The organism is Loktanella atrilutea (assembly GCF_900128995.1).
Lineage (GTDB): Bacteria > Pseudomonadota > Alphaproteobacteria > Rhodobacterales > Rhodobacteraceae > Loktanella > Loktanella atrilutea.
The window spans coordinates 1-112,716 of record NZ_FQUE01000001.1; the positions used below are offsets into that span (position 1 = coordinate 1).

Genomic DNA, 112,716 nt, shown 5'->3' on the forward strand with positions numbered 1-112,716 from the left:
CCTTGCGCTCGAGCAGAATGCCGATCCGGCGATAACCGAACCGGCGCCGCTTCCCGGCGATCTCCTTCATCTCCTCGCGGATCTCTGGACAGTCCTGCGGGCGTGTGCGCCGGACCGTCTTGGGATCGACACCGACCAGCTGGCAGGCCCGACGCTGCGAGATATCGTGATCCCGCATTGCCCTGAGCGCTGCCTCTCGCCGCTTGGTCAGCGTCGTCAGTTCTTTCCCAACAGATCCTTCAGGACGACATTGTCGAGCATGGTGTCGGCCAGCAGGCGCTTAAGCTTGGCGTTCTCGTCTTCCAGTGTCTTCAGCTTGGCGGCATCGGAAACCTCCATGCCGCCATACTTGGACTTCAGTTTGTAGAACGTCGCCGGGCTCAGACCATGCCTGCGGCACACCTCAACTGTCTGCAAGCCCGCCTCCTGCTCCTTGATCATCCCGATTATCTGCGCCTCGGTGAAACGGCTCTTTCTCATTCGTCTGCTCCTTCACGGTTGAGCAAACTCTACATCAGGCTGAGGGATATTGCGGGGGGCAGGTCAACTGGACGACGTGCTGAGCAGCCGGAGCCGGTTGACCGGTGGCAGCCTCGAACGATGTCTTCAGTTCTGCCGCCTTCGCGGGGGTCTTCAAACTGTTCGTTAGAAGGGTAAGCACACGTTGTAACGCATCCGCTTCCGCAGCAGACATCAAGACGCTGTCAGGAGTTTGGTGTGTTGGCCATTTGACGTTGATGCCATTTGCTTCAATGAGATTCCAGGCCCTGACCGCCGCCTCATCCCAAAGCAGATTATCGGCCGCGTCCGGGCCACTGGCCGAGATGCGCGCAATCTGTTGGCTGTTGGTCAGTCCATCAAGCTTTTGCGCAAAAACTTGCTTGGCCCAGTTTGTAAGGTCTCGCTGGCCAAGGGCCCTCACGTCTGCCGTATTTAACATGCGATCGCACTCCACGCTCATCTCACGTGCAAGTCTACTCGCAAGCCGACGATCTGTCGTGCGCAGAGAGAGTTGGAGGACACAGGTTCCTGTGGAAAACCCACAGACGCGTCTGCGCCATTGCCAGACCACGCCGCGGCGAAAAAGATGTCGATCATAACCCATGTGGCGGCTCCGAAGCTGGAGCGACGCTCGTCTGGCCAAAACGCGAAGTGTGACACCCATGTCTGACACATCGCAGCTACAAGAGAAGTAGCCAGTAAAATCAACAACTTACGGTGATATTGGCTCCGACGGTAGGGATCGAACCTACGACCAATTGATTAACAGTCAACTGCTCTACCGCTGAGCTACGTCGGAAAACCTGGGGCTGCTATAACAACCGGGTTTTGGCGCGTCCAGACCCATTCTGTAGAAAAGAAGAGTTCTTTCGATGGGTTTCCTTTGCGTCGTGCGAGCGGGTGAAGCAAGGGTCGCTGACAGCGTGAAATGGCGGGCACGAGCGGTCCATTTGCAGGTCTGAATGCATATGCGCTTACCCCGGCAGCCACATGTCTGCTGTGCAAACGTATCGGCATGGCCACTGCGCTGTGCGCTGACGCACCTATCACAGGCGCGCGACTGGCCCTATGTTGCGTGCGAACATTCCGAAAGGATCCGCCATGGCCGCGATCGTGTCCGTCAAGAACCTGCGCAAGACCTACGATACCGGGTTCGAGGCGCTGAAATCGGTCAACCTCGATATCGAGGAGGGCGAGATCCTCGCGCTGCTCGGGCCCAACGGGGCGGGCAAGACGACGCTGATCTCTACCATCTGCGGCATCACCGTGCCGACCTCTGGCACGGTCAGCGTCGGCGGCTTTGACACGGTGCTGGAATACCGTCAGGCCCGCAGCCTGATCGGGCTGGTCCCGCAGGAGATCAACCTCGAACCCTTCGAGACGGTGCAGAACACCGTCGCCTTTTCCCGCGGGCTGTTCGGCAAGCCCCGCGACGATGCCAAGGTCGCGGCGATCCTGAAATCCCTGTCGCTCGACGACAAGGCAAAGTCGAAGGTCAAGGAACTGTCGGGCGGCATGAAGCGCCGCGTGCTGATCGCCAAGGCGCTGGCGCACGAACCGCGCGTGCTCTTCCTCGACGAGCCCACGGCAGGCGTCGACGTGGAACTGCGCCGCGACATGTGGAACGTCGTGGCCGACCTGAAGGCCACGGGCGTCACGATCATCCTGACCACCCATTACATCGAGGAGGCGGAGGCCATCGCCGACCGCGTCGGTGTCATCAGCAAGGGGCAGATCCTGCTGGTGCAGGACAAGGCCGAACTGATGAGCCAGATGGGCAAGAAACAGCTGCGCGTCGATCTGGCGGAGCGGGCGACCACGATTCCCTCCAGCCTGTCGGACTATGACCTCGCGCTGGAAAAGGACGGCACCGTGCTGGTCTATACCTACGACACGCGCCACGAACGCACCGGCATCCGCCGCCTGCTGAACGAAATGAACGATGCGGGTCTGGTGATGACCGACCTGCAGACCCAGCAAAGCAGCCTCGAGGACATCTTCGTCGGGCTGGTAAAGGACGACGCATAATCATGGCCATGAACCTGACCGCGATCAAATCCATCTACCGCTTCGAGATGGCCCGCTTCTTCCGCACGATCACGCAGTCGCTGGTCTCTCCGGTGCTGTCCACGTCACTTTACTTCGTGGTCTTCGGCACCGCCATCGGCAGCCGCATCGACACCGTCGAGGGCGTGAGCTACGGCGCCTTCATCGTGCCGGGCCTTATCATGCTGAGCGTGATGACCCAATCGACCAGCAACGCCAGCTTCGGCATCTATTTCCCGAAGTTCATCGGCACGATCTACGAACTGCTGTCGGCCCCCGTGAACTTCATCGAGATCACCATCGGCTACGTCGGGGCCGCGGCGACAAAGGCGCTGTTCATCGGGGCGATCATCTTCATCACCGCCTTCTTCTTCGTCGATATTCAGGTGGCGCATCCGGTCTGGATGGTGGCCTTCCTCGTGATGACCTGCGTCAGCTTTGCGCTGCTGGGTTTCATCATCGGCATCTGGGCGGGCAATTTCGAGCAGTTGCAGCTGATTCCCCTGCTGATCATCACCCCGCTCGTATTCCTTGGCGGGTCCTTCTATTCCGTCACCATGCTGCCGCCGGTCTGGCAGACCATCACCATGTTCAACCCGGTCGTCTATCTGATCAGCGGTTTCCGCTGGGCGTTCTTCGACGCCGCCGACGTGCCGGTGGGCCTGTCCCTGCTGGCGATCAGCCTGTTCATGGGGGCCTGCCTGACCGCCATCTGGTGGATCTTCAGCACCGGTTGGCGCATCCGCCAGTAAGGCGCGCAACACCGCGGCGGCAAAGCCTTGCGGGGCTGGGGCAGGGGCCCTAGATCGGGGGGATGAAACTGAAAATCCCCTTTCTGAACCGCGACCCGCTGGTCAATGTCGTCCGCCTGCAAGGCGCCATCACCACCGCGGGCCGGGGGTTGGACGATCCGTCGCTCGCCGCCGTCCTGCAGAAGGCGTTCACACGGGGCAAACCCAAGGCCGTCGCCCTGCAGATCAACTGTCCCGGCGGCAGCCCGGTCCAATCCTCGCTGATCGCCGCGCGCATCCGGCGGTTGAGCCAGGACCATGACGTGCCCGTCATCGCCTTCGTCGAGGATGTCGCGGCCTCCGGCGGCTACTGGCTCGCCTGCGCGGCGGATGAGATCTATGCGGACGTGGGATCCCTCGTGGGGTCCATCGGCGTCATCGCGGCGGGCTTCGGCTTTCATGACCTGATCGATCGCTACGGCGTCGAACGCCGTGTCCACACGGCGGGCACCAGCAAGTCCATGCTCGATCCGTTCCGGCCCGAAAAGCCGGAGGACGTGCAGAAGCTCGAAGGCTGGCTGACCGACCTGCACGAGATCTTCATCGACTACGTCAAGTCGCGGCGCGAGGCGTTGCTTGACGACGATCCCGCGATCTTCTCGGGCGAGGTCTGGATCGGCCGCAAGGCAGAGGACAAGGGCCTGATCGACGGCATCGGTCACCTGATCCCGGTGATGAAGGCGATGCACGGCGACAAGGTGAAGTTCCGGCGCTACGGGCCGAAGAAGTCGCTTTTCGCCCGCCTCGGCGCGCGGATCATGGGCGACGCCATCGCCTCGATCGAGGATCGTACCGCCTTTGCCCGGTTCGGTCTCTAGATGCTCATCAAGGTCGCGGCGCTCTTCCTCGTCTTCTTCTTCGTGCTTGGGCTGTTCGGTAAATGGCGGTTCCCGGGGCAGAAGTCGCTTGCGGCGGCCAAATGCCCGAAGTGCGGGCGCTACAACATCGGCAAGGGCCCCTGCGCCTGTGAAAAAGGACGACCCTGAATGGAATGGATCCTCGCCGCCGGCGGTCTGATCATCCTGATCCTCGCCGGCGACAGCCTCGTGAAGGGCGCCGTGAACCTTGCGCTGCGCCTTGGCGTGCCCGCGCTGATCTTGTCGCTGACCATCGTGGCCTTCGGCACTTCTGCCCCCGAACTCCTCATTTCGGTGCAGTCGATCCTCGACGGCTTCCCGGGGCTGGCGCTGGGCAACGTGGTAGGGTCGAACACAGCCAACGTGCTGCTGGTGCTTGGGATTCCGGCGCTGCTGGCGGTGATCCACACCTCTGAATCGGACGTGCGCGCCAGCTACCTGCAGATGCTGGCCGCCTCGGTCCTGTTCATCGTGCTGTGCTTCTTCGGACCCCTGAACTGGATCAGCGGCCTGATCCTGCTGGCCGGTCTGGCGGCGATGCTGGTCGATGCCGTCCTGAAGGCCCGCCGCAGTCCCGCCCCGCCAGAGGTCGAGGGCGCGGATCCGTCGATGGCATGGGGCAAGATCATCCTGTTCCTCGTGATCGGCCTCATCGGCCTGCCGATCGGGTCGGAACTGCTGATCCGGGGCGCCACGGTTATCGCGCAGGACTTCGGCCTGTCCGACAGCGTGATCGGCCTGACGCTGGTGGCCGTCGGCACGTCCCTGCCGGAGCTTGCGACGACCGTCATGGCGGCCCTGCGGCGGCAGGCGGACGTGGCGCTGGGCAACGTGGTCGGGTCGAACCTGTTCAACATCCTCGGCATCATGGGCATCGCCACCTTGGTGGGTCCGGTGCCGGTGGACGACCAGTTCCTGACCTTCGATCTGTGGGTCATGCTGGGGGCTGCACTTCTGATGATCCCGCTGGTCTTCATGGGCCGCAACCTGACGCGGGTCTGGGGCGTCGGCCTGACGGCGGCCTATGCCGTCTATGTCTGGAGCATCCTGTGAGGGCGCTGGTCACCGGAGCCGGGTCGCGTCTGGGCCGCGCGATGGCGCTGACGCTGGCCGACCACGGTCACGACGTCGCCGTGCACTACGCCGGCAATGCCAAGGGGGCAGAGGAAACGGCTGCCCAGATCCGGGACCGGGGGCGGCACGCTGTCACCCTGCAGGCCGACCTGCTGGAAGAGGAAGCGACCGCAGCGCTGGTCGGCCGGGCCGCAAAGGGGCTGGGCGGGCCGCTGACGGTGCTGGTCAACAACGCCTCGATCTTCGATTACGACACGATCCAGAGTGCCACCCGCGACAGCTGGGACCGGCACATCGGGTCGAACCTGCGCGCGCCCTTCGTGCTGACGCAGGGCTTTGCCGCACAGGTGCCTGATCCGGTGACCGACGACCGGGGCGAACCGGTGGCGCAGGGCCTGATCGTCAACATGCTGGACCAGCGCGTACACAAGCTGACGCCCGCCTTCATGACCTACACCTTGGCCAAGATGGGCCTCTGGACCTTGACCCGCACGGCGGCGCAGGGCCTCGCCCCCCGCGTGCGCGTCAACGGAATCGGACCCGGTCCCACGCTGAAGGGCAGCCGCCAGTCAGAGGACCATTTCAAGCGCCAGCGCGCCGCGACGATCCTCGGTCGCGGTGCTGACGCGGACGATATTTGCACCGCGCTCGTCTACCTTTTGAACGCGAAGGCCGTCACGGGGCAGATGATTGCCGTTGACGGTGGTCAGCATCTAGGATGGCAGACGCCCGATGTGCTGGGCCTTGAATAAACTGCTTTGACGCAAGTTGTGCACCTTGACATCCGCGGGGCGCCGTTAGGCTTCCTTAATCTGCGTCAGACGCTCCTTCACAAAACCTTCACAAATATGTCTAACGAAAACAGCGGGATACAGAACCGCCCATAAATGCGGCAAAGTGATGAAGTGCCAGAGATGCAACGTAAAATTCGACCTCACAGCAAAGTGCCCCCGCAGTTATCCACAGATTCCGTGGATGCCTTTCGTCTTGTCCCGATTGCGTTAACATTGCAGCCACTCCCAGAATCACGGACCTACGGATGACCGAGACCAAGACAAGCGCCGCCCTGACGGGCTACGCCTATATCGCGGCCTTCGTGAAGACGCTGGACGCCTCGCCCGGGGTCTACCGGATGCTGGATGGCGAAAGCCGTGTGCTTTACGTCGGCAAGGCGCGCAACCTGAAGGCGCGGGTCACGAGCTATAGCCGGCGCGGTCAGCATTCGGGGCGCATCGCCCGGATGATCCGCGAGACGCAGGCGATGATGGTCCTGACCACCCGGACCGAGACCGAAGCGCTGCTGCTGGAGCAGAACCTGATCAAGCAGCTGAAGCCGCGCTACAACGTGCTGCTGCGCGACGACAAGTCGTTTCCGAACATCCTTGTCACCACGGGCCACGACTGGCCGCAGATCAAGAAGCACCGGGGCGCCAAGACCGAGAAGGGCGATTACTACGGCCCCTTCGCTGGCGCGGGGGCGGTGAACCGGACGCTGAACCAGTTGCAGCGGGTGTTCCTGCTGCGCAACTGCTCTGACCAGGACTTCGAGACGCGGACGCGGCCCTGCCTGCAGTACCAGATCAAGCGCTGCTCCGGTCCGTGTTGCGATCTGGTCAGCAAGGAGGACTACCGTGCGTCCGTCCGCAATGCGCAGGCCTTCCTGTCCGGCCGGACCAAGGGCATTCAGGAGACGCTGGCCGCCGAGATGGCCAGGGCGTCGGAGGCGATGGAGTTCGAGCGCGCCGCGGCGATGCGCGACCGGATCAAGGCGCTGACGCAGGTGCAGACCACGCAGGGCATCAATCCCAAGCACGTCGAGGAGGCCGACATCATCGGCCTGCACATCGACGGCGGGCAGGCCTGTGTTCAGGTCTTCTTCATCCGCGCGAACCAGAACTGGGGCAACCACGACTACTATCCCCGGATCAGCGGGGACGAGGACCCGACCGAGGTGATGGAGGCCTTCGTCGGCCAGTTCTACGCCGACCGCGAGCCGCCGAAGATGCTGATCCTGTCCCACGGGCTGGACGACACCGAATTGATGGCGCAGGCGCTGGGCGAGAAGCTGGGCCGCAAGGTCGAGATCATGGTGCCGCAGCGCGGCGAGAAGGCGGAGCTGGTGCAGGGCGCCCTGCGCAACGCCCGCGAAAGCCTTGCGCGCAAGATGAGCGAGACGGCGACGCAGGGGCGACTGCTGAAGGGCGTGGCCGAAGCGTTCGACCTCGAGAAGACACCGCGGCGCATCGAGGTTTACGACAACAGTCACATCCAGGGCAGCTTTGCCGTGGGCGCGATGGTCGTCGTGGGCCCCGAGGGGTTCGAGAAGAACCAGTATCGCAAGTTTAACATCCGCGGCGAGGATCTGGTGCCCGGCGACGACTTCGGCATGATGAAGGAAGTGTTGACCCGCCGGTTCCAGCGCCTGCTGAAGGAGGACCCGGAGCGCAAGGGCGGCACATGGCCGGACCTGCTGCTGATCGACGGCGGCGCGGGGCAGGTGAGTGCCGTGCGCGAGATCATGGAGAATCTTGGCGTCGGCGACGTGCCGATGGTCGGTGTCGCCAAGGGCATCGACCGGGACGCCGGCAAGGAGGAGTTCCACCGCACCGGCAAAAGCGTGATGGCGCTGCGGCACAACGATCCCGTGCTCTATTTCATCCAGCGGATGCGCGACGAGGTCCACCGCTTCGCCATAGGGACGCACCGTGCCAAGCGCGCCAAGGCGATCGGGGCCACGCCTCTCGACGACGTGCCGGGGGTGGGTGCCACGCGCAAGCGCGCGTTGCTGGCACATTTCGGGTCGGCCAAGGCGGTGGCGCGGGCCAATGTCGGCGACCTGCAGGCGGTGGGCGGAATCAGCCAGACCATGGCACAGACGATCTACGACTACTTTCACGAGAATGGCTGAGGGTTTGTGAGGGTGCCGATTTTTCTAGAAAAATCGGAGGGGGGCCAGCCCCCCGTCGGCAAGCCGACTCCCCCCGAGGTATTTGCGACGAGAAGAAGGGCGGGACCGCATCGCGTCGTCTGGCGTATCGCGCGGGCGGCGGGTAGGGTGCGGCCATGACTTTGAACGTGCCCAATATCCTGACGATCCTGCGCCTGCTGGCGGCCCCCGCCGTGGCGGTGATGTTCCTGTTCTTCGCGCGCCCCTGGGCGGACTGGTTCGCGCTCGTGCTTTTCGTCGGCGCGGCGCTGACGGATTTCGTCGATGGCTACCTGGCCCGGGCGTGGAAGCAGGAAAGCAAGTTCGGCGCGATGCTGGATCCGATCGCCGACAAGGCGATGGTGGTGATCGCGCTGCTGGTCATCACCGGGTTTTCGGGGATGAACCCCTGGATCCTGCTGCCGGCGACCTTCATCATCTTCCGCGAGGTCTTCGTGTCGGGCCTGCGCGAATTCCTGGGGGCGACGGCGGGGCTGCTGAAGGTCACGCAGCTGGCCAAGTGGAAGACGACGGCGCAGATGGTCGGAATCGCGCTGCTGTTCGCCACCGGCGCCTTCGAGCATTATCTGGGCATGCAGACCTTCGGCATGGACCGGCAGATGCGGGACAACGTGCTCGCGGGCAACATCCCCGACGAGCTGGGGCTGGTCTGGAAGGACTGGGGCATGATGCTGAGCTGGTATCTGGGGATCACGGTCCTGTGGCTGGCGGCCGCATTGACCCTGCTGACGGGCTGGGACTACTTTCGCAAGGCCATGCCTTATCTGAGGGACGCGTGATGGACGTGCTGTACTTTGCATGGGTGCGCGAACGCATCGGCCTGCCCCGCGAGCGGGTGGAGACACAGGCCGCCACGGTGAAGGATCTGGTTACCGAGTTGCGGGCGCGCGAGGCGCGCTACGATGCGGCCTTTGCGGATACGACCGCGCTGCGGGTCGCCCTTGACCAGGTGCTGGCGGATTTCGACGCGCCGCTGGCCGGAGTGCGCGAGGTCGCGTTCTTTCCCCCGATGACGGGCGGCTGATGCCGGTCCGGGTGCAGGATGCGGTCTTTGACGCTGGGGCGGAGCTGAACGCCTTTACCGGCGCTGTCGCGGGGGCGGGGGCCGTCGTGAGTTTTACCGGAATCGTGCGCGATGTTGACGGTGGGCTGCGGGACATGCTGATCGAGCATTATCCGGGCATGACGGAAAAGGCGATCACGGGCATCGTGGCAGAAGCGCGGGTGCGGTGGGATCTGGCCGATGCGCTGGTGATCCACCGGTTCGGACAGCTGGCGCCGGGGGCCGCGATCATGATGGTGGCCACGGCGGCGCCGCATCGGGCTGCGGCCTTTGCCGCGGCGGATTTCCTGATGGACTACCTGAAATCGCGGGCGCCCTTCTGGAAGAAGGAAGTCACGGCGGAGGGTGCGGACTGGGTCGCCGCCAAGGCCGCCGACGAGGATGCGCTGGACCGCTGGTCCTGACCTTATCCGCAGGGAAGACGCGCGTTGCGTCAGGGGTTTGTTAACGGATCGTGGCGGTGGCAGGGGACGATGTGGTCGTTCACCAGCCCGCAGGCCTGCATGAACGCGTAGACGATCGTCGGTCCGCAGAACCGGAAGCCCGCCTTCTTGAGGTCCTTCGAGATTTGCGTGGAGAGCGGTGTGAAGGCCGGCACGTCGGCCATCGTGGCACGGTGGGTCTGCAGCGGGCTGCCGTCCACGTAGTCCCACAGGAAGCGGTCGAATCCCTGCTGCGCCTCGATCCGCTGCCAGGCCTGCGCGTTGGTGATCGTCGCGGCGATCTTGCCCCGGTGGCGGATGATGCCGGGGTCGGCCAGCAGGCGGGCGATTTCGGGCTCGCCCCATGCTGCGATGATGTCGGGGTCGAAGCCGGCAAAGGCGGCGCGGAAGTTGTCGCGCTTGCGCAGGATCGTGATCCACGACAGCCCGGCCTGAAAGCCGTCGAGCACGAGCTTTTCCCACAGCGCGCGGCTGTCGTATTCGGGCACGCCCCATTCGGTGTCGTGGTAGGCCTGGTAGAGCGGGTCGTCGCCCGCCCAGGCGCAGCGGATCGGTGGCATGAGGTGACCTCTGGCGGGGATGTCTTAACCCGGTGTTAGGCGGCAGGCGGCACTGTGGCAAGGCCCGGAATTGGATCGCATGCCATGTCGCAGACCCGCCTTCACCCGACGCCCGCAGGGGACGATGATTTCGCCGATCCGCTGCAGTACGCCTTTGCCAGCCGCGATGCGGATACGCCGCAACTCGTGTCGCGCGCGCTGGACCGGGGGCAGGCAAAGCTGGCCTTTCAGCCGATCGTCATGGCGGCGGACCCCGCGCGGACAGCCTTTCACGAAGGGCTGATCCGGCTGCTGGACGATGCGGGGCGGGTCATTCCTGCCGCCAATTTCATGCCGCAGGTGACGAATACGGAGATCGGGCGCCGGATCGACGTGCTGACGCTGGACCTTGCCCTGCGGATGCTGCGGCAGAACCCGGCGATGCGGCTGTCGGTCAACGTCTCGGCCCGGTCGCTGGGCGACTGGCGCTGGCGCCAGACGCTGGAAGCCGGGCTGGCGGAACGCGGCGCGCTGGGCGAGCGTCTGATCTTCGAGATCAGCGAAGCTTCTGCCATGATGCTGCACGAGGTCGTCATGCACTTCATGCAGGACATGCAACCGCGTGGCGTGGCCTTTGCGCTGGACGGCTTCGGCGGCGGGATGACGGCCTTCCGGCACCTGAAGGATTTCTTCTTCGACATGGTGAAGGTCGACAAGACCTTCGTGAAGGGGATCGCCGGCGACCCCGACAATCAGGTGCTGGTGGAGGCGCTGGTGACCGTGGCCCACCAGTTCGAGATGTTCGCGATCGTCGAGGGGGTGGAGAATGCCCAGGACGCGCGATGGCTGCAGGGAATTCCGGTCGACTGTATGCAGGGCTATCACTTCGGCGCCCCCCGGTTCGAAATCGACGACTTGGTTCGAGTTGCCCTTCCCTGACGTGCGGCATACATTCGGGTGCAAGACGCGGAGGGGGGACGACGTCATGCCTGCTTCGCGGCCTGCAACCGCTAGAAAGGGTTAACATGACCAATGTCGTGATCGCGTCCGCCGGGCGCACCGCTGTCGGAAGTTTCCTCGGCTCGTTCGCCGCAACGCCTGCCCACGATCTGGGGGCCGCCATGCTGGAGGGCATCGTGGAGCGCGCCGGGATCGACAAGTCCGAGGTGAGCGAGACGATTCTGGGTCAGGTGCTGACCGCGGCGCAGGGGCAGAACCCGGCGCGTCAGGCGCATATCAACGCGGGGCTTCCGATCGAGTCCGCGGCCTGGTCGATCAACCAGGTCTGCGGGTCGGGCCTGCGGGCCGTGGCGATCGCCGCGCAGCATATCCAGCTGGGTGACGCCACGATCGTCGCCGCTGGCGGGCAGGAGAACATGTCGATGTCGCCCCACGCGGCCAACCTGCGTCAGGGCCACAAGATGGGCGACGTGACCTACATCGATACGATGATCAAGGACGGTCTGTGGGACGCCTTCAACGGCTATCACATGGGTCAGACGGCAGAGAATGTGGCCGAGAAGTACCAGATCAGTCGTGATCAGCAGGATGAATTCGCCGTCGGATCGCAGAACAAGGCCGAGGCCGCGCAGAAGGCCGGCAAGTTCAAGGACGAGATCATTCCCTTCACCATCAAGACCCGCAAGGGCGACGTGGTGATGGACAGCGACGAATACATCCGCCACGGCGCCACGATCGAGGCGATGCAGAAGCTGCGTCCCGCCTTTGCCAAGGACGGATCGGTCACGGCGGCCAATGCCTCTGGCCTGAACGACGGCGCCGCCGGCTGCCTGCTGATGACGGCGGAGGAGGCGGAGAAGCGCGGGATCGAGCCACTGGCGCGGATCGTGTCCTACGCAACGGCCGGTCTCGATCCCAAGATCATGGGCGTCGGCCCGATCTTTGCCTCGCGCAAGGCGCTGGAGAAAGCGGGCTGGAAAGCGGCAGACCTCGAATTGGTCGAGGCGAACGAGGCGTTCGCCGCGCAGGCCTGTGCGGTAAACAAGGAGATGGGCTGGGACCCCGAGATCGTGAACGTGAACGGCGGCGCCATCGCTATCGGTCATCCGATCGGCGCCTCGGGCGCCCGGGTTTTGAACACCCTGCTGTTCGAGATGCAGCGCCGCGGCGTGAAGAAGGGCCTTGCGACACTGTGCATCGGCGGCGGCATGGGTGTCGCCATGTGCGTCGAGCGGCCCTGACCGCCTTCGCCCGCGTCCCACCTGGGGCGCGAGCATAAGCGCTTCACCAACAGCCGGAGATCCGAAACAGAGAACCACAACGAAACCGGTGGACGCAACATTATTGCTCTTTACACTGAAGTGACGATCAAGGGAGGAAAGACACATGGCTCGAGTGGCACTTGTCACAGGGGGGACGCGCGGCATCGGCGCGGCCATTGCAACCGCACTGAAGGAGGCCGGATACAGCGTCGCCGCGACCTATGCGGGCAATGACGAAAAGGCCAAGGCCTTTTCCGATGAGCACGGCATCAAGACCTACAAGTGGGACGTCGGCAGCTATGACGCCTGCAAGGAGGGCATCGCGGGGATCGAGGCCGACCTCGGTCCGATCGAGGTGCTGGTGAACAATGCGGGCATCACCCGCGACGCGCCCTTTCACAAGATGACGCCGGACCAGTGGAACCAGGTTATCGACACCAACCTGACAGGCGTCTTCAACATGACCCATCCGGTGTGGCCCGGCATGCGCGAGCGCAAGTTCGGGCGGATCATCACGATCAGTTCGATCAACGGGCAGAAGGGCCAGTTCGCGCAGGCGAACTATTCCGCCGCCAAGGCCGGTGACATCGGGTTCACCAAGGCGCTGGCGCAGGAAGGCGCGCGCGCGGGGATTACCGTCAACGTGATATGCCCGGGCTATATCAACACCGACATGATGAGCACCATTCCCGAGAAAGTCATGGACAGCATCGTGGGCGGCATTCCAGTCGGCCGGCTGGGCGAACCCGCGGAGATCGCCCGCGCGGTGGTCTTCCTCGCCTCCGACGATGCAGCCTTCATCACCGGGGCTACGCTGACCGCGAACGGCGGGCAGTACATGGCCTGAGGCACGAAGACGTGCTAGGCGCGACAGGCCGGGGTAAGTCCCCGGCCTTTTGCATGGCGGGGATCACATGACACGCAAGGGTGCGACACTGACGGGGTTCATCGCCGTACTGCTCTGGTCCCTGCTGGCGGTTCTGACGGTGCTGACCTCTCCGGTGCCACCGTTCCAGCTCGCGGCGCTGACCTTCGCGGTGGGCGCGGGTGTCGGTCTGGTCTGGGGGGCGGCGACGGGCACGCTGGGACGTTTGCGACAGGTGCCGGTGGCGGTCTACGCGATGGGAACCTTCGGGTTGTTCGGCTATCACGCGCTTTATTTTTCGGCGCTTCGGCTGGCACCACCGGCAGAGGCGGGGCTGATCGCCTACCTTTGGCCGCTCCTAATCGTGCTGCTGTCAGGCCTGCTTCCGGGAGAGACCCTGCGCCGCGGCCACGTCGCCGGGGCGGTGCTGGGATTTGCGGGGGCTGCACTGATCATTCTGGGCGGCCGCGGCGTGGCGGGCACGGGCGCCTTCGCCGGCTATGCGCTGGCGCTGCTGTGCGCGCTGTTCTGGTCGGGCTATTCGGTCCTGTCCCGACGGCTGGGTGGCGTGCCGACGGTGAGCGTGACGGTATTCTGCGCCGCGACCGCGGTTCTGGCTGCCGTGGTTCACATGGTGACGGAAAACCCGGTGGCACCATCCGCCGTCGGCTGGCTGGCGATCATCGGGCTGGGGCTTGGGCCGGTGGGGCTGGCGTTCTTCGTCTGGGACATCGGGGTGAAGGCCGGGGATATCCAGGTGCTTGGCACCGCATCGTATGCGGCACCCGTGCTGTCGACGATGGTGCTGGTTCTGGCGGGTCAATCGCCCGCGACATGGGCGCTGGCAGGGGCCACGGTCCTGATCGCCGGTGGGGCTGCACTGGCCGCAAGGGCCAGTGCAAAAGGACCGATCGTTACGCCGACAGACGTGTGATCGCTTGCTTGATCATCAGCTTCTGCTTTTTCAGGCGAGAGATCTCCTGATCGTCGATCGCCGGGCGGCGCTGAAGCGATTCGACCGACTCGGACAGGATCTGGTGCTTCTTTTTCAGTTCCTCAACGTGCGAACTCAAGCTCATGGTCGGCTCCTTTTGCTGTCATTGAACAGTTACATTCCAGCACAGACCGGTTTCAAAGTCACGGTGTTTGGCCCGATCCTGCCGTTTGCCCAGTTTCAGACGCAATTATTGCCAAGAGATTAATCTCGCCACGGCAATTTTTCGCTACCTCCGTCGCCGTGATCGCCATGGGGGTCGCAATGTCGGACAGCGCGCCCATATGCGCCCGCCGCTGGCCCGGCATCAAGGCGAGGTGTCGATCTGCGCGTCGCGCATCACGGCGCGGGCCAAGAACAGATCGCGGTCTGCCACCATGACGCGGCGCGGCAATATGCCAAGGCTGCCGTCGAGGATGCTCATGTTTACGTCAAACTGGAAACAGGTTATGTCCTCGGCGTCCAGAAGGGCGGTCGCAAGGGCGATGACGGTCGGGTCATTGGTGCGCAGCAGTTCTTTCATGGGCAAAACCTAAGTCGCGCCCGCGCCCTTGTCCATTCAGCCTGCGAAAGTTGCCGTCATGAGCCTCGATCACGCCGCTTCGAAACCCCACGAGCGGCTGGCTGCCGCGCTGTCCGGGGACATGGCCGCCGTGAACGACATGATCGCGGCACGCATGGCGTCGGAACACGCGCCGCGCATTCCCGAAGTGACGGCACATCTGGTGAACGCGGGCGGCAAACGGTTGCGGCCGATGCTGACGCTCGCCGCGGCACGGCTTTGCGGCTACGACGGACCCTTCCACGTCCATCTGGCGGCGACGGTGGAGTTCATCCACACCGCCACCCTGCTGCACGACGACGTCGTTGATGAAAGCGACAAGCGGCGCGGGCGGCCGACGGCGAACCTGCTGTGGGACAACACCTCGAGCGTGCTGGTGGGCGACTACCTCTTTGCCCGCAGCTTTCAGTTGATGGTCGAGACGGGCAGCCTGCGGGTGCTGGATATCCTTGCCAATGCGGCGGCAACGATAGCGGAGGGCGAGGTCCTGCAATTGACGGCGGCGCGCAACATTGCGACGACAGAGGAAACCTACCTCAAGGTCGTGCGGGGCAAGACCGCGGCGCTGTTTTCCGCCGCGACAGAGGTGGGCGGCGTCATCGCTGGTGCGCCGGAGGATCAGGTCAAGGCGCTGCATGACTATGGCGATGCGCTGGGGATTGCCTTTCAGATCGTCGACGACCTGCTGGACTGGCAGGGCGGGGCCGGGATCGGCAAGAACGTCGGCGACGATTTCCGAGAGGGCAAGATGACACTGCCCGTGATCCGCGCGATTGCCGCGGGCGACGCCGAGGACCGCGTGTTCTGGACCCGCACGCTGGAAAAGCGCGTGATCGAGGCGGGCGATCAGGACCGGGCGCTGGCCTTGCTGGACAGGCACGGCACGCTGGCCAGCACGCGTGACGATGCGCTGATGTGGGCGGACAGGGCCAAGACCGCGCTGGCAGCGCTGCCGGATCACCAGATCCGCGAGATGCTGACGGATCTGGCGGACTATGTGGTGGCGCGCCTCGTCTGACGCTCAGGCGCGCTGCACGGCGGCCGGGGCGACCCACCACGCCATTTCTGCCACCTGAACCGCGCGGGCCGTAAGCCGGGCCGCAGCCATGTCTTGCACCAGTGCCCAGCACGTGGCACCGGAGCCTGACAGGCCGACGGCCTTGACCGCTGGCAGACGCTGCAGCCGGTCAAGCACCCGGTCGATATCCGGCGCCATGCTGCGGGCCGTGTCCAGCAGGTCGTTGCGCTGGTGCGACAGCCAGTGCGCGAAATCGTCGAAGGCCATGCCATGGGGCAGATCCGCCATGGGATCGTTGTGACGCGATGCCAGTGCCTTGAAGACCTGCGGCGTAGGGGTTTTGACCCGAGGATTGACTAGGACGAGCGCACAGTCGGGCAGGGCCGGCGCGTGGGCGATGTGATCGCCCGTGCCGGTCATGTGCAACGGGCCCGGCCCCGACAGGCAGGCCGGCACATCGGCGCCAAGGGCCAGCACCTCTGGATGGTCGGCGGGCAGGGGGGTGACGTCCCAGAATGCCGCCAGCAGCGTCAGCGCGGCTGCGGCGTCCGCGGACCCGCCGCCGACGCCCGCCGCGTGGGGCAGGTTCTTTTCCAGCTGCAGCCCGGCGCCACGGTCGACACCGCGCACCCGCGCCAGCGCATGGGCCGCGCGCAGCACGAGGTTGCGGTCGTCCGTCGGCACGCCTTGCGCAAATGGGCCGCCGACGGTCAGGCGCAGGTCTGGGGCGGGCTGCACGGTCAGCCGGTCACCCAGATCGACGAAGACCACGAGCGAATCGAGCGTATGATAGCCATCGTCGCGCTGACCGGTCACGTGCAGCGTCAGGTTCACCTTGGCCGGGGCATCTGCGGTCAGCCTGCTCATCGGGCGGGTTCGGAGGCGACGCGGGTGGGCGCGAGCCCTTCATCGGCCCGCACGGCGTCAAGGCCGCGGGCGAGCTTCGCGCGGATGCGGGCCGCAAGCTCCGGCTCGGGATCGAAGGACAGCGAGCGTTGCCACTGGAAGCGCGCCTCTCGCTGGCGGCCGACGGCCCAGTAGGCATCGCCAAGGTGATCGTTGACGACCGCGTCGGTCGCCTCCAGTGAGGCGGCCTTTTCCATCGGGTCGATGGCGTCCTCGTAGCGGCCAAGCTGAAAATAGACCCAGCCAAGGGAATCCACGATGGCGCCGTTGTCGGGCTGGTCCGCGACGGCACGCTCGATCATGCCGAGGGCCTCGTCCAGCTTCTCGCCTCGCTCTACGAGGGAGTAGCCAAGGTAGTTCAGGACCTGCGGCTGGTCGGGATTGAGGGCGAGGGCGGCGCGAAAGTCCGCTTCTGCGTCGGACCATTGGTCAAGGTCGTGGTGGATGACGCCGCGGGTGTAGAGGACGAGCCAGCGGTTGGGATCGGACTCCGGGAACAGGTCGAGCGCTGCGGTATAGGCGGCGATCGCCCCTGTCTTGTCACCGGCATCGCGCAGGACATCGCCCAGTTTGGACTGGACGTAGGGCAGGTCAGGGTGCGAACGGGCAAGCGATTGCGCCACCTCTGTCGCGACGGCGGTATCGCCGGAGCTGCGCAGGGTGTCGATGCGCCCCAGTTCGGCGTTCACGAAGGCCGGCGCGTCCTGCGGCACCTGCGCGAAGGCGGCCGCTGCCAGTTCGTATTGACCGAGGTTCTGCAGGAGTGCCGCGGCCAGCATCGCGGCATCGGCGTTCTGGGGTGCCAGAAGCTGCGCCACCCGCGCGTATTGCAGGGTATAGTCGTCGCGGGTCTCGACTGCGAGCAGGCTCGCAATCATGAATGCGACCTCTGCCACGCCATCACGGGGGTCGGTCACGATGTCGAAGGGCAGCGTTTCTTTGGCCGCCAGCCGTTTTCGCAGGTCGGCGAGGGCCGGGTCCAGCGAGGGGCCGAAGGCGGCCTCGAGCGCGGCGGTGGCGTCTTCGTTGCGGCCCATCTGCGACAGCACCTGTGCGCGGGCGATGACGGCGCGGGGGCTGAAGGCCGTGGCGCCGGGTCCGGGATCGGACAGGATCGCGTCGGCGCCTTCGTAGTCCCCGACGGAGGCGAGGGCGAGCGCCTTGTGAAAGCGACCGTAGGGCGCCATCCCGTCGGTCGCGATCACCGCGTCGAAGGCGGTCAGCGCCTCTGTCATGTTGCCGAGGCCCACCGTTGCCCAGGCCCGCGTCAGGCCGTCGAACAGCGGGCTGACGCCTTGACCCGCGTCGAGGTCTGCCAGGATGCCGGTCCAGTCGTCCCGCAACGCGGCGTCGGCAATCAGGACCATATTGCCGACCTGACTGGCGAAACCGCCGTCGCGCAGGGCCTGCGCCGTCGGCTTTGCCGCGTCGATGTTCCCCATGGCGAGGTCGGCGATGACGCTGCCTTCCAGAAGGGCGGGATTGTCGGTGTCCGCCACGCGGGCCGCGTCATACCATTTGCCGGCGGCGGCATAGTCGCTGCGGCTGGCCGCGTTCCGGGCTGCCAGATAGGCGCCGGCGTCGGGCGTGTCGGTGCCGGTCGCAGCGGGGGCCTGCGCGTCTTGCGCCGCGGCGCCGGCCGCGATCAGGGTCGCAAGGATCGCGCCGGTCGAAATCAGTCTTTTCACGTGTGGGTGCGCCTGTCTTCTGGTTCAAGGCGCAGCCTATGCCCCACATGGCACCTGTGCAATCGCGGCCCCGTCACAGGGGCTTGAACGGGCGGGTCTTTGCCCGCCCGCCGGCCTTACATATTGGGATAGTTCGGGCCGTCGCCGCCCTGTGGAACGGTCCATTCGATGTTCTGGCTGGGGTCCTTGATGTCGCAGGTCTTGCAGTGGACGCAGTTCTGGAAGTTGATCTGAAACTTCGTCTCTGCACCTTCGCCGACGAATTCGTAGACTCCCGCCGGGCAGTACCGGGCCGAGGGGCCGGCGTATTCCGGCAGATTGACCTTCACCGGAATTGACGGATCCTTCAGCTTCAGGTGCGAGGGCTGGCTTTCCTCGTGGTTGGTGAAGCTGAAGGCCACGTTGGTCAGCCGGTCGAAGGACAGCTTGCCGTCTGGCTTGGGGTAGGTGATGGGCTTGTGATGATCGGCGTGTTCCGTGGCGTCGGCATCGTTCGTGCCGTGACCCAGCGTGCCGAGGAACGAGAAGCCCAGCGTGTTGGTCCACATGTCGAGGCCGCCGACGGCGAGCGAGGTCGCAAGACCGTATTTCGACCAGAGCGGTTTCACGTTGCGGACCTTCTTGAGGTCCTTGCCGATCGGGCCGGATTTCACGGCCTTGTCGTAGTCGCTCAGCGTGTCGCCGGCGCGGCCCGCCGCGATCGCTGCATGGGCGGATTCGGCGGCGTGGATGCCCGACAGCATGGCGTTGTGGTTGCCCTTGATCCGCGGCACGTTCACCAGACCGGCAGAGCAGCCCAGCAGGGCGCCGCCCGGAAAGGCCATCTGGGGGATCGACTGGAAACCGCCCTCACTGATCGCGCGGGCGCCGTAGGCGACACGCTTGCCGCCTTCCAGCAGGTCGGCCACCATCGGATGATGCTTGAACCGCTGGAATTCCATGTAGGGGAAAAGGTAGGGATTCTTGTAGTTCAGGTGGACGACGAAGCCGACGTAGACCTGATTGTTGTCAAGGTGATAGATGAACGACCCGCCGCCGGCGTTCTTGCCCAGCGGCCAGCCCATCGTGTGGGTGACGGTGCCCGGCTTGTGCTTGGCCGGGTCGATCTCCCAGATCTCCTTCATGCCGAGGCCGTATTTCTGCGGCTCGGAGTCCTTGGCGAGTTTGTATTTTGCGATCACCTGCTTGGACAGCGATCCGCGCACGCCTTCGGACAGGAAGACGTATTTGCCCAGCAACTCCATCCCGGGTTCGTAGCCGGGGCCCTCGGTCCCGTCGGCGTTGCGGCCGAATTCGCCGGCGACGACACCGGCGACGCGGCCGTCGTCACCCCAGACGATCTCGGAACAGGACATGCCGGGGAAGATTTCGACACCCAGTCCTTCCGCCTGTTCGGCCATCCAGCGGCAGACGTTGCCCATCGAGACGATGTAGTTGCCGTGATTGTTCATCAGCGGCGGCATGGGGAAGTTCGGCACGCGGACCTTGCCCGCCTCGCCCAGGAGGTAGAAATTGTCCTCTTTCACCGGGACGGTGATGGGGGCGCCGCGGTCCTTCCAGTCGGGCATCAGCCGGTCGAGGCCGCATGTATCGAGAACGGCGCCGGACAGGATATGCGCGCCGACCTCCGACCCCTTTTCCAGCACGACGACGGACAGGTCGGCGTCCAGCTGTTTCAGACGGATCGCGGCCGACAGGCCGGCGGGGCCCGCGCCCACGATGACGACGTCGTATTCCATTGCTTCGCGTGCAGTCTCGGCCATGTCGGTCATCCCCTGATTAATCGCGCAATTCTGTTGCGCACCGGGTTACAGGACGGCGGCGGAGGGGGCAATCGCGACACCGCGTTAAACCGGGCAAAACCGCGCGAGGGGGTCTGGCGCGCCGGTCCGCGGGACGCAAGGTCGCAGTTTCCTGACCGGCCGCAGCAAATTGACCGAAAGTCAGCCGTCCCGGGGCCCCGCTCGCAATCGAGACTTGTGCTTGACTTTGCACCGCCCCCATACGCTATGAACGTTCGATTGATGCAACCCGCCGCCACAAGGGGCCACGCCCATGGAAAAGATCCCGCTGACCGCAGCCGGCTACAAGAAACTCGACGACGAGCTCAAGCACCTCAAGTCGGTGGAGCGTCCGGCGATCATCCGCGCCATTTCGGAGGCGCGCGAGCACGGCGATCTGTCGGAGAACGCCGAGTATCATTCCGCCAAGGAGAAGCAGTCCTTCATCGAGGGCCGCGTGAAGGAGCTGGAAGGCGTCCTGTCTCTGGCCGACGTGATCAATCCGGCCAAGATGTCCGGCGCCATCAAGTTTGGCGCGACGGTGCATCTGATCGACGAGGATACGGATGAGGAAAAGACCTATCAGATCGTCGGCGAATACGAGGCCGACATTGAGCAGGGCCGCCTGAACATGAAGTCCCCGCTGGCCCGCGCCCTGATCGGCAAGGAAGAGGGCGACAGCGTCGAGGTCCGCACGCCCGGCGGCGACAAGGCCTACGAGATCGCGAAGATCGAATTCAAGTAGCGGCGGGCGTGAAGGTGGCCGACCGCCAGCACAAACCGACCGTCGTGAACGATGCGGGCCTGTCCACGGTGGAACTGCTGGCCTTTGGGCTTGGCGGACTGTGGCTGGTCGCGGTCGGAATCTTTGCCCTGATGATGCCCGCGGCATCCGAAGGCGCGGGTGCTTTGCAGGGGCTGGTCCTGATGATGACCGTGGTCCTGCCGCTGGCGATGTGCTGGGTGGTGGCCACCGCGGCGCGCACGACTCGCGTGCTGCGCGCCGAATCCGCCCGCCTGCAGGCGGCGATCGATGCGCTGCGCGCGGCCTATGTGGCGGACCGCAAGAACAGCCCGGCGGCGCCGACCGTCGAGGCGCGGCTGAACGAGATCGCACAGACCGCCCGCAAGACGGAAACGGCGCTGGCGACCTTCACGACATCCCGGGATGCGACGTCGCAGCCCAAGCCGAAGCTGGCGATCACCGCGATCCGCGCGGCGACGCCGGACGAGCAGCCCCTGCTGGCACTTGGCACGCGCGAAGAGGACGCGGCACCGCCGCTGCCCAACGCCGACTTCATCCGGGCGCTCAATTTTCCTGACAACGACCGTGACAAGACAGGGTTCGACGCCCTGCGCCGCGCCCTGAAGGACCGCAAGGCACGGCAACTGGTGCAGGCGGCGCAGGACGTGCTGACGCTGTTGAGTCAGGATGGCATCTACATGGACGACCTGACACCGGATCGGGCGCGATCCGAGATCTGGCGCCGTTTCGCGCAGGGCGAGCGGGGACGGTCGATGGCGGCGCTGGGCGGCATCCGGGACCGCAGCTCTTTGGCGTTGTCGGCAGGGCGGATGCGCGAGGATACGATCTTTCGCGATGCGGCGCACCACTTCCTGCGCCTCTTCGACAAGACGCTGGTCAGCTTCGAGGCAGAGGCGACGGACGAGGAACTGGCCGCCTTTGCCGATACCCGGACGGCGCGCGCCTTCATGCTGCTGGGGCGCGTGACCGGGGCCTTCGACTGAACGTGCTGGCGATCTTTCTGCAGACGCTGCCGTTCTTCGCGATCATCGGACTGGGCTACGGGGCGGGGCGCACCGGCTTCTTTTCAGAGGCGGCAACGGCCAGCCTGACGAAGTTCGTCTTCTACTTTGCCCTGTCCGCCCTGCTGTTTCGCTTTTCCGCGAACCTGAGCCTGTCGGAGGTCTTCGACTGGAACTTCGTCCTGGCCTACCTCTGCGGGACGGGGGCGATCTATCTGCTGGCCACGGCGGTCGCGGTGGTCCGCCGCCTGTCCATCGCAGAGGCGGCGGTCGAGGCGCAGGTCGCGGTGATCGGCAACGTCGGCTTCCTTGGGATCCCTATGCTGACGCTGCTGCTGGGGCCCGATGCGATCGGGCCTAACATGATGGTGCTGTCGGTGGACCTGATCGTCTTTGGGTCGCTGATCGTGGTGCTGATCACCGGCAGCCGCGACGGGCGTGTCCATATCGGAGTCCTGAAGACCGTGGCGATGGGACTGCTGAGGAACCCGATGATCGTGTCGATCGTGCTCGGCCTGACGGTATCCGCGCTGGCGCTGCCGATCCCGAAGCCACTGAACGACTTCGTGGCGCTGCTGGGCGGGGCCGCGACGCCCGGCGCGCTTTTCGCCATCGGCGCGTCGCTTGCGTCGAAATCTGCGGAACGGCTGTCCGTCGCCGCATGGCTGTCGACGGCCAAGCTGGTGCTGCACCCGGCATCCGTCGCCGTCTTCGCGCTGCTGGTCTTCGACGTCGACCGCTATGCGGCGGGGGTGATGATCGCGGCGGCGTCCCTGCCGGTGGCGGGCAACGTCTATATGCTGGCGCAGCACTACCGGGTGGCGCCGCAGCGGGTGTCGGCGGCGATCCTCGTGTCGACGGCCTTCAGCATCCTGACCATCTCTGCGGTGATCGCACTGGTCGCGTCTGGGCCATAAGGCGGGGTTCACAGGCGCGTGGGACTGCGCTAGCCATGCGTCAACCCCAAACGGAGGAGACGCAGATGGACACGAAATCCGAAAACCGCAGCTTTGGCGGCACGCAGGGCGTCTATACGCATGCCAGCAAAACCACCGGCACCGACATGACCTTTGCGCTGTTCCTGCCGGAAGAAGCCGCGACCGGCCCGGTCCCGCTGCTGTGGTTCCTGTCCGGCCTGACCTGCACGCACGAGAATGCCATGACCAAGGCGGGCGCGCAGCAGTGGTGCGCAGCCCAAGGGCTGGGTCTGGTGTTCCCCGATACCTCGCCGCGCGGCGAGGATGTGGCGAATGACGAGGCCTACGACATGGGGCAGGGCGCCGGATTCTACATCGACGCGACGCAGGATCCGTGGTCGCCGCATTTCCGGATGGAAACCTATATCACCAAGGATCTGACCGACCTTCTGGCGGCGGAGTTTCCGCTGGACATGGACCGGCAGGCGATCACCGGCCATTCCATGGGCGGCCACGGCGCGCTGACGCTGGCGATGAAAAATCCGGGGCGGTTCCGCTCGGTCTCGGCCTTCTCTCCGATCTGTCATCCGACCGCGTCGGACTGGGGGCGCAAGCAGTTCACCGGCTATCTGGGCAAGGATGCGGACTGGACGGGGCATGACGCGACACTGTTGATGAAGGATCGCGGGTTCGAAGGGCCGGTCCTGGTAGATCAAGGGACGGACGATCAGTTCTATGACCTGCTGAACACCGGCGATTTCGCCGCCGCCTGTGCCGCGCGCCGTCAGGATGCGACGGTGCGGCTGCACAAGGGGTACGACCACAGCTACTTCTTCATCTCGACCTTCATGGAAGAGCATGTCGATTTCCACGCGCAGGCGCTTTACGCGTGAGGTTACGCCGATGATCTACGTCGATGCGGACGCCTGCCCGGTGAAGGCAGAGGTCGAACGTGTGGCCACCCGTCACAAGGTGAAGACCTTCGTCGTGTCGAACGGCGGCATCCGGCCCTCGCCCAATCCACTCATCGAGACCATCGTCGTGCCGGACGGACCCGACGTGGCGGACATGTGGATCGCCGACCGGGCGACGCGGGGCGATATCGTCATCACCGGCGATATCCCCCTTGCCGCCCGCTGCGTCGAGAACGGTGCGCAGGTGCTCAAGCACAACGGCGAGGCGTTGACGCCCGCCAATATCGGCAACATCCTCGCCACCCGCGACCTGATGGCCGACATGCGCGCCGCCGATCCGTTCCGTCAGGGCGGCGGGCGGCCGTTTTCAAAGGCGGACCGGTCCCGCTTTCTCGACGCCCTCGAACGCGCGCTGCGCGCAGCCAAAGGATAGACCATGCCCGTCACCCCGACCGTCAAGGCCGTCGTCTTCGACATCGGCAACGTGCTGATCGAATGGCAGCCGGAACGCTTCTACGACGCCCGCGTCGGAGAGGCGCGGCGGCGCGAGATGTTCGCGGCCCTCGATCTTCACGGCATGAACGACGGGGTGGACCGGGGCGATCACTTCCGTGATGCGGTGACGGCTTTCGCCGCCGCCCATCCGGACTGGAACGCCGAGATCATGATGTGGCACGACAACTGGGCCGACATGGCCAGCCCTGCCATCGACCATTCCGTCCGGCTGCTGCAGGCCCTGCGGGCCGAGGGCGTCCCCTGTTTCGCCTTATCCAATTTCGGCATCCAGACCTTTCAGATTGCCGAAGAACGCTATCCCTTCCTGCAGGACTTCGACCGGCGCTACATTTCCGGCCACATGGGCGTGATCAAGCCGGACGCGCAGATCTTCGCCATGCTGGAGGATGACTGCGGCGTGGCCCCCGGCGCGCTGCTGTTCACCGACGACCGCATCGACAACATCCGTGCCGCGGAACGGCGCGGTTGGCAGACCCATCTGTTCGACGGTCCGCGCGCCTTTGCCGGGCGCCTGATCGCCGAAGGATTGCTGGCACCGGAGCAGGCCGCATGACCCAGACCATTCCCTTTGCTGCCGAACGTCACCTCGACTGGCTGGCGCTGACCGATGCGCTGGCCGCAGGGCACGACCTGCCGGCGGCGAAGGTGGAGGATGTGTTCCTTTACCAAGGCGACAACACGCTGCTGAACCGCTCGGCGTGGATCGCAGGGCTGGGGCTGCTGGTGAAGGCCGCGACGGTCTTTCCGGGTAATCCCGCGCGGGGCAAGCCAATGGTCGGCGGCGCCGTGAACCTGATGTCCGACGACGACGGCAGCTTGCGCGCGATCCTCGATTTCGCGCTGGTGACGAAGTGGAAGACGGCGGGCGACAGCCTGCTGGCGGCACGGCGACTGGCGCGGCCAGACAGCCGCAACATCCTGATCGTGGGGGCGGGGACTGTCGGGCGCAGCCTGTTGGCGGCCTACGGCGCCGCGTTTCCGCAGGCGCAGTTCACGGTCTGGAACCGTTCGCCCAAGGGGGCTGCGGATTTCGCCGCGGACCATCCCGGGGTGACGATTGCGAAGGATCTGGAAGCCGCCGTGCGTGCCGCGGACATCGTGACCTCTGCCACCATGTCGACGGACCCGATCATCAAGGGCGACTGGCTGCAGCCCGGCCAGCATATCGACCTGATCGGCGCCTACCGGCCCGACATGCGCGAGGCCGATGACACGGCCATCGCCCGCGCCCGCGTCTTCGTCGACAACCGCCACACGACGATGGAGCATATCGGCGAGCTGAAGACCCCGCTGGCCGCCGGCGTCATCGCGCCGGAGCACGTGACCGCTGACTACTACGACCTGCCGTTATTCCAGCGCCATGACCCCGACGAAATCACCCTGTTCAAGAACGGTGGAGGCGCGCATCTGGACCTGATGACCGCCGATTACATCCTGAGGGCCGTCGCGGATGCCGCCGACTGACACGATGATGACAGACGGACCTGCGGGCGCATGATCGGGGCGCTGGTCCTTGCGGCTCTGGCGGGCGTCGCCTTCGTGCCGATCGTCCTAGAGGCGCGGCGTCATCCGGTCGGCGCCGCCGATCGCGCCGCCGCCCCCGGCGCCTGCGTGGGGTTGTCGCAGGGACAGACCTATGTCCGCTGGCACGGGCCGGTGCGGGGGCCGGTGATCGTGGCGATCCATGGGTTGACCACGCCTTCGCCCGTCTTCGATGCGCTTGCGGGATGTCTGGGGCAGCTGGGCTATCGGGTTCTGACCTACGATCTGTACGGGCGCGGACTGTCGGACCATGTGCGGGGACCGCAGAACGCGGCCTTCTTCCTGCGGCAGCTCGACGATCTGCTTACCCACGAGGGGCTGGGCGAGGACGTGATCCTGATGGGCTATTCCATGGGCGGCGCCATCGCCGCCGCCTTTGCCGCCGCACAGCCGCACAGGGTAGCGCGCGTGATCCTGCTGGCCCCCGCCGGCATGGCACTGAAAGAGACCCGGTTCTGGCACTTTGCCCGTCGTGTGCCGGTCCTTGGCGACTGGCTGGTCGGCACCTTCGGCGCCCGCCTGCTGGCGGCAGAGGCGGCGGGCGACACGTCCGTGAACCGGGTACAGCGCGCGCAATTGGCGCGGCGGGGCTATCTGGCGGCGGTGCTGTCCAGCCGCAGGCATTTCCTGTCGGTCAGCCAGCAGCCCGCGCATCGTTTTCTGGGGCGCGAGGACGTGCCGGTGACGGCGATCTGGGGCGGTCAGGACCCGGTGATTCCCCTGCAGGCGCTGGGCCTGCTGGCGCAGTGGAACCGCAATGCGGTGCAGGATGTGGTGCCGGATGCCGATCACAGCCTGCCGTGGCGCCACGCAAAGGACGTGACAAAGATCCTCCGCGATCTGCGCTGACTTCAGGCCAGTGCCGCCCCGACGGGTCGCGCCTCCTTGATCGGCAGATGGACGATGGCGCTGAATGCGCCGACGCCGATGCCGATCCACCAGACGGCGGTATAGCTGCCGAAAGCGTCATAGAGCCGCCCGCCAAGCCAGACCCCCATGAAGCTGCCCAACTGGTGCGAGAAGAAGACGATGCCGTAAAGCGTCCCCATGTAGCGCAGCCCGTACAGATGCGCGACGAGGCCGGAGGTCAGCGGCACGGTCGCCAACCACAGGCTGCCCATGGCAAGGCTGAAGAGGATCACCGTGGCCGGTGTCACCGGCGTCAGGATGAAGGCCGCGGCGACCAGCGTCCGCCCGGTGTAGATGCCCGCCAGCAGATACTTGCGCGGGAATCGCTTGCCCGCCCAGCCCGCAAGTAGGGTGCCGGCGATGTTGGCCAGCCCGATCAGGGAAATCGCGATGGCCCCCAGCGCGCTGGTCGTGCTGATCCCAAGCCCCGACAGGATGCCGCCCGCCATGACCGGGGCGCACATCTCCGTCACGAAGGCGGGGAAGTGGGCGGTGATGAAGCCAAGCTGGTAGCCGCAGGAAAAGAAGCCGACGAAGATCAACGTGAAGGACGGATCGCGCAGCGCTCTGTTCAGGATGGTGCCCATGCTTTCTTCCAGCACATTGCGCGACACCGGCGCGGGGCTGCGCATCATCGGCAGTACGGAGAGGGACGCGAGTATGAGCGCAGCGAAGACGAGGAAGACGCTTTGCCATGTCATCAGCGTCAGCAGCCATTCCGCCAGCGGCGCACCGAAGACCTGCCCGGCGGACCCGGCGGCGGTGGCGACCGCCAGCGCCATCGACCGGTTGTCGTCGGAGGCCGCGCGGCCCACGACGGCCAGGATCACGCCAAAGCCGGTGCCCGCCACACCGAAACCCACCAGCACCTCTGTCAGCTGGGCGGCCAGCGGTGTCGTGGCCCCCGCCGACAGCACGAGACCGATGGCATAGCAGAGCGCGCCCAGCACGATGGCCTTGCGGTCGCCCAGCTTCTCGGCGATCGCGCCGAAGAACGGCTGCCCGAAGCCCCAGGCGAGGTTCTGAATCGCGATGGCAAGGCTGAACTCGGCCCGCGGCCAGTTGAATTCCTCGGCAATCGGAATCTGGAAGACACCGAAGGAGGCACGGATCGCGAAGCCGGTCATGATAATGACGCAGCCTGCGATGAGGACGGGGTTCAGAAGGGGGCTGCGCTGTTCCATGGCGCAGATTGACTGCGGCGCTCGCGAATTGTCAATTCCGCGCGCACCGCCTAAGTCAGTCCCATGATGACCGTGACCCAAGCCTACGATGCCGCCGTGACCGATGGTCGCCTGACCCGTGATCCGGCGCAGGAGGGCGTGCTGCCCGAACTCGACCGGATACAGGCGGCACTGGCGGAGCCGGTGCGGAAGAGCCTGTTCCGCAAGGCCCCGCCACCGCCCAAGGGGCTTTACATGTGGGGCGGCGTGGGGCGCGGCAAGTCGATGCTGATGGACCTTGCCTATGCGCAGATGGACGTTCCGAAGAAGCGCCAGCATTTCCATGCCTTCATGCAGTGGGTCCACGCCGAGATCGGCGAGGCGCGCAAGACCGGTGTCGACGATGCGATCAGGCCGGTGGCGGCGAAACTGACCGCCGACATCCGCCTGCTGGCCTTCGACGAGATGCAGATCAGCGACATCACCGACGCGATGATCGTGGGCCGCCTGTTCGAGGCGCTGTTTGCCGCCGGTGTCACGGTCATCACCACCTCGAACCGGCCGCCGGTTGATCTGTACAAGGACGGGCTGAACCGCGACATCTTCCTGCCGTTCATCGCGCTGCTGAAGGACCGGATGGTCGTGCACGAGCTGGCGGCGGCACAGGACTATCGTCAGGGTCGTCTGGCCGGGGCCGAAAGCTATTTCACCCCCGTGAATGCCGACAGCCGCGCCCGGATCGCCGCGATCTGGCAGGACATCAGCCATGGCGAAAGCGAGCCGCTGACGCTGCGGATCAAGGGGCGAGACGTGGTGCTGCCCCAGTTCCACAACGGCGTGGCGCGGGCGTCGTTTTACGACCTCTGCGGCAAGCCCCTCGGGGCGGCCGACTATCTGGCGCTGGCCGATGCGGTGCGGGTGCTGATCCTCGAGGACGTTCCCTCGCTCGGTCGCGACAATTTCAACGAGGCAAAACGGTTCGTGACGCTGATCGACGCGCTTTACGAAGCGCGTGTGCGGCTGATCTGCAGCGCCGCCGCCGACCCCGAGTACCTGTATCGCGAGGGCGAGGGATCCTTCGAATTTGCCCGCACGGCAAGCCGTCTGCGCGAGATGCAGGCGGACGGGTGGGGGTCTGCCTGACACGTCGGCTGCGGTCGGTAACCTTTATGCGATTAGCCGTTCCGATTGATGCGGCAGCCAAAGAGTCAACGTGAATCTGTGGCTAAATAACAAAAAAGCAGGCTGAGTGCCTGCTTTTTTGCCCTGCCTCACCGCCCGAAGGGTGCGACGGTTGCCCCGTCTGTCTTCCCTTTGCTGCAGTAACCATAATGTGAGCGGTGATTCGGCGTCAATACCCTGATTCGCGAATCGGGATTTAACTCGTCGGAATGGTGACGGCGCAGTCGGGTGTGACCGGATCGGTCGTGGCCTTCAGCGGGGTGTCGGGGGGGATGCTGCTGGTATGGACGTAGGTGCCGTTCACACAGATGTCCTGCGCATAGTTGCCGGAGTTGAAACCGAAGCCGGGGCTGCCGCAGTTCTGCACATTGCCGTCGGCATTCCAGCCCTGCGAGTGAGGTCCGTCGAAACTGCCGCCGGTCAGGAAGGTCATGGTGGCCGGATCGAACCGCAGGTGCCAGGTATCGCCCTCCGCGACGCGGCTGTTGTCCCAGGTGCCCAGCAGACGACCGTCCCGATAGCCGGAGATCTTGAAGCGTGTGACGTCGGCCTCTGTCAGCAGGTGCCGTTTCATCTTTGCGTCCGGGATCTGCATCCGGCCGGTCATGGTGTAGCCCTGCGAGCCGACCCAGCAGAAGTTAAGTGTGGCGGCAGCGGTAGGGAGAGGGGCCATGGCGGCGAGAACTGCAAAAAAGCGCAACATCTTGAAAATCCGGAATGTGAAATGACGACAGATTACCATGCCGCAAACCGGCACCGCATGTATTTTCTTAACGAAACGTTAACAGTGTGACCGTTGTGCCGGTTCCGTTCAGACCGGCCCGCCGGTGCCGTTCAGACGCAGGATGTGGCCCGCCAGATACAGCGAACCGCAGATCAGCACGCGGACGGGGCCACGGGCCGACAGGTCGCGCAGCGCCGTCTCGACATCAGGTGCGGTCACGGCGGGCAGGCCGAGGTCGGTCGCGTATCTTGCCGTGTCTGCCGCGGGGATCGTCGCCGCCTCGCCGGGGATCGAGACGGCAGTCAGGCTGTCGGCGACCGCCGCGAGGGGGGACAGATAGCCCGCGATATCCTTCGTGTTCAGCATGCCGCAGACCAGATGCGTCGGTCGCGGCGGCAGGGCGGCCAGCGTCGCGGCCAGAACGACGCCCGCCGCGGGATTGTGGCCGCCGTCGAGCCAGAGTTCCGCCGGACGGGCCAAGTCGACGAGCGCGCCGGAGGTCAGCCGCTGCATCCGGGCGGGCCAGGTCACGCGGGTCAATGCGGCTGTGCAGGCGTCCTCGTCGGTTGCTGACGCGCCCTCCTCGGGTGCCAGATGGCGTAGCGCCGCGATCGCCATCCCGGCGTTGCCGATCTGGTGCGGGCCGGGCAGGGCGGGCAGGGGCAGATCGAGGAGGCCATATTCGTCCTGATAGATCAGGCGATCCCTTTCGGTCGTGACGTGCCAGTGCTGGCCGTGAACCAGAAGCGGCGCCCCGACGCGGGCGGCCCGCGCCTCGATCACGGCGAGGCTTTCATCGTGCTGCGGGCCGACGATGCATGTGACGCCGCGCTTGAGGATGCCCGCCTTCTCGCCCGCGATCAGCGCCAGCGTATCGCCAAGGTAGCCTTGATGGTCGAGGTCGACCGGCGTGATGATGGTGAGCGCGGGCTTTGCCACGACGTTCGTCGCATCCAGCCGCCCGCCGAGACCGACCTCCAGCAGGGTATAGTCCGCCGGCGTCTCGGCAAAGGCGAGCAGGGCCGCGACGGTCGTGATCTCGAAATAGGTGATCGGGTCGGGGCCGTTGGCGGTATGGACACGGTCGAGCAGGGTGGTCAGCGCCTCTTCGGTGATCAGGTGACCGGCGAGGCGGATGCGCTCGTGGAACCGGGCGAGGTGCGGCGAGGTATAGGCGTGGACGGTCCTGCCGCGCGCTTCCAGCCCCGCGCGGATCATCGCCTGCGTGCTGCCCTTGCCATTGGTGCCTGCGATATGGATGACGGGCGGCAGGCGGTCCTGCGGATCGTCAAGGCGATGCAGCAGGCGCCAGACCCGGTCCAGCGTCAGGTCGATGACCTTGGGATGCAGGGACATCATCCGCGCGAGGATGACGTCGGAGGCGGGCGTCACGGTTGGACCGGAACGGTGGCCTTGTCCTCCAGCGCGTGGCTGTTGATCTGCGGCGGCGGCAGATCACCCCGGACCGCGGGCGGCAGCTTGCCGAGGATGCGGACGATGGTGATGAGTTCGTCCTTGAGGTCGGTGCGCTTGGTGACGCGGTCCAGCATGCCGTGATCCAGCAGGTATTCGGCGCGCTGAAACCCTTCGGGCAGCTTTTCCCCGATCGTCTGCTCGATCACGCGGGCGCCGGCGAAACCGATCAGCGCATTGGGTTCGGCGATCTGCACGTCGCCCAGCATGGCATAGGAGGCGGTGACGCCGCCCGTGGTGGGGTGGGTCAGCACGACGATATAGGGCAGTCCCGCCTCTTTCAGCATCTGCACGGCGATGGTGGTGCGCGGCATCTGCATCAGGCCGAGGATCCCTTCCTGCATCCGCGCGCCGCCGGCGGCGGAGAACAGGACCAGTGGGCGCCCGGTCTCGACCGCGCGTTCGGCGGCGGCGACGATGGCGTTGCCGACATACATCGACATCGACCCGCCCATGAAGCTGAAGTCCTGCACCGCGGCGACGATGGGCGTGCGCCCGATCTCGCCCTCTGCGACCAGCATGGCATCGCGTTCGCCGGTCTTCTTGCGGGCTTCCTTCAGCCGGTCGGTGTATTTCTTCTGGTCGCGGAACTGCAGCGGGTCGGCGACGGGTTCCGGCACCTTGACGTCGGTGTAGATGCCGCCGTCGAACAGCGCGGTCAGCCGGTCGCGGGCGGTGATCGGCATGTGGTGGCCGCAGTTGGTGCAGACGTTCAGGTTGTCGGCCAGTTCGCGGTGAAACAGCATGGTGCCGCACTCGGGGCACTTGGTCCACAGGTTGTCAGGCACTTCGCGCCGCGAAAACAAAGAGTTGATCGTCGGACGGACGTAGTTGGTGATCCAGTTCATCGCGGCATACCTATCAGCTTTACCGCCCCGAAATAGGCCGTCGCGTCCTCGAATGCAATCAGACCCTGATGGCGACCCGTGCGGCCAGCCACATCACCAGCACGCCCATCCCCGAATAGGCCAGATCGAGGAGCGTGGCGGAGGTCGCCAGCCCTTCCAGCCCGGCGGTATCGATCGCCTCGGCGCCCTGCGGCAGTAGGAACAACGCCAGGCCGAAGCCGGGGGTGCCGATGAAGCCCAGCACGAGGGCAGCGAAGAGGTTGTTGCCCAGATGAAGGCCGATCGCGGCGCCGAGGTTGCCGGTGCGGGCAGTCAGATCGGCGCAGGCGGCGCCCAGCATCGTGGCCCAGACCGCCCAGAGCACGCCTTCGGCCAGACCGTCGCCGTTCAGCAGGTGGCTGGTGCCGAAGTAGACCGAGGGCAGCAGCATCCAGACGCGCCGCTTCAGGCTGAACGCGGCGAGTTGCTGGGTCAGGTAGCCGCGAAAGTAGATCTCCTCTGTCGCGACCTGCAGCAGGATCGCAAGCGCGGCGGGGATCAGCCAGACGAACCAGCGGCCGAGCGGGGCGAGGATCAGGTCGGACAGGTCCGGCGCCAGATCGAAGGGCTGCTGCACCAGCAGGACGAGGCAGACCGCGACCAGCACCCGGCCGAGGTCCCGCAGCAGCGGGCGCAGCGGGCCGGTCATGCTGCCGGGCCCACGGTTGTGCAGCAGGGCGACCAGCACCAATAGGGCGGCGAGGTCGAGGCCGAAGCCCGCGTAGTTCAGCACCTCCAGCACCTGGTCCGGCCATGACCAATCCACGAAGGGGTCGAGGATAAAGGGAGTGGTCGCGAAGGCGACCTCGAACCCTAGAATGACGAGGGCTGTCCGCCAGAGGCCGGGCAGGGCGAGCGCGGGGCGGCGGAACGCGCGCAGGGCGCTGTAGGGGACGGGCAGGGGCATGGCGCAGGTGTGGCGCAGGCGGTGCGGCTGCGCAATGTCCGAACGCGCGATGCGCCTCTGCATTGCGTCTTGTGTCGCGGCAAGGTGCAAATTAGACCAAGGGCAACTTCAGAAGGACCGATCCCATGGCCACGAACCGCTTCGACAAATCCCGTCTGCCCAGCCGCCACGTTACCGAAGGGCCCGCCCGCGCGCCGCACCGGTCGTATTACTATGCTATGGGTCTGACCGAGGACGAGATCGCGCAGCCCTTCGTCGGCGTCGCCACCTGCTGGAACGAGGCCGCGCCCTGCAACATCGCGCTGAACTGGCAGGCGCAATCGGTCAAGGACGGGGTAAAGGAAGCGCACGGCACCCCGCGCGAATTCACCACGATCACCGTCACCGACGGCATCGCCATGGGGCACGAGGGGATGCGGTCGTCGCTGGCGTCGCGCGAGGCGATTGCGGATTCGGTCGAGCTGACAATGCGCGGCCACGGCTATGATGCGCTGGTCGGCCTTGCGGGCTGCGACAAGTCGCTGCCGGGCATGATGATGGCAATGATCCGGCTGAACGTGCCTTCGGTCTTCATGTATGGCGGATCGATCCTGCCGGGCAAGGTGCCTGCCGGCGCCGACGTGCCCGCCGATTTCGCCAGCCGCGACCTGACCGTGCAGGACATGTTCGAGGCGGTGGGCCGCTATCAGAACGGCGAGATGACCGACGAACAGCTTGCGATCCTCGAACGCGTCGCCTGCCCGTCCGAGGGCGCCTGCGGCGGCCAGTTCACCGCCAACACCATGGCCTGCGTAAGCGAGGCGATCGGTCTGGCGCTTCTGAACTCCTCCGGCATGCCCGCGCCGTTCAAGGACCGCGCGCAATACGGCACGGCGTCGGGCAAGGCGGTCATGCACCTGATCGAGCAGAACATCCGCGCCCGCGACATCGTCACGCGCAAGTCGCTAGAGAACGCCGCGCGCGTCGTGGCCTGCACCGGCGGGTCCACCAACGCCGGTCTGCACCTGCCGGCCATGGCACACGAGGCCGGGATCGACTTCGACCTCTGGGACGTCTGCGAGATTTTCAAGGACACGCCCTACTTCGTCGACATGAAGCCCGGCGGGCAGGCTGTCGCCAAGGACCTTTACGACGCCGGCGGCATTCCCGTCGTGATGAAGGAACTGCGCAAGGCGGGTCTGATGCACGAGGATTGCATCACCGCATCCGGCTACAGCATCGGCGAGGAGATCGACAAGATCACCCGCGACCCCGACGGCAAGACGATCCACTTCATCGACAACCCGATCACCAAGACGGGCGGCGTCGTCGGCCTGCGCGGCAACGTGGCCCCCGACGGGGCCATCGTGAAGGTCGCCGGCATGACCGAGGACCAGCAGGTCTTTACCGGCCCCGCGCGCGTCTACGAGAACGAGGAGGAGGCCTTTGCCTCGGTCAAGGCGCGCACCTACAAGGAAGGCGAGGTCCTGGTGATCCGCAATGAAGGCCCCGCCGGCGGCCCCGGCATGCGCGAGATGCTGGCGACGACCGCCGCCCTGTCGGGGCAGGGCATGGGCAAGAAAGTGGCCCTCATCACCGACGGCCGCTTCTCGGGCGCGACCCGCGGCTTCTGCGTGGGGCACGTCGGGCCGGAGGCCGCCCACGGTGGCCCGATCGCCCTGCTGGAGGATGGCGACATGATCACGATCAACGCCCTGACGGGAGAGCTGTCCGCAGACATCTCCGACGAGGAGATGGACGCCCGCCGCGCCGCATGGTCAGGCCCGAAGGAGACGGTCTATGCGTCCGGCGCACTGTGGAAATACGCGCAGCTTGTCGGCGGTGCGCGCAAGGGAGCGGTGACGCACCCCGGAGCCAAGCACGAAAAGCATATCTACATGGATCTGTGAGGATCGTGCGAGCGCGCCTGCCTGCGGCACTGGGTCTGATCGCGGCACTGGCGGCGTGCGAGCCGGTTTCCCTCACTGCGCCGGGTACGCCTTCGGTGCGTCTGGTTGGCAACGTCCTCGTCGGCGGTCCCAAGGGATACTGCGTCGATCCGGTGGTGACACGGCCGCGGCAGGGCTTTGCCCTGCTGGCCGCCTGTGCCGCGATGACCGCCGACGAGACGGACACCTATCCCGATGACATTGCCTTGATCACCGTGACCGTGGGCGACGTGGACAGCGCCGTCGTCGCGGGGCAGGAAGAGGACTTCAAGACATTCCTCGAAACGCCGCAAGGCGCGGCGCTGCTGTCGGCCTCTGCCATCGGTGGGCCGGTCGCGGTGCGGCGGACGCAGACGGACACGAACGCCGTCGCGGTCTATACAGAGGATGTCGGCCCGCCGGGGGTGGAGGGCACGCAGACGCAGGCCTGGCGGCTGTTCACGGACATGCGGGGCCGCCTCGTCACGATCTCCGTCCGGGGGCTGTCGGAGGATCCGCTGTCGCAGTCCGCGTCACGCGGGCTTTTGATGCAGATGCTGGCAATCCTGCGGCAGGCCAACGGCAACGCCGCCGGCTGACAGGCGGCGGGTATTTTCTTTGCCTTTGCAATTTGCCAGACAGGCTGCTGACGACGAACGGAATGGGACCGGCCGGGATGGGACGCAAGACCGAGGGTGTGATGAACGCGCTGCTGCACGCCCGCGTCCTGCGGCGCTGGACCCGTGCCGCGCGCAAGGCAGGCGCCGCGGAATTGCAGGTGCTGCGGGTGCAGCGCCAGCAGGCGCGTGAACTGTCCGCCCGGCTAAACGAACTGATCTACCTTGCGGACGGGCGGCTGGCGATGCCGCGCATCGGATCGAAGGCCTTCGCCCGGCCTGCCGGGACACTGTGGTCCTGGCGCCCGCAGCTGTGGCGCGGCCCGCTGCCGCAGAAAGGCATGACCGCCGTCGCCGCCAGAACGACCCTCGGCGACGAGGTGACGCTGTTCCACGATTGCAAGGTCAGCGAACTGACCCTGCGCCAGTTGCGCAACACGCGCGAAGAGGATCTGGCCCCCTTCGGCCTGCGACTCGACGTCTTCCGCTTCGACGGATCGTTCCTTTCACTGGCCCTCGACATGCCGCCAGAGGCGGTAGAGGGCATGACCCGCCGCCAGATCCTGCGTGTCTCTGCCGTGCTGGAGATCGAGAAGCCGTTGGAGATCTTCGCGCGGCTGAATATCAACCACGGCCCGAATACAGAGCAGATGGTGCAGGAATTGCCCCGCAACCGGGGCGAGGCCATCGTGGAATTCGACCTCGCCTATTGCGACCTGAACGAGAAGCGGATCGAGAAGGCCTGGCTCGACCTGATCTTCGAGGGGCCGGAGATGAACCAGATTACCCTGCGCGACGTCACGGTCTGCCGTTACCCGCGCGCCGAGCTGTAAAAGGGGACGCGATGTCCGACCTGAAACTGACCAAGACGCGGATGATCGCCGGGATATGGCATGGTATCCTGACCGGCGTCACGGGCGACACGCCCCCGGCCCTGACCCTGTCCCACAAGGCAGAGGTGCTGCCGACCGGTCCCACCGTGCTGCCGCGTGACGACGACCGGTGGTCGGTCGAGGTTGCGGTGCCGATGGACCGTCTGGCCGACGGCGTGCAGACCTTCGTCATCGCCGAGGCCGCGACCGGAGCGATCCTCGCCAGCTTCGCCTTCCTTGCCGGCGAGGGTCTGGCCGAAGACATCCGCGCAGAGGTTGATCTGCTGCGCGACGAACTCGACATGCTCAAGCGCGCGTTCCGTCGCCACTGCGTGGAGACGATGGAGGACGAGTGACGCCGCGTCGGTGATGACGCTGGCCCGCCGCCGGGGCATCCTGCCGCGCAGGAGGGCCACGCCATGACCGATTATCCGCACCTGCTCGCGCCGCTCGACCTCGGTTTCACCACGCTGAAGAACCGCGTGCTGATGGGGTCGATGCACACCGGGCTGGAGGAGACCCGCGACTGGAACCGCGTCGCCGAGTTCTACGCCACCCGCGCACGCGGCGGGGTCGGCCTGATGGTGACGGGGGGCATGGCGCCGAACGCCGAAGGCGGCGTATTTCCGGGGGCGGCGGGGCTTTTCACGGATCAGGACATCGCCAATCACCGAATCGTGACCGACCGCGTGCATGATTCAGGCGGCAAGATCGCCATGCAGATCCTGCACGCCGGCCGTTATGCCTATTCGCCCAAATGCGTCGCACCCTCTGCCATCAAGTCCCCGATCTCGCCTTTCCCCCCTCTGGAACTGGACCCGTCGGGGATCGAAAAGCAGATCAGCGACATCGTCACCGCCGCCGTCCGCGCCCGCGCGGCGGGCTACGACGGGGTCGAGATCATGGGGTCGGAAGGCTATTTCCTGAACCAGTTCCTCGTGACCCACACCAACAGGCGCACCGACGGTTGGGGCGGCAGCTACGAGAACCGCATGCGCCTGCCGGTCGAGGTCGTGCGCCGCGCCCGCGCCGCCGTCGGCACGGATTTCATCATCATCTACCGGCTGTCGATGATCGACCTGGTCCCCGACGGCTCCACCTTTGACGAAGTGGTGCTCCTTGCAAAAGCAATCGAGTCCGCAGGCGCTACGATCCTGAATACCGGCATCGGTTGGCACGAGGCGCGGATCCCGACCATCGCCACCTCCGTCCCCCGGGCGGCCTTTGCCTGGGTCACGCAAAAACTGATGGGGCAGGTGGGCATACCGATCATCACCTCCAACCGCATCAACACGCCCCAGGTCGCAGAGGAGGTGCTGGCGCAAGGCTGCGCCGACATGGTCAGCATGGCGCGCCCCTTCCTTGCCGATCCCGATTTCGTGGCCAAGGCCGCGCGGGGACGGGCGGACACCATCGCCCCCTGCATCGCCTGCAATCAGGCCTGCCTCGATCACACCTTCGGTGGCAAATTGTCGTCCTGCCTGGTCAATCCCCGCGCCTGTCACGAAACGGTGCTGACCCTGCCGCCCGTCGCCGTGGCACGGACCGTCGCCGTGGTCGGCGCGGGGCCTGCCGGGCTGGCCACTGCACTGGCTGCCGCCCGGCGGGGCGACCACGTCACGCTGTTCGACGCTGCCGACGATATCGGTGGACAGCTGAACATGGCGCGACAGGTTCCGGGCAAGGAGGAGTTCCACGGCCTCGTCGAGTGGTATCGCACCAGCGTTGCGGAGGCGGGCATCACGTTGCGGCTGAACACTGTGGCGACCGTATCCGACCTGACCGGCTTCGATCACGTCGTCATCGCGACCGGCGTGCGCCCCCGCGACCCCATGATCCCCGGGCAAGACGGGCCGAACGTGGTCAGCTACATCGACGTGCTGCGTGGCAAGGTGCCGGTGGGCGACCGCGTCGCGATCATCGGGGCCGGTGGCATCGGGTTCGACGTGGCCGAATACCTTGTCACGACGGACAGCCCGACAGTCGACCTGCCGGCCTGGATGACCGAATGGGGCGTGACGGACCCGGCCGCGCGGCGCGGCGGTCTCGATCCCGCCGGGCCGCGCCCCGCCGCCCCCGCGCGACAGGTCACCCTGTTGCAGCGCAAGGCATCGAAACCGGGCAAGGGGCTTGGCAAGACGACCGGCTGGATCCACCGCGCGGCCCTGCAGATGAAGTCCGTGCAAATGATCGCCGGTGTCACCTACGAGCGGATCGACGACGCAGGGCTGCACATCTCCTTCGGGCCCGAGCGGGAGCGACCGACCCTCATTCCCGCCGACACCATCGTCCTCTGCGCCGGGCAGGAGCCGGAGCGGACGCTCCTCGATGCGCTGACGGCGGCGGGAATCGCGGCGCATGTCATCGGCGGCGCGGACGTCGCGGCAGAACTCGATGCCAAACGCGCCATCGACCAGGGAACCAGGCTGGCAGCCGCGCTTTGAACGGATGACCGGCGATCCTGCCAACCCCTTGACTGCACGGTGATTTGGCCGCTGGAAACAGCACCGCCGACCGGGGTCGGTCGTTTCGCAAACCGGACCATTCGCGCCAAAACCGCGGTATTGTCAGGCCCCTGTCCCAATCCTGCCCTGATTGGCTGTCACCACCGCCGCAACAGTTATCAGTGCGTTAGGACAGTGGCATGGATCGCCTTACGGAAATGGAAGCCTTTGCCACGGTGGTGGATCAGGGCGGGTTTACCGATGCCGCCCGCAAGATGGGAATCTCGAAATCCGCCGTTTCCAAGCATGTGTCATCGCTCGAGGCGCGTCTGGGCGCACGCCTGCTGAACCGCACCACCCGCCGCGTCTCGCCGACCGAGATCGGGCTGGCCTATTACGACCGCGCGCGCCGCGTGCTGAACGACGCGGGCGAGGCGGATGCGCTGGTGACATCGATGCAATCCGCGCCCTCGGGCCTGCTGCGCATTTCCGTCGCGACCGACTTCGGAGTGAACCACCTGTCGCCGGTGCTGGGGGATTTCCTGTCCGAATTCCCCGATATCACCGTCAACATGGTGCTGAACAACCGCTACGTGGAACTGATCTCCGAAGGCTTCGACATGGCCGTCCGGATCGGAGAGCTGGAGGACAGCACCCTGCGCGCCCGTAAGCTGACCGACACCACACGTCGGATGATCGCGTCACCCGGCTACTTCGCGAAACATGGTCGGCCCGAGAAGATCGACGACCTGAACGACCACAAGCTGCTGCATTATTCCAATGCCGCCAATTCCGCCGTGTGGAAGCTGACTGCCCCTTCGGGCGAAAAGCGTCAGGTCCGCACCGCGGGCTGGCTGACGGTGAACGACGGCCAGTCGCTGCTGAATGCCTGCATCGGCGGACTCGGCATCGCCTATCTGCCCAGCTTTCTTTACGGTGAGGCCATGTCGAAGGGTCTGGTCGAGGAGGCGATCCCCGACCTGCCTGCCGACACGCAGGGCATCTATGCGGTGTATCCGCCGGGCCGGTTCACCCAGCCCAAGGTGCGTGCCTTCATCGACTTCCTTGTCCACGCGTTTGCGGAAAAAGGCCCCGACGCCTGGTAGGCCCGACGGACCTGCCCGACGTCGCTCCTTCTTCTCGTCCCAAATACCTCGGGGGGCCGGGGGGCTGGCCGCCCGGCGGATCGACGGGCCCCAGGCCCGGCGATACCCGACGACCACGCGGCTTTACTCGATCGGGCCGGTCACGACCGCCTCGACCCGCCGGTTGGCCGCGCGCCCGTCCTCATTCAGATTGCTCGCGACGGGCGCCAAGTAGCCCATCCCCGCCGCCGTCAACCGCCTGCGATCGACGCCGTGCTTTGTCACAAGCCTGTCGATCACCGCCGCCGCCCGCCGGCGAGAGATCGCGATGTTGCCCTCCAGTCCGCCCTGGCTGTCCGTGTGGCCGACGATGCTGACCTGCACGACGGGATTGGCCGCCATGTAGTCCGCCAGATGCTGCAGAACCGGCATTTCGTCTTCACCCAAGGTCACGTCGCCGGTCTGGAAGGTGACGCCGTCCAGCACCACATGACCGGCGCCGTCCAGCGCCTGCGCCAGATCGCCGGCAGCCACGGGGCCGCGCGCGCGCGCGGGCGGATCGTCGGCGGCGGTCAGCGCGGGGACCGATGGCGCGTCGGCGGGGACAACGCGGATGATCTGTACGAAGCCCGCCTGCGGCGTGCGGCTGACCAGCAGGCTGACCGCCCGTGTGCCGGCGCCGGACCCGCGTGTCGCGGACAGGAACCGGAAATCCGACAGGTCGATCTGCAGCGTGGGCGGGGGCACGACCTTCGTGCCGAAGCGGAAATCGAAACCGCCGCAATCCTGGGTGTCGCATTCGAAGATGATCTCATACCCCGCCTGCCGCAGCTGATCGCGCAGGGGACGCAGCAGTTGCAGGCTGGCAAGGTCGGTGGCCGCCACGCGCCAGACCTGCGTGGTCATCGCGCCTTCGACCCGTGTGGCGGGGATCGCGCCGTCGGACCAGGGCCCCGTCGGCAGGTCGTAGCTGTCCAGCGGCACGCTGACGTCGCTGTCCAGCGTCGCATTGCCGGGCAGGGTCAGCACCTGTGCCGCCAGCGCGCCGGGCCAGACCAACCACAGGGCCAGCCCTCGGATCATCGCGCCTGGGCGTGATATTCAGGATTGGGGCGCATGTCGGTGGCAGAGGCGACGCGATTCGTCATGTTGAAGAAGGCAGCGACGCCGGCGATGTCCCAGATGTCGCGGTCGGTAAACCCCGCGTCCCGCAGCGCTTGCCGGTCGGCCTCCACGATCCGGGCACTGTCCATCGTCAATTTTTCGGCAAAGGAGAGCATCGCGGTCTGGCGGGCGTCCAGATCGGCGGCGCGCCAGTTCATCGCCATCATCTCTCCCAGCGCCGGATCGCCCGACAGCTGCCGCACGGCGGCGCCGTGGGCGGTCAGGCAGTAGAAGCACTTGTTGATCGACGAGACGACGACGGCGATCATCTCGCGCTCCAGCTTGCTCAGGCCCGAATCCGCCAGCATCAGGTCGTTGTAGAGGCCGGTAAAGGCGTCGAGCTTGGCGATGTCGAAGGCATAGGCACGCAGCACGTTGGGCACCATCCCCAGCTTGTCCTGACAGACGTCGAAATACTTCTGCGTCGCGGGCGGCAGGGGATCGACCTGCGGCAGGTCGAGGGCGGTGGGCTGGTCGGTCATGGCCTGTTCCTTTGCAAGATGCGGTAGTGGTAGCGACCGACCTCGGTCAGGCCGAGGTCGGCGTAGAGGGCATTGGCCCCGGCATTGGCTTCGGTCACCAGCAAGCTGAACGTCGTGGCACCCTGTCGCTGCGCCCAATGAGCCGCGGCGCGGGTCAGCCATCGTGCCAGCCCCTTGCGGCGGTGGTGCGTCGCGACCTCCAGCCCGTGCAGCATCGCCGTGCCGTCGTGGATCGCGACGAAAAGGGTGCCGGCGGGGCGGTCGTCGATCCGTCCGAACAGTGTGGTCTTTGGCCCCTGCACTCGGTCCATGATCGCAAGCCGCGCCGGACCGATGCCGCCCTCGGCCCAGATGTCGCGCTGGGCCGCCAGCGGCGGCCAGACGGTGAATGCGGTGACGGGGGGCAGCGGCGCGGTCGTCAGATGGGCGACCGGACAGGCCCTGATGATCGTCGGATCGCGCATGACGTAACCCGCATCGGCCAGCATCCGGTCCAGCGCGCCTTCTACGTCCCGGATCATGAAAAGCGGATCCTGCCCCAGATCGCGCATCGCTGCAGCGGCTTTGTCCGGATCATCTGGCGTAACAGCGGCGCGAGCCGTCGCGGCGCTGACGCGATTGCCGCCGCCGGCCCCGGTGCGGATCGTCCAGGGCCCCAGCGACTGGCAAGCGGCAGCGGGCCACGTGGCGTCGATCACGGCGGCCCAGTCGGTCATGCGGGAAACAGCGCCCGAAGCTGCGCCATCGCGTCCGAGACGCGGGCGGCCTCCATGCCGCGGATCACGATGTTGGTGCCGTAGATGCCGTCCTTCTGGAACGGGTAGGACCCGATACTCAGGTCCGGATGGTCCCGCGCAATGCGTGACAGGGGCTCCGCCACGTCGCCCTCGCCGCGCATGATGCTCCATGTCTCCGACAGCAGCGGCGCGCCATGGGCGAGCTTGCTGACGACCGAGGCGACCATCGCCTCGAAGACCGCGGGCACGCCGGCCATGACGTTGACGTTGCCAAGGGTAAAGCCCGGCGCCGTGCTGACCGGGTTGTCGATCAGCGCAGCCCCTTCGGGGATGCGGGCCATGCGCAGCCGCGCCTCGTTCAGGGTGGTGCCGCTGCGGTCGTAGTGGGCTTGCAGCAAAGCGCGGGCGTCGTCGCGCACGCCGACGCTGACGCCGAAGGCCGCGCCGATGGCGTCCGCGGTGATGTCGTCGTGGGTCGGCCCGATGCCGCCAGAGGTGAAGACATGATCGTAAGCCGCAGACAGCGCCTGCACCGCCGCCACGATTGCGGTCTGGTCGTCGCTGACGACACGCGCCTCTTTCAGGTCGATGCCCGCTGCGGTCAGCACCTTGGCAAGGTGGTTCATGTTGGAATCGCGGGTCCGTCCGGAAAGGATCTCGTCACCGATGACCAGCATCGCGGCGGTGGGGTTTGGCATTGGCTTCTCCTGTGCGTCGGGTCTTGGTATAGCCCGCCGCATGGACTTTGCCACGCCCCTGATCCCCGCCACGCTGATCCGCCGCTACAAGCGCTTTCTGGCAGACTGCAGGCTGGACGACGGGCCGGAGGTCACGGCCCATGTCGCCAATCCGGGTGCAATGACGGGCACGGCGATCCCCGGCGCCCGCATCTGGCTGGAGCCGAACGATAACCCGCGCACCAAGCTCGACTACGGCTGGCGGCTGGTGGAGGCAGGGGGCGATTTCGTCTGCGTGGATACGTCGCTTGCGAACCGCATCGTGGGCGAGGGGCTGCGGGCGGGTTCGGTGCCGGGGCTGGACCGCTATGACGTGATCCGGCCCGAGGTGAAGTATGCCGATGCGAGCCGGATCGACTTCTTGCTGACCGGCGGCGGTCCGGACCTCTATCTGGAGGTCAAGAGTGCCAACTTCTGCCGCGCCGCACCGCTGGTAGAGTTTCCAGACAGCAAGACCCTGCGCGGCGCCCGGCACATGGCCGATCTGGCGCGGATGGTGGCAGCGGGGCACCGGGCGATGGTCCTTTACCTCATCACCCGCACGGACTGCGCCGCCGTCGCTGTCGCCCGCGACATCGATCCGGCCTATGCCACGGCCTTCGACGCGGCGCGGGCGGCGGGGGTCGAGGTCATGGCGATGGACTGCGACATCACACCGGACCGGATCGCACTGGGACAGGTACGGGCCGTCGTGGATGCGGCGGCCCGGGGGGGTGGAATGACCGTGCAAAACGGCCTATGTCGGCGCAAAGGCAGCCAAGGACAGACGCGATGACCGACACGACCCATCTGACGAAAGACGGCATCCGGCTTTATGCGCCGGCGGATTTCGGCGGCATGAACCGCGCCGGACGGCTGGCGGCGACGATCCTCGACGACATCGCTGACCATGTCTTTCCGGGGCAGACCACTGCACAGCTGGACCAGCTGATCACCGACTGGGTGACGGCGGCGGGGGCGACCTCTGCCACCATCGGCTACCGCGGGTATCAGCACGCCAGCTGCATTTCCGTCAACCACGTCGTCTGCCACGGCATCCCCGGCGCGCCGGTGCCCAAGGGCAAGGACGAGACGGTGTCGAAGAACCTTGAAAAGCGCCGCGACAACGACGTGCTGAAGGACGGCGACATCCTGAACATCGACGTCACCGTGATCGTGGATGGCTGGTACGGCGACAGCAGCCGCATGTACGTGGCCGGCACCGCCAGCCCCAAGGCGCAGCGCCTGATAGAAGTCACGCATGACGCGCTGATGGTGGGGATCGAGGCGGCACGGCCCGGCAACACCTTCGGTGACATCGGTCACGCGATCCAGACCTACGCCGAGGCGCAGCGCATGTCCGTGGTGCGCGACTTCTGCGGGCACGGGCTGGGCCGCGTTTTTCACGCGCCGCCCAACGTGCTGCACTACGGCCGCGCCGGGTCCGGCGCCGTGCTGGAGGAAGGCATGTTCTTCACCATCGAGCCGATGATCAACCTCGGGCGACCAGAGACCAAGACATTGGCCGACGACTGGACCGCCGTGACGCAGGACCGGTCGCTTTCGGCGCAGTTCGAACATTCCATCGGCATCACCGCGCAGGGCTGCGAGGTCTTCACGACCTCGCCCGCCGGGCGATTCTACCCGACGCAGGCCGTGTGAGCGCGCCGAAACGGCTGATCCCGGTCCTGTCGGCGGCGAATTTCGTCATCGGGATGGGGGCTTTCGTGCTGATCGGGATGCTGACCCCGGTGGGGCAGGATCTGGGTCTGACGCCCGGTCGTACCGGCTGGCTGATGACGACCTATGCGCTGGCCTATGCCGTGCTGTCCCCCTTGCTGGTGTCGGTGACGGGGGCGATCGGGCGCAGGCGGGTGCTGGCCTATGCGTTGACCGGATTCGCGGTGGCGAACCTGCTGTCGGCGCTGGCCCCGAACGAATTGACCCTGCATCTGACCCGCATCCTCGCCGCCGCTGGCGCCGGCATGCTGACGCCGGTCAGCGCATCGGTCGCCGCCGGGCTGTCCGCACCGGAACGGCGGGGCAAGGCGCTGGCGGCCGTCGTCTTCGGCCTGACCCTGGCGCAGGTATTGGGCGTGCCTGCGGGCAGCTTCATCGCCTATACCTTCGGCTGGCGCGCAGCCTTCGTCGTGGTGGCGCTGCTGGCGGTGCCGATCGTGCCGCTGATCTGGCGCATCGTGCCGGCGGGGCTGGCGTTCCAGACCGTGACCCTGCCGGAGCTTGGCCGGACGCTGCGGGATGGCCGCACCATGCTGGCCGTCGCCTTCACGGCGACCTTCCTTGCGGCGGCCTACGTCCTGTATACCTACCTTGCACCGCTGCTGGAGCAGACGATGGCTTACGGGCGCAACGGGATCACGGCGGTCCTGCTGGTCTTCGGTGCGGCCGCCGTGATCGGCAATCTGGCCGGCGGAGCGGTCGCCGACCGCATCGGGCCGTTCCGGACGCTGCTCGGACTGGCGGTGGGCCAGATGCTGGTGCTGCCGCTGTTTTCCCTCATGCCGCTGCCGGGGCCGCTGCTGTTCGCGCTGATCGCGGTCTGGTCGCTTCTGATCTGGTCGATGATGGCGGGGCAGCAGATGCGGATCATCGGCCTGCGTCCCGGGGCGGCCCCCATCGTTCTGGCGCTGAACGCCGCCGCGATCTACATCGGTGCCGCGGTCGGCTCTGCCATCGGTAGCGCCATCATCGCCACCTTTGATCTGCGCGCGCTGGGCCTTGGCGGTGCGGCAGCTGCCCTGATCGCCACGGCGCACATCCTCTGGTCCGAACGCCTGAACCGGACGGCCGCCTTCGACGCGCGCTAAACCCGGAAGGCCGCCGCGATCTGGGACATGGCGGTGACGGGAGTTGCCGCGAAGCCAGCCGCGCGGGCTGGACCGCCCTCGGCCACATAGGCAAAGCAGTTGCAGCCTGCCGCCGCAGCCGCGTGCCAGCCGGCCGGCATGTCGTCGATCATCCACGTGGTGTCCGGCCCGGCCCCCGCCACCTGCATCGCGTGGCGCAGCATGGCGGGATCGGGCTTTGGTGCGTGGTCGTAGGCGGAATAGATGCGCCCGGCGAACCTGTTCCAAAGGCCGGAGGCGGCCAGCGAAATCTCCATCTTCTGCAATGGCCCGTTCGAGGCGATGGCCATCGGCACGCCCGCGTCCTCCAGCGCGTCGATAAGATCGAGCACGCCTGGCATGACATTCACACCGGCGCGCAAGGCGGCGTAGACCTCGGCATAGGCATTCTCCAGCCAGTCGGGCGGCAGGCGCGCGCCGCGCGCGGCAGCACCTTCACCTACGGCCTTCAGCGTACCGCCGGCAAAGAGCGTGTGGATCTCGTGCGGGGCGATGGTCAGCCCGTGGCGCGTGAGGTTTTCTGCGATCACCCGGTCGGTGGTGGGTTCGGTATCTACCAGCACGCCGTCACAGTCGAAGATTACCAGTCCGGGTGTCATGTCGCCTCCATCAGCGTGATCCATGTGTCGCCGTAGCGGCGGGCGTCCAGCGCCTTGAAGCCTTGCAGCGCGATCTGGGCTGCGCGTTCTTCCCAGACGATGACCGTGCCGGGTGCGATCCAGCCCCTGTGCCGGGCGACGCGCAGTGCCAGAAGACCAAGGTTCCGACCATAGGGCGGGTCGAGGAACACCAAGCCGCACGGCTGACCGTCCGGCAGGTCATCGGCGCGGCAACGCAGGAGGGTGCAATCGGCGGTACGCCGAAGCTTTGCGATGTTTCCGGCGATCAGGCCCTGCGCCACCTTGCCGTCATCGACGAAGGTCACGTGGGCCGCGCCGCGCGACAGCGCCTCCAGCCCCAGCGCGCCGGTGCCGGCGAACAGGTCCAGCACCCGCACGCCCCGAATGGGATCGCCAAAGCGGCCGCCCTGCAGCACGTTGAACAGGCTTTCGCGCACGCGGTCCGTGGTGGGGCGCAGATGCGCGGCCGTGTCGCCGTCGCCGACCGGCACCAGTTGCGTGCCGCGATGGGTGCCCGCGATGATCCTCACGCGCGCAGCAGCGCCTTCATGTCCGTGGCGGGGTCGGTGACGGTGGCGGGGGCGGGGCTGATGCCCGCCTCGATCAGGCGCTTGCCGACCATGTAGTTGCGCACGTCCGACATGGCGTCGATGGCGATCAGGGTGTCGCCGCGGTAATACCAGTGCGACTGCGCACCGCCCTCGCCACGTTTGACATGGACAGACGTGTAACCGGTGTTCAGCCCCGCGATCTGCAGCTTGACGTCGTACTGGTCTGACCAGAACCACGGGGTTGGCGTATAGGTCACGTCGTGGCCCATCAGGTTCTGGGCCACGATCTCTGCCTGATCGATGGCATTGCCGACGCTTTCGATCCGCACGCGGCCGTTCCGCCACGGGGTCGAGGCGCAGTCCCCCGCCGCCCAGATGTGCGGATCGGAGGTGCGGCCATGGGCATCGCAGGCGATGCCGTTGTCGAGTGTCAGCCTGGCGCCGCCCGCCAGCGCCGTATCCGGCGCAATCCCGACGCCGACGATGGCAAAGTCAATGTCCAGTGCCGTTCCGTCCGACAGAACGGCGCCCGTGACCACGTCGTCGCCGGTCAGCCGCACCAGACCCGTGCTCTCGCGGATGTCGACGCCGTGGCCACGGTGAAGATCCCGGAAGTAGGCGGATGTCTCGGGTGCGGCGACCCGCTGCAGGATACGCTCGGACGCTTCGACCAAAGTGACCTGCAAACCGCGGCTGGCGGCAACGGCCGCCGCCTCCAGCCCGATGTAGCCGCCGCCGACGATCAGGCAGCGCGCGCCTTGCGCAAAGGCGGGGGCCATCGCATCGGCATCGGCCAGATCGCGGACGGCAAAGACATTCTTCAGGCTGCCGCCGATCGCGGCAGGCAGGGTGCGCGGCCATGCGCCGGTGGTCAGCACCAGATCGTCGTAGCCCAGCACGTCGCCGTGCGACAGCGTGACCCGCCGTGTGGCGGCGTCGACGCCGACAGCCCGACAGCCCAGCCGCAGCTCGACACCATGCTCCGCGTACCATCCCTCCGGTTTGAAGAACAGGCGCGCGCGGTCCATCGTGCCCAGCAGATAGGCCTTCGACAGGGGCGGGCGCTGGTAGGGCGCATGGGGTTCGGCGCAGATCAGGGTGATGCCGTCGGTCATACCGCCAGCCACCAGCTTGGCGATCAGCGCCGCCGCGGCCTGTCCTCCGCCGATCACAACGATCCTGCCCACGATGTCACGCCCTTGCTCTGGTTCTATTCCCGCGCACCCTATATGTTTTGCGGTGACAAGAGCAATCAAAGGACGATCAGCATGACCATCACCACGGGCGACACCCTGCCGGACGCATCGGTCCTGACCATGGGTGCGGACGGGCCACAGACCGTGTCCATCGGCGACAGGTTGAAAGGCCGCACCGTCGTGATCTTCGGCCTGCCGGGCGCCTACACAGGCACCTGCACAACGGCGCATGTGCCAAGCTTCATCCGCAACATGGATGCGCTGAAGGCCAAGGGCGTGGACGAGGTTATCTGCGTTTCGGTCAACGACCCCTTCGTGATGAAGGCCTGGGGCGAGTCCACCGGCGCCATTGCCGCCGGCATCACCATGCTGGGCGATGCAGAGGCGTCCTTTACCAAGGCGATCGGCATGGAATTCTCTGCCCCGCCCGTGGGCTTCGTGAACCGGTCCAAGCGCTATGCCATGCTGGTCGAGGACGGCGTCGTGAAAATCCTGAACGAGGAACCGGGCGCGGGCCAGTGCGACATTTCGGGCGGCGAGAGCTTGCTGGACGCGATGGCCTGATACGGCTGGCGGGGGCTGGCCGGTCGGCAGCCCCCGCCTTTATCGGCGTCAGTCGTCGTCCTTGACGATGTGGACCGTGCGGTTGGGGAAGGGAATCTCGATCCCGGCCGCGTCCAACGCTTCCTTGATCTTGCGGGTCATGTCGGCCTGATATTGGAAATAATCGGTTCGCGCGCACCAGACGCGCACGAGGAAATCAACCGAGGAGGCGTTCAGGTTGTTCACCTGGATGAACGGCTCGGGGTCGGACAGGCTGCGGGGGTCGGCCATGATCGTGTCGATTATGGTCCGCTCCGCCTCGGCCAGATTGGCACCGTAGCCCACGCCGATGACCCATTCGGCCCGGCGCTGCGGATAGACCGAGTAATTGACGATCGTGTTCCCCCAGACTTCGGAGTTGGGGATGATGATCTGGAAATTGCCGACGCTGGCCAGTTCGATGAAGTTGAGGTTGATCGCCTTCACGGTTCCGGCGCGGTCGTTGATCTCGACGAAGTCACCCAGCTTGATCGGCCGGAAGAAGATGATCATCACCCCCGCCGCAACGTTCGACAGCGTGCCCTGAAGCGCCAGACCGATGGCCAGACCGGCGGCACCGATGACGGCCACGACGGAGGTCGTCTGCACGCCGAAGGTGTTCAGCACGAACAGGAAGGCAAAGCCGATGATGACGTAGCGGACGATGTTGCCCAGGAAGTTGAACAGCGTCTCGTCCAGATGACGGTTGCGGCGGCCGATGCTCTCGATGCGGCCCGACACCCAGCTGCCAATGATGAAGCCGACGATCAGGATGATGATCGCGGTCAGCACCGATCCGAAGGCCGAGACGAGGAATTCCACCGTCAGCACGTCCATGATCGACGTGCCGTTGATGATCGGGGTATTGAGAAGGTTCTGCATCAGTCCGCCGCGAGCTTGTCCATGATCTGCGCGAGTTTCGCGTCGAGGGCGGTCAGACCATCCACGTCGTGCGTGGTCAACGCCACTTCGACGGTCTTATAGACATTGGACCATTCGGGATGGTGGTTCAGCTTTTCGGCGTGGATAGCCGCCCGCGTCATCCAGCCGAAAGCCTGCACGAAATTCTTGAATTCAAACGTCTTGGTGATCGCGTCGCCGTCCTCGGACAGGGTCCAGCCCGCGTCCTGCAGTGGCTTGATCTCGTCTTGCGTCAGTTTGTCGGTCATTGCTGTTCCTCTCTGTGATCGCGCTTGAAGGGTCCGTAGGCGGTCAGCACCTCGATTTCCTCGTCGACGGCGCGGGTTTCGGCCACGAGGTAGCGGGCGATGGCGTCACGAAACGACGCATCCCTGATCCAGTGCAGGGAATGGGTCGCCACGGGTAGGTAGCCGCGCGCCAGCTTGTGTTCACCCTGCGCGCCAGCTTCGACCCGCATCATGTTGTTACGGATGGCAAAATCGATGGCTTGATAATAGCACAGCTCGAAGTGCAGGGATGGGTGGTATTCCGTGCTGCCCCAGTAACGGCCATAAAGCGTATCGCGTCCGATGAAGTTCAGCGCCCCCGCCACGGGCCGGTCGCCATCCATCGCCAGGACCAGCAGCATGTCGTCGCGCAAGGTTTGCTGCGCCCGGTTGAAGAAGTCCCGCGTCAGATAGGGGGTGCCCCACTTGCGGTTGCCGGTGTCCTGATAGAAGCGCCAGAAGGCGTCCCAGTGGTGCGGCTGTATCGCATCGCCGGTCAGGGCAACGATTGTGCCACCGAAGCCCTGCGCCTCGGCCCGTTCGCGACGAATGTTCTTGCGCTTGCGACTGGACAGATCGGCGAGGAATGCGTCGAAGTCGGCGTAGCCCCGGTTTTCCCAGTGGAACTGCTGGCCCACGCGCGGCATCAACCCCATCTCGGCACCCGCAAGCGCCTCGGCTTCGGTGCAGAAAGTGATATGCAGGGACGACAGCTCGTTGTCCGACGCGATCTGCACGGCGCCCTGCACCAAAGCGGCCATACCCATCGCCTCGTACCCCGGCCGGGTCAGGAAGCGGCGCCCCGTCGCGGGGGTGAAGGGCACGGCGATCTGCAGCTTGGGGTAATAGTCGCCGCCCGCGTTTTCGTAGGCCTGCGCCCAATTGAAATCGAAGATATACTCGCCCTGGCTGTGGCCCTTGGCGTACAGCGGCGCACAGGCGATGACCTGACCGTCGGCCCGTGCCACGAGGTAGCGAGGCTGCCAGCCGGACCGGCCGCCGACCGATCGCGAGTCCTCTAGTGCCTTGAGGAAGCGGTAGGTGGTGAAGGGGTCCTCTGGGCGTCCGTCGCCGGGGCAGGCGCAGGCGTCCCAATCTTTCGGTGCAATGTCATCCAGCGACACATGCGCCGTCAGTTCTATGGTGGGGGTGTTCATGGGGCCTAACGTGGTCGCGATGCCCGCGGCGTCAAGCGGCATATCCCTCGAACGTGATGTTGTCGGCGTATTGCCGGGCGGCCTGCGCCTCGTCCTTCGACCTGATCGTCCAGCACAGGACCGCTGCCCCGTGCTGCTGGTTCAGTTCCGCCACGCGGGGATGATCCAGCTCTGCGTGGTGGTGGCTGATGAAGCTTGCGCCGACATGGCCATAGTCGGGAATCTCGCGCAGGCGTTCCAGCGTCGGCTGCGGGATCGCGGGCCAGTCCTGCGGGGTGAAGGACCCTGTGGTCAGGCCGCGCGGCACGTCCGGCAGCAGGCGCGCCATTTCCGCCACCGCGTGGGGGTTGAATGACATCACCGCGACGGGTCCCTTGTAGGGCTCCAGCACCGCGGCGACTGCCTTGCCAAGGGGGCCGATGTCGGGCCCGAGCGCGCCGTCCTGATCCTTGATCTCGATCAGCAGCGGCACGCGGCCGGCGACCAGCTTCAGCACATCCGCCAGCGTGGGGATCGTCGTGCTGTCGCCCATCAGCGGGATCTGCGCCAGCTGCGCCGAGGACCTTTGCATCACAGGGCCCTGTTCGATCGTCAGGCGTCGCAGGTCGTAATCGTGAAAGACCATGGGCACGCCATCGCTGGACAGCTGCAGGTCGATCTCGATCCCGTAGCCATGCTCGATGGCCGACTTGATCGACGTGATGCTGTTCTCGACGCGACCATGCGCCCTGTCGTGATAGGCGCGGTGCGCGATCGGGCGGGTGACGAAGGATTTGGGAAGCATCATGCGATCTCGAACACGGCTTCGATCTCGACCATCACGCCCATCGGCAGGCTGGCGACGCCGACGGCGGAGCGGGCGTGGCGTCCCTTGTCGCCAAGAGCGGCCACGAGGAAATCCGACGCGCCGTTGATGACCTTGGGCTGGTCCGTGAAATCACCGGTGCTGTTGACCATGCCGACCAGTTTCACGACGCGGACCAGACGGTCGAGGTCGCCATCGCAGGCCTTCTTCAGCTGCGCCAGCAGGCTGATCGCGCAGGCTTTGGCCGCGGCGGCCCCGGTTTCGACATCGACGCCGTCGCCCAGCTTGCCTGTCATCAACCCGTCTGGCCCCTGGCTGATCTGGCCCGAGACCCAGACCTGATTGCCCGTCCGGACGAAGGGGACGTAGTTCGCCGCAGGCGCAGGGGCGTCCGGCAGGGTAATGCCCATGTCCGTCAGGGTCGTCTCGATCGTGCTCATGCTGGCCTCCGTTGCGATATCGCGGCCACCCTATGCCGGGGCGGATGGCGCGTCCATCTAGCTTTCGCGGAAGGCCTTTGCGAAGTAGTCGGCGACGGGTTTGAGGAAGTAGTCCATGGGGGTGCGGTCGGCGGTGCGGACGTAGGCCTCGACCGGCATGCCGGGGATCAGGGTCATGCCGTCGGGGAGCTTGTCGATCTCGCCCTCGTCCATGCGGACCTCTGCCCGGTAGAAGGACAGCCCGTTCTGTTCGTTGCGGAAGGCGTCGGCGCTGACCTGTGTCACGTGGCCCGACAGTTCCGGCGTACGGCGCTGGTCGAAGGCCGAGAGGCGCAGGATCACGTCCTGACCCGTGTGGATCTGGTCGATGTCCGTCACCTGCACCTGTGTCGCGATCACCAGTGGCCGGTCCTGCGGCACCAGATACATCAGCGGATCGGCCGGCCGGATCACCGAGCGGGGGGCATAGACCGAAAGGTCGTAGACCACGCCTGAGACCGGCGCGCGGATGTCCAGCCGGTCGAGCTGCTGGCGCAGGGTGCGGCGGCGCTCGGTCAGCTCCAGCTCGTTGTACTGCAGGTCGCGCAGGCGGGTGATCGCCTCTTCGCGCCGGGTGCTGGTCAGGCCGAGGATCTGGATCTCGATCTCCGTACGCCGCTCTGCGGCCTGGGCGGCCTGTGCCGTCAGTTCGCCCACCCGGCCGCGCATGTTCGACGCCTCGCGCTTCAGCGCCAGCACCCGGCTGGCCTGGGCGAGGCCGCGGTCCAGCAGGCTTTGCTGGTCGGCCAGTTCCTCGTCGATCAGGGCGGTCTGTTCGGTCAGTGCCGTCTGCTGGGCCGTAATGCCTTCGATCTGACTGCCGATCTGCATTTCCTGCTGGTTCAGCTGGTTGGTCGCCTGCAGCAGGCTGTCGAGCCGCGCCTCGAACAGGCGCTGCTGGCCGGCCATCAGGTCACCGGCCTCGTCCTCGCCCTCCAGCAGCAGCGGATCGAAGGTGATCTTGTCCAGACCGTCGCGTTCCGCTTCGAGTCGGGCGCGGCGGGCAAGGATCTCGTAAAGCTGGCCCTCGACCACGGCCAATTCGCTGGCGAGGTTGGAGGAATCGAGCCGGATCAGCAGGTCGCCCGCTTCCACGGTCTCGCCCTCGTCGACGACGATCTCCTCCACCACCCCGCCGTCGGGGTGCTGGATCACCTGACGGTTGCGGTCGACCTCGATCTGGCCATGGGTGATGACGGCGCCGGTCAGGTTGGCGAAGACCGCCCAGGTGCCGAAGCCGCCGACCAGCAGGGCCACGGCGAGGGTGCCGATCAGCAGCGGCTTTGCCGCCGACCAGCGGCTGGGGACATGGGGCGCGATCATTGCACGCCCGCCAGTTGTGTGGGGGCGTTCGACAGCGTCTGCGCGTTGCTCAGGACCTTCCGCATCACCTCGTCCTTGGGGCCGAAGGCGCGCAGGGCGCCGCCCTCGATCACCAGCAGCAGGTCGCATTCCTGGATGGCGGCGGGGCGGTGCGCCATGATGAACACCGCCTTGCCTTCGGACTTGGCGACCCGGATCGCGTTGTTCAGCGCCATCGACCCGTCGTTGTCGAGGTTGCTGTTGGGCTCGTCCAGCACCAGCACCACCGGGTCGCCGTACATCGCCCGCGCCAGGCCTACCCGCTGGATCTGGCCGCCCGACAGCCGGCCGCCGTTGGCGGTGACACGGGTGTCGTAGCCGTCGGGCAGGCGCAGGATCATGTCGTGGGCGGCCGCCTTCTGCGCCGCGCGCACCACGGCGTCGTCGTCGGGGGTCATCGACATCCGGGCGATGTTCTCCTTGATCGTGCCATCGAAGAGCTGCACCCGCTGCGGCAGATAGCCGATATGCTTGCCCAGCGTGTCGGCGTCGTACTGGTCCAGCGCCGCACCATCGAGGCGGATCTTGCCGCCCGCGGGGCGCCAGACGCCGGTGAGGGCGCGCGCCAGCGTCGACTTGCCGGCGCCGGATGTGCCGATCACACCCACCGCCTGACCCGGCTTCACGTCGAAGCTGATCAGGCGCAGGCTGGCCTGCTGCTCGCCCGGCGGGACGACGGTGACGCTCTCGGCGCTCAGGATCGCGCGGGGGGCGGGCAGGGCGGTGCGGGCCTCCTCCTCGGGGACGGATCCCAGCAGAAGCGACAGACGGGCCCAGCCTTCGCGGCCCTTCTGGAACACCGCCCACTGGCCCACGATCATCTCGATCGGCGCCAGGGCGCGGCCCATCAGGATCGACCCCGCGATCATCGCACCCGCCGTCATTTCGCCCTGCAGCACCAGCAGCGCGCCGAGGCCCAGCATCGCCGACTGCAGGAACAGGCGAAAGGTGCGGGTCATCGCGGTGAAGGTGCCGGCGGAATCCGCCGCACCGATGCTGGCGTCGAGCGAGGCGCCGCGGGCGATCTGCCAGCGGTCGAAGGCCGCGCCCCGCATGCCGAGGGCATGGACCATCTCGCTCTCGCCGCGGATCTGCGCGCCGAGCGCCTCCGACTGGAAGGAGGCGGCATTGGCGGCCTCCAGCGGTTTCTTGGTGGTCATCTGGTTGGCAAGGGCGACGACGATCAACACCGCCCCGCCGGCCAGCGCCAGCAGGCCGAGGTCCATGTGAAAGACGAAGATCCCCGCAAAGAACAGCGGGATGAAGGGCACGTCGAAGACCGCCATCAGCGCGGGAGAGGTGATCAGCCGCTGCACTGCCTCGAGGTCGCGCAGGCCGGTCCGCGCCTCCTGCGGGACGCGGTTCAGGGTCTGGGCCATCAGGCTGGCGGCAAAGACGCGCCGGTCGAGCCGCGCCTGGAAGCGCGCCCCCAGCCGCCCCATGACCCGGCCCCGCACGAAATCGAGGATACCCATCATCCCGTAGAGGAAAGCCACCAGCACGCTGAGCGCGATCAGCGTCTCGAGGCTGCGCGACCCCAGCACCCGGTCGTAGACGTTCAGCATGTAGAGCGGCCCGGTCAGCATCAGGAGGTTCACGAAGAAGCTGAACACCGCGACCGCCCAATAGAGCAGCCGCCCCTCGCGCCGCACCGCCGCAAGTTCGGCGGCGCCGCGCCGGTATGCCTGATCGCTTCTGATCATCGCGTCTTCCCCTTTGCGGGTCCGATCGACCCGCACCCTTCGATGCCTTCCCGCGAGGCGGAACGGCGGCCCATGTATACCGAAGCCGCGGGCCGCGGCGAGAGCGTGTCCCAGACAAGACCGTTTTACGGCAGATGTGTTACGAAATGCGGAGTCCGGATGCCGTGACAGGGCCACAATCGGCCTGTAGTGTCTTTCGGACGCGAACGACAGGGACCCGACCCGGCATGAGACAAGACCTGCGCATTACCCTTGCCCTGATCGGCATGACCTCGCCCGCCTTCGGCGATCCCTATGACGGAACCTATCGGCAGGCGGCAAATTCCGAATGTGCGCTCGTGGGGATCGACGGGGGGTCGGTCAGGATCGCCGACGGTATCTTCTACGGCGTCGAGGTCAGTTGCCGGATGACCAACCCGGTCAATGTCCTCGACATGGATGCGCTGCTTTATACGATGCAGTGCAGCGGCGAGGATCAGGAGTTCAGCGAGCGGGCGATGCTGATGAACAAGGCGCAGGGCGACGGCATCATCATGGTCTGGGACGGCTATGCCTTCGTCTATGATCGCTGTCCGGAGCCGGGCAAGGCAACCGTCCCCGGGCCGGTGGCCGACGCAGCGGCGCCGGACGACGGGGCGGGGGATGCGGTGCCCGGCATCGCAGACGTGGCGCCTGAGGTCACACCGGCGCCGGCCTCGGTGCCGACCGCGCCCGCCGCCGGTGACTGACTGCCGATCAGTTTCCCAGCCCGTTCAGGATGTTGTTCAGCACGTCGAGGATCTGACCGTCCGCCTCGATCCCGCTGTCGGCCAGCATGCCACCGCGGCTGCTGGGGCCGGGCAGGTCCATCGGCAGGGGCTTCGGCACCTCGCCCGCCACCACGCGGGACATCGTGGCCTGCCAGATCTCTGCCGGCAAGCCGCCGCCGGTGACGCCGGTCATCGGACTGTTGTCGTCGTAGCCCATCCAGACACCCACGACGTAATCGGCGTTGAACCCGATGAACCACGCGTCGCGCGAAGAGTTCGTCGTGCCTGACTTGCCGGCCAGTTCCCAACCCTTGATTTGCGCCCGGGTGCCGGTGCCGCGGGCGACGACCTGGCTCATCATATAGGTCAGTTCACGCGCGGCCTTCTGCTGGATCACGCGCTCTTGCATGCCTGTGCCCATGTTATCCATCAGGGGCGATTCGTCGCCCTTCAGCCGCAGGTCGATCAGGCCGTAGGGTTCGACGGCGGACCCGCCGTTCAGGATGCCGGCGTAGGCGCCCGTCATCTCGATCAGGGTGCTTTCCGACACGCCCAGTGCCAGCGCCGGACCGGCGGCGAGGTCGCTTGCGATGCCAAACTTCTGCGCCACGGTGCGGACCAGTTCGCGACCCACTTCCTCTGACAGAACGATGGCGGGAATGTTGCGCGATTCGTAGAGCGCTTGCGTCAGGGTGATCGGGCCTTTGAATCGGTGGTCGTAATTGTCGGGCCGCCAAGGGCCGGATCCGGGGACGTTGATGGTCAGCGGCTGATCGTCGATGATGTCGTTCGGGCTGAACCCGAGGTCCAGCGCCGTGGCGTAGATGAAGGGCTTGAAGGCCGAGCCGGGCTGCCGTTTGGCCTGCGTCGCACGGTTGAACGCGCCGGAGGCACGCACGTCGCGCCCGCCGACCATGGCGCGCACGGCGCCGTCGGCGCTCATCACGATGATCGCGGCCTGCGCCTTGGACGAGGGTTTCAGCTTGGCATCGAAGATCGACAGCAGCGCAGATTCCGTCGCGGTCTGGATCCGCTGGTCAAGGGTGGTGCGGATCACCACATCCTCTGTCGTGTCCTGGGTGAAGAAGTCGGGACCCTGTTCCATGACCCAGTCGGCGAAGTAGCCGCCCGCCCGCGCCTGCGCGGCCTCGCTCAGCTGTGCGGGATGGGTGCGGGCATCCTCGGCCTGCTGGGGCGTGAGGTAACCCTGTTCCTCCATCAGACCGATCACGACGTTGGCGCGCGCCACGGCGCGATCCATGCTCGACGTCGGTGCGTAGCTGGAGGGCGCCTTCAGCAGACCGGCCAGCATCGCGGCCTCTGCCGGATCGACGTCGGCGGCGGACTTGCCGAAATAACGCTGGGCGGCGGCCTCGAATCCACGGCTGCCGGCGCCGAGGTAGGCCCGGTTGAGATAGACCGTCAGGATCTGGTCCTTGGTATAGGCGACCTCCATCCCCATCGAGAAGATGGCTTCCTTGATCTTGCGCCAAAGCGTCGTACGGCGGCAGTCATCCTCGTAGGCCCGCTCTGTCTTCCACGTTTCGGCGTCGTAGGGCACGCCGAGGCAGAGCAGCTTGGCCGTCTGCTGAGTGATCGTGGACCCGCCGTTGCCGGACAGGGGGCCACGCCCTTCGCTGAGGTTGATCTTGACCGCGCTGGCCACGCCGCGCGGGCTGATGCCGAAATGGCTGTAGAAGCGCTTGTCTTCTGTCGCGACGACCGCATCGTGCAGGTATTGCGACACCTCCTCCGAGGTGACCATGCCGCCGAACTGGTCGCCGCGCCAGGCGAAGACGTCGCCATTGCGGTCCAGCAGCGTCACCGACCCGCGGGTGCGACCGTCGACCAGTTGTGCGATGGGGGGCATCTGCGACGCGAAATACAAGACGCCGACTGCGATCAGCACGGCGACTGCGAGTGCCAGTTTCCACGTCAGCCGCAGGATCAGTCCCAACGTCCAGGTGAACGGCAGCAGCAGCCAGCCAACAAGCCCGCGACGGCGGGCCGTGCGCTTGCGCGGCTGTCGCTTGCGTTTGGTCGGCTTGGGCTGTTCCGGGGTCGCGCCATAGCGGCGGTCCGCCACCAGTGGTTTGCCTGTCTTGCTGTTCTTCGCCATGCGCTGCCCGGTCCGTCGTTCTTGTGTTTTGGTGATCATAGACAACGGACGCCCGCTTGTCCCGCGATCATGACCCGCCGGCATCCGGTTTTTCGTGATGTCCAATATTTAATCACGCCACGGCTTTTGTGCAAAAATTGTGCAACTTCCCCGGATTCACGGGGGCAGTGCCGGACGGCTTTTCTTGTGTCGCGGCGACGCAGCCGCCCTGTTGTCAGCCATGCGCAGCGTGGACGCCCACATAGGGGGCGCCGGAAACAGGGGAAACAGACGTGAAACTGATCATTGCAACGATCAAGCCGTTCAAGCTGGAGGAGGTCCGCGAGGCGCTGACCACCATCGGCGTGCGCGGCATGATGGTGTCCGAAATCAAGGGGTTCGGATCCCAGTCGGGCCATACGGAAATCTACCGCGGAGCGGAATACGCAGTGAACTTCGTGCCCAAGGTCAAGCTGGAGATCGTGGTGCCCGACACCATGGCCGAGCAGGTGGTCAGCACCATCGCCGCCACCGCGAAGACCGACAAGATCGGCGACGGCAAGATCTTCACCCTCGACGTCGAGGGCGCGCTGCGCGTCCGCACCGGCGAACTCAACGACGACGCGCTGTAAGGCCAGATTCATGAAAGGGACATTTCATCCGATGACTATCTCACCTCAAAAAGCGTTGCTGGTCGGGGTCGCAGTCGCGTTGCTGCCCGCGGTTGCCTTCGCGCAGGACACGGCCACCGCAGAGGCGGCGACGGACGCGGTCGAGGCGGCGGCGCCGACCTTCGATCAGATCGGCCCTTATATCATGACCACGCTGCTGTTCCTCGTGGGCGGCTTCCTCGTCATGTGGATGGCGGCGGGCTTCGCGATGCTCGAAGCCGGGCTCGTGCGGTCCAAGAACGTCACCACGCAGTTGACCAAGAACGTGGCGCTTTTCGGCATCGCGGGCATCATGTACTGGCTGATCGGCTACGGCATCATGTATCCGGGCGATGACGGCTGGACGATACAGGGCTACCTCGGCAACCTCTTCGCGCCGGCGACGCTTGAACCGGTCGGCCTGTCGGCGGCGGATGCCGCACTCGACTATGCCTCTACCGCGTCGGACTTCTTCTTCCAGCTCATGTTCTGCGCCACGACCGCGTCCATCGTCTCGGGCACTTTGGCCGAACGCATCAAGCTGTGGCCCTTCCTTATCTTCACCGTTGTCCTGACCGGCATCCTCTACCCAATCGAGGCATCGTGGCAGTGGGGCGGCGGCTGGCTGTCCGAGGCGGGCTTCTACGACTTCGCAGGCTCGACGCTGGTGCATGCCGCAGGTGGTTTCGCGGCGCTCGCCGGTGCGCTGGTGCTGGGACCGCGGATCGGCCGCTTCAAGGACGGTCGCGTGTTTCCGATGCCGGGCAGCAACCTCGCGCTGGCGACGCTGGGCACGTTCATCCTGTGGCTGGGCTGGTTCGGCTTCAACGGTGGCAGCCAGCTGGCCGCGGGCACCGTGGGCGACATCACCGACGTCGGCCGCATCTTCGCCAACACCAACATGGCAGCCTCTGCCGGGGCGGTGGCCGCGATGATCCTGACGCAGCTGATGTATGGCAAGGTCGACCTGACGATGCTGCTGAACGGCGCGCTGGCGGGCCTCGTGTCCATCACCGCCGGTCCGCTTGATCCCTCGCTCTTCGGCGCGCTGCTGATCGGCGCAATCGGCGGCATCATCGCCGTGCTGGTCGTGCCGATGCTGGACAAGCTGAAGATCGACGATGTCGTCGGCGCCATCCCGGTCCACCTCGTCGCCGGGTTCTGGGGCACCATGGTCGTGCCGTTCAACTCTCCCGACACCTCCTTCGTGACGCAGTTCATCGGCTTCGCCGCCATCGGCATCTTCATGTTCGTCGTGTCGCTGGTGGTCTGGCTGATCCTGAAGGCGGTCACGGGTATCCGCGTCAGCGAAGAGGCCGAGATCAACGGGCTGGACGTGTCGGAAATGGGCATGGAGGCCTATCCCGAATTCGCAAAGGGCTGACCCTTCCTTCGTCCCCTTGCGAGACCGGCCCGGGCAGTCATGCCCGGGCCGTTTTGTTTTGCGGGCCCATTCGCAGTCCGCGCAAATATTGATCGATTCGTCTAATTTTTGGGCGTCACGGCGTCGTTCTGCTGCAGGAACGGGCATAGGTGGGTGCGAATCCCTTGTTCTGCCGCGTTTCTGGCCCGCTTCTGTCCGGCAGAACCATGGGACGAAGGGAGTCTGTCATGAAGCTGATTATCGCCGTGATCAAACCGTTCAAGCTCGACGAGGTGCGCGAGGCACTGACGTCCGTCGGCGTCCGCGGGATGATGGTGTCCGAGATCAAGGGCTTCGGCGCCCAGTCCGGCCATACGGAAGTCTACCGGGGGGCCGAATACGTCGTGAATTTCGTCCCCAAGCTGAGGCTGGAGATCGTCGTGCCGGACGATCTGGCCGAACAGGTCGTGGCGACGATCGCCCGGACCGCCAAGACCGACAAGATCGGCGACGGCAAGATTTTCACCCTCGACGTTGAGGGCGCGCTGCGCGTCCGCACCGGCGAGACGAACGACGACGCGCTCTGAACCGCGCATAGGGGAAAAACCGAATGAAACTGAAGACACTCCTTACCGCCTGCGCCATGGCCCTGCTGCCGACGCTGGCGCTGGCGCAGGACGCGGCGGCCGAGACGATGGACAAGGGCGACGTCGCCTGGATGATGACCGCGACAGTGCTGGTCCTGTTCATGATCGTGCCGGGTCTTGCGCTGTTCTATGGCGGCCTCGTGCGGTCCAAGAACATGCTGTCCGTGCTGATGCAGTGCACGCTGATCACCGCCATGGTCATGGTGATCTGGGTCGTCTATGGCTACTCCTTCGCCTTTGGCGGCGGCACCGGCGCCTTCTGGGGCGGCATGGGCAAGCTGTTCCTGGCGGGTGTCACCCCCGACAGCATGGCGGCCACCTTCACCGACGGCGTGGTCATCCCCGAATACCTGTTCATTGCCTTCCAGATGACCTTTGCCGCGATCACCCCCGCGCTGATCGTCGGCGCTTTTGCCGAGCGGATCAAGTTCAGTGCCCTGCTGCTGTTCGTCCTCTTCTGGGTCACGCTGGTCTATTTCCCGATCGCTCACATGGTCTGGGACGCCAACGGCCTGATCTTCCAGATGGGCGCGATCGACTTTGCCGGCGGCACGGTGGTCCACATCAACGCGGGCATCGCGGCACTGTGCGGGTCGATCCTGATCGGCAAGCGCGTGGGCCTCGGCCGCGACAACATGGCGCCGCATTCGATGACGCTCACGATGGTGGGTGCGGCGATGCTCTGGGTCGGCTGGTTCGGCTTCAACGCGGGCTCCAACCTCGAGGCGAACGGCGGTGCCACGCTGGCGATGATCAACACCTTCACCGCCACGGCGGGCGCGATCCTCGCCTGGTGCGCGATCGAGGGGATGACCCGTGGCAAGGCCTCCATGCTGGGTGCCGCGTCGGGCATGGTCGCGGGCCTCGTCGCCGTGACGCCGGCCTGCGGCACCATCGGCCCGGTGGGCGCGATCGTGCTGGGTGCCATCGCCTCGGCCTGCTGCTACTTCTTCGTGGCAGTGGTCAAGAACAAGGCCGGCTACGACGACAGCCTCGACGTCTTCGGCGTGCACGGCATCGGCGGCATCATCGGCGCCATCGGCACCGGCATCTTCACTGCGCCGGGCCTGGGTGGCACGGGCGGCGAGGATTATTCGCTGACCGGCCAGACCTTCATCCAGATCGAGGCGGTCGTCATCACCATCGTCTGGTGCGGCATCGCCTCCCTCATCCTCTACAAGCTGGTCGACCTGATCGTCGGCCTGCGGGTGACGGAAGAGGAAGAGCGGATCGGTCTCGACCTGTCCTCCCACGGCGAGACGGCCTACCACAGCTGATCGCCGGTCACAGGTCAACGGCGCGGGCGGTGCACCACTGGTGCATCGCCCGTTCCCGTTCTAGGCTGCCGCAAACGACCTTGGAGACGATGATGATCCAGACCCCGTACCTTTTGTTTCTGGGCGATGCGCCCGATATGCTGGCCTGTAAGGTGGCCATCGGCATCCGCGACTGGCGTCCCCGCCATGCGGTGGGCCAGATGCGCTTGCCAGAGTGTCGTGCCGACCTTGGCCTGACTGAAATGACGCTGGAAGAGGGGCTGGCCGCGGGTGCCCGGACACTGGTGATCGGCGTGGCGAACCGCGGCGGGCTGATCTCTCCCGCGTGGAAGGAACAGCTGCTGAAGGCGCTGGAGGCGGGTTACGACCTTGCGTCCGGCCTGCACAACCTGCTGCGGGACGAGCCCGAACTGGCGGATGCGGCGGCCCGACATGGCCGCACCCTGCACGACGTGCGGGTGCCGTCGGTGAAGTATCCCATCGCCAGCGGCATCCCCCGCAGCGGCAAGCGGGTGCTGACGGTGGGCACCGATTGTTCCGTCGGCAAGATGTATACCGCGCTGGCGATGGATACCGAGATGAAGGCGCGCGGGTTGAAGTCGAGCTTTCGCGCCACGGGTCAGACCGGCATCCTGATCACCGGCGAGGGCGTGCCGCTGGACGCAGTGGTGGCCGACTTCATGGCCGGTGCGGTCGAATGGCTGACGCCCGACAACGACGCCGACCACTGGGACCACATCGAGGGGCAGGGCAGCCTGTTCCACGTCAGCTACTCCGGCGTGACGATGGCGCTGGTGCATGGCGGGCAGCCGGATGCGCTGATCCTCGCGCACGAGCCGACCCGGACCCATATGCGCGGCCTGCCGGACTACGCCCTGCCGACGCTGGAGGCGCTGCGAGACACCGCCCTGCCGCTCGCCCGCGTCGCCAATCCCGACTGCCGGGTCGTCGGCGTTTCGGTGAACACGCAGCACCTCGCGGAGGATGCCTTCGAGGCCTATCTGGCCGAGGTCGAGGACCGCATGGGCCTGCCGACCGTCGATCCCTACCGCCAGGGGGCGGGGCGTCTGGTGGATGCGCTGGTGGCGCATTGATACGGTTTTGCACGCAAAACCGTGCCTCCGGCGGGAGTATTTGGAAAAAAGCGAGGACTGGCGATGCGCATTGATGTGACCCGGGACGTGTTCCGGCTGGCGCAGGTGTTCACCATCTCGCGCGGGTCGCGGACGGAAGCCAAGGTGCTTACCGTGACGGTGACCCAGGATGGCGTGACCGGGCGTGGCGAATGTGTGCCCTATGCGCGGTATGACGAGACGCTGGACAGCGTCGCGGCGCAGGTTACCGGCCTGCCCGGAGAAATGATGCGCGACGCGCTGCAAGGTCTGCTGCCCGCCGGAGCGGCGCGCAATGCGGTGGATTGCGCGCTGTGGGATCTGGCGGCGAAGCGGGCGGGGCGGCGGGTCTGGGATCTGCTGGACCTGCCCGCGCCACAGCCGCAGATCACCGCCTATACCCTGTCGCTCGACACGCCCGAGGTGATGGAGCGCCAAGCTGCAAAGAACGCGGGTCGTCCGCTGTTGAAGATCAAGCTCGGCACGCCGGACGACATGGCGCGGCTGGAGGCGGTGCGGCGCGGCGCGCCGGAGGCCGCGATCATCGTGGATGCCAACGAGGGCTGGACGGCGGAGGTCTATGCCGACCTAGCGCCCCACCTGATCCGGCTGGGGGTGAAGATGGTCGAACAGCCCCTGCCTGCGGGGGCCGACGACATGCTGGCCGAGATCGCGCGGCCCCTGCCGGTCTGCGCCGACGAATCCTGCCACGACCGGGCATCGCTGCCGGGCTTGCACGGCAAGTACGACATGGTGAACATCAAGCTGGACAAGACCGGCGGATTGACCGAGGCGCTGGCCCTGAAGACGCAGGCGCAGGCAGAGGGATATGGCATCATGGTCGGCTGCATGGTGGGATCGTCGCTCGCCATGGCGCCGGCGACCCTGCTGGCGCAGGGTGTGGCCTTTACCGATCTTGACGGGCCGCTGCTTCTGGCGGAAGACCGTGATCAGCCTTTGCATTATGACACCGCTGGCGTGCATCCGCCCAGCGCCGCACTCTGGGGATAAGACCATGCGCACCGTTTATCTGAATGGCGAGTATATGCCGGAGGACGAGGCCAAGGTCTCTGTCTTCGATCGCGGGTTCCTGATGGCGGACGGCGTCTACGAGGTGACCTCGGTGCTGGACGGCAAGCTGATCGATTTCGACGGCCACGCGGTGCGGCTGCAGCGCAGCCTCGACGAGCTCGAGATGCGGCACCCGTCCAGCAAGGAGGACCTGCTGGAGGTTCACCGCGAACTGGTGCGGCTGAACGAGATCACCGACGGGATGATTTATCTGCAGATCACCCGCGGCAATCCGGGCGATCGCGATTTCGCCTATCCGCCGCAGGACACGGCGCCGACTGTCGTGCTGTTCACGCAAGCCAAGCCCGGCATGGCAGATAGCCCGCTGACGAAGACAGGGATGAAGGTGATTTCGATCCCCGACCAGCGCTGGGGGCGGCGCGACATCAAGACGGTGCAACTGCTGTATCCGTCGATGGGCAAGATGATGGCCAAGGCGGCGGGTGCCGATGATGCCTGGATGGTTGAGGACGACCACATCACCGAGGGCACCTCGAACAATGCCTATATCGTCAAGGGCAACACCATCGTCACCCGGCAGCTGGGCCACGACATCCTGCACGGCATCACCCGCGCCGCCGTCCTGCGCTTTGCCCGCGAGGCGCAGATGAGCGTCGAGGAGCGACCCTTTACCGTGGCCGAGGCGCAGGCGGCGGACGAAGCCTTCATCACCTCGGCCAGCATGTTCGTGATGCCGGTGGTCGAAATGGACGGCGCGGCCATCGGCAGCGGTGCGCCCGGCCCGGTGGCCGCCCGCCTGCGCGAGATCTATCTGGACGAGAGCCGCAAGACCGCGATCTGAGGCGCGGGGGAACGATCCCGGACGGACCTAGTCCTTGAGCGGGTCGTGCCCCCAGTTCATCAGGCTGTAGCGCCAGTCGGAGTGCTTTACGTCGTCGTCGGGGCCGCCCTGCGCCAGATGCCGCTTGATGTAGCCCGTGACCTTGGCCATGTGATCCCACTGACCGTCGGTCAGATCGTCCTTCTTCGTGCGCTTGATCTCGACGATGCGGCGACCCGACTTGTGGCCGGTGCTCTCGCCGCTGTCGCTGTCGCCGACGGATTTGCTCTCGTCGGTCTCAAGCCAGTCGTCCAGTTCCTCGGGCGCCATGTTGACGAGGTCGCCCCACTCTTCCCAAATATCGTCGTGTGATTTCGATGACATCGCGTCCTCCTGATCGGTGTCGGAGCTAAGGCGCACCGCCGCCGGTTTGTTCCCCGGCCGCCGACGTCAGGCCGTAGGGGGCCGCGATCCGCCAGACGTGGCCGGGGACCATGTTCTTCATCTTCGCCGGTTCCTCGCGTCGCAGGTGCAGGATCGTCTCGGCGGCCTTCATCTCGACCCGTGCCCGCGCGAATTCGAGGCCCTTGGGCCCCAGCTTCGGCATCAGCCAGCCCATGATGGGTCGCAGCCACCCCGGCATGCGCCGCAGCGGCAGGCCACCGGCGGCACGTGCCGTATTGGCGATGAAACCCTTGACGGGGCCCGCCCGCTTGCCCTTCGACCCCGGCGCCTCCAGCACCACCGCATTGCCGAGGGACGTCAGCATCTCGGCCCCGCGGGCGTTGCGCACGATCAGCCACTGGTCGCCCTCTCCGGCCATGTAGCCCACAGTGATGTCCGCCAGACGGTTGGTGTAGTCGACGCAGGTCCGGCAGGTCAGCGGAAAAAAATCTCCCGGCAGGTCCGACAGCGGCAGCTGCAGGAAGGGGATCAGACGCCGCGTGCCGTCCGCAAAGCGCAGTTCGACGTGATAGTCGGCGCGGAATTCCAGATAGGTGACCGTCTGGGGCCGGTCGGTCAGCCGGGCGAGAAAGCTGTGAAAGTTGGCGGTCGTCGTATTGTCGGAGCAGGGCGTGCCGATGACGTAAAGGCGGTCGAACCCCAATTCCGACTCCAGCGCGCGAAGGGCGTAGATCTGGCAGGGAATGCCGATCACCGCGATCCGCCGGTGCCCCGCCGCCCGCGCCGGTTCAAGCAGCGCCAGCAGCGGCGCATAGCCCATCCGCATGCCCCGTGCCTGCGCCATCTGCGCGGGCGAGGTCAGGATCGCCGGCCGCGGCGCCCAGCGGTCCTGCGCATCGGGCACCATCGCCAGCACCGCATCCACGACGCCCCGGCGCAGCAGGTCGGCTGCAAGGCCCGTCGTGATCCCTGTCCACTGGGCGCCATCGGCGGGCTGCGCCATCCGGGCACGGTACATTGCCTGATGCACGCCGAAGAAGCCCTCGTCGCCTGTCACCTGCGCCGCACGACCGTGGACCCGCACCTCGCTGCCCGGATAGTCCGGCCTGATGAACTGGCAGGCGCGTCCGCAGGCCGCCGGATCCGACATCCGGCTGACGCCGCAGTCGGTGCAGAGGCCCCGCGGCGCGGGATCGGCGAAGCGGGGCAGGGAGGGGGCATCTGTCATGCCGCCACCTTATCCGCCGCCGCCCCCCTGTCCAGTTCGGTTGACACCCTAGGGCACGGCGGCCCCCTTCTTCTCGTCGGAAATACCTCGGGGTCCGGGGCAGAGCCCCGGCGACCGCGCCACCCCTTGCACCCTCCGCATCCGCGTGCCACCACGTCGCAAGGGGAGCGTTTACAGATGACCAAAGGCCTGATCGTCCTTACACTTTCCTACGCACTGTCGCAATTCTATCGCGCCTTCCTGCCGGTGCTATCGCCGGTGCTGAAGGCCGACCTCAATGCCACGCCGGAGGATCTGGCCACCGCGTCCAGCGTCTGGTTCCTCGTGTTCGCCGCCATGCAGATCCCGGTGGGGGCCGCTCTCGACCGTGTCGGGCCTCGTTGGACTTCTGCCGTTCTCTTCGCCCTTGGCGGTGGCGGCGGCGCGCTGGTCTTCGCGCTGGCACAGTCGCCGGCGCAGATCATCTGGGCCATGGCGCTGCTGGGCGTCGGATGTTCGCCGGTGCTGATGGCCAGCTACTACATCTTCGCGCGCCAGTACCCGCCGGCAATCTTCGCCACATTGGCGACGGCGATGATCGGCCTTGGCAGCCTCGGCAACATTGCCGGCGCCTCGCCGCTGGCGTGGAGCGTCGCGGCCTTTGGCTGGCGGCCCAGCGTCATGGCGCTGGCCGCCCTGTCGCTGGCCGTGGCGCTGGCCATCGGGGTGCTGGTGCGTGATCCCGAACGGCTCGCCGTCACCACGCGCGGGTCCGTGCTGGACCTGCTGCGGATCCCGGCGCTCTGGCCGATCTTTGCGATGATGTTCGTGAACTACGCGCCCGCCGCCGGGGTGCGCGGTCTTTGGGCCGGGCCTTTCGCAGCAGAGATCTACGGCGCCGACACCCTGACCATCGGCCGCGTCACGCTGGTCATGGGGCTGGCGATGATCGTCGGGAATTTTGCCTACGGGCCGATGGACCGTCTGTTCGGCACACGCAAATGGGTGGTCGTGGCGGGCAACGCCGTGGCGCTTGGCGCCTTGGTGCTGCTGGCCCTGGCGCCGGAGGCGGGGCTGGTGCGCAGCACCGCGCTGCTGGCGGTGCTGGGTGCGGGGGCCGCGGCCTATGGCCTCATCATCGCCCATGCACGCGCGTTCTTTCCGCCGCACCTGACCGGGCGGGGGGTCACGTTGATGAACCTCTTCGGGGTGGGCGGAGTGGGCGTCATGCAATACGCCACCGGTCCGATCTACCGCGCCGGTGCCACGCCGTCGCAGGCCTTCACGCTGCTCTTTGCCGCCTTCGCCGCCTTGCTGGCCGCAGGGCTGCTGATCTATCTGCGCGCGCAGGACCGGACGGACTGACCCCTTTCCCTTTGACGGCCAAGGGCGTAAGACCCCCCGGTCTGAACAAGGAGCCTGACAGATGGGTTACAGAATCGTCGTCGTCGGCGCCACGGGCAACGTGGGCCACGAAATGCTGAACATCCTGGCGGAACGCGAGTTTCCCGTGGATGAGATTGCCGCACTCGCCAGCCGCAAGTCGCTGGGGACCGAAGTCAGCTTTGGCGACCGTACCCTGAAGACCACCGATCTGGACACCTTCGACTTCACCGGCTGGGACATGGCGCTGTTTGCCGTGGGATCCGAGGCGACCCAGAAATACGCGCCGAAGGCCGCCGCCGCCGGCTGCGTGGTGATCGACAACTCCTCGCTCTACCGATACGACGCCGACGTGCCGCTGATCGTGCCCGAGGTGAACCCCCAGGCCGTCCACGGCTATGCAAAGAAGAACATCATTGCAAACCCCAACTGCTCTACCGCGCAGATGGTGGTGGCGCTGAAGCCGCTCCACGACCGCGCCACGATCAAGCGCGTCGTCGTCTCGACCTACCAATCGGTGTCGGGCGCGGGCAAGGAAGGCATGGACGAGCTTTGGGACCAGACGAAATCCATCTACAACCCGACGGATTCCAAGCCGCCCACGAAGTTCACCAAGCAGATCGCTTTCAATGTGATCCCGCATATCGACGTGTTCCTCGACTCCGGTGAGACGAAGGAGGAATGGAAGATGGTCGCGGAGACCAAGAAGATCCTCGACCCCAAGGTCAAGGTCACGGCCACCTGCGTGCGGGTGCCGGTCTTCGTCGGCCATTCCGAGTCCATCAACATCGAGTTCGAGAACCCCCTCGACGCCGACGAGGCGCGCGACATCCTGCGCGAATCCCCAGGCATCATGGTGATCGACAAGCGCGAGGACGGCGGCTACGTAACCCCGATCGAATGTGTCGGCGACTACGCCACCTTCATCAGCCGCATCCGCGACGACAGCACGATCGAGAACGGCATCAACCTGTGGTGCGTGTCCGATAACCTGCGCAAGGGTGCGGCCCTGAACGCCGTGCAGATCGCCGAGCTGCTAGGCCGTGAGTGCTTGAAGAAGGGCTGACAAGCCATTGCAGTATTAGCGAAAAAGGCGGACCAATGGTCCGCCTTTTTTCTTTCGGGCGAGCGAGGCCAGTGAAAGCCGCGTCACCGATGCCGGACGTACGAGGCACGGAGGGCGGTTCGCCCCCGATCCATGGCGCATCGCCGCAGATAAATCCGCCGGATCGGCCGCAGGCGCTTGCAATGGGGGGCGGCATTGGCTGAAACTGGCGCCGATGGCCCTCGGGGTCTTCTACTTTTCTGGGAGGAATACCATGATCACTCTGAAAACAGCCCTACGGGGCTGCGTTGTCGCGTCCACGCTGATGGCCGCGCCGCTCGCCGCCAGCGCGCAGGACTTCATCAACGTGCTGACCGGCGGCACGTCTGGCGTCTATTATCCGCTGGGCGCGGGTCTCGCCAACATTTACGGCGAGAAGATCGAGGGCGTGCGCACGCAGGTGCAGTCCACCAAGGCCAGCGTGGAAAACCTGAACCTGCTGCAGGACGGCCGCGGAGAGCTGGGCTTTGCGCTGGGCGACTCAGTCGCCGCGGCCTGGGCCGGCGACGAGGAAGCGGGTTTTCCGCAGAAGCTCGACAAGCTGCGCGGCATCGCCGCGATCTATCCGAACTACATCCAGATCGTCGCCAGCGCCGACAGCGGCATCGCCGATTTCGCGGGCCTTGCCGGCAAGAGCCTGTCGGTCGGCGCACCGGCCTCCGGCACGGAACTGAACGCCCGCGCGATCTTTGGCGCGATGGACATGAGCTATGACGATCTGGGCAAGGTCGAATACCTGCCCTTCGCGGAATCCGTCGAGCTGATCAAGAACCGCCAGCTGGATGCCACGCTGCAGTCGGCGGGCCTTGGCGTCGCCTCGATCCGCGACCTTGCGTCGTCGCAGCCGATCACCGTCGTCGCGGTGCCGGAGACCGTCGCCGAAACCCTCGGCGCGCCCTACATCGCGGCCACGATCCCGGCCAACACCTACGATGGCCAGACCGAAGACGTGCCGACCGTCGCCGTGTCGAACTTCCTCGTCACCAGCGATGCGGTCAGCGACGAGATCGCCTACCAGATGACCAAGCAGCTGTTCGAGAACCTCGATACGCTGGTCGCCTCGCATCAGGCCGCCAGCCAGATCGACATCGCGAACGCGCTGGAAGGCATGCCGATCCCGCTGCACCCGGGCGCCGAGCGTTACTACCGCGAGCAGGGCATCATCAAGTAAGCACCCGACCCGTGGGAAAGGGGCGTGCCGTCACGGCGCGCCCCGTTGCCGTTTCTTCCCTTCATGAAAGCTGTGTCGATGTCCGATACCCTCACTCCACCGGAGCCGCAGGAGGGCCACGAGGTCGCCTTCGGTGATGACGCCATGGGGCGTTTCCTGTTCTGGATCGCCGTGGCCTTCTCGATCTTTCAGATCGTCACCGCGGCCCACATCGTCGACATGGCAAGCCAGATCACCCGGGCGGTGCATGTCGGTTTCCTGACACTTCTTGCGTTCCCGCTGGTCGCCTACGGGCGCAATCTGTCCGTTCCGTTCAAGACTCTCGCCTGGGCCTTCGCACTGGCCGGGGTCGGCGTGGCGCTTTACCAGTGGTGGGAATACCAGCCGCTCATCATGCGGGCGGGGCGGCCGCTGACGCAGGACATCGTCGTCGGTGTCGTGGCACTTGTGGTGGTCTTCGCCGCTGCCTGGACGATGATGGGCTTCGCGCTGCCGCTGATCGCGGGCATGTTCCTGGCCTACTGCCTGTTCGGGGAATACCTGCCATCGCCGCTGAACCACCGCGGCTACAGCTTCAGTCAGGTCATCGATCACATGGCCTTCGGGACCGAAGGCATTTACGGCATTCCCACATACGTCTCAAGCACTTACATCTTTCTCTTCATCCTGTTCGGTTCGTTCCTCGAACGGGCGGGGATGATCCGACTGTTCACCGATGTTGCCATGGGACTTTTCGGCCACCGGCAGGGTGGCGCGGCCAAGGTCGCCGTCGTCTCTTCCGGCCTGATGGGCACCATTTCCGGGTCCGGCGTGGCGAACGTCGTGACCACGGGGCAGTTCACCATCCCGCTGATGAAGAAGTTCGGCTACCGCGCCGCATTCGCGGGTGGCGTCGAATCCACTGCGTCGATGGGCGGGCAGATCATGCCGCCGGTGATGGGGGCCGTCGCCTTCATCATGGCCGAGACGCTGGACGTGCCTTACGTCGAGGTCGTGAAGGCTGCGCTGATCCCGGCGATCCTCTACTTCGCCTCCGCCTTTTGGATGGTGCATCTGGAGGCGGGGCGCTACGGGCTGCGCGGTCTGAACCGGGACGAACTGCCCTCCGCCCGCAAGGCGATCAGGGAAAACTGGATGCTGCTGGTGCCGTTGGGTGTGCTGGTCTACCTGCTGTTCGGCGGGTACACGCCGCTCTTTGCCGGTACCATCGGGCTGGGGCTGACGGTGTTGCTGATCCTTGGCGGATCGGCTGTGCTGAACCTGCCAGCGGGGGCGATGCGGGTAATCTTCTGGCTGTGCCTCGGCCTTGTCGCCGCGGGCTTCCTGCAGTTCGGCATCAACGTCCTGATCGCGGCGTTGGTGGCGCTGATCGTCTGGTGCGCCGCGACCCGCGGCGGGCGAGAGACGTTGCGGTTGTGCCGGGACTCGCTGGCCGAGGGCGCAAAGACGGCACTGCCCGTCGGTGTCGCCTGCGCGCTGGTCGGCATCATCATCGGGACCATGACCCTGACCGGGGCGGCCAATACCTTTGGCCAGTTCATCGTGGCCGTCGGGCAGAACAGCCTGCTTCTAAGCCTGATTTTGACGATGTTTACCTGCATCCTGCTGGGCATGGGGATCCCGACGATCCCGAACTACATCATCACCTCCTCCATCGCCGGGCCCGCGCTGCTGGCGCTGGGGGTGCCGCTGATCGTCAGCCACATGTTCGTCTTCTACTTCGGCATCCTTGCCGACCTGACGCCGCCCGTGGCGCTGGCCTGCTTCGCCGCGGCGCCCATCGCAAAGGAAAGCGGCCTGAAGATCAGCATCGAGGCGATCAAGGTGGCTGCCGCCGGCTTCGTCATTCCCTTCATGGCGGTCTACACCCCTGCGCTGATGCTGCAGGCGGGCGGACCGCTGGCGGATGAAATCGGCTACTGGCCCGCCGTTGCCTATATCGTCTTCAAAACCGTGCTGTGCATCGGCATGTGGGGGGCTGCAGTCATCGGCTGGCTGGGGCGCCCGCTGGGCTGGCCGCTGCGCATTCTGGCGGTCGTGGCGGCGGCCACGCTGATCGCGGCGTTGCCGCTGACGGACGAGATCGGGTTCGCGCTGGTCGCCGTCTTCGTCGGCGCGGTACTGCTCCAGCGTCGCCGGGCCTTGGCATGAGCGCCTGCCTGGCGGTCGGGGCAATGATGCTGCACCTGACCGCCGGCACCTTTACCCTGCACTGGACCCATTCCATCGAGCACATCGCATGGGAGGAGGACTGGACCGTGCTGCCTGACGGCCTGCGGCTTGACCGGTCGCGGATCAAGGGGTCTGGGGCGGGGATGGAGCCGGGGCCGGATGCCGTGTTGCAGGATGGCTGGTGGGTTTCGCCAAGTCACCTGACCGTGCCCCGCCTGACGCTCGCAGCCTCTGGCGCGACGGGTGCCGGGTGGACCCTGTGCGCGGACGGCCAATGCAGGGGGCTGGGGGACGCGGCGGGACCGCCGGTGACACTCGCGCCCTGCCAGACCTGAGGCCGGGCAGGGCAAGGCTTCAGCTGTCGGCCTTCGTCTTGCCGGCCCCGGTCAGCCGCGCGATCACGACGAAAAACAGCGGCACGAAAAGCACGCCGATGATCGTTGCGGTCAGGGTGCCGCCCAGCACGCCCGCGCCGATGGCGGTGCGTCCGCCGGACCCCGCGCCGGTCGACAGCGCCAGCGGCACGACGCCAAGCGAGAAGGCCATCGATGTCATGATGATCGGGCGGAAGCGCTGGCGCGCCGCCTTGACCGCCGCATCGAAGACTTTGGCGCCACTCTCCATCTGCTCTCGGGCGAATTCGACGATCAGGATCGCGTTCTTGCCGGTCAGGCCGATCACCGTCAGCAGGCCGACCTGAAAGAAGACGCCGTTCTCAAATCCGCCGATATAGGCGGCCAGCAGCGTGCCGAGCACGCCGATCGGCATGGCCAGCATGACGGCAAAGGGAATCGACCAGCTTTCGTAAAGGGCCGCGAGGGCAAGGAACACCGCCGCCAGCGACAGGGCATAGAGCAGCGGCGCCTGATTGCCACTTTGTTGTTCCTCTAGCGACAGGCCGGTCCAGGCTGCGCCAAAGCCGGGGGGCAACTGGCCGATCAGCCGCTCGACCTCTGCGATCGCTTCGCCGGTGCTGACCCCCGCGGCGGGAGAGCCTTGGATCTGCATGGCGGGGATACCGTTGTAGCGGTTTACGCCCTGTGGGCCAAACACCCAGTCCGCAGTCGAAAAGTTCGAGAAGGGCACAAGCCCGCCACTTTCGTTGCGCACCCGCCATTTGTCCAGATCCGACGGCGTGGCCCGCGAATCCGCCTCGCCCTGCACATAGACCCGCTTGATCCGGCCCCGGTCGATGAAGTCGTTGACATAGCGCCCGGCCCAGGCCGTCGTCAGCAGCGTGCCGACGTCCGTCGCGGACACCCCCATGGCGCCGGCCTTGCGCCAATCGATGTCGAGGTTGAACTGGGCCGCATCCTCCAGCCCGTTCGGGCGCGCGGAGGCGATCAGCGGGCTTTGCGCAGCAAGGCCGAGGAACTGGTTGCGTGCGGCCAGCAGCTCTTCGTGGGTCTGGCCGCCGCGGGCCTGCAGATACATGTCGAACCCCGACGCGTTGCCAAGCTCGATGACCGAGGGCGGCACGATGGGGAAGACCTGCGCGTCCTGTATCTGGCTGAGCGCGCCAAAGGCACGGCCGGCCAGCGCCTGCACGCTCTGGTTCGGGGCGGTCCGCTCTTCCCAGTCCTTCAGCCGGACGAAGGCCAGCGCCTGGTTCTGTCCCTGGCCGCCAAAGCTGAAGCCCACGACGCCGAAAGTAGATTCGACGATTTCGCTTTCCTGTTCGAGGAAGTAGTCCTCGACCTGTTCCAGCACGGCAAGCGTCCGCTCTGCCGTGGCGCCCGTGGGGGTCTGGATCAGGGTAAAGAGGATGCCCTGATCCTCTTCCGGCAGAAAGCCGCCCGGCGTGCGGAGGAAGAGGAATGCGGTTGCAGCGATGATTGCGATATAAAAGATGCCGACCCGAAACGGTCGCCGCACGATCCAGCCGATGCTTGACGCGTAGCCTGACAACAGGGCGCCGAAACCGGCGTTGAACCAGCCGAAGGGCCCGCGACGCTTGCCCTCTTTCTTGGGCTTCAGCATCGTGGCGCAGAGCGCCGGTGTCAGGGTCAGGGCCATGACGACCGACAGCACCATGGCGGACACGATGGTGATCGAGAACTGCTTGTAGATGACCCCGGTGGACCCGGGGAAGAAGGCCATCGGGATGAAGACCGCCGTCAGCACCACGGCGATGCCGATCAGCGCTCCGGTGATCTCGTCCATCGACCGGCGCGTCGCCTCCATCGGGCTGACGCCCTCCTGTTCCATGATGCGTTCGACGTTTTCCACGACCACGATGGCATCGTCGACCAGCAAGCCGATCGCCAGCACCATCGCCAGCATGGTCAACGAGTTGATCGAGAAGCCGAACGCCGCGAGGATGCCGAAGGTGCCCAGCAGCACTACGGGCACAACCAGCGTCGGGATGATCGTCGCGCGGAAGTTCTGCAGGAACAGCAGCATGACGAGGAAGACGAGCACGACGGCCTCGACCAGCGTCTTCACGACCTCCTCGATCGAGATCAGAACGAAGGGGGTGGTGTCGTAGGGAATGACGTAGGTCACGCCCTCCGGAAAGAAGGCAGCCAATTCCTCCAGCCGGGTCTTCACCGCGTCGGCGGCGTCGAGGGCATTGGCCCCCGGCGCCAGGGAGATCGCCATGCCGGTGGAGTTGGACCGGTTGTAGCGCGAGATGGTGGCATAGTTTTCGGCCCCGATCTCGACCCGGGCGACGTCGTCCAGCAGGACGAGGCCGCCGTCGGTTTCGGCCCGAATGACGATCTGCTCGAAATCCTCCGGCGTGCGGAGAAGAGACTGCGCGGTGATCGTCGCATTCAGTTGCTGGCCGTCGATGGCAGGGCGGCTGCCGAAGGCGCCGGCGGAAATCTGGGCGTTCTCCTCGGACACCGCGGCGACGATGTCCGAGGGCGTCAGGTTGAAGGCCGCGAGCTTGGCCGGGTCCAGCCAGATCCGCATGGCGTATTGGGCGCCGAAGACCTGCACCGATCCCACGCCGTCCACGCGGCTGATATCGTTGACGACGTTGGTCGCCAGATAGTCGGAAAGGTCGGTGGCGTTGTAGCTGCCGTCTTCTGAAATGAGGCCCACCACCATCAGGAACCCGGAGGAGGATTTCTGCACCGTGACGCCTTGCCGCTGCACGGCTTCGGGCAACAGCGCGGTGGCCTGCGACAGCTTGTTCTGGACCTGCACCTGCGCGATGTCCGGGTCGGTTCCCGTTTCGAACGTCAGGGTGATACTGGCCCCGCCGGAGGAGGTCGAGCTGGACGAGAAGTAGCGCAGCCCGTCAAGGCCGGTCATCTGCTGTTCGATGACCTGCGTGACGGTGTTGGCAACGGTGTCGGCGGATGCGCCGGGGTAGGCCGCGTTGATCGAGACCGAAGGCGAGGCGATCTGCGGATACTGCGAAATCGGAAGTTGCAGGATCGACAGGATGCCGAGGCTCGAGATGAACAGCGCTATGACCCATGCGAAGATCGGTCGGTCGATGAAGAAGCGGGCCATGAAATTACTTTCGAAACAGAAGCATCCGGACCGGCGGCGCCGGCAGCGGTCAGGGTGTGGCGCGCCGCCCGGGTCCGTGTCCCGACGGCGCGTTCGTATCAGTCGGCGGCAGGGGCCTCGCCCTCGGCCGCGGAAGCCTCGGCTTCGGTCGCCGGGGCTGCGCCCTCTGCCGCCGGAGCGGTGCCTTCGGCTGCGGCACCGCGTTCCTGCGGGGTGACGGTCGCGCCGGCAGCGGTCTTCTGCAGGCCGGCCACGATGACGCGGTCGCCGGCGGCCAGACCGTCGTCAACGATCCAGTCGGCGCCCTGATCGGTCACGATGTTGAGCGTTTTCGATGCCACCACGTTGTCGGGGCCGACGACCAGTACCGTCGCCGTGCCGCGCTGGTCACGGGTAACGGCCTCTTGCGGGACGACGAAGACGTCGTCGATGGTGCGCGTGGGTAGTTCGACCTGCACGTACATGCCCGGTAGCAACAGCTTGTCGGGGTTGGCGAACTGCATCCTCAGGACGACGACGCCGGTCTGTTCGTCGACGCTGGGTTCCGCCGCTTTCAGGCTGCCAGTCTGGTCGAAGGTGCTGCCGTCCGCCAATGTCAGCACGACAGTCGGATCGCGATAGTCCTCTTCCCGGCCGGCGGTGTTGCGCCGGAATTCAAGGAGGGCGGCGGCGGATTGGGTCACGTCGACATTCACCGGATCAATGTTGCGGATCACGGCAAGCGGATCGGCCTGACTGGCGGTGACCAGCGCGCCGGGGCTGGTCTGCGAAATGCCGATCTCGCCCGAAAGCCGGGCGCGGATCGTGGTGCGGTCACGCTCGATCTGGGCCGCGTCGCGCTGCGCCTGTGCCGCCTGCAGGTTGGCCTCTGCGCTGGCGCGGGCGGCGTCCGCATCGTCCTTGGTGGCGTCGCTGGCAACGTTGCGCGATGCCAGCTCGTCGACACGCGCCGCGGATTTCAGGGCGGCGTTCAGCTGCGCCTGCGCCTGTGCCACGGCCGCATCGGCCTGCGCCACGGCGGCATCATAGCTGGCCGGGTCAATCTGGAAGAGCGGGTCGCCCGCGGAAACGGGCGCACCTTCGGTGAAAAGTTCCTCTGTGATGATCCCGGCCACCTGCGGCCGCACCTCTGCCATGGCAGATGCGGCGACGCGGCCCGGCAAGGTCGTCGTTAGGGTGACGGATCGGGGCTGCAGGGTCACGACGGTCACGGCGGCAGGGGGGCGGTCGCCCTGACCCTGCTGCGCGGAAGCCGGCTGCGGAAGGCCCGTCAGCGCGGCCGCCACCAGGATCAGGAGGCTGCGGACAGGACGGTGTGGCATGAGATCTAACCTAACTCGATGGGGCGGCGGTTGACACAGGTTAAGTCAGCCGTCTGCGAAAGCAACAGAACAGGGCGCGCGAAACGTGCCGATTCCCGGCAACTCGCGACTCTCTGCCGTGAAAAGCGGCGCCGTGCCAGCGCGCTGGACGCACATGGCATGTGCATTCCTGTCCTGTCGCGCCGGTGCCGAGACCTGACAGGTCAAACAGCACGGGATGCGGCAGGGGGACGTCGGCGCGGGCTTTCCAATCGTCGCCTGTCGCGCGGTCAGCTCAACCGGCGCAGCAGGTCCAGGGACGGTTCGCCCGTCGCAGGCAGGCCGACGCTCTGCTGGTAGGCCGCAATCGCGGCGCGGGACTTGCCTCCCAGCACGCCGTCGGTGCCGCCGGTGTCGTAGCCGGCGGCGGTCAGGCGGATTTGCAACTGCTCTCGCTGGTCGGCCGTCATCCCGTAGCGGTCGGGGGGGAAGCCGCCGCGGATCGGACCGGCGCCGGCGATCCGGTCGGCCAGATGCCCGACGCCGATCGCGTAGCTGTCGGAATTGTTGTAGCGCTTGATCGCGCTGAAGTTCGGCCCGACGACGAAGACTGGTCCGCCCGGCTGCGGCTGGATGCGGCGCGTGCCGAAGGCAGCCCCGGGTGATCCGTCCTCGCCACCCCAGGCCTGACCCTTCTTCCAGCCCGAACGGGCAAGGTAGGACGCGGTGCTGGCCAGCGCGTCGGTCGGATCGTCGGACCAGATGTCGCGGCGGCCGTCGCCGGTGAAATCGACGGCATAGCCAAGGTAGGAGGTCGGGATGAACTGGGTATGACCCATCGCACCGGCCCAGCTGCCGGTCATGTTGTCGGGCGTCGTGTCGCCATTTTGGAGTATGCGCAGGGCCGCGACCAGCTGATCCTCGAAGAAGGCACCGCGCCGCCCTTCGTACCCGAGAGTCGACAGGGCCGAGACGACGGGCACGTTGCCCCGGCGCTCGCCGTACATGCTTTCCAGACCCCAGATGGCGGTGACGACGTTGGCTTCCACGCCATAGCCCGCTTCGATCTGGGCCAGCACGTCGCGGTAGCGGGCATAGTTCGCACGCCCCTTCGCCACTCGCTCGTCCGATGCGGCGATGGCAAGGTATTCCTCGAGCGTACGGCTAAATTCGGTCTGGTTGCGGTCCTTTTCGATCACCTCGGGCAGGAAACCGGCGCGGGCGAAAGAGGACGACAAGGTGGCCTGCGATATGCCTTGCCCCGCCGCCCGGCCCTTGAATGCCGCGACCCAGGCGTCCCACCCGGCATCGGGAACGGCGACCATGACCGGATCCGGCGCCCGGGCGGCAAGGCTGGCGACCCCGCCGCCGGTCGAGCGTCCGCCGCAGGCGGTCAGAACGGCCATCGCGGCCCCGAGTGTGAATGTCCGTCGTGTCGCCTGCATGCCGTGGGCCCGTCTTTGTGATTATTGTGTTGCGGATACCCTAGCGGAACCGCCTGCAGCCGCAAGCGGACGAGCCGGGGTGCGGCGGATTGTTGGCGCTACTGAACCTGCCGCTTTTCCAGTTTGCGCGCCAGCGTGCGGCGGTGCATCCCCAGCCGACGCGCTGTTTCCGAGATGTTGAAATCCGTCGCCACAAGCATCTGGTGGATCGTTTCCCATTCCAGTGTCTTGATCGAGGTCGGCCGGTGCGTCGGCTGCACCTCTGCATCCCCCGCGACGCGGGCGAAGGCCGCAAGGATGTCGTCGGTATTCGACGGCTTGGTCAGGTAATTGCAGGCGCCGAGCTTGATCGCCTCTACCGCCGTGGCGATGCTGGCAAAGCCAGTCAGCACGACGATCCGCATGTCGGGGTCGTGGTCGTGCAGCAGATCGACGCAGACCAGCCCGGATTCGCCCGATAGCTTCAGGTCGACGACGGCATGGGTCGGAATTTCGATCGCAAGGTGCTGTCGCAGCGCATCGGCAGAGGCCACCCGCGCTACGTCGAACCCGCGCCGCGTGAGGGAGCGTTGCAGGGTAAGGGCAAGATCGTCGTCATCCTCGACGATCAGGATTCGCGCGTCTGGCGTCATCGGCTGCACCTTGGGCTACGGCCAGGCGGGCCAATGGCAGTTTCATGGTCACAGAGGCGCCGCCCGCCGGATGGTTCACCGCCTTCACCTCTCCACCCAGTTTATGTATCGCGTTCACGACCAGAAACAAGCCGACGCCCTTGGCCTCTCCGGGCTTGGTGGAGTTATAGGGCTTGCCGAATTTCGCGAGGACGCCTGCGTCGAAGCCGGGACCGCGGTCGTCGATCCGCAGCACCAGCGCGTCGTCCCGCTGCATCGCGGTCAGGTAGATGCGGTCGGGCGAGGCCTCCAGCGCATTGTCCAGCACGGCCGTCACCAGTTGCTTGATCGACGGATCGGTCAGGATCGGCAGATCGTCGTCGATGCGGTTGTAGAATTGCAGCGCCTCGGTCTGGCGGCTCTCGGTCCACTCCGCGACCAGATCGTCAAGGAAGGCGTTCACGCTGGACCGGCCGGGAGCGATGCCACGCGTCTCTCCAGAGGATCGCAGGATCTCTCCGACGATGCCCTTGCAGCGATCCAGCGCCTTTTGCATCTGCGCGACGTCGTGCTGCAGGTCGGTGTCGTCGCGCGTCGCCATCAGGGTGCGCCAATCGCTGAGGATGACAGAGATCAGCGCCAGCGGCGTGCCAAGCTCATGGGCGGCGCCCGAGGCAAGCAGGCCCATCCGGACGATGTGATCCTCTTCTGCCGCCTGCTGGCGCATGTCGGCCAGTCGCGCGTCGCGGTCCCGCAGGTTGCGGTTAATCCGCGTGACGAAGGCCGCGATCAGCACGGCATCGATCACCAGTGCCACCAGCATGCCAATCAGGTAGATCGGAAAGATGGTTTCTTCGCCGGGCAATTGCAGCGGCAGGTAAAGGAGCGTCAGCGCCCCCGCCAGCACCGCGGTCAGGCCGATGAAGATCCAGCAGTCGCGCGGCCGCAGCAGCACCGCGGCGAGGGTGATCTGCAACAGGTAAAGCGCCGTGAACGGGTTGGTCGCCCCGCCCGACAGGCCCAGCTGCACGGTCAGCAAGACGGCGTCGATCATCAGGGGCCATGCGGCACCCGGAACCCGCCCGCGCCGCAGGGCGGCGAGGCTGACAAGGTTCAGGACCAGAAGCGCAGTGAGCGTCGCGGCCATCCACACAAGCGGCAGATCGACCTGCATGGCCGTCGCGACGAAGGCAATCGTCGCCACCTGACCGCCCATTGCGATCCAGCGCAGCTGGATCAGCAGATGCTGGTTCTGCAGATCGGCCTCGACCGCGCGGGTGGATCTTTTGCGAAACATCGCGGCGGGTGACAGGTTCACGACGTGGTCCTGCCGGCTGCGCGATCTTGCCGGATCAGGATGACAAGACCGACGACAGTGCCGAGGGAAAGGGCGAACCATGTCAGCGCGTAGGACAGATGGCTGTTGCGGAAGGCGACGACGGTCAGGCCGCCCACCGGCAGGCCGCCGGGGTTGGGTGTCGCGTCGGCGTCGATGAAGACGGGCGCCAGTGGCGTGCCGATCGCCTGCGCGATGGCCGCGACGTCGCGGGAATACCAGCGCCCCTCGGCCGGTGCATTGGCGCGCAGAAAGGCACCACCGGGTTCGGTCATCCGCATCAGGCCGGTAACGGTGAGGGTGCCTGCGACCTGACCGTCGCTGCGGGTTTCGGGGTCGCGCCGATCGGCGGGGACGAAGCCGCGGTTGACCAGCCACGTGCCATCCTGTGTCTCCAGCGGCGTCATCACCCAGAACCCGCCGCCCAATTCGGTGACCGCCTTCACCAGCACCTCGTCCGCGTGGCGAAACTGGCCCGTCACGGTGACCTTGCGGTAGCGGTCATCGGTCCGGCTGATCCGGGCCCAGTCCCCGGACCCGGGGGCGGGCACGGCTGGGGCGGCCAGCCGCGCGTCGACGGTGGCGATCAGGTCGCGCTTCCACGCCAGACGCTCGACCTGCCAGATGCCGAGGGCGCAGAACAGCCCGATCAGCATCACCCCCAGCCCGATGATCAGCCAGAAGCCTGTCCGCGACCGGCGGGTGACGTCGGAAGACATCGCAGACGCCTTACATGTCCGGCTGCATCGGCATCATGTTGGCGTTCAGGTGGTACATGACCCAGACAGACCCCGCCAGCATGATGCCGAGAATGATCAGCGTGAAGATCAGCGAAATCATCGACCAACCGCCTTCGGTCCCCGGCTTCATGTGCAGGAAATAATACATGTGCACGACGATCTGCACGGTGGCGGTCGCCAGCACGACGAAGACCGTCAGGTCGCGGCTGGGCAACCCGCCTGTCATCACCACGTAGAATGGGATGACCGTCAGGATGACGGCCAGAACGAAACCCGTAACGTAGGACCGAATAGTGCCGTGGTCGTGCGCGGCGTGGTCGTGCGTGTCATGGCTGCTCATCAGATCAGTCCCATCAGGTAGACGAAGGTGAAGACGCCGATCCAGATGACGTCCAGAAAGTGCCAGAACAGGCTGAGGCACATCAGCCGGCGCTTGTTGAAGTCGGTCAGGCCGAAGCGGCCAACCTGCACCAGCAGGGTGATCAGCCACAGGATGCCGAAGGTGACGTGCAGCCCGTGGGTGCCGACCAGGGCGAAGAAGGACGACAGGAAGGCAGAGCTCTGCGGCCCGGCGCCTTCATGGATCAGATGATTGAACTCGTAGATCTCAATCCCGAGGAAGACCGCGCCGAAGAGGCCGGTGATGATCAGCCAGACGACCATCGGTTTCACCCGGTCGCGGGCCATCTCCAGCATCGCGAAACCATAGGTGATCGACGACAGCAGCAGCATCGAGGTGTTCACCGCGACGAGGCTGAGGTCGAAGAGCTCTCTGGGCCCCGGACCGCCGGCATAGCTGCGACCGAGGACCGCGTAGACCGCGAAGAGCACCGCAAAGATCAGGCAGTCGCTCATCAGGTAGATCCAGAAGCCCAGCATGGTGCTGTGGCCTTCGGGATGGTGCGGCTCTTCGTCGGCGTGAAAGCTGCGGACGTCGTCGGTCATGGTGGTGCTGCTCATCGCTCAGGCCCCGCGCGTCAGAAGCTGCGTGCGCGCGGCTTCGGTCTGGGCCACGGTCTTGGCCGGAATGTGGAAATCGCGGTCCGTATTGAAGGTATGCGCGATCGCCGTGGCAAGGATACCGACGAAACCAAGCGCCGCGAGCCACCAGATGTACCAGATCAGGCCGAACCCGCAGGCCACGGACAGCGCCGCGATGATGACGCCGGCCCCGGTATTGCGCGGCATGTGGATCGCTTTGAAGTCGGCAGCGGGCCGTTCGTAGCCATGCACCTTCATGTCATGCCATGCGTCGATGTCGTGCACGATCGGCGTGAATGCGAAGTTGTAGTCCGGCGGCGGTGAGGAGGTCGCCCATTCCAGCGTCCTCCCCTGCCACGGGTCGCCCGTCAGGTCGCGGTTCTGCGCGCGGTCGCGGATCGACACGGCGATCTGGATCAGGAAGGCCGCGATGCCGACGGCGATCAGGGCCGCCCCGAAGGCCGCGATCAGGAACCAGATCTGCAGGCTGGGGTCGTCGAAGACACGCGTACGGCGCGTGACGCCCATCAGGCCCAGCACATAAAGCGGCGTGAACGCACACCAGTAGCCGGTGACCCAGAACCAGAAGGAAATCTTGCCCCAGAACTCGTTCAGCGAGAAGCCGAAAGCTTTAGGGAACCAGAAGGTCATGCCGGCGAAGGCGCCAAAGACGACGCCGCCGATGATGACATTGTGGAAGTGCGCGATCAGGAACAGCGAGTTGTGCAGCACGAAGTCGGCAGGCGGCACGGCCAGCAGCACCCCCGTCATGCCGCCTACGGTGAAGGTAATCATGAAGGCGAGGGTCCACATCATCGGCAGCTCAAACCGGATGCGACCGTGGTACATGGTGAACAGCCAGTTAAAGAGCTTGGCCCCCGTCGGGATCGAGATGATCATCGTCGTGATGCCGAAGAAGGAGTTCACGCTGGCCCCGGACCCCATGGTGAAGAAGTGGTGGAGCCAGACGAGGTAGGACAGGATCGTGATCGTCACGGTCGCATAGACCATCGAGGTATATCCGAACAGCCGCTTGCCCGAGAAGGCCGAGGTGATTTCCGAGAAGATGCCGAAGCAGGGCAGGATGAGGATGTAGACTTCCGGGTGGCCCCAAATCCAGATCAGGTTCACGTACATCATCGGGTTGCCGCCCGCATCGTTCGTGAAGAAGTGCGTGCCGATGTAGCGGTCCAGCGTCATCAGGACCAGCACGGCGGTGAGGACGGGGAAGGAGGCGACGATCAGCACGTTGGTGCACAGCGCCGTCCAGGTGAAGATCGGCATCCTCATCATGCTCATGCCCGGCGCGCGCATCTTGATGATGGTGACCAGAAGGTTGATCCCCGACAGCGTCGTGCCGACGCCCGCGATCTGCAGGCCCCAGATGTAGTAATCCACCCCAACGCCGGGACTGCTGGCCGGGCCCGACAGGGGCGGCATCGCCAGCCAGCCCGCGGTCGAGAATTCGCCGATGAACAGCGACATCATGATGATGACGGCCCCGCCGGCAGTCATCCAGAACGAGAAGTTGTTGAGGAACGGAAAGGACACGTCGCGCGCGCCGATCTGCAGCGGCACGATGTAGTTCATCAAACCGGTGATGAAGGGCATCGCTACGAAGAAGATCATGATGACGCCGTGCGCGGTAAAGATCTGGTCGTAGTGGTGGGCGTTCAGGTATCCTTCCGATCCGCCGAAGGCCATCGCCTGCTGCAGGCGCATCATGATCGCGTCGGAAAAGCCCCGCAGCAGCATGACGATGCCAAGGATCATGTACATGATGCCGATCTTCTTGTGATCGACGGAAGTGAACCATTCGGTCCAGAGGTAGCCCCAAAGACGGAACCAGGTGATTGCGGCCAGCAGGGCCGCGCCCCCCAGCATCACGACGATGAATGTGACGAGCACGATAGGCTCGTGGAACGGAAACGAGTCCCAGGACAGGCGTCCGAACAGGACGCTGGTGGCGGTGTCTTGCGCTGGCAATGTCATGGTCGTTCCGTTCAGAGGGTATCTTGGGGGGCGGCGGTCTTGCCGAAGAAGGGGGTCAGTTCGCGGGACAGCCCGTGCCCGCGCAGGCCGTCCGTCGCGGGCGCCGGTGCCTCGGTGTCGATTGGTGTCGTGGCCGCGTTCTCGGTCGCCGTCTCGGGCGTGCCGCCGGTGCCCGCGACGGGCTTGTCCTCGTCCATGGTCATGCCGGGCATGTCGTGACCGGTGCCGTGGTCCATCGGCTCGGCCGCGGCGGTGCGGGCGTCCTGCATCATGATCTCGTCCATGCAGGTCGTGCCTTGCCTGACGCACATGTTGACAATGTCGTGGAACAGAACGCCGGACACATTGCCGAAATAGGCGGGTGGCACGTTTTCGGACGGTTCCGTCAGCGTCAGGTAGCTTTCGGCATCCAGCGTGTCCGGGGATTCCTTCGCCTTGGCGATCCAGTCCTCGAATGTGGCCTCGTCGGTGGCATGGACCTTGAACCGCATGCCGGAAAAGCCGGCTCCGGAATAGTTGGACGAAAAGCCGTCGTAGACGCCCTCGGCATTGATGACGCCATGCAGCGCCGTCTGCATGCCGGGCATGGTGTAGATCATGCCGGCCATGGTCGGGATGTAGAAGGCGTTCATCACGCTGTCGGATGTCAGCTTGAAGGCGACGGGTCGGTCCACCGGCATGGCGAGTTCGTTCACCGTGGCGATGCCGTATTGCGGATAGATGAACATCCACTTCCAGTCGAGCGCCACGACCTCGACCTCCAGCGGGGTGGCATCAGGGCCGATGGCATTGCCGGCAGAGATACGGTCGAGCGGCCGGTAAGGGTCCAGCAGGTGCGTGCCGACCCACGTCAGGCCGCCGAGACAGATCACGATCAGCAGCGGCGCCGCCCAGATCACCAGCTCCAGCCGTGTCGAATGGCTCCACTCCGGGTCATAGGTCGCGTCCGTATTGGACGCGCGGTAGCGAAAGGCGAAGAAGGCGATCAGCAGCAGCACCGGCACGATGATCAGCAGCATCAGGTAGGTCGAGTGTACGAGGATGTCCCGCTGCCGTGCTGCCACGTCGCCGGCGGGCGCCAGCACCACGGGCTTGCAGGCCGCCATCGCGGCAAGGGACAGGGACAATGCTGCAAGACGTAGACGTTTCAAGGTATTTCCAGTCTGTTGGTCCGTGCGGCCTCAGGCTAGCACAGTTTGCCTTCGCGGTGTATCCTTGGCACTACCGGTCATGCCGCACCTGCAACATTGGACAATTTGTCCAATCCCCGGCCGCCGGCAAATGGCGCAGTTAGACCGCAAGACTGACCGAACGGAGCATCACGCCGATGACCAGCAGCACATCCACCGTCGCGGAACGCGATGCGCGCGCCCTGCATCACGCCGACGTGCCGCTGGAACCGGGCGAAATCTCGATCGGGGTGATTATCGGCCGCACGTCGGAATTTTTCGACTTCTTCGTGTTCGCCATTGCGTCGGTGCTGGTGTTCCCTGCACTGATCTTCTCTTTCACCGATCCGTTGCACGGCACGGTCTACTCCTTCGCGATCTTCGCGCTGGCCTTCATCGCGCGGCCCTTCGGCACCGTCATCTTTACCCGCATCGACAAGAACTTCGGGCGCAGCGTCAAGTTGACCTCGGCCCTGTTCCTGTTGGGCGTTTCGACCGCGGCACTGGCATTTACGCCAAGCTATGAGCAGGCGGGCGGTTATGCGATCGCCATGCTGGCCGTGCTGCGCATCGGTCAGGGGCTGGCGCTGGGCGGCGCATGGGACGGCCTTGCCTCGCTTCTGGCGATGAACGCCCCGCCCAACCGGCGCGGCTGGTACGCCATGGTGCCCCAGCTGGGGGCGGCGCTGGGCATGATTGTCGCCAGTGGGCTGTTCCTGTTCCTGATCATCCGCCTCAGTGCCCATGACTTCCTCGAATTCGGCTGGCGCTATCCGTTCTTCTGCGCCTTCGCGATCAACGTCGTGGCGCTGTTCGCCCGCCTGCGGATCGTCGCGACGCCGGAATACGAACGCCAGTTCGCCAATCTGGAACTGAGCCCCGTGAAGGTCAGCGAGACCGTCCGCAACGAGGGACGCAACCTGCTGCTGGGCGCCTTCACACCGCTGGCAAGCTTCGCGCTGTTCCACATGGTCACGGTGTTCCCTTTGTCTTGGGTGTTCCTCTACACCACCGATAGCCCGGCCGAATTCCTGATCATCGAGATCCTCGGCGCCGTCATCGGCTTCTTCGCGATCCTGCTGTCGGGCATCCTCGCCGACCGGATCGGCCGCCTGCGCCTGCTGACCCTCTGCGCCGTTGCGATCGGTGTCTTCGCCCTCTTCGCGCCGATCCTGCTGAGCGGCGGGATCGCGGGAGAGGTGATCTACATGTTCACCGGCTTCGCCCTGCTGGGCCTGTCTTTCGGGCAAAGTTCCGGTGCCGTGGCCGTGCGCTTCTCGCGCAAGTATCGTTATACCGGGTCGTCGCTGACGTCGGATATCGCATGGCTATTCGGCGCGGGCTTTGCCCCGGGCGTCGCGTTGCTGTTGTCGTCGTCCTTCGGATTGTGGAGCAGCGGCGCCTACCTTCTGTCGGGCGCTGTCTGCACCTTCATCGCGCTGCGCGTGACCACGCACCTCGAATACGCGGACTGACGGTCAGGTGCCGTAGCGGCCAAGGAACATCGCGACCGCTGCCGCAGCGCTTTCGGCGATGGCCGCGGGGTCCGGGGGCGTCTGGGCATGCCCGAACAGCCGCCGACGCCACAGGCCGACGGTGGATAGTTCGATCAGCTGGCCGGCGGCGAGGGCTGTGTCCGGGATCGCAAGTCGGCCCGCCGCAACCTCCTTGTCCAGCCGCTGCGCGAGGGTGCGTTGCGCATGCAGCGCACCGTCCTCGTAAAAGCGCATGCCGATGTCGGGCATTCTTTCCGCGATGCCGATGACGATGCGCTGCGCCCGGATCACCGTGTCGGAACACAGCACCTGCGCCAGGGCGGTCGCAAACGCCGTCAATCGGTCGGGCAGGGGGGCGTCGCCGTCCATCGCGTCCTCGACCCCGATGAACAGCCTGTCGCGCTCCTGACTGACAAGCGATTCGAACAGGTCTTCCTTGCTTGCGAAATAGACGTAAAGCGTGCTTTTCGACACGCCGGCGGCGCGACAGATGTCGCTGACGCCGGCCCCGTCGAAACCCTTTTCCATGAAGATCTGCGCGGCCCCGCGCAGGATGGCCGCCCGTTTTTGCGGGTCGGTGCCGGCGGCGTGGCGCCGTTGTACTGTCTGATCCTGTTCCATGACACGGGTATAATCGAACCGATCGGTTCGATGAAGTCTTGATTTGTGCATGACTTTGTCCTACCTCCCGATCGAACCGATCGTTTCGATTCGCATGAAAGGACGTTCCATGGCACGCCACGACCGTACATTGTCACCCGCCGCCGTGCCGGATGCCGCCACGACGCCCCCCCTTGCCGCGCCGGAAAAGCCCGCGGGTCGCAGCCGCAAGAAGATCGTCCTGATGATCGTGGCGCTGGCGGTCATCGGCGGCCTTGCCTACGTCGGGCAGGGCTGGTGGACGACGGGCCGCTTCATGGTCGACACGGACGACGCCTACGTCACCGCGGATATCACCCTGATCTCCAGCCGGGTGCAGGGCTACGTCGCTGCGGTCGAGGCGGTGGAGAATCAGACCGTGAAGGCCGGGGACGTGCTGGTGCGGCTGGACGACGGCGACTATGCCATTGCCCTCGACGTGGCGAAAAGCCGAGTTGCGACGGCAGACGACACGCTGGCGCGGATCGACGCCCAGATCGATGCGGCCGAAGCCGGTGTTGCGCAGGCGAGGGCGATGCGCGACGTGGCAGGAGCGCAGCTGCGAACCGCCACCACGACGGCAGAGCGGACGGAAAAGCTGAGCCGCGATAACGTCGCCTCTCAGGCACAGCTGGATACCGCGACCGAGGGGCTGGACACCGCCACGGCCTCCATCGCGAACGCCGACGCCGCCATCGCGGCGGCAGAGGCGCAGGTCGCCGTGCTGCAGGCCCAGCGGGCCGAGGCCGAGGGAACGACGCGGGAGCTGGAACTGGCCGTCGATCAGGCCGCGCGCAATCTGGACCTGACGGTGCTGCGCGCGCCCGCCGACGGCACGCTGGCCAACCTGACGCTGGAGGTCGGCGATCTGGTCGCCCCCGGCGCCCGTCTGGCGGCGCTGGTGCCGACGCAGAAGCTTTACATCGAGGCGAACTTCAAGGAAACGCAGATGCCGGGCATCCATCCGGGTGCTACGGTCCACATCACCTTCGACGCGCTGCCGGATGTGGAATACGAAGGAACCGTCGATTCCTTCGCCCCCGCGACCGGGTCGGTCTTCAGTCTGCTGCCCGCCGACAATGCGACCGGAAACTTCACCAAGGTCGTGCAACGCGTCCCGGTTCGGATCGCGATCCCGGCGGATGCGCTGGACACCGGCCTGCTGCGCGCCGGCCTGTCCGCCGTGGTCGAGATCGACAGCCGTACCGGCAACGGCGCGGTCATGGCGGCCAAGTGACATGGACGACGCACCGGAACTGACGGGACGCCGGATCGCGGCCTTCATGGTCATGGTCGTCGGCATGTTCATGGCGATCCTCGACATCCAGATTGTCAGCGCCTCTCTGCCTGACATCCAGGCAGGCCTTGGCGCCAGCCCGGACGAGATCAGCTGGGTCCAGACCGCCTATCTGATCGCAGAGGTCATCATGATCCCGCTGTCGGGGTTCCTGAGCCGGGTCATGTCCACGCGCATCCTGTTCACCGCGGCCGCCGCCGGGTTCACCGCCGCCAGCTTCATGTGCGCCACCTCCGGCTCGATTTCCGAGATGATCCTTTGGCGCGGATTGCAGGGATTTCTGGGCGGCGGCATGATCCCCTCGGTCTTCGCTGCGGCCTTCACGATCTTTCCGCCGTCCAAGCGCAACGTGGTGTCGCCGATCATCGGCCTGATCGCGACGCTGGCGCCGACCGTTGGGCCAACCGTGGGCGGCTACCTCAGCCACGCGCTGTCGTGGCACTGGCTGTTCCTCGTCAACGTGATCCCCGGCATCGCCGTCGCCATCGGCGCATGGACCCTGATCGACTTCGACCGCCCGAACTGGAAGCTGTTCAATCGTTTCGACTGGTGGGGACTGGCGGCGCTCGCCGGGTTCCTCGGCGGGCTGGAATACGTGCTGGAGGAAGGGCCCGCCAACGACTGGCTGCAGGACGAGGCCGTGGCCGTCCTCGCCGTCATCATGGTCGTGGGGGCCATCGTCACCTTCTGGCGCGCCTTCACGCGGGAAGAGCCGATCGTGGACCTGTCCGCCTTCGGCAACACGAACTTCGCCGTGGGGTCTGTCTTCAGCTTCACCATGGGTATCGGCCTTTACGGGCTGACCTACCTCTATCCGCTCTACCTCGCCTCGATCCGCGGGTACGACAGCCTGATGATCGGAGAGACCGTCTTCATCTCGGGGCTCGCGATGTTCGTCAGCGCACCGCTGGCGGGGATCCTCGCATCGCGGCTGGACCTGCGGGTCATGCTTCTGATCGGCTTCATCGGCTTTGCCACCTCGACATGGATGCTGACCGGGCTGACTGCCGAATGGGATTTCCGGGAACTGATGTTGCCGCAGATCCTGCGCGGGCTGTCGCTGATGCTGTGCATGGTGCCGATCAACAACCTCGCCCTCGGCACCCTGCCGCCGGAGAAGATGAAGGGGGCGTCGGGCCTGTACAACCTGATGCGCAACCTTGGCGGTGCGGTGGGCCTTGCGGTCATCAATACGCTGCTGACCGACCGCCGCACCCTGCACTACGAACGGCTGTCGGAGGCGGTCAACTGGACCAACGACGAGGCGCTGCGCCAGCTTGACATGATGGCGCGGAATCTGACGGCGCGCGGACTGGACGGCACGACCGGCGCGCTGGCCCAGATGGCCGGTCGGCTGCGCGGGCAGGCGGCGGTGATGTCTTTCATCGACGTCTTCGTGCTGATCACCGTGCTCTTCGGCGGGCTGGCGTTGGCGGCGCTGCTGATGCGCGCACCGCCGAAGGACAAGGCGGTCGCGGCGCATTAGGCGGTCTGGCCCGTCGGGCCGGATGGAGGCGCTGCCTCCAGACCTCCGAGGTATTTTTAACCAGAAGAAGGGGGCGCGGCCCTGCCGTGGCGGGGCCGCGCCGGTGGTGCGGCCTACATCGCCGGCAGGATCGCCATATCGCGGATCGTGCCATCGACGCCCTCGATCGGGCCGGCCTCGGTCGCGGCGCCGGTCTCGAGGTCGACGGTGTAGAGCGTCGTGCCGTTCACCAGCCAGCCGGTGTTCTCCATCGCCTCGGTGGTCTGGATGTCGAAGGCATAGTTCGCCTCCGGCGCCTCGATCCCCAGCTTGCCGATCGCGCCCAGCGTGCCGTCGTTGGGCGAGACCTGCTGGATCACCGCGACGATGGTGCTGTCGATGTCGAACATCGCCGTACTGTCGGGCTTGCCATAGCTGTTGATGTAGGCGGCGGCGGCAATGGCCGGAGTTTCGCCCACGTGCATGTCGCCCGCCTGCCAGTCGAGGCTGCCGTCAACCGTCACAGCACCCGTGTCAACGTCGACGCGGTGGTTCGTCGTGCCAGTCATGAAGCGAAGCTTGTCGGCCATCGGGTTGAAATCGACGATGACGGGCTGGTCGGTGACGGGAAGCTCCGTGTCCATCGTGGACATCTCGGTCGCGGCGCCGGTTGCCGGGTCGATGCTGACGACGACCATGTCTGGCGTCACGCCAACAAGCGTCTTGTCGGAGGGACGCAGGTCGAAGCCCAGCAGGCTGTCGACGCCGGTCACGTCCATCGTGCCGGAGACGGCCAGCGTCTCGGTGTCGAACATCACGAGGGTCTTGTCACCGACGAGGCCCACCGCGGGCGCCGCATGGGCGGCCGACAGGGACAGGGTCAGTGCAGTGGTCGAGAAGACTGCGATACGAAACATGGGTCAATCCTTTTCAAGGTCTGCAAAGGCACGGCGCTCGTCGCCGTCCATGTCCCGAAGACACGGGGGATGCGAAATCGGATGCAGAAATATTGAATTTATCTGCATCCGGGGCGGCGGCCCTCGTGTCTTCGCTTTTGAAAGGGGCAAGATTGATGCATCAACACACGCGACAGATGACCGATGTCACCGCCTTTGCCCCGGTGCTGCGGCACATCCAGACGCGAGAGGACGACCCCTTGACCGACGACAGTGCCAAAGACCGCGCCGCCCGTCTGAACGCGGCGGTGACCGCCTGCGCCGCGGGGGATCAGTCCGGCGTCGATGCGATCCTCGGGCTCGAAGGGCCGCAGTTGCTGGGTCTGGCTCACCGTATCCTGTCCCGCCGCGACCTTGCGGAAGAGGCCCTGCAGGATGCCATGGTGCAGGTCTGGCGCAAGGCTGCCCAATTTGATGCAGGGTCCGGGTCCGCGCGCGGCTGGATCTACGCCATCCTCCGCAACCGCTGTCTGAACATCCTGCGCGACCGCAAGCGCCTGTCGATCCTGGACCCCGGCGATCTGGCGACACTGCAGGAAGGGCGCCAGCGGATCGTGCCGGAGGAAGGCTGGGAACTGCTGGCCGGGCCGGGGCGCATCCGCGCGTGCCTGCGCGGTCTGGATCAGCCCAGCCGCCACGCCATCCTGCTGGCCCATGTCGCGGGCTTCACCCACGCCGAGATCGCCGCCCGTCAGGACATGCCGCTCGGCACGATCAAGTCGCTCATCCGTCGCGGCCTGCACGCATTGAAGGAGTGCCTGACATGACCCGCCTGTCCGACGAGATCATGGCCCTGTCCGACGACTACGTGCTGGGCTTGCTGTCGCCCGCCGAGGCGACGCTGATGGAGGCCGTCATCGCCCGAGAGCCCGAACTGTCCCGCAGGGTGGGCCGCCTGCGCGATCAGTTGCTGCCGCTCGACCTGTCGGCGGACCCTATGCCCCTGCCGGAGGGATTCGCGGCGAAGGTGCGGGGGCAACTTCCAGCGCAGCAGGGGACAGCAGTACCGTCGGTGGACGCGACGCCGTCCAATGCATCGGGCGCACCGGGTCGCAGGGCGTTGGGCCTGATTGCGGCGGCGGTTGCCGGTCTGGCCTTGGGGGTCGGATTGACCGGCATGCGGCCCCTGCCTGCGCCCACCGTCGTCGCGGTGCTTGTGGACGCGGATGGTGTGCCGCAGGCCGTCATAGACGACTACGGCAACGATACCGCCACGGTCCGATTCGTTGCCGACGTTGCCGTGCCCGCCGACCGGACGCTGCAGGTCTGGACACTGCCGTCGCAGGACCTCGGGCCGATATCGCTCGGCACGCTCGACCGGACGGCGCCGGCGCAGCTTCGCTTTGCCGACCTGCCGGATCCCGGTGCGCAGCAGCTTTACGAAGTGACGCTGGAACCGCTGGGCGGCTCGCCCACCGGGCGGCCAACGGGGCCGATCATCGGCAAGGGGTTCGCGGCACCGCAAGCCTGAAGCGCCGACGGGATAGCGTGGGGTATTCACCGGGCGCCGGGACTCCGAATTTTCTAGAAAATTCGGGTGGCAGGCGGATGACGGTCCCCCCCGGCCGCCCGCGTCTTTCAGCGCTTGACGAAGTCAAACATCGTATCATGGGCAATGGGTTCGCGCCGCGCCAGACTTGAGGCGGCGGGATTACGGGCGGCATCTACTAGGTGCCAAGACTCCGAATTTTCTAGAAAATTCGGGAGGCAGGCAGCTGTCGCCGCGGCCTGCCTCCCGTCGGTCAGCGCCCGACGGCGTAGGCCTGCATCAGCCGCGGCGTCGCCGCCGCCCGCATCAGGCCGGATGCATCGCGGCTGGCGGCGGTCAGGCGGCCGACGCTCCAGGGTTCGGCCACCTGCACCCTGTGCCCGCGCCCGCGCAGGTCGGCGATGACGCCCTCGCCGAACGACGGTTCCACCATCAGGTGACCGGGATCGGTTGCCCGGGGATAGAACGAGCCCTGGAAGTGGGCCGTGTGGAACAGCGGCGCGTCGATCGCCGCCTGCAGGTTCGTCATGCCGTGGACATGGCGCAGGAAGAACATCAGTTGCCACTGGTCCTGCTGGTCGCCGCCCGGGGTGCCGAAGACCATGCTGGCGCGACGATTCCGCCCCGCGATGGAGGGCGACAGCGTCGTGCGCGGCCGCCGTCCCGGGACCAGCGAGGTGGGCAGACCCTCGGTCAGCCAGAACATCTGTGCGCGACTGTTCAAGGGCATGCCAAGGCCGGGGACCACTGGCGACGATTGCAACCATCCCCCAGAGGGCGTGGCAGAGACCATGTTGCCCCAGCGGTCGATCACGTCGATATGCACCGTGTCGCCGCGCTTCTCGCTCAAGTGCGCCATCGTGGGCTCGCCGGCACCGACGCCGGTGTCCGCCACCTCGGCGCTCGCGCGCTTCAGCGCCTCGCGCACCCACAGATCGTGACCCACGATCTCTCCCGGGCGCTGGTCGAGCGAGGCCTCCGCGCCGATCATCGCGCGGCGGATCGCGGCGTAGTCCTTCGACAGCAGGGTGTCGGTCGGGATGTTCGTATGGTCCGGGTCGCCGTAGTAGGCCTCGCGGTCGGCAAAGGACAGCTTCATCGCCTCCGTCACCCAATGCACGAAATCCGCGCCGTTCGGGTCCATGTCCGCGATGCCGGAGCCTTCGAGGATACGCAGGGATTGCAGCATGGTCGGCGACTGCGCCCACATGCCGGCCTTCCATACGGTCCAGCCGTTGTAGTCGATGGACAGCGGTGCCTCGTAGGTGGCTTCCCAACCCGCCATGTCATCGCCGGTCAGTACGCCCTTGCGACGACCGCCGGCGGCATCCATGACGCAGGCCTCGCGCATCCAGTCGTCGATCGCCTCTGCGACGAAACCCTTCGAGAACGCGGCCCGCGCCGCCTCGATCTGGGCGTCATGGCCACTGGCCGCCTCGGCCTCGGTCAGGATGCGGTCCCAGGTGTCGGCGAGGGCGGGGTTGCGGAACAGGCTTTCCGGGGCCGGGGCCTGCCCCCCCGGCATCCACGTGTCATAGGACGTGGGCCATTCGTCGCGGAAGAAGTCGCCAAGCCCTGCAATCGTCGCCGACACGCGGGACAGCACCGGGTGGCCATGGCGGGCATAGTGGATCGCCGGTTCCAGGATATCGCGCAGCGGCAGCTTGCCGTGGTCGCGCAGCATCAGCATCCAGGCGTCGAACACGCCCGGAATGACCGTCGCCAGCAGCCCCGATCCGGGAATCAGGTCCAGCCCTTCGTTTTTGTAGTGCTGGATCGTCGCCCCCGCCGGCGCGGTGCCCTGGCCGCAGACGACGCGGGGCGTGTCCTCTCCCGCGACCTGGATCAGCGCGGGCATGTCGCCCAGCGGGCCGCAGAGGTGCGGCTCCACCACGTTCAGCACGAAGTTCATCGCGGCGGCGGCGTCGAAGGCGGTGCCGCCTTTTTCGAGGATGCTCATGCCGACGGCAGAGGCGATCCAGTGAGTCGAGGTCGCGACGCCGAAGGTGCCCAGGATTTCGGGCCGGGTGGTGAATTGCATGGATATCGTCCTGTTCAGTTGTCGCGGGGATCGAGGGCGTCGCGCAGACCGTCGCCCAGAAGATTGAAGCCGAGCACGACGAGGAAGATCGCGATGCCGGGGTAGAGCGCCAGCCAGGGCGCCTGTTCGAGGAACTGCTTGGCAGTGTTCAGCATCGACCCCCAGCTGGGGGCCGGCGGCTGCTGGCCAAGGCCGAGGAAGGACAGCGACGCCTCGGCGATGATCGCCGTGGCGATGGTCAGCGTCGCCTGCACCAGCAGCGGCGGCACGATGTTGGGCAGGATGTAGCGCGCGATGATGTCGCGGTGCGTGAGGCCGATGGCGGTGGCGCCCTCGACGTAGTCCTCTGTCAGCACCTGCATGGTCTGGGCCCGGGCCAGTCGAATGAAGATCGGCACCGCCGAGATGCCGATCGCGATCATCGCGTTTGTCAGCGATGGGCCAAGGAAGGCGGCCATGGCGATGGCGAGGATCAGGAAGGGGGCGGCCAGCAGAGCCTCGGTCACGCGGGAGATCGCGGCGTCGGTCCAGCCGCGCGCGTAGCCGGCGGCGACTCCCAGCGGTACGCCGATCACCAGCGCGATGGTGACGGACACGACGCCCGCCATCAACGACGCCTGCGCGCCCCAGATCATGCGTGACAGCATGTCGCGGCCCAGCTCGTCGGTGCCGAACCAGTGCACGGCAGAGGGCGCCTTGCGCACCGCGCCGAAATCCGTGGCGGCGGGGCCGGGGATCGGCAGGACGGGGGCGAGGATCGCAACGATGCAAAAGAAGGCCACGATGCCGCCGCCCAGCAAGGCGGCCGGGTTCTTCCTCAGCTTGCGCCAGACACGGCTCTGCTTCGGCGGCAGGACTTCCGAGACCTCCTGCCGGGACGGGGCGGTGTCGAGGGTGACGGGGTTGCTCATGATTCGATCATCTTCGGGTTCAGGACGCGGTAGAGCGCGTCGGAGAGGATGTTCATCAGGATAAAGGCAATGGCCGTGCACAGCACGATGCCCTGCACCACGGCGTAATCGCGGTTGAACACCGCATCCACGACCAGCTTGCCGAAACCGGGGATGGTGAAGATCTGTTCGGTCAGCACGGCACCCGCAAGCAACTCGCCGAACAACAGCGTGACGACGGTCACGACGGGCACCAGCGCGTTGCGCAGGGCGTGCTTGACGACCACGGCACGTTCGCCCAGACCCTTGGCGCGGGCGGTGCGGACGTAGTCGGACTGCAGCACACCCAGCATGGCCGACCGCGTGTGCCGCATCAGCGTGGCGGCCAGCCCCGTACCGAGCACGAAGGCGGGCATCAGCATGGTCTGGATCGACCGCAGTGGATCGTCCGAGAATGGCTGGTAGCCGGAGGCGGGAAGCCAGCCGAGGTTCACCGACACGAGCAGGATCATCATGATCCCCAGCCAGAAGTTCGGGATCGACAACCCCGACAGGGCGACGACATTGGCAACCCAGTCGATCCAGGTCCCCTTCGTGTAGGCCGACAGGATGCCCGCCGGGATGCCGATCACGACGGCGAAGAACAGCGCCATCAATGCCAGCTGGATGGTCACGGGCAGCTTCTGCGCGATCAGTGTCGTGACGTTCTGATTGGTTCGCAAGGAGATGCCGAGATCGCCCTGCAGCGCGTTCCAGACCCAGTTGAAGTACTGGACGTAGATCGGATCGTTCAGGTGGTATTTTGCCCGCAGGAATTCCAGCATCTCGGGGTTGCGGTCCTCACCGGCCAGGGCCAGCACCGGATCGCCCGGCAGCAGCTTTTGCAGCAGGAACACGAAGACCGAGATCAGCAGGATCGTCGGGATCGCGATCAGAAGGCGGTGGCCGATGAAGCGGAGCATGGGATGTCCTTGCGGGGATCAGGGTGGCCCGGCGACGCGTGCCGCCGGGCCGTGGTCAGGTCATTCGGCCTTGGACACGCCGGCCAGACGGATCATGCCGTCGGGGTAGGCGGTAAAGCCCGTGACGCCCTTGTCCATCGCCCAGATCCAGTTCTGGTGGTAGACGTAGATCAGCGGTAGCTCGTCATCGAGGATCGCCGTCGCCTGATCGTAAAGCGCCTTGCGCGCGGCGGTGTCGTTGGTGGCGCGCGCCTCGTTCAGCAGGCGGTCGACCTCGGGGTTGGAGTATTTTGCATCGTTCAGCCCGCCGTCCGTCGTGACGAACTGGTGGATGTTGCCATCGGGATCGACGCGGCCCGACCAGCCGATCTGGCTGATCTCGTAGTCGCCGGCGGTCTGCTGGGACAACTGGGTGGCGAACTCCTTGGCGACCACGTTAACGGTGATCCCGGCCTCCGACGCCATGGCCTGAATGACCTGCGTCACCTGCTGGTTCACCGGGTCGGTGCTGACCTGGATCTCGACCGTCGGGTTCTCGACACCGGCCTCGGCCAGCTTGGCTTTCGCGGCTTCGACGTCGCGGGCGGGGATCGGAATGTCCTGGTTGTACCAGGGCGAGGTCGGCGGCCACGGCTGGTTGCCGGCGGCGAAGGCGCCTTCGAACACGACCTGATTGATCGCCTCGCGGTCGATGGACAGCGACAGGGCTTGCCGCACCAGCTTGTCCTGACCGAAGGGGTTCTGCGACTTGTCGCCGTTGCCGACGTTGACCGTCAGGCCCTGATAGCCAAGGGAGGTGGCCTGCTCCATCGTCAGCCCGTCGTCGGCCTTGACCGAGGCCACGTCCGTTGCCGCCAGCCGTTCGATCATGTCCACATCGCCGGCGCGCAGGTTCGCCAGACGCACGGTGGTGTCGACGATCGGCAGAAAGGTCACGGTGTCGAAGCTGTACTTGTCCGCGTCGTAGTAGTCCGCGAACTTCGTCAGCACGATGCGGTCCTGTTGCACCCGCTCGGTAAAGCTGTAGGGGCCGGCGCAGACCGGCGCGTTGCCGAAATCGGCACCCGCTGCCTCTGCCGCGGTGGGCGAGACCATCATGCCGGCGCGGTCGGCCAGCTGTGCGATCAGGGTTGCGTCGGGCTGGGCGACGGTGATCTCGATCGTGGTGGGGTCGACGACATTGGTTCCGGTGATCGAGGCGACCTCGGACTTGCGGCGGCTTTCCTCCAGCGTCTGGGAGCGGTTGATGTTGTAGGCCACCGCCTCTGCGTCGAACTTGGTGCCGTCCTGAAAGGTGACGTCGTCGCGCAGCTTCATGGTCAGGGTCAGGTTGTCGTCGGACCACGACCATTCGGTCGCCAGCATCGGGATGATTTCAAGGTCCGGGGTGATGTCCACCAGCTTGTCGCAAAGCGAGGCATAGACGATGCGCCCCACGAAGGTGCGCGACTGGTCGGGGTCGAGGATGTCGGGATCTTCTGCCAGACCGATCTTCAGATCGGCGGCGAAGAGGGGGGCTGCGGTCAGCATCAGCATGGCTGACAGGGTCAATACGGCTGGTTTCTTCATGGTCGTTCTCCTGACTGTTGGATCAAGTGGGCGTGGTGGTGCGCGCCGCGTCTGCGCTGCGGTCGCGGTAGAGGTCGAAGCGTGCCTGCGCGGCGGCAGACCGGGTCTGGCCGGTGGCGGCATGGCCTTGCAGCGACAGGGTCGCAGCGTGGTGGCACGCGGCCCACCGGTCGGGACCGGTGGCGGCGAGGGCGGGGCGCGTGGTCGTACAGACCTCGGTCGCGTGCGGGCAGCGGGGGTGAAAGCGACAGCCGGTCGGCAGGTCGATCGGATTGGGCGGATCGCCCTGCAACTGCGCCGCGGCGCTGCGCGCGCCGACCTGCGCCACGGGGATCGCGGCGATCAGTGCGGCGGTATAGGGGTGCTTCGGGTTTGCAAACAGATCGGCCACCGGGCCCTGTTCAACGATCTCGCCCAGATACATCACTGCGACGCGGTCGGCCATGTGGCGCACGACGGCCAGATCGTGGGCGATGATGACCAGCGTCAGGCCAAGCGCCTCCTTCAGGTCCTGCAGGATGTTGATGACCTGCGCCTGGATCGACACGTCCAGCGCCGACACCGGCTCGTCACCGATCACCACCTTGGGTTCGGTGATCAGGGCACGCGCGATGCCGATGCGCTGGCGCTGCCCGCCCGAGAATTCGTGTGGATAGCGGTCGATGACTGAGGCGGGCAGGCCGACGCGGGCGAGCATGGCAGCCACCTTGGCGCGGCGGTCCTGCCTGTCGCCGATGTTGTGGACCAGCAGCGGTTCCTCGATCAGCGCGCCGATGGTCATGCGCGGGTTCAGCGACGAAAACGGGTCCTGAAAAATGAACTGCAGGTCGCGGCGGAGGTGCCGCATGTCCTCTGCGGGAACATTGGCGATGTTGCGCCCCTGATAGACGACGGTGCCGTCGCTGGGCGACATCAGCCGCACCAGCAGGCGGGCGAGCGTGGACTTGCCGCAGCCGGATTCCCCCACGATCGCCAGCGTCTCGCCGCGGCGGATCTTGAGGTTGATGCCGTCCACGGCGCGCACGACCTTGGCCTCGCCGAAGAACGGCTTGCGCCCGGTGAACCGCTTCTGCAGCGCCTGCGTCTCGAGGATGATCTCGGTATTCATGCCGCCACCTGCGCATCAAGGGGAGCTTTCCAGCAGGCGACGCGGTGACTGACGTCGCCCGCCACCGGAAGGGTCGGCGGCACCTTGGCGCATTGCGCATCGGCAAAGGGGCAGCGCGCGGCAAAGCGGCAGCCACCGGGCATCTCTCGGGCCGGCGGGACGACGCCGGGGATCGTGACCAGCCGGTCGCCGTCACCATCGAGGCCGGGCATCGAGGACATGAGGCCGATGGTATAGGGGTGCTGCGGGTCGTCGAAGATGGCAGCGGCAGAGCCGGTCTCGACCATCTGACCCGCATACATGACGGCGACCATGTCGGCCATTTCCGCGACCATGCCAAGATCGTGGGTGATCAGGATCATTGCGGTACCGGTGTCGCGCTGCAACCCGCGCATCAGTTCCAGGACCTGCGCCTGTATGGTGACGTCCAGCGCCGTCGTCGGCTCGTCCGCCAGCACGAGATCCGGCGCATTGGCCAGCGCCATGGCGATCATCACCCGCTGGCGCATGCCGCCGGACAGGTTGTGGGGGTAGACGTCCAGCCGCGTCTCGGGCGCGGGGATGCGGACCCGGCGCAGCATTTCCAGCGCATGGGCACGGGCCTCGGCCTCTGACTTGCCGGTGTGGCGGCGGACCGCCTCGGCTATCTGGTCGCCGACCTTCAGCGCCGGGTTCAGGCTGGTCATCGGTTCCTGAAAGATCATCCCGATCCGGTCGCCGCGCAGGCGGCGCATCTCTGCCGCAGGCAGGGTCAGCAGGTCGCGGCCCCGAAAGTCGGCGGTGCCGCCGGTCACCCGCAGGGGGGGTGTCGCCAGCAGGCCCATCAGCGCCAATGCCGTCAGGCTCTTGCCGCAGCCGCTTTCGCCGACGATGCACAGGGTTTCTCCCTTGTTCAAAGTAAACGTCAGGTCGCTGACCAGATCGCGCTCGGTGCCGTCGATGCGGATGCCAAGGCCCGTGACCTGCAGCAGGGGTTCAGTGGTCATGGGCATGATCCTTCAGGGAGTCCCGCAAATTGCGGGTCAGATGCACCAGATGATCCGTCATCGCTGCCTGCGCAGCATCGGGATCACGCGCATCGATCGCGTCGATGATCGCCATGTGCTGGGAATCGTAGAGCTTCAGCAGCGCCGGCGACCGGGCGAGATCGCGCTTTTGCTGCCAGTCGGCGGACCCGCGCACCTCGTCGACCAAGCCGAAGGCGACCGAAAGCAGCCGGTTGTCGGCGATCCGGGCGATCAGGCGGTGCAGCGCCCCGTCCCACAACTCGGTCGAGTCGCGATCCTGCGCGTGGCTGACGCGGTCCGCAAGCATCCGCAGCCGGTCCACGTCCTCTGCGGTGGCCCGGCGGGCGCAGAGGGCGGCCAATTGCGGTTCGATGCCCAGCCGCGCATCCATCACCGCCAGCGCGTCGACGTCGCCCGCGATCTCGGCCGCGAGGCCGGTGATGATCTGCGGCGGCTGCCCGACGAAGGTGCCCTTGCCTTGCTGGCGCCAGACCAGCCCTTCGGCCTCCAGCACTTCCAGCGCGCGGCGGACGGTGTGGCGCCCCACGTCCAGTTGCTGCGACAATTCCCGCTCGGTCGGCAGACGTCCTTCGTTCGGCACGGCGCCGCTGTCGATCATGCGACGGATCCGCGTCAGGGCGAGCGATGTGTTGTCGAGGGGGTGGCCGGTCGTGGTCATCAGCCCAATCTTTTTATTGGTTTCGCCCAATCAGACAATGGTTGCGATGCCTTAAAGTCAACCGGAACCGGGTCAGACGTGACGAAATGATGAAATTTGCCATCCATGCACCGAATATAGCATAATATTTGTGCATAAGATCATTTTGGCGGCGAAAGATGTGTCCCCTATATGAAGTTATCCGTACAAAACACGCGACATGCGTGCATGGCAGAGCCCGCTACCCGCCAAGATAAGTGTGATTTCCCGTCGTAACCGGCGTTACGTAATGCGGTTACCCTTGCCATCTTGACGGACAGAGTGCGCCGCGACAGGCTGCAACGACATCTGGCTGAACGCCAATCCGGCATGCGCGCCCCGATCCGAACATCACATCCTGATGCCTTCGGGCGGGGCTTTTTTGTGAAGGACCGATCTTGAAACGCACCGTGCCCATCGGACTTCTGTTCTCGACCGGCGGCGCCTATGGCACGATCGGGACCGCTTGTCGCAACGGCGTGCTCGAGGCCGTCGCCCGCGTGAACGCCGACCCCGCCCGCCGCATCGCCCTGTCGGTGGTAGAGCGTGATCCGGACGGCAACCTCGACCGCTACGCGCCGCTGTGCACCGAACTTCTGCAGGGCGGGGTCAGGCACATCGTCGGCTGCGTCACATCCTCCAGCCGCAAGGAGGTGATCCCGACGCTGGACCGTCACGGCGGCACCCTCTGGTACACGGTCCCCTACGAGGGGTTCGAGGCGTCGGACCGGGTCATCTATCTGCACGCCTGCCCGAATCAGCACCTGCTGCCGCTTCTGGACTGGGCCTTCGCCACGCACGGGCGGCGCGGATATCTGACGGGCTCCAACTACATCTGGGGGTGGGAGATGAACCGCCTTGCCCGTCAGACGATACTGACTGCGGGCGGCGAGGTCACGGGAGAGCGGTATCTGTCGCCGGGGTCGACAGACGTGGCGCAGATGATCGCGGAGATTCGTCAGACCACGCCGGATTTCATTCTCAATTCCCTGATCGGCCCATCGTCCCGGGCCTTTCTGACGGCCTACGCCGCGCTTGGCGCCACCGACCCCCGGTTCGCGCCGGACCTCTGCCCGGTGCTGTCCTGCAACCTGACGGAATGCGAACTGCCCGACTTCGGCGCCGCCGCCGAAGGGCTCGTGGCGGCCGGCCCCTATTTTCACACAGGTCTGCAGTCCTTCCCTAACAGCCTCGCCGCCGCTGCGGATCTGGCGATCCGCACCTTGGCGGACCTTCTGGATGCCCCGGGGCGGGAAGACGCGGACATCGCTGCCCTGCTGCAAACGCCGGCCGGTCACGCCAGCGGGATCGACCCGCAGACACACCACATGCCGCAATCCGCGCTGATTGCACGGGCGCATGGCGGCGGCTTTCAGGTCATCCGCGACTGCGGCGCGCGGCGCGGCGATCCCTACCTGTCGGCGGACTGGATGATGGCCGCATCCCCCGGCCGCCCGCCGGCGCTGAAGGTCGTCTGGTGAGCCGGGGGGTGGAAGGCGGCGATCTGGGTGGTGCGCGGGCGATCGTCCTGCATCGTCCTCATGCCGTCGTCGCATCCGTAACCCGGCAACTGCAGGCCATTGGCTTGTCGGTAGAGTCGGCATGGCCAGACCTGCCTGCCGACGCCGCGTCGGCGGACTTCCTGTTCTTCGACGCCGACATGGGGTTCGACGCACAGTTTCCCTGGCAGCCGGGTGCGGCGCCGCTGCCGCTGATCGCCCTGATCGGGTCAGAGGCGCCGGGTCGCATCGAATGGGCGCTTTCAGCCGGGGCGCAGGCGCAGATCCTGAAGCCCGTGGGCGACGGCGGCGTCTACAGTGCGCTGCTGATCGCAAGGCACGGTTTCGCCATGCGCCAGACGCTGACGGCGGCGGTCGATGACATGCGCGGACGCCTCGGCGCGCGGCAGACCGTGGTGCGTGCCATCGTCCAGCTGACGCGCGGGGCAGGATCGGAAGATGCCGCCTATGATGCCCTGCGGCGCATGGCGATGGACGGCCGGATCACGCTGGAAGAGGCCGCCGCCCGGGTGGTGGCCACACCTGCCGTCGATCGCCGAGCGCGAAAAGGCACCGCATGACAGAGGTCACGGCCCCCGCCACGTCGCGCCGCCCCGACGGTGTCTGGTCGCGCCTGCGCCATCGCCCGCTGGCGCTGTTCGGCATGGCATTGGTCTTGCTGATCGTCGGGGCCGCTGTGCTGGCCCCCGTGATCGCGCCCTTCGATCCCTTCGCGCAGAACTTCGACGGCCTGACGATGTTCGGAGAGCCCCTGCCGCCCGGCGGAGCCTATGTCCTGGGCACCGACCTGCTAGGGCGCGACCTGCTCAGCCGTCTGCTCTACGGCGCGCGCACCTCGCTGATCATTGGGGTGGTGGCTAACGGGATCGCGTTGCTGATCGGCACGGTGATCGGATTGACGGCCGGGTTCTTTCAGGGCTGGATCGGCGCGGTGCTGATGCGCTTCACCGACCTGATGATGGCGTTTCCGGCGCTCTTGCTGGCGATCTGCCTTGCCGCCGTCTTCCAGCCAAGCCTGTGGATCGTCGCCTTCGTGATCGCCATGGTGAACTGGGTCCAGACCGCGCGGGTGATCTATACCGAGACCTCGGCACTGGCCGCGCGCGATTACATCGCGGCGCAGCGCACGCTGGGGGCCAGCACGCCGCGCATCCTGTTCCGTCACATCCTGCCGCACCTTGTGCCGTTGATCATCGTCTGGGGCACGCTGGGGATCTCGACGACCGTGCTGCTGGAGGCGACGCTCTCCTACCTCGGAGTAGGCGTGCAGCCGCCGACGCCCAGCTGGGGCAACATCATCTTCGAGAACCAGACCTATTTCCAGTCCGCCCCGTGGCTCGTGTTTTTTCCGGGGGCAGCGATCGTCGTGTTGGCATTGGCCTTCAACCTCGTGGGCGACGCCCTGCGAGACGTATTGGACCCCACGTTGAGAGGGTCCGACTGATGGTCGCCTACCTGATCCGCCGCCTGATCCAAAGCATCCTGATCCTGCTCGGCGTCAGCTTCATCACCTTCTTCCTGCTCTACGTCCTGCCCGCCGACCCTGTGCGCCAGATCGCAGGGCGGTCCGCCACGCCGCAGACGGTCGAGAACATCCGCACGCAACTCGGCCTCGACCAGCCGTTCATCGTGCAATACGGGCGCTACCTCGCCGGTCTGGTGCAGGGCGACATGGGCCGCAGCTATCTGCAGAAGACGGACGTGGCGACGTTGATCATGGCGCGGCTGCCTGCATCGCTGCTGCTGATGGTGGCAGGGATCGGGGCGGAGCTGGTGATCGGCCTGACCATGGGTGTCATTGCGGCGCTCTGGCGCGGCAGGGCGGTCGACAACGGGCTGATGATGACAAGCTTCGTCACCGTCAGCGCGCCGCAGTTCGTCGTGGCGCTGCTGCTGCTCTACGTCTTCGCGGTGAAGCTCGGCTGGTTTCCTATCGGCGGCTACGGTACGCCCGCGCACCTCGTGCTGCCCGCGCTGACGCTCGGTATCCTCGGGTCCGGCTGGTATGCCCGGATGATGCGGTCGAGCATGGTCGAGGTGCTGCGCGCCGACTTCATCCGCACCGCCCGCGCCAAGGGCCTGAGCCGCGCCCGCGTGATCCTCCGCCACGCGCTGCCCAATGCCATCCTGCCGGTGATCGCCATGATCGGCATCGACATCGGCATCTTCATGGGCGGCATCGTCGTGGTGGAAGGCGTTTTCGGCTGGCCCGGCATCGGGCAACTGGCCTGGCAGGCGATCCAGCGCGTCGACATTCCGATCATCATGGGCGTCACGCTCGTCAGCGCCTGCGCAATCGTGACCGGCAACCTGCTGGCCGACCTGATCGCGCCCCTGATCGACCCCCGCATCCGCATCCGCTAACCCAACAGGAGAGAACCAAGATGAAGAAACTTCTCGCATCCACCGCCTTGATCGCGGCCCTCGCGCTGCCTGCCGTAGCAGAGCAGCACATGGACCCGAACGCGAAACCGGGCGGCAACATCACAGTGACCTACAAGGACGACGTGGCGACGCTGGATCCGGCGATCGGCTACGACTGGCAGAACTGGTCGATGATCAAGTCGCTGTTCGACGGGCTGATGGATTACGAACCCGGCACCACGACCCTGCGCCCGGGCCTGGCCGAAAGCTACGAGATCTCCGACGACGGCATGACCTTCACCTTCCACCTGCGCCCCGGTGTCAAGTTCCACAACGGGCGTGAGATGGTGGCCGAGGACGTGAAATACTCGCTCGACCGCGTGACCAACCCGGCGACGCAATCCCCCGGCGCGGGCTTCTTCGGCGCGATCGAGGGCTACGACGCCGTCGCCTCCGGCGAGGCGGAGACCCTGTCCGGCGTCACCGTCGTCGATCCGCAGACCGTGCAGATCAAGCTGTCGCGCCCCGACGCCACCTTCTTGCACGTCATGGCGCTGAACTTCGCCTCGGTCGTCCCGCAAGAGGCGGTGGAGGCCGCCGGCGGCGACTTCGGCAAGCAGCCGGTGGGTACCGGTGCCTTCAAGCTTGGCGAATGGACCATCGGCCAGCGGCTGGTGTTCGAGAAGAACGCCGACTATTGGCGCGACGGGCTGCCCTATCTCGACACCGTGACCTTCGAGGTCGGGCAGGAGCCCATCGTGGCCCTGCTGCGCCTGCAGAACGGAGAGGTCGACGTGCCCGGCGACGGCATCCCGCCCGCCAAGTTCCAGGAGGTGATGGCCGATCCCGAACAGGCGGCCCGCGTGGTCGAGGGCGGCCAGCTGCAGACCGGCTACATCACCCTGAACGTGACCACCCCGCCGCTGGATCAGGTCGAGGTCCGCAAGGCGATCAACATGGCGATCAACAAGGACCGCATCGTGCAGCTGATCAACGGCCGCGCGGTCCCCGCCAACCAGCCGCTGCCGCCGTCGATGCCGGGCTACACGACCGACTACGCAGGCTATGCCTACGACCCCGAGGCCGCGAAACAGATGCTGGCCGACGCGGGCCTGCCCGACGGGTTCGAGACGGAGCTTTACGTCATGAACACCGACCCCAACCCCCGCATCGCCCAGGCGATCCAGCAGGATCTCGCCGCGATCGGCGTGAACGCCTCCATCCAGTCCCTCGCGCAGGCCAACGTGATCGAGGCGGGCGGGGCCGGCACGGCGCCGATGATCTGGTCCGGCGGCATGGCCTGGATCGCGGACTTCCCCGATCCGTCCAACTTCTACGGGCCGATCCTGGGTTGCGCGGGTGCGGTCGAGGGCGGCTGGAACTGGTCGAAGTTCTGCGACGAGGCGCTGGACGCCGAGGCGACCGCCGCCGACTCCATGGTCAGCCAGGAGGGCGAAGAGCGCCTGAAGATGTGGTCCGACGTCTACATGAAGGTGATGGAGGAGGCCCCCTGGGTGCCGGTGTTCAACGAGCAGCGCTACACGATGAAGTCGGCGCGGATGGGCGGCGACGACGCGCTTTACGTCGATCCGGTGTCGATCCCCGTCAACTACGACTACGTCTACGTGACGGACTGATCGCATGTGCAAGGCGTGCGACTACACGATCCACGGGGCCCAGCACCACTTCGGCTGGGACAACAGCATCGCCCCGGTGCAGCGGGTGGAGCCGGGTCAGACGATCCTGTTCCACTGTCACGACAGTTCGGCGGGCCAGCTTGGCCCGTCGTCCACGGTGGCGGACGTCGCCACTCTCGACTTCGGCAAGATCAACCCGGTCTCGGGTCCGATCTGGATCGAGGGAGCGGAGCCGGGCGACGCGGTGAAGGTGACGCTCGACAGCTTCGCGCCACAGGTGCAGGACGGAAAGGGCTGGGGCTGGACCGCGAACATCCCGGGCTTCGGCCTGCTGGCGGACCAGTTCACCGAGCCCGCCCTGCACGTCTGGTCCTATGACCCGGGCAGCATGGCGCCGTCGCTCTTCGGCACGGAAGGCCGCGTGCCGCTGAAGCCCTTCGCCGGCACCATCGGCAACGCGCTGGCGGAACCGGGGCTGCATTCCATCGTCCCGCCACGGCGGGTCGGCGGCAATCTCGACATCCGCGATCTGTCGGCGGGGACGGTGCTTTACCTACCGGTCGAGGTCGCGGGCGCGCTGTTCAGCGTGGGCGACACCCATGCGGCGCAGGGCGACGGAGAGGTCTGCGGCACGGCGATCGAGAGCCCGATGGACGTGGTCCTGACGCTCGACCTGGTAAAGGGAGCAAACCTGAAGACCCCGCGCTTCACCACGCCGGGGCCGGTGACGCGGCACCTGGACGCCAAGGGCTACGAAGTGACGACGGGCATCGGGCCGGACCTGATGGCCGCCGCCCGCGACGCGGTGTCGGGGATGGTCGATCACCTCTGTGCCACGCGCGGCATGGCGGCGGTCGATGCCTACATGCTGGTCAGCACCTGCGGCGATTTGCGGATCTCCGAGATCGTGGACATGCCGAACTGGGTCGTCAGCTTCTACTTCCCGCGCTGCGTGTTCGAGTGAGCGTGGAGACGAAACAACGGACCGGGGCCGGGACGGCCCCGGACGACATTCTCTTGTCGGTGCGTGACCTCACCGTCTCGGTCCGCACGGACGCCGGCCTGCTGCCTTTGGTGAAGGATGTAACCTTCGATCTGAGACGCGGCGAGACGCTGGCCATCGCGGGCGAAAGCGGGTCGGGCAAGTCGATCACCTCTCTCGCCATCATGGGCCTGCTGCCGCCGCCCGCGGTGCGGGTGACCGGCGGCAGCGTGGCGCTGGGCGACCGCGTGCTGACCTCCCTGCCGGAAGGTCAGTTGCGCGCCCTGCGCGGCGACCGCATTGCGATGATCTTTCAGGAACCGATGACCAGCCTGAACCCGGTGATGACCGTCGGCACCCAACTGGTCGAGGCGATCCGCGCCCATGCGCCAATGTCGCGGCGCAAGGCAAGGGTCAAGGCGCTGGACGCCCTGACCGCCGTGCGCCTGTCGGAGCCGGCGCGGCGGATGGACCAGTTTCCCCACGAACTCTCCGGCGGGATGCGTCAGCGCGTGATGATCGCGATGGCGCTGGCGCTGAAGCCCGACGTGCTGATCGCGGACGAACCGACCACCGCGCTCGATGTCACCGTGCAGCGCGAGGTGCTGGACCTGCTGCGCGACCTGCAGCGCGACCGTGGCACCGCGATCCTGTTGATTACCCATGACATGGGCGTGGTGGCCGAAATGGCCGACCGCGTGGTCATCATGCGGCGCGGCGTCGTCGAGGAGACGGGGCCGGTGCGCCAGATCTTCGCCGCGCCCGCCAATCCCTATACCCGCGACCTGCTGGCCGCCGTGCCACGCATGGGGCAGGGCGGTGCGGCAATCGCCCGCCCGGACCGGCCGGTCGTGGCCGACCTGCGCGAGGTCGCCGTGCGCTACGATATTCGCGGCGGCATCCTGAACCGCGTGACACACCGCGTCCACGCGGTCGAAGGGGTCGGGTTCGATATCCGCGCGGGTGAAACCCTCTCGCTCGTCGGCGAATCGGGCTGCGGCAAGTCCACCGTCGCCCGCGCCATCGTCGGCCTTGTCCCGCACGCCGGGCTGATCCGCGTTGGCGACCAGACCGTGGGCACGATGACCGCGCAGGCCCGCAAGCGGCTGAGCGCGGTCACGCAGATCGTCTTTCAGGACCCGATGGCGGCGCTCGATTCCCGCATGACCGTGGGCGAGCAGATTGCGGAACCGTTGCTGATCCACAGCACGATGGACGCCACCGCGCGCCGCGCCCGCGCTGCGGACCTGATGGCGCGCGTCGGTCTGACGGAGGCGAAGCTGGACAACTACCCCCACGAATTCTCTGGCGGGCAGCGCCAGCGCATCTGCATCGCGCGCGCCCTCGCGCTGACACCGCAATTGATCGTGGCGGACGAAAGCGTTTCGGCGCTGGATGTGTCGGTGCAGGCCCGGGTGCTTGACCTGCTGCGGGCGCTGAAGGACGAATTCGGGATCGCCATGCTGTTCATCAGCCACGACATGGCGGTGGTCGAGAATATCTCTGATCGGGTCGCCGTGATGCAACTGGGACAGATCGTCGAGATCGGAAGCAGGGCGCAGATCTTCGGCAACCCGCAGCATCCCTATACCCGGCGCCTGATGGCGGCGGTGCCGGTGGCCGATCCGACCGCCGTGCGCGAGGCGACACCGCGGATGACCGGGGACATTCCGAACCCCGTGCATCCTGTCGGTGCCTCAATCGCCCGTCACCACTTGATGGAAGTGGCCCCCGGCCATCTGGTGGCCGAGGGCTAGGCGTCAGTCGGTCAGCCGTGCCGCAGGTCTTCGGGCAGCAGGGCCGTGGGCATGTTCTGATAGCAGACCGGGCGCAGGAAACGCCGGATCGCGAGCGTGCCCACGGATGTCGCGCCGAAGTTCGTGCTGGCCGGGAAAGGCCCGCCGTGGACCATTGAATCCGCGACCTCGACCCCTGTCGGGAAGGCGTTGACCAGCAGACGACCGGCCTTGCGTTCCAGGATCGGGACCAGCTTCTGCCCGATGCCGGTATCGCCGTCATCCATCTGCAGCGTGCAGGTCAACTGCCCATGCAGACCGCGGGCGACCGACAGCATCTCCTCGTCGGTGTCGGCGCGGATGACCACGCCGGCGGGGCCGAACATCTCGATCGCGAGGTCTTCATTCGCCAGCCAGTCGGCGGCGCTGACGACGAACAGCGCGGGACCGGCCTTGCGCCCCTCTCCCGGTGCCTGCAGGCGGGTCGTCACGTTGGCCGCGCCAGAGATCGTTTCGACCCCCTTGCGATAACCCTCGGCGGTGCCGCCGGTCAGCATCGCAGCAGGCGCCACGTCCTTCAGCGCTGCCTCTGCCGCATCGATGAATGCATCGGCGTCAGCGTCCTTGATGACCACCACGCCGGGGTTGGTGCAGAACTGGCCGACGCCCATGGTCAGCGACCCGGCCCAGCCTTTGCCCGTCTCTGCCGCGCGGGCGGCAGAGGCTGCGGGCAGCACGAAGACCGGGTTGATCGCGCCGAGTTCACCGAAGAAGGGGATCGGTTCGGGCCGCGCCATGGCGAGGTCGAACAGCGCCTTGCCACCGCGGAACGACCCGGTGAAGCCTACCGCGCGCGTCAGCGGATGCTGCACCAACGCCTCGCCGGCCTCGTTGGTGTTGGACTGGACAAAGCCGAAAGTGCCTTTCGGCATGCCCGTCGTCTCCACCGCGGCGGCGATGGCCTGCGCCACGATCTCTCCCGTCGCGGGGTGGCCCGGATGACCCTTGTAGACAACGGGACAGCCCGCGGCGAGGGCGGCTGCGGTATCGCCCCCGGCGGTGGAAAAGGCGAGCGGGAAGTTCGACGCGCCGAAGACGGCCACAGGGCCCAGCGGGCGCTGGATCATCCGCAGGTCCGGGCGGGGCAGGGGCGCGCGGTCAGGCAGCGCGGCATCGAGGCGCACATCGAGGTAGTCCGCCTTGCGGATGTGATCCGCGAACAGGCGCAACTGGCCCGTCGTGCGGCCACGTTCGCCGTTCAGACGCGCCTCGGGCAGGCCGGTCTCTGCCGTGCCGTAGGCGGTCAGATCGTCGCCTCGCGCCTCGATCTTGTCGGCGATGGCCTCCAGGAACGCGGCGCGCTCCTCGCGGCTGGTCCAGCCGTAGGTCTCGAATGCGGCCTCCGCCGCCTGCATGGCGGCATCGACCTCCGCCTTGCCGCCGGACTGGACGGTCACGGGATCGCCGGTGACGGGATCGGACTGAAACGTCGTGCCCCCCGCGACCCAGGCCCCGTCGATGTAATGGTTGCCGGTCAGCTTGGTCATGTCGTCTCTCTCCTTGGTCAGTCGTGAAATGCCGCCACGGTGGTGCGGCGGCCCAGCATGAAGGCATCGGCTACATGCTGCAGGGGGCTGATGTCCACGTCGGACTGTCCAGCCTCGATCAGTTCGGCAAAGCGGTGGTAAAGGCCGGGATATTCCCCCGGGCCTTCGCACGTCTGCGCCATGCCGTCGATATGCAGTGTCGCCCCGCCATCTGTCAGCCTCAGTTGTCCAACGGTCGTATCCACCGTGATGTTCCAACTTTGCGGACCTTCCTGCCGCCAGTCGAAGGCGGCGTCGACCGTCATGCCGGCCGGTCCGGCGAACGAAAGGTCGGCGGCGATAGGCGTGTCCCGGTTTTCGGGGAACGACAGCGTGGCATCCGTCAGATGCACCGGGTTCGGCACGATCGCGGTCATGATCGACAGCGCGTTGATGCCGGGATCGAAAACGCCGAGCCCACCGGCCTGCCAGATCCAGTCCTGCCCCGGATGCCAACGGCGCACGTCTTCCTTCCAGTCGATCTGGACGTGCTTGATCTGCGCATCGCGCAGATGCGCGCGGGCCTGCGCGACGCCAGCGGCCTCTCGCGAGTGCCACGTGGCGAAGAGCGTGACGCCCTTGGCCCGGGCGAGGCGTTCGAGCTTCAGCACCTCGGATACCGTGGCGCCGGGGGGCTTTTCCAGCATGACGTGCTTGCCTGCAGCTAAGGCCGCCGTGGCGATGTCGAAGCGCGGCACGGGGGGCATGCAGAGCGACAGGACGTTGATGTCCGGGCGCGCGGTCAGCAGATCGGCCACGTCCGCGTGGTTTTCCACGTCGTCGATCCCGCCGGACCGGCTGACAGTCGCGGCCAGATGGAACGCGCCGCTGCTCGCGATTGCGGGAATATGCTGGTCGCGGGCAATCTTGCCGATGCCCAGCAGGGCGATCGGTTCGCTCACAAGCTGACGGCCGACACCGCCGGCCCCTGCGCCTCTAGTGACTGTCACGGGGCACCTCGTGTCCACGGTTGCCTTTCAGGATGGTGAAGTCGGCGCCGGTGTCGGCCCCTTCCACCATGTCCACGAACATCTTCGAATAACCTGACGTGAACATCGGCGCGGGCGGAGTCCATGCGGCCAGCCGCGCAGCCAGTTCCTCATCGGAAATATCCAGATGAATGCGCCGTGCCTCCACGTCCAGTTCGATCATGTCGCCGGTGCGCACGACAGCCAGCGGGCCACCGGCAGCGGCTTCTGGCGCGGTGTGCAGGACGACGGTGCCGTAGGCGGTGCCCGACATGCGGGCGTCGGAAATGCGGACCATGTCAGTGATACCCTTCTTCAGCACCTTGGGCGGCAGGCCCATGTTGC

110 protein-coding genes, 1 tRNA gene and 1 pseudogene (1 of these 112 only partly in view) are annotated in these 112,716 nt (G+C 66.2%); 59 read left to right on the forward strand and 53 right to left on the reverse strand.

What is annotated here, in order from left to right; genetic code table 11:
• The 3 genes and pseudogenes from BUA54_RS20485 to BUA54_RS00020 form a co-directional block, all read right to left on the reverse strand.
• Positions 1–480: pseudogene (locus tag BUA54_RS20485) on the reverse strand (transposase); the annotation flags it as partial.
• 34 nt (positions 481–514) lie between these two features.
• Positions 515–940, reverse strand: a complete 426-nt coding sequence (locus tag BUA54_RS00015; protein ID WP_143155311.1) for a hypothetical protein — start codon at positions 938–940, stop codon at positions 515–517.
• A gap of 285 nt (positions 941–1,225) precedes the next feature.
• Positions 1,226–1,300: transfer RNA gene (locus tag BUA54_RS00020), tRNA-Asn, on the reverse strand.
• 302 nt (positions 1,301–1,602) lie between these two features.
• Between BUA54_RS00020 and BUA54_RS00025 the strand changes: the two genes are divergently transcribed.
• The 10 genes from BUA54_RS00025 to BUA54_RS00065 all read left to right on the forward strand — a co-directional run bounded on the left by BUA54_RS00025 (position 1,603) and on the right by BUA54_RS00065 (position 9,683).
• Complete coding sequence (locus BUA54_RS00025; RefSeq protein WP_072855177.1) at positions 1,603–2,529, forward strand: ABC transporter ATP-binding protein; 927 nt, start codon at positions 1,603–1,605, stop codon at positions 2,527–2,529.
• Between the two features lie 8 nt (positions 2,530–2,537).
• Complete coding sequence (locus tag BUA54_RS00030; RefSeq protein ID WP_072856061.1) at positions 2,538–3,299, forward strand: ABC transporter permease; 762 nt, start codon at positions 2,538–2,540, stop codon at positions 3,297–3,299.
• Between the two features lie 62 nt (positions 3,300–3,361).
• Positions 3,362–4,156, forward strand: a complete 795-nt coding sequence (locus BUA54_RS00035) for a S49 family peptidase (RefSeq protein WP_072855178.1) — start codon at positions 3,362–3,364, stop codon at positions 4,154–4,156.
• On the forward strand, positions 4,157–4,324 hold the full coding sequence (locus tag BUA54_RS21110) for a hypothetical protein (RefSeq protein WP_178352686.1): 168 nt from the start codon (positions 4,157–4,159) through the stop codon (positions 4,322–4,324).
• Positions 4,325–5,248 (forward strand): calcium/sodium antiporter, encoded by a 924-nt coding sequence (locus BUA54_RS21480; RefSeq protein WP_072855179.1) that lies wholly within the window; start codon positions 4,325–4,327, stop codon positions 5,246–5,248.
• Complete coding sequence (locus BUA54_RS21485) at positions 5,245–6,021, forward strand: SDR family oxidoreductase (RefSeq protein WP_072855180.1); 777 nt, start codon at positions 5,245–5,247, stop codon at positions 6,019–6,021. The genes BUA54_RS21480 and BUA54_RS21485 overlap by 4 nt, the downstream gene beginning before the upstream one ends.
• A 287-nt stretch (positions 6,022–6,308) precedes the next feature.
• Positions 6,309–8,177: an excinuclease ABC subunit UvrC gene (gene uvrC, locus BUA54_RS00050; protein WP_072855181.1), complete on the forward strand. Its 1,869-nt coding sequence runs from the start codon at positions 6,309–6,311 to the stop codon at positions 8,175–8,177.
• A 155-nt stretch (positions 8,178–8,332) separates the two neighbouring features.
• Positions 8,333–8,995 (forward strand): CDP-diacylglycerol--glycerol-3-phosphate 3-phosphatidyltransferase, encoded by a 663-nt coding sequence (gene pgsA / locus BUA54_RS00055; RefSeq protein WP_072855182.1) that lies wholly within the window; start codon positions 8,333–8,335, stop codon positions 8,993–8,995.
• Complete coding sequence (gene moaD / locus BUA54_RS00060) at positions 8,995–9,240, forward strand: molybdopterin converting factor subunit 1 (RefSeq protein WP_072855183.1); 246 nt, start codon at positions 8,995–8,997, stop codon at positions 9,238–9,240. The genes pgsA and moaD overlap by 1 nt, the downstream gene beginning before the upstream one ends.
• Positions 9,240–9,683 carry a molybdenum cofactor biosynthesis protein MoaE gene (locus tag BUA54_RS00065; RefSeq protein ID WP_072855184.1) on the forward strand — a complete coding sequence of 148 codons (444 nt, stop codon included), beginning with the start codon at positions 9,240–9,242 and terminating at the stop codon, positions 9,681–9,683. The genes moaD and BUA54_RS00065 overlap by 1 nt, the downstream gene beginning before the upstream one ends.
• 29 nt (positions 9,684–9,712) lie before the next feature.
• Here the strand turns inward: BUA54_RS00065 and BUA54_RS00070 are convergent, their stop codons facing one another.
• On the reverse strand, positions 9,713–10,282 hold the full coding sequence (locus tag BUA54_RS00070) for a DNA-3-methyladenine glycosylase I (protein WP_072855185.1): 570 nt from the start codon (positions 10,280–10,282) through the stop codon (positions 9,713–9,715).
• Positions 10,283–10,366: 84 nt separating this feature from the next.
• Here BUA54_RS00070 and BUA54_RS00075 point away from each other — a divergent pair, with 84 nt between their 5' ends.
• From BUA54_RS00075 to yddG, 4 genes are all read left to right on the forward strand, one after another.
• Positions 10,367–11,200: an EAL domain-containing protein gene (locus tag BUA54_RS00075; protein WP_072855186.1), complete on the forward strand. Its 834-nt coding sequence runs from the start codon at positions 10,367–10,369 to the stop codon at positions 11,198–11,200.
• A gap of 86 nt (positions 11,201–11,286) precedes the next feature.
• Entirely contained in the window at positions 11,287–12,462 is a 1,176-nt protein-coding gene (locus BUA54_RS00080; RefSeq protein WP_072855187.1) for an acetyl-CoA C-acetyltransferase, read from the forward strand.
• 145 nt (positions 12,463–12,607) lie between these two features.
• Complete coding sequence (gene phbB / locus BUA54_RS00085; protein ID WP_072855188.1) at positions 12,608–13,330, forward strand: acetoacetyl-CoA reductase; 723 nt, start codon at positions 12,608–12,610, stop codon at positions 13,328–13,330.
• A 67-nt stretch (positions 13,331–13,397) separates the two neighbouring features.
• A complete protein-coding gene (yddG, locus tag BUA54_RS00090) occupies positions 13,398–14,282 on the forward strand; it encodes an aromatic amino acid exporter YddG (protein ID WP_072855189.1) in 885 nt (294 codons plus the stop codon).
• On the opposite strand, the gene BUA54_RS00095 is transcribed toward yddG, so the two are convergent.
• Together BUA54_RS00095 and BUA54_RS00100 are read right to left on the reverse strand one after the other, a co-directional pair.
• The gene (locus tag BUA54_RS00095) at positions 14,263–14,427 is read right to left on the reverse strand and encodes a YdcH family protein (protein WP_072855190.1); all 165 of its coding nucleotides are present in this window, start codon (positions 14,425–14,427) and stop codon (positions 14,263–14,265) included. The genes yddG and BUA54_RS00095 overlap by 20 nt on opposite strands.
• 222 nt (positions 14,428–14,649) lie before the next feature.
• Positions 14,650–14,865 carry a putative signal transducing protein gene (locus tag BUA54_RS00100; protein ID WP_072855191.1) on the reverse strand — a complete coding sequence of 72 codons (216 nt, stop codon included), beginning with the start codon at positions 14,863–14,865 and terminating at the stop codon, positions 14,650–14,652.
• A 58-nt stretch (positions 14,866–14,923) separates the two neighbouring features.
• Here BUA54_RS00100 and BUA54_RS00105 point away from each other — a divergent pair, with 58 nt between their 5' ends.
• A complete protein-coding gene (locus BUA54_RS00105) occupies positions 14,924–15,922 on the forward strand; it encodes a polyprenyl synthetase family protein (protein WP_072855192.1) in 999 nt (332 codons plus the stop codon).
• Between the two features lie 3 nt (positions 15,923–15,925).
• On the opposite strand, the gene BUA54_RS00110 is transcribed toward BUA54_RS00105, so the two are convergent.
• From BUA54_RS00110 to BUA54_RS00120, 3 genes are all read right to left on the reverse strand, one after another.
• Entirely contained in the window at positions 15,926–16,789 is an 864-nt protein-coding gene (locus BUA54_RS00110) for a 4-(cytidine 5'-diphospho)-2-C-methyl-D-erythritol kinase (protein ID WP_072855193.1), read from the reverse strand.
• Positions 16,786–18,516, reverse strand: a complete 1,731-nt coding sequence (locus BUA54_RS00115) for a tetratricopeptide repeat protein (protein ID WP_245810526.1) — start codon at positions 18,514–18,516, stop codon at positions 16,786–16,788. The genes BUA54_RS00110 and BUA54_RS00115 overlap by 4 nt, the downstream gene beginning before the upstream one ends.
• Positions 18,517–18,632: 116 nt before the next feature.
• Positions 18,633–20,279: an electron transfer flavoprotein-ubiquinone oxidoreductase gene (locus BUA54_RS00120; RefSeq protein ID WP_072856063.1), complete on the reverse strand. Its 1,647-nt coding sequence runs from the start codon at positions 20,277–20,279 to the stop codon at positions 18,633–18,635.
• A 292-nt stretch (positions 20,280–20,571) separates the two neighbouring features.
• Between BUA54_RS00120 and greA the strand changes: the two genes are divergently transcribed.
• The 8 genes from greA to BUA54_RS00160 all read left to right on the forward strand — a co-directional run bounded on the left by greA (position 20,572) and on the right by BUA54_RS00160 (position 26,802).
• Complete coding sequence (gene greA / locus BUA54_RS00125) at positions 20,572–21,042, forward strand: transcription elongation factor GreA (protein WP_072855194.1); 471 nt, start codon at positions 20,572–20,574, stop codon at positions 21,040–21,042.
• Between the two features lie 14 nt (positions 21,043–21,056).
• Positions 21,057–22,046, forward strand: a complete 990-nt coding sequence (locus tag BUA54_RS00130; protein ID WP_245810562.1) for a hypothetical protein — start codon at positions 21,057–21,059, stop codon at positions 22,044–22,046.
• A 2-nt stretch (positions 22,047–22,048) separates the two neighbouring features.
• A complete protein-coding gene (locus BUA54_RS00135; RefSeq protein WP_072855195.1) occupies positions 22,049–22,981 on the forward strand; it encodes an AEC family transporter in 933 nt (310 codons plus the stop codon).
• Positions 22,982–23,046: 65 nt separating this feature from the next.
• Positions 23,047–23,874 (forward strand): S-formylglutathione hydrolase, encoded by an 828-nt coding sequence (gene fghA / locus BUA54_RS00140; RefSeq protein WP_072855196.1) that lies wholly within the window; start codon positions 23,047–23,049, stop codon positions 23,872–23,874.
• Positions 23,875–23,884: 10 nt separating this feature from the next.
• The gene (locus BUA54_RS00145) at positions 23,885–24,328 is read left to right on the forward strand and encodes a YaiI/YqxD family protein (protein ID WP_072855197.1); all 444 of its coding nucleotides are present in this window, start codon (positions 23,885–23,887) and stop codon (positions 24,326–24,328) included.
• Between the two features lie 3 nt (positions 24,329–24,331).
• Positions 24,332–24,964, forward strand: a complete 633-nt coding sequence (locus tag BUA54_RS00150) for an HAD family hydrolase (protein WP_072855198.1) — start codon at positions 24,332–24,334, stop codon at positions 24,962–24,964.
• Positions 24,961–25,875 carry an ornithine cyclodeaminase family protein gene (locus BUA54_RS00155; RefSeq protein WP_072855199.1) on the forward strand — a complete coding sequence of 305 codons (915 nt, stop codon included), beginning with the start codon at positions 24,961–24,963 and terminating at the stop codon, positions 25,873–25,875. The genes BUA54_RS00150 and BUA54_RS00155 overlap by 4 nt, the downstream gene beginning before the upstream one ends.
• A gap of 30 nt (positions 25,876–25,905) precedes the next feature.
• Positions 25,906–26,802 carry an alpha/beta fold hydrolase gene (locus BUA54_RS00160; protein WP_072855200.1) on the forward strand — a complete coding sequence of 299 codons (897 nt, stop codon included), beginning with the start codon at positions 25,906–25,908 and terminating at the stop codon, positions 26,800–26,802.
• Between the two features lie 2 nt (positions 26,803–26,804).
• Here BUA54_RS00160 and BUA54_RS00165 read toward each other — a convergent pair whose 3' ends face one another.
• Complete coding sequence (locus BUA54_RS00165) at positions 26,805–28,046, reverse strand: MFS transporter (protein ID WP_072855201.1); 1,242 nt, start codon at positions 28,044–28,046, stop codon at positions 26,805–26,807.
• A 63-nt stretch (positions 28,047–28,109) separates the two neighbouring features.
• Between BUA54_RS00165 and zapE the strand changes: the two genes are divergently transcribed.
• The gene (gene zapE, locus BUA54_RS00170; protein ID WP_072855202.1) at positions 28,110–29,168 is read left to right on the forward strand and encodes a cell division protein ZapE; all 1,059 of its coding nucleotides are present in this window, start codon (positions 28,110–28,112) and stop codon (positions 29,166–29,168) included.
• A gap of 235 nt (positions 29,169–29,403) precedes the next feature.
• On the opposite strand, the gene BUA54_RS00175 is transcribed toward zapE, so the two are convergent.
• From BUA54_RS00175 to BUA54_RS00190, 4 genes are all read right to left on the reverse strand, one after another.
• On the reverse strand, positions 29,404–29,910 hold the full coding sequence (locus BUA54_RS00175) for a hypothetical protein (protein WP_072855203.1): 507 nt from the start codon (positions 29,908–29,910) through the stop codon (positions 29,404–29,406).
• Between the two features lie 108 nt (positions 29,911–30,018).
• Complete coding sequence (locus BUA54_RS00180) at positions 30,019–31,290, reverse strand: bifunctional folylpolyglutamate synthase/dihydrofolate synthase (protein WP_143155337.1); 1,272 nt, start codon at positions 31,288–31,290, stop codon at positions 30,019–30,021.
• Positions 31,291–31,319: 29 nt separating this feature from the next.
• Complete coding sequence (gene accD / locus BUA54_RS00185; RefSeq protein ID WP_072855205.1) at positions 31,320–32,252, reverse strand: acetyl-CoA carboxylase, carboxyltransferase subunit beta; 933 nt, start codon at positions 32,250–32,252, stop codon at positions 31,320–31,322.
• Between the two features lie 58 nt (positions 32,253–32,310).
• Complete coding sequence (locus BUA54_RS00190; protein WP_084113970.1) at positions 32,311–33,261, reverse strand: CPBP family intramembrane glutamic endopeptidase; 951 nt, start codon at positions 33,259–33,261, stop codon at positions 32,311–32,313.
• Between the two features lie 62 nt (positions 33,262–33,323).
• Between BUA54_RS00190 and ilvD the strand changes: the two genes are divergently transcribed.
• From ilvD to BUA54_RS00220, 6 genes are all read left to right on the forward strand, one after another.
• Entirely contained in the window at positions 33,324–35,087 is a 1,764-nt protein-coding gene (gene ilvD / locus BUA54_RS00195) for a dihydroxy-acid dehydratase (RefSeq protein ID WP_072855206.1), read from the forward strand.
• Between the two features lie 5 nt (positions 35,088–35,092).
• Positions 35,093–35,704 (forward strand): dihydroxy-acid dehydratase, encoded by a 612-nt coding sequence (locus BUA54_RS00200; RefSeq protein WP_143155312.1) that lies wholly within the window; start codon positions 35,093–35,095, stop codon positions 35,702–35,704.
• 77 nt (positions 35,705–35,781) lie between these two features.
• The gene (locus BUA54_RS00205) at positions 35,782–36,555 is read left to right on the forward strand and encodes a DUF6478 family protein (RefSeq protein WP_072855207.1); all 774 of its coding nucleotides are present in this window, start codon (positions 35,782–35,784) and stop codon (positions 36,553–36,555) included.
• An 11-nt stretch (positions 36,556–36,566) separates the two neighbouring features.
• Positions 36,567–36,950, forward strand: a complete 384-nt coding sequence (locus BUA54_RS00210) for a hypothetical protein (protein ID WP_072855208.1) — start codon at positions 36,567–36,569, stop codon at positions 36,948–36,950.
• 63 nt (positions 36,951–37,013) lie between these two features.
• Complete coding sequence (locus tag BUA54_RS00215) at positions 37,014–39,038, forward strand: NADPH-dependent 2,4-dienoyl-CoA reductase (RefSeq protein ID WP_072855209.1); 2,025 nt, start codon at positions 37,014–37,016, stop codon at positions 39,036–39,038.
• Between the two features lie 200 nt (positions 39,039–39,238).
• Positions 39,239–40,144, forward strand: coding sequence for a LysR family transcriptional regulator (locus BUA54_RS00220; RefSeq protein ID WP_072855210.1), 906 nt, complete (start codon positions 39,239–39,241; stop codon positions 40,142–40,144).
• A gap of 123 nt (positions 40,145–40,267) precedes the next feature.
• Here the strand turns inward: BUA54_RS00220 and BUA54_RS00225 are convergent, their stop codons facing one another.
• From BUA54_RS00225 to BUA54_RS00240, 4 genes are read right to left on the reverse strand one after another with little or no spacing between them, the layout of a single operon-like run.
• A complete protein-coding gene (locus tag BUA54_RS00225) occupies positions 40,268–41,206 on the reverse strand; it encodes an OmpA family protein (protein ID WP_072855211.1) in 939 nt (312 codons plus the stop codon).
• Entirely contained in the window at positions 41,203–41,769 is a 567-nt protein-coding gene (locus tag BUA54_RS00230) for a peroxidase-related enzyme (protein ID WP_072855212.1), read from the reverse strand. The genes BUA54_RS00225 and BUA54_RS00230 overlap by 4 nt, the downstream gene beginning before the upstream one ends.
• On the reverse strand, positions 41,766–42,485 hold the full coding sequence (locus BUA54_RS00235; protein ID WP_072855213.1) for a GNAT family N-acetyltransferase: 720 nt from the start codon (positions 42,483–42,485) through the stop codon (positions 41,766–41,768). The genes BUA54_RS00230 and BUA54_RS00235 overlap by 4 nt, the downstream gene beginning before the upstream one ends.
• Positions 42,482–43,204 (reverse strand): competence/damage-inducible protein A, encoded by a 723-nt coding sequence (locus tag BUA54_RS00240; RefSeq protein WP_072855214.1) that lies wholly within the window; start codon positions 43,202–43,204, stop codon positions 42,482–42,484. Before BUA54_RS00240 ends, BUA54_RS00235 begins: the two co-directional genes overlap by 4 nt.
• Positions 43,205–43,244: 40 nt before the next feature.
• Here BUA54_RS00240 and sfsA point away from each other — a divergent pair, with 40 nt between their 5' ends.
• From sfsA to BUA54_RS00255, 3 genes are read left to right on the forward strand one after another with little or no spacing between them, the layout of a single operon-like run.
• Complete coding sequence (sfsA, locus tag BUA54_RS00245) at positions 43,245–44,018, forward strand: DNA/RNA nuclease SfsA (RefSeq protein WP_084113972.1); 774 nt, start codon at positions 43,245–43,247, stop codon at positions 44,016–44,018.
• Positions 44,015–44,884, forward strand: coding sequence for a type I methionyl aminopeptidase (gene map, locus BUA54_RS00250; protein ID WP_072855216.1), 870 nt, complete (start codon positions 44,015–44,017; stop codon positions 44,882–44,884). Before sfsA ends, map begins: the two co-directional genes overlap by 4 nt.
• A complete protein-coding gene (locus tag BUA54_RS00255) occupies positions 44,881–46,050 on the forward strand; it encodes an MFS transporter (RefSeq protein ID WP_072855217.1) in 1,170 nt (389 codons plus the stop codon). Before map ends, BUA54_RS00255 begins: the two co-directional genes overlap by 4 nt.
• Here BUA54_RS00255 and BUA54_RS00260 read toward each other — a convergent pair.
• The 3 genes from BUA54_RS00260 to BUA54_RS00270 are packed head-to-tail and all read right to left on the reverse strand — an operon-like array spanning position 46,047 to position 48,447.
• Entirely contained in the window at positions 46,047–46,688 is a 642-nt protein-coding gene (locus tag BUA54_RS00260) for an HAD family hydrolase (RefSeq protein WP_072855218.1), read from the reverse strand. The two genes, BUA54_RS00255 and BUA54_RS00260, sit on opposite strands and share 4 nt — an antisense overlap.
• Positions 46,685–47,239, reverse strand: a complete 555-nt coding sequence (rsmD, locus tag BUA54_RS00265; protein WP_072855219.1) for a 16S rRNA (guanine(966)-N(2))-methyltransferase RsmD — start codon at positions 47,237–47,239, stop codon at positions 46,685–46,687. The genes BUA54_RS00260 and rsmD overlap by 4 nt, the downstream gene beginning before the upstream one ends.
• On the reverse strand, positions 47,236–48,447 hold the full coding sequence (locus BUA54_RS00270; RefSeq protein ID WP_072855220.1) for an NAD(P)/FAD-dependent oxidoreductase: 1,212 nt from the start codon (positions 48,445–48,447) through the stop codon (positions 47,236–47,238). Before BUA54_RS00270 ends, rsmD begins: the two co-directional genes overlap by 4 nt.
• Before the next feature lie 81 nt (positions 48,448–48,528).
• Between BUA54_RS00270 and BUA54_RS00275 the strand changes: the two genes are divergently transcribed.
• Positions 48,529–49,020: a peroxiredoxin gene (locus BUA54_RS00275; RefSeq protein WP_072855221.1), complete on the forward strand. Its 492-nt coding sequence runs from the start codon at positions 48,529–48,531 to the stop codon at positions 49,018–49,020.
• Between the two features lie 48 nt (positions 49,021–49,068).
• Here the strand turns inward: BUA54_RS00275 and BUA54_RS00280 are convergent, their stop codons facing one another.
• From BUA54_RS00280 to BUA54_RS00310, 7 genes are read right to left on the reverse strand one after another with little or no spacing between them, the layout of a single operon-like run.
• Positions 49,069–49,920 (reverse strand): mechanosensitive ion channel family protein, encoded by an 852-nt coding sequence (locus BUA54_RS00280; RefSeq protein WP_072855222.1) that lies wholly within the window; start codon positions 49,918–49,920, stop codon positions 49,069–49,071.
• Positions 49,920–50,207 (reverse strand): 4a-hydroxytetrahydrobiopterin dehydratase, encoded by a 288-nt coding sequence (locus BUA54_RS00285; protein ID WP_072855223.1) that lies wholly within the window; start codon positions 50,205–50,207, stop codon positions 49,920–49,922. Before BUA54_RS00285 ends, BUA54_RS00280 begins: the two co-directional genes overlap by 1 nt.
• A complete protein-coding gene (locus tag BUA54_RS00290; RefSeq protein ID WP_072856067.1) occupies positions 50,204–51,382 on the reverse strand; it encodes a GNAT family N-acetyltransferase in 1,179 nt (392 codons plus the stop codon). The genes BUA54_RS00285 and BUA54_RS00290 overlap by 4 nt, the downstream gene beginning before the upstream one ends.
• A gap of 31 nt (positions 51,383–51,413) precedes the next feature.
• Positions 51,414–52,169: a glycerophosphodiester phosphodiesterase family protein gene (locus BUA54_RS00295; RefSeq protein ID WP_072855224.1), complete on the reverse strand. Its 756-nt coding sequence runs from the start codon at positions 52,167–52,169 to the stop codon at positions 51,414–51,416.
• Positions 52,166–52,627, reverse strand: coding sequence for a RidA family protein (locus BUA54_RS00300; protein ID WP_072855225.1), 462 nt, complete (start codon positions 52,625–52,627; stop codon positions 52,166–52,168). Before BUA54_RS00300 ends, BUA54_RS00295 begins: the two co-directional genes overlap by 4 nt.
• A gap of 57 nt (positions 52,628–52,684) precedes the next feature.
• Positions 52,685–53,989 (reverse strand): HlyD family type I secretion periplasmic adaptor subunit, encoded by a 1,305-nt coding sequence (locus BUA54_RS00305; protein WP_072855226.1) that lies wholly within the window; start codon positions 53,987–53,989, stop codon positions 52,685–52,687.
• Positions 53,986–55,731 (reverse strand): type I secretion system permease/ATPase, encoded by a 1,746-nt coding sequence (locus BUA54_RS00310; protein ID WP_072855227.1) that lies wholly within the window; start codon positions 55,729–55,731, stop codon positions 53,986–53,988. Before BUA54_RS00310 ends, BUA54_RS00305 begins: the two co-directional genes overlap by 4 nt.
• A 227-nt stretch (positions 55,732–55,958) precedes the next feature.
• On the opposite strand from BUA54_RS00310, the gene BUA54_RS21490 reads away from it, so the two are divergent.
• Positions 55,959–56,459 carry a hypothetical protein gene (locus BUA54_RS21490; protein ID WP_245810527.1) on the forward strand — a complete coding sequence of 167 codons (501 nt, stop codon included), beginning with the start codon at positions 55,959–55,961 and terminating at the stop codon, positions 56,457–56,459.
• 7 nt (positions 56,460–56,466) lie between these two features.
• Here BUA54_RS21490 and BUA54_RS00320 read toward each other — a convergent pair whose 3' ends face one another.
• Positions 56,467–58,599 (reverse strand): transglycosylase domain-containing protein, encoded by a 2,133-nt coding sequence (locus BUA54_RS00320; protein ID WP_072855228.1) that lies wholly within the window; start codon positions 58,597–58,599, stop codon positions 56,467–56,469.
• Positions 58,600–58,871: 272 nt separating this feature from the next.
• On the opposite strand from BUA54_RS00320, the gene BUA54_RS00325 reads away from it, so the two are divergent.
• The 7 genes from BUA54_RS00325 (at position 58,872) to BUA54_RS00355 (ending at position 65,500) form a co-directional block, all read left to right on the forward strand.
• The gene (locus tag BUA54_RS00325) at positions 58,872–59,210 is read left to right on the forward strand and encodes a P-II family nitrogen regulator (protein ID WP_072855229.1); all 339 of its coding nucleotides are present in this window, start codon (positions 58,872–58,874) and stop codon (positions 59,208–59,210) included.
• A 31-nt stretch (positions 59,211–59,241) separates the two neighbouring features.
• Positions 59,242–60,612 (forward strand): ammonium transporter, encoded by a 1,371-nt coding sequence (locus BUA54_RS00330; protein ID WP_072855230.1) that lies wholly within the window; start codon positions 59,242–59,244, stop codon positions 60,610–60,612.
• 227 nt (positions 60,613–60,839) lie between these two features.
• Entirely contained in the window at positions 60,840–61,178 is a 339-nt protein-coding gene (locus BUA54_RS00335; protein WP_072855231.1) for a P-II family nitrogen regulator, read from the forward strand.
• A 23-nt stretch (positions 61,179–61,201) separates the two neighbouring features.
• The gene (locus BUA54_RS00340) at positions 61,202–62,515 is read left to right on the forward strand and encodes an ammonium transporter (RefSeq protein ID WP_072855232.1); all 1,314 of its coding nucleotides are present in this window, start codon (positions 61,202–61,204) and stop codon (positions 62,513–62,515) included.
• Between the two features lie 92 nt (positions 62,516–62,607).
• Positions 62,608–63,609, forward strand: coding sequence for an N-acetyltransferase DgcN (gene dgcN, locus BUA54_RS00345; RefSeq protein WP_072856068.1), 1,002 nt, complete (start codon positions 62,608–62,610; stop codon positions 63,607–63,609).
• Positions 63,610–63,672: 63 nt separating this feature from the next.
• Positions 63,673–64,638 carry an N-acetyl-D-Glu racemase DgcA gene (gene dgcA / locus BUA54_RS00350; RefSeq protein WP_072855233.1) on the forward strand — a complete coding sequence of 322 codons (966 nt, stop codon included), beginning with the start codon at positions 63,673–63,675 and terminating at the stop codon, positions 64,636–64,638.
• A 4-nt stretch (positions 64,639–64,642) separates the two neighbouring features.
• Positions 64,643–65,500, forward strand: coding sequence for a D-amino-acid transaminase (locus tag BUA54_RS00355; protein WP_072855234.1), 858 nt, complete (start codon positions 64,643–64,645; stop codon positions 65,498–65,500).
• 27 nt (positions 65,501–65,527) lie between these two features.
• Here BUA54_RS00355 and BUA54_RS00360 read toward each other — a convergent pair whose 3' ends face one another.
• Together BUA54_RS00360 and BUA54_RS00365 are read right to left on the reverse strand one after the other, a co-directional pair.
• Positions 65,528–65,863 carry a DUF3140 domain-containing protein gene (locus BUA54_RS00360; RefSeq protein ID WP_072855235.1) on the reverse strand — a complete coding sequence of 112 codons (336 nt, stop codon included), beginning with the start codon at positions 65,861–65,863 and terminating at the stop codon, positions 65,528–65,530.
• Between the two features lie 25 nt (positions 65,864–65,888).
• On the reverse strand, positions 65,889–67,112 hold the full coding sequence (locus BUA54_RS00365; protein WP_072855236.1) for a Coenzyme F420 hydrogenase/dehydrogenase, beta subunit C-terminal domain: 1,224 nt from the start codon (positions 67,110–67,112) through the stop codon (positions 65,889–65,891).
• Positions 67,113–67,289: 177 nt separating this feature from the next.
• On the opposite strand from BUA54_RS00365, the gene BUA54_RS00370 reads away from it, so the two are divergent.
• From BUA54_RS00370 to BUA54_RS00390, 5 genes are all read left to right on the forward strand, one after another.
• A complete protein-coding gene (locus BUA54_RS00370) occupies positions 67,290–68,456 on the forward strand; it encodes an MFS transporter (protein WP_072855237.1) in 1,167 nt (388 codons plus the stop codon).
• Between the two features lie 61 nt (positions 68,457–68,517).
• Complete coding sequence (locus tag BUA54_RS00375) at positions 68,518–69,540, forward strand: aspartate-semialdehyde dehydrogenase (protein ID WP_072855238.1); 1,023 nt, start codon at positions 68,518–68,520, stop codon at positions 69,538–69,540.
• A gap of 253 nt (positions 69,541–69,793) precedes the next feature.
• A complete protein-coding gene (locus BUA54_RS00380) occupies positions 69,794–70,750 on the forward strand; it encodes a TAXI family TRAP transporter solute-binding subunit (protein ID WP_072855239.1) in 957 nt (318 codons plus the stop codon).
• 78 nt (positions 70,751–70,828) lie between these two features.
• Positions 70,829–72,901 (forward strand): TRAP transporter permease, encoded by a 2,073-nt coding sequence (locus BUA54_RS00385; protein WP_072855240.1) that lies wholly within the window; start codon positions 70,829–70,831, stop codon positions 72,899–72,901.
• Positions 72,898–73,257, forward strand: coding sequence for a DUF1850 domain-containing protein (locus BUA54_RS00390; RefSeq protein WP_072855241.1), 360 nt, complete (start codon positions 72,898–72,900; stop codon positions 73,255–73,257). Before BUA54_RS00385 ends, BUA54_RS00390 begins: the two co-directional genes overlap by 4 nt.
• A gap of 19 nt (positions 73,258–73,276) precedes the next feature.
• Here BUA54_RS00390 and BUA54_RS00395 read toward each other — a convergent pair whose 3' ends face one another.
• The 10 genes from BUA54_RS00395 to cyoA form a co-directional block, all read right to left on the reverse strand.
• Entirely contained in the window at positions 73,277–76,387 is a 3,111-nt protein-coding gene (locus BUA54_RS00395) for an efflux RND transporter permease subunit (RefSeq protein WP_072855242.1), read from the reverse strand.
• A 98-nt stretch (positions 76,388–76,485) separates the two neighbouring features.
• On the reverse strand, positions 76,486–77,709 hold the full coding sequence (locus BUA54_RS00400) for an efflux RND transporter periplasmic adaptor subunit (protein WP_084113974.1): 1,224 nt from the start codon (positions 77,707–77,709) through the stop codon (positions 76,486–76,488).
• 269 nt (positions 77,710–77,978) lie between these two features.
• Positions 77,979–79,133 (reverse strand): lytic murein transglycosylase, encoded by a 1,155-nt coding sequence (locus tag BUA54_RS00405; protein ID WP_072855243.1) that lies wholly within the window; start codon positions 79,131–79,133, stop codon positions 77,979–77,981.
• Between the two features lie 98 nt (positions 79,134–79,231).
• Positions 79,232–79,765 carry a response regulator transcription factor gene (locus tag BUA54_RS00410; protein ID WP_072855244.1) on the reverse strand — a complete coding sequence of 178 codons (534 nt, stop codon included), beginning with the start codon at positions 79,763–79,765 and terminating at the stop codon, positions 79,232–79,234.
• A complete protein-coding gene (locus BUA54_RS00415; RefSeq protein ID WP_218588257.1) occupies positions 79,728–81,062 on the reverse strand; it encodes an ATP-binding protein in 1,335 nt (444 codons plus the stop codon). The genes BUA54_RS00410 and BUA54_RS00415 overlap by 38 nt, the downstream gene beginning before the upstream one ends.
• Positions 81,059–81,799, reverse strand: a complete 741-nt coding sequence (locus BUA54_RS00420; RefSeq protein ID WP_072855245.1) for an SURF1 family protein — start codon at positions 81,797–81,799, stop codon at positions 81,059–81,061. The genes BUA54_RS00415 and BUA54_RS00420 overlap by 4 nt, the downstream gene beginning before the upstream one ends.
• A gap of 10 nt (positions 81,800–81,809) precedes the next feature.
• Positions 81,810–82,160 carry a cytochrome o ubiquinol oxidase subunit IV gene (gene cyoD / locus BUA54_RS00425; RefSeq protein ID WP_072855246.1) on the reverse strand — a complete coding sequence of 117 codons (351 nt, stop codon included), beginning with the start codon at positions 82,158–82,160 and terminating at the stop codon, positions 81,810–81,812.
• Positions 82,160–82,780, reverse strand: coding sequence for a cytochrome o ubiquinol oxidase subunit III (gene cyoC / locus BUA54_RS00430; RefSeq protein ID WP_072855247.1), 621 nt, complete (start codon positions 82,778–82,780; stop codon positions 82,160–82,162). Before cyoC ends, cyoD begins: the two co-directional genes overlap by 1 nt.
• A gap of 3 nt (positions 82,781–82,783) precedes the next feature.
• Complete coding sequence (cyoB, locus tag BUA54_RS00435; RefSeq protein WP_072855248.1) at positions 82,784–84,793, reverse strand: cytochrome o ubiquinol oxidase subunit I; 2,010 nt, start codon at positions 84,791–84,793, stop codon at positions 82,784–82,786.
• A gap of 11 nt (positions 84,794–84,804) precedes the next feature.
• Entirely contained in the window at positions 84,805–85,944 is a 1,140-nt protein-coding gene (gene cyoA, locus BUA54_RS00440; RefSeq protein ID WP_245810528.1) for a ubiquinol oxidase subunit II, read from the reverse strand.
• A 176-nt stretch (positions 85,945–86,120) separates the two neighbouring features.
• On the opposite strand from cyoA, the gene BUA54_RS00445 reads away from it, so the two are divergent.
• Complete coding sequence (locus tag BUA54_RS00445; RefSeq protein WP_072855249.1) at positions 86,121–87,437, forward strand: MFS transporter; 1,317 nt, start codon at positions 86,121–86,123, stop codon at positions 87,435–87,437.
• 3 nt (positions 87,438–87,440) lie between these two features.
• Here BUA54_RS00445 and BUA54_RS00450 read toward each other — a convergent pair whose 3' ends face one another.
• The gene (locus BUA54_RS00450; protein ID WP_072855250.1) at positions 87,441–88,130 is read right to left on the reverse strand and encodes a TetR/AcrR family transcriptional regulator; all 690 of its coding nucleotides are present in this window, start codon (positions 88,128–88,130) and stop codon (positions 87,441–87,443) included.
• Between the two features lie 58 nt (positions 88,131–88,188).
• Between BUA54_RS00450 and BUA54_RS00455 the strand changes: the two genes are divergently transcribed.
• Together BUA54_RS00455 and BUA54_RS00460 are read left to right on the forward strand one after the other, a co-directional pair.
• Positions 88,189–89,334, forward strand: a complete 1,146-nt coding sequence (locus BUA54_RS00455; protein ID WP_072855251.1) for an HlyD family secretion protein — start codon at positions 88,189–88,191, stop codon at positions 89,332–89,334.
• A 1-nt stretch (position 89,335) separates the two neighbouring features.
• Positions 89,336–90,880, forward strand: coding sequence for a DHA2 family efflux MFS transporter permease subunit (locus BUA54_RS00460; RefSeq protein ID WP_072855252.1), 1,545 nt, complete (start codon positions 89,336–89,338; stop codon positions 90,878–90,880).
• A gap of 113 nt (positions 90,881–90,993) precedes the next feature.
• On the opposite strand, the gene BUA54_RS00465 is transcribed toward BUA54_RS00460, so the two are convergent.
• On the reverse strand, positions 90,994–91,776 hold the full coding sequence (locus BUA54_RS00465) for a DUF4394 domain-containing protein (RefSeq protein WP_072855253.1): 783 nt from the start codon (positions 91,774–91,776) through the stop codon (positions 90,994–90,996).
• A gap of 176 nt (positions 91,777–91,952) precedes the next feature.
• Here BUA54_RS00465 and BUA54_RS00470 point away from each other — a divergent pair, with 176 nt between their 5' ends.
• Both BUA54_RS00470 and BUA54_RS00475 read left to right on the forward strand, forming a co-directional pair.
• On the forward strand, positions 91,953–92,582 hold the full coding sequence (locus BUA54_RS00470) for a sigma-70 family RNA polymerase sigma factor (protein ID WP_084114098.1): 630 nt from the start codon (positions 91,953–91,955) through the stop codon (positions 92,580–92,582).
• Entirely contained in the window at positions 92,579–93,286 is a 708-nt protein-coding gene (locus BUA54_RS00475) for an anti-sigma factor (RefSeq protein WP_072855254.1), read from the forward strand. The genes BUA54_RS00470 and BUA54_RS00475 overlap by 4 nt, the downstream gene beginning before the upstream one ends.
• 271 nt (positions 93,287–93,557) lie before the next feature.
• Here the strand turns inward: BUA54_RS00475 and BUA54_RS00480 are convergent, their stop codons facing one another.
• The 7 genes from BUA54_RS00480 to BUA54_RS21700 are packed head-to-tail and all read right to left on the reverse strand — an operon-like array spanning position 93,558 to position 101,560.
• Positions 93,558–95,345, reverse strand: coding sequence for a gamma-glutamyltransferase family protein (locus tag BUA54_RS00480; protein WP_072855255.1), 1,788 nt, complete (start codon positions 95,343–95,345; stop codon positions 93,558–93,560).
• 14 nt (positions 95,346–95,359) lie between these two features.
• Positions 95,360–96,256, reverse strand: coding sequence for an ABC transporter permease (locus tag BUA54_RS00485; RefSeq protein ID WP_072855256.1), 897 nt, complete (start codon positions 96,254–96,256; stop codon positions 95,360–95,362).
• A complete protein-coding gene (locus BUA54_RS00490) occupies positions 96,253–97,197 on the reverse strand; it encodes an ABC transporter permease (protein WP_072855257.1) in 945 nt (314 codons plus the stop codon). Before BUA54_RS00490 ends, BUA54_RS00485 begins: the two co-directional genes overlap by 4 nt.
• Positions 97,198–97,257: 60 nt before the next feature.
• The gene (locus BUA54_RS00495) at positions 97,258–98,766 is read right to left on the reverse strand and encodes an ABC transporter substrate-binding protein (RefSeq protein ID WP_072855258.1); all 1,509 of its coding nucleotides are present in this window, start codon (positions 98,764–98,766) and stop codon (positions 97,258–97,260) included.
• Between the two features lie 22 nt (positions 98,767–98,788).
• Entirely contained in the window at positions 98,789–99,874 is a 1,086-nt protein-coding gene (locus tag BUA54_RS00500; protein ID WP_072855259.1) for an ABC transporter ATP-binding protein, read from the reverse strand.
• Entirely contained in the window at positions 99,871–100,860 is a 990-nt protein-coding gene (locus tag BUA54_RS00505; RefSeq protein WP_072855260.1) for an ABC transporter ATP-binding protein, read from the reverse strand. Before BUA54_RS00505 ends, BUA54_RS00500 begins: the two co-directional genes overlap by 4 nt.
• On the reverse strand, positions 100,850–101,560 hold the full coding sequence (locus BUA54_RS21700; protein ID WP_072855261.1) for a FadR/GntR family transcriptional regulator: 711 nt from the start codon (positions 101,558–101,560) through the stop codon (positions 100,850–100,852). The genes BUA54_RS00505 and BUA54_RS21700 overlap by 11 nt, the downstream gene beginning before the upstream one ends.
• 416 nt (positions 101,561–101,976) lie before the next feature.
• Here BUA54_RS21700 and BUA54_RS00515 point away from each other — a divergent pair, with 416 nt between their 5' ends.
• Genes BUA54_RS00515 through BUA54_RS00545 form a run of 7 tightly spaced genes read left to right on the forward strand, consistent with a single transcriptional unit; the run spans position 101,977 to position 109,838 of the window.
• Positions 101,977–103,059: a transporter substrate-binding protein gene (locus tag BUA54_RS00515; protein WP_072855262.1), complete on the forward strand. Its 1,083-nt coding sequence runs from the start codon at positions 101,977–101,979 to the stop codon at positions 103,057–103,059.
• Entirely contained in the window at positions 103,056–103,658 is a 603-nt protein-coding gene (locus tag BUA54_RS00520; protein WP_072855263.1) for an ANTAR domain-containing response regulator, read from the forward strand. The genes BUA54_RS00515 and BUA54_RS00520 overlap by 4 nt, the downstream gene beginning before the upstream one ends.
• The gene (locus BUA54_RS00525; protein WP_072855264.1) at positions 103,655–104,542 is read left to right on the forward strand and encodes an ABC transporter permease; all 888 of its coding nucleotides are present in this window, start codon (positions 103,655–103,657) and stop codon (positions 104,540–104,542) included. Before BUA54_RS00520 ends, BUA54_RS00525 begins: the two co-directional genes overlap by 4 nt.
• Complete coding sequence (locus BUA54_RS00530; protein WP_072855265.1) at positions 104,542–105,462, forward strand: ABC transporter permease; 921 nt, start codon at positions 104,542–104,544, stop codon at positions 105,460–105,462. Before BUA54_RS00525 ends, BUA54_RS00530 begins: the two co-directional genes overlap by 1 nt.
• Positions 105,463–105,482: 20 nt before the next feature.
• On the forward strand, positions 105,483–107,099 hold the full coding sequence (locus BUA54_RS00535; protein ID WP_072855266.1) for an ABC transporter substrate-binding protein: 1,617 nt from the start codon (positions 105,483–105,485) through the stop codon (positions 107,097–107,099).
• A 4-nt stretch (positions 107,100–107,103) separates the two neighbouring features.
• Positions 107,104–108,063, forward strand: a complete 960-nt coding sequence (locus tag BUA54_RS00540; protein ID WP_072855267.1) for an acetamidase/formamidase family protein — start codon at positions 107,104–107,106, stop codon at positions 108,061–108,063.
• Between the two features lie 2 nt (positions 108,064–108,065).
• Entirely contained in the window at positions 108,066–109,838 is a 1,773-nt protein-coding gene (locus tag BUA54_RS00545) for an ABC transporter ATP-binding protein (RefSeq protein WP_245810529.1), read from the forward strand.
• An 11-nt stretch (positions 109,839–109,849) separates the two neighbouring features.
• Here the strand turns inward: BUA54_RS00545 and BUA54_RS00550 are convergent, their stop codons facing one another.
• The 3 genes in view from BUA54_RS00550 to araD are tightly spaced (at most 17 nt apart) and all read right to left on the reverse strand, a layout consistent with a single transcriptional unit that may run on beyond the window.
• The gene (locus BUA54_RS00550; protein WP_072855268.1) at positions 109,850–111,364 is read right to left on the reverse strand and encodes an aldehyde dehydrogenase (NADP(+)); all 1,515 of its coding nucleotides are present in this window, start codon (positions 111,362–111,364) and stop codon (positions 109,850–109,852) included.
• Between the two features lie 17 nt (positions 111,365–111,381).
• Positions 111,382–112,353 carry a Gfo/Idh/MocA family protein gene (locus tag BUA54_RS00555; RefSeq protein WP_245810530.1) on the reverse strand — a complete coding sequence of 324 codons (972 nt, stop codon included), beginning with the start codon at positions 112,351–112,353 and terminating at the stop codon, positions 111,382–111,384.
• Positions 112,340–112,716, reverse strand: the 3' end of a protein-coding gene (gene araD, locus BUA54_RS00560) for an L-arabinonate dehydratase (RefSeq protein ID WP_072855270.1). Its footprint extends 1,366 nt past the window's final position; the window shows 377 of its 1,743 coding nt (coding positions 1,367–1,743); its start codon lies beyond the right edge, outside the window — the gene reads right to left on this strand; the stop codon is at positions 112,340–112,342. The genes BUA54_RS00555 and araD overlap by 14 nt, the downstream gene beginning before the upstream one ends.

Bases quoted from the DNA above. Each gene is read 5' to 3' on its own strand.
- BUA54_RS00015 (WP_143155311.1), bottom strand. From the start codon at position 940: ATGTTAAATACGGCAGACGTGAGGGCCCTTGGCCAGCGAGACCTTACA.
- BUA54_RS00025 (WP_072855177.1), top strand. From the start codon at position 1,603: ATGGCCGCGATCGTGTCCGTCAAGAACCTGCGCAAGACCTACGATACC.
- BUA54_RS00030 (WP_072856061.1), top strand. From the start codon at position 2,538: ATGAACCTGACCGCGATCAAATCCATCTACCGCTTCGAGATGGCCCGC.
- BUA54_RS00035 (WP_072855178.1), top strand. From the start codon at position 3,362: ATGAAACTGAAAATCCCCTTTCTGAACCGCGACCCGCTGGTCAATGTC.
- BUA54_RS21110 (WP_178352686.1), top strand. From the start codon at position 4,157: ATGCTCATCAAGGTCGCGGCGCTCTTCCTCGTCTTCTTCTTCGTGCTT.
- BUA54_RS21480 (WP_072855179.1), top strand. From the start codon at position 4,325: ATGGAATGGATCCTCGCCGCCGGCGGTCTGATCATCCTGATCCTCGCC.
- uvrC (WP_072855181.1), top strand. From the start codon at position 6,309: ATGACCGAGACCAAGACAAGCGCCGCCCTGACGGGCTACGCCTATATC.
- pgsA (WP_072855182.1), top strand. From the start codon at position 8,333: ATGACTTTGAACGTGCCCAATATCCTGACGATCCTGCGCCTGCTGGCG.
- moaD (WP_072855183.1), top strand. From the start codon at position 8,995: ATGGACGTGCTGTACTTTGCATGGGTGCGCGAACGCATCGGCCTGCCC.
- BUA54_RS00065 (WP_072855184.1), top strand. From the start codon at position 9,240: ATGCCGGTCCGGGTGCAGGATGCGGTCTTTGACGCTGGGGCGGAGCTG.
- BUA54_RS00070 (WP_072855185.1), bottom strand. From the start codon at position 10,282: ATGCCACCGATCCGCTGCGCCTGGGCGGGCGACGACCCGCTCTACCAG.
- BUA54_RS00075 (WP_072855186.1), top strand. From the start codon at position 10,367: ATGTCGCAGACCCGCCTTCACCCGACGCCCGCAGGGGACGATGATTTC.
- BUA54_RS00080 (WP_072855187.1), top strand. From the start codon at position 11,287: ATGACCAATGTCGTGATCGCGTCCGCCGGGCGCACCGCTGTCGGAAGT.
- phbB (WP_072855188.1), top strand. From the start codon at position 12,608: ATGGCTCGAGTGGCACTTGTCACAGGGGGGACGCGCGGCATCGGCGCG.
- yddG (WP_072855189.1), top strand. From the start codon at position 13,398: ATGACACGCAAGGGTGCGACACTGACGGGGTTCATCGCCGTACTGCTC.
- BUA54_RS00095 (WP_072855190.1), bottom strand. From the start codon at position 14,427: ATGAGCTTGAGTTCGCACGTTGAGGAACTGAAAAAGAAGCACCAGATC.
- BUA54_RS00100 (WP_072855191.1), bottom strand. From the start codon at position 14,865: ATGAAAGAACTGCTGCGCACCAATGACCCGACCGTCATCGCCCTTGCG.
- BUA54_RS00105 (WP_072855192.1), top strand. From the start codon at position 14,924: ATGAGCCTCGATCACGCCGCTTCGAAACCCCACGAGCGGCTGGCTGCC.
- BUA54_RS00110 (WP_072855193.1), bottom strand. From the start codon at position 16,789: ATGAGCAGGCTGACCGCAGATGCCCCGGCCAAGGTGAACCTGACGCTG.
- BUA54_RS00120 (WP_072856063.1), bottom strand. From the start codon at position 20,279: ATGGCCGAGACTGCACGCGAAGCAATGGAATACGACGTCGTCATCGTG.
- greA (WP_072855194.1), top strand. From the start codon at position 20,572: ATGGAAAAGATCCCGCTGACCGCAGCCGGCTACAAGAAACTCGACGAC.
- fghA (WP_072855196.1), top strand. From the start codon at position 23,047: ATGGACACGAAATCCGAAAACCGCAGCTTTGGCGGCACGCAGGGCGTC.
- BUA54_RS00145 (WP_072855197.1), top strand. From the start codon at position 23,885: ATGATCTACGTCGATGCGGACGCCTGCCCGGTGAAGGCAGAGGTCGAA.
- BUA54_RS00150 (WP_072855198.1), top strand. From the start codon at position 24,332: ATGCCCGTCACCCCGACCGTCAAGGCCGTCGTCTTCGACATCGGCAAC.
- BUA54_RS00155 (WP_072855199.1), top strand. From the start codon at position 24,961: ATGACCCAGACCATTCCCTTTGCTGCCGAACGTCACCTCGACTGGCTG.
- BUA54_RS00160 (WP_072855200.1), top strand. From the start codon at position 25,906: ATGATCGGGGCGCTGGTCCTTGCGGCTCTGGCGGGCGTCGCCTTCGTG.
- BUA54_RS00165 (WP_072855201.1), bottom strand. From the start codon at position 28,046: ATGGAACAGCGCAGCCCCCTTCTGAACCCCGTCCTCATCGCAGGCTGC.
- zapE (WP_072855202.1), top strand. From the start codon at position 28,110: ATGATGACCGTGACCCAAGCCTACGATGCCGCCGTGACCGATGGTCGC.
- BUA54_RS00175 (WP_072855203.1), bottom strand. From the start codon at position 29,910: ATGTTGCGCTTTTTTGCAGTTCTCGCCGCCATGGCCCCTCTCCCTACC.
- BUA54_RS00180 (WP_143155337.1), bottom strand. From the start codon at position 31,290: ATGATGTCCCTGCATCCCAAGGTCATCGACCTGACGCTGGACCGGGTC.
- accD (WP_072855205.1), bottom strand. From the start codon at position 32,252: ATGAACTGGATCACCAACTACGTCCGTCCGACGATCAACTCTTTGTTT.
- BUA54_RS00190 (WP_084113970.1), bottom strand. From the start codon at position 33,261: ATGCAGAGGCGCATCGCGCGTTCGGACATTGCGCAGCCGCACCGCCTG.
- ilvD (WP_072855206.1), top strand. From the start codon at position 33,324: ATGGCCACGAACCGCTTCGACAAATCCCGTCTGCCCAGCCGCCACGTT.
- BUA54_RS00205 (WP_072855207.1), top strand. From the start codon at position 35,782: ATGGGACGCAAGACCGAGGGTGTGATGAACGCGCTGCTGCACGCCCGC.
- BUA54_RS00210 (WP_072855208.1), top strand. From the start codon at position 36,567: ATGTCCGACCTGAAACTGACCAAGACGCGGATGATCGCCGGGATATGG.
- BUA54_RS00215 (WP_072855209.1), top strand. From the start codon at position 37,014: ATGACCGATTATCCGCACCTGCTCGCGCCGCTCGACCTCGGTTTCACC.
- BUA54_RS00220 (WP_072855210.1), top strand. From the start codon at position 39,239: ATGGATCGCCTTACGGAAATGGAAGCCTTTGCCACGGTGGTGGATCAG.
- BUA54_RS00225 (WP_072855211.1), bottom strand. From the start codon at position 41,206: ATGATCCGAGGGCTGGCCCTGTGGTTGGTCTGGCCCGGCGCGCTGGCG.
- BUA54_RS00230 (WP_072855212.1), bottom strand. From the start codon at position 41,769: ATGACCGACCAGCCCACCGCCCTCGACCTGCCGCAGGTCGATCCCCTG.
- BUA54_RS00235 (WP_072855213.1), bottom strand. From the start codon at position 42,485: ATGACCGACTGGGCCGCCGTGATCGACGCCACGTGGCCCGCTGCCGCT.
- BUA54_RS00240 (WP_072855214.1), bottom strand. From the start codon at position 43,204: ATGCCAAACCCCACCGCCGCGATGCTGGTCATCGGTGACGAGATCCTT.
- sfsA (WP_084113972.1), top strand. From the start codon at position 43,245: ATGGACTTTGCCACGCCCCTGATCCCCGCCACGCTGATCCGCCGCTAC.
- map (WP_072855216.1), top strand. From the start codon at position 44,015: ATGACCGACACGACCCATCTGACGAAAGACGGCATCCGGCTTTATGCG.
- BUA54_RS00260 (WP_072855218.1), bottom strand. From the start codon at position 46,688: ATGACACCCGGACTGGTAATCTTCGACTGTGACGGCGTGCTGGTAGAT.
- BUA54_RS00275 (WP_072855221.1), top strand. From the start codon at position 48,529: ATGACCATCACCACGGGCGACACCCTGCCGGACGCATCGGTCCTGACC.
- BUA54_RS00280 (WP_072855222.1), bottom strand. From the start codon at position 49,920: ATGCAGAACCTTCTCAATACCCCGATCATCAACGGCACGTCGATCATG.
- BUA54_RS00285 (WP_072855223.1), bottom strand. From the start codon at position 50,207: ATGACCGACAAACTGACGCAAGACGAGATCAAGCCACTGCAGGACGCG.
- BUA54_RS00290 (WP_072856067.1), bottom strand. From the start codon at position 51,382: ATGAACACCCCCACCATAGAACTGACGGCGCATGTGTCGCTGGATGAC.
- BUA54_RS00295 (WP_072855224.1), bottom strand. From the start codon at position 52,169: ATGATGCTTCCCAAATCCTTCGTCACCCGCCCGATCGCGCACCGCGCC.
- BUA54_RS00300 (WP_072855225.1), bottom strand. From the start codon at position 52,627: ATGAGCACGATCGAGACGACCCTGACGGACATGGGCATTACCCTGCCG.
- BUA54_RS00305 (WP_072855226.1), bottom strand. From the start codon at position 53,989: ATGATCGCGCCCCATGTCCCCAGCCGCTGGTCGGCGGCAAAGCCGCTG.
- BUA54_RS00310 (WP_072855227.1), bottom strand. From the start codon at position 55,731: ATGATCAGAAGCGATCAGGCATACCGGCGCGGCGCCGCCGAACTTGCG.
- BUA54_RS21490 (WP_245810527.1), top strand. From the start codon at position 55,959: ATGAGACAAGACCTGCGCATTACCCTTGCCCTGATCGGCATGACCTCG.
- BUA54_RS00320 (WP_072855228.1), bottom strand. From the start codon at position 58,599: ATGGCGAAGAACAGCAAGACAGGCAAACCACTGGTGGCGGACCGCCGC.
- BUA54_RS00330 (WP_072855230.1), top strand. From the start codon at position 59,242: ATGACTATCTCACCTCAAAAAGCGTTGCTGGTCGGGGTCGCAGTCGCG.
- BUA54_RS00335 (WP_072855231.1), top strand. From the start codon at position 60,840: ATGAAGCTGATTATCGCCGTGATCAAACCGTTCAAGCTCGACGAGGTG.
- BUA54_RS00340 (WP_072855232.1), top strand. From the start codon at position 61,202: ATGAAACTGAAGACACTCCTTACCGCCTGCGCCATGGCCCTGCTGCCG.
- dgcN (WP_072856068.1), top strand. From the start codon at position 62,608: ATGATCCAGACCCCGTACCTTTTGTTTCTGGGCGATGCGCCCGATATG.
- dgcA (WP_072855233.1), top strand. From the start codon at position 63,673: ATGCGCATTGATGTGACCCGGGACGTGTTCCGGCTGGCGCAGGTGTTC.
- BUA54_RS00355 (WP_072855234.1), top strand. From the start codon at position 64,643: ATGCGCACCGTTTATCTGAATGGCGAGTATATGCCGGAGGACGAGGCC.
- BUA54_RS00360 (WP_072855235.1), bottom strand. From the start codon at position 65,863: ATGTCATCGAAATCACACGACGATATTTGGGAAGAGTGGGGCGACCTC.
- BUA54_RS00365 (WP_072855236.1), bottom strand. From the start codon at position 67,112: ATGACAGATGCCCCCTCCCTGCCCCGCTTCGCCGATCCCGCGCCGCGG.
- BUA54_RS00370 (WP_072855237.1), top strand. From the start codon at position 67,290: ATGACCAAAGGCCTGATCGTCCTTACACTTTCCTACGCACTGTCGCAA.
- BUA54_RS00375 (WP_072855238.1), top strand. From the start codon at position 68,518: ATGGGTTACAGAATCGTCGTCGTCGGCGCCACGGGCAACGTGGGCCAC.
- BUA54_RS00380 (WP_072855239.1), top strand. From the start codon at position 69,794: ATGATCACTCTGAAAACAGCCCTACGGGGCTGCGTTGTCGCGTCCACG.
- BUA54_RS00385 (WP_072855240.1), top strand. From the start codon at position 70,829: ATGTCCGATACCCTCACTCCACCGGAGCCGCAGGAGGGCCACGAGGTC.
- BUA54_RS00390 (WP_072855241.1), top strand. From the start codon at position 72,898: ATGAGCGCCTGCCTGGCGGTCGGGGCAATGATGCTGCACCTGACCGCC.
- BUA54_RS00395 (WP_072855242.1), bottom strand. From the start codon at position 76,387: ATGGCCCGCTTCTTCATCGACCGACCGATCTTCGCATGGGTCATAGCG.
- BUA54_RS00400 (WP_084113974.1), bottom strand. From the start codon at position 77,709: ATGCCACACCGTCCTGTCCGCAGCCTCCTGATCCTGGTGGCGGCCGCG.
- BUA54_RS00405 (WP_072855243.1), bottom strand. From the start codon at position 79,133: ATGCAGGCGACACGACGGACATTCACACTCGGGGCCGCGATGGCCGTT.
- BUA54_RS00410 (WP_072855244.1), bottom strand. From the start codon at position 79,765: ATGACGCCAGACGCGCGAATCCTGATCGTCGAGGATGACGACGATCTT.
- BUA54_RS00420 (WP_072855245.1), bottom strand. From the start codon at position 81,799: ATGTCTTCCGACGTCACCCGCCGGTCGCGGACAGGCTTCTGGCTGATC.
- cyoD (WP_072855246.1), bottom strand. From the start codon at position 82,160: ATGAGCAGCCATGACACGCACGACCACGCCGCGCACGACCACGGCACT.
- cyoC (WP_072855247.1), bottom strand. From the start codon at position 82,780: ATGAGCAGCACCACCATGACCGACGACGTCCGCAGCTTTCACGCCGAC.
- cyoB (WP_072855248.1), bottom strand. From the start codon at position 84,793: ATGACATTGCCAGCGCAAGACACCGCCACCAGCGTCCTGTTCGGACGC.
- BUA54_RS00445 (WP_072855249.1), top strand. From the start codon at position 86,121: ATGACCAGCAGCACATCCACCGTCGCGGAACGCGATGCGCGCGCCCTG.
- BUA54_RS00450 (WP_072855250.1), bottom strand. From the start codon at position 88,130: ATGCACAAATCAAGACTTCATCGAACCGATCGGTTCGATTATACCCGT.
- BUA54_RS00455 (WP_072855251.1), top strand. From the start codon at position 88,189: ATGGCACGCCACGACCGTACATTGTCACCCGCCGCCGTGCCGGATGCC.
- BUA54_RS00460 (WP_072855252.1), top strand. From the start codon at position 89,336: ATGGACGACGCACCGGAACTGACGGGACGCCGGATCGCGGCCTTCATG.
- BUA54_RS00465 (WP_072855253.1), bottom strand. From the start codon at position 91,776: ATGTTTCGTATCGCAGTCTTCTCGACCACTGCACTGACCCTGTCCCTG.
- BUA54_RS00470 (WP_084114098.1), top strand. From the start codon at position 91,953: ATGACCGATGTCACCGCCTTTGCCCCGGTGCTGCGGCACATCCAGACG.
- BUA54_RS00475 (WP_072855254.1), top strand. From the start codon at position 92,579: ATGACCCGCCTGTCCGACGAGATCATGGCCCTGTCCGACGACTACGTG.
- BUA54_RS00480 (WP_072855255.1), bottom strand. From the start codon at position 95,345: ATGCAATTCACCACCCGGCCCGAAATCCTGGGCACCTTCGGCGTCGCG.
- BUA54_RS00485 (WP_072855256.1), bottom strand. From the start codon at position 96,256: ATGAGCAACCCCGTCACCCTCGACACCGCCCCGTCCCGGCAGGAGGTC.
- BUA54_RS00490 (WP_072855257.1), bottom strand. From the start codon at position 97,197: ATGCTCCGCTTCATCGGCCACCGCCTTCTGATCGCGATCCCGACGATC.
- BUA54_RS00495 (WP_072855258.1), bottom strand. From the start codon at position 98,766: ATGAAGAAACCAGCCGTATTGACCCTGTCAGCCATGCTGATGCTGACC.
- BUA54_RS00500 (WP_072855259.1), bottom strand. From the start codon at position 99,874: ATGAATACCGAGATCATCCTCGAGACGCAGGCGCTGCAGAAGCGGTTC.
- BUA54_RS00505 (WP_072855260.1), bottom strand. From the start codon at position 100,860: ATGACCACTGAACCCCTGCTGCAGGTCACGGGCCTTGGCATCCGCATC.
- BUA54_RS21700 (WP_072855261.1), bottom strand. From the start codon at position 101,560: ATGACCACGACCGGCCACCCCCTCGACAACACATCGCTCGCCCTGACG.
- BUA54_RS00525 (WP_072855264.1), top strand. From the start codon at position 103,655: ATGACAGAGGTCACGGCCCCCGCCACGTCGCGCCGCCCCGACGGTGTC.
- BUA54_RS00530 (WP_072855265.1), top strand. From the start codon at position 104,542: ATGGTCGCCTACCTGATCCGCCGCCTGATCCAAAGCATCCTGATCCTG.
- BUA54_RS00535 (WP_072855266.1), top strand. From the start codon at position 105,483: ATGAAGAAACTTCTCGCATCCACCGCCTTGATCGCGGCCCTCGCGCTG.
- BUA54_RS00540 (WP_072855267.1), top strand. From the start codon at position 107,104: ATGTGCAAGGCGTGCGACTACACGATCCACGGGGCCCAGCACCACTTC.
- BUA54_RS00550 (WP_072855268.1), bottom strand. From the start codon at position 111,364: ATGACCAAGCTGACCGGCAACCATTACATCGACGGGGCCTGGGTCGCG.